Annotated in this window: 113 protein-coding genes, 4 tRNA genes and 3 pseudogenes (1 of these 120 only partly in view); 51 read left to right on the forward strand and 69 right to left on the reverse strand. The window is 49.4% G+C overall.

Translation table 11 applies throughout. The features are described 5' to 3' along the window. Window positions 1-108: 108 nt before the first annotated feature. Window positions 109-651 (forward strand): REP-associated tyrosine transposase, encoded by a 543-nt coding sequence (locus tag GM173_RS07940; RefSeq protein WP_203570847.1) that lies wholly within the window; start codon window positions 109-111, stop codon window positions 649-651. A gap of 619 nt (window positions 652-1270) precedes the next feature. On the opposite strand, the gene GM173_RS07945 is transcribed toward GM173_RS07940, so the two are convergent. After that, a complete protein-coding gene (locus GM173_RS07945) occupies window positions 1271-1912 on the reverse strand; it encodes a thioredoxin domain-containing protein (protein ID WP_203570848.1) in 642 nt (213 codons plus the stop codon). 348 nt (window positions 1913-2260) lie between these two features. Between GM173_RS07945 and GM173_RS16195 the strand changes: the two genes are divergently transcribed. Then, window positions 2261-3766 (forward strand): carbohydrate-binding protein, encoded by a 1506-nt coding sequence (locus tag GM173_RS16195; RefSeq protein ID WP_203570849.1) that lies wholly within the window; start codon window positions 2261-2263, stop codon window positions 3764-3766. 181 nt (window positions 3767-3947) lie between these two features. Here the strand turns inward: GM173_RS16195 and GM173_RS07955 are convergent, their stop codons facing one another. The 6 genes from GM173_RS07955 to GM173_RS07975 all read right to left on the reverse strand — a co-directional run bounded on the left by GM173_RS07955 (window position 3948) and on the right by GM173_RS07975 (window position 10584). Next, window positions 3948-5528 carry a cryptochrome/deoxyribodipyrimidine photo-lyase family protein gene (locus GM173_RS07955; protein ID WP_203570850.1) on the reverse strand — a complete coding sequence of 527 codons (1581 nt, stop codon included), beginning with the start codon at window positions 5526-5528 and terminating at the stop codon, window positions 3948-3950. Between the two features lie 323 nt (window positions 5529-5851). After that, window positions 5852-6499 (reverse strand): NAD(P)H-binding protein, encoded by a 648-nt coding sequence (locus GM173_RS07960; protein ID WP_203570851.1) that lies wholly within the window; start codon window positions 6497-6499, stop codon window positions 5852-5854. After that, window positions 6496-7032 carry a heme utilization cystosolic carrier protein HutX gene (gene hutX / locus GM173_RS16295; protein WP_308439587.1) on the reverse strand — a complete coding sequence of 179 codons (537 nt, stop codon included), beginning with the start codon at window positions 7030-7032 and terminating at the stop codon, window positions 6496-6498. Before hutX ends, GM173_RS07960 begins: the two co-directional genes overlap by 4 nt. Then, window positions 6963-8357 (reverse strand): heme anaerobic degradation radical SAM methyltransferase ChuW/HutW, encoded by a 1395-nt coding sequence (gene hutW, locus GM173_RS07965; RefSeq protein WP_308439588.1) that lies wholly within the window; start codon window positions 8355-8357, stop codon window positions 6963-6965. The genes hutX and hutW overlap by 70 nt, the downstream gene beginning before the upstream one ends. A 110-nt stretch (window positions 8358-8467) precedes the next feature. Next, entirely contained in the window at window positions 8468-9163 is a 696-nt protein-coding gene (locus GM173_RS07970) for an HAD family hydrolase (RefSeq protein WP_203570852.1), read from the reverse strand. Between the two features lie 281 nt (window positions 9164-9444). After that, window positions 9445-10584, reverse strand: a complete 1140-nt coding sequence (locus tag GM173_RS07975; protein ID WP_203570853.1) for a GNAT family N-acetyltransferase — start codon at window positions 10582-10584, stop codon at window positions 9445-9447. A gap of 166 nt (window positions 10585-10750) precedes the next feature. Here GM173_RS07975 and GM173_RS07980 point away from each other — a divergent pair, with 166 nt between their 5' ends. The 5 genes from GM173_RS07980 (at window position 10751) to proB (ending at window position 15785) form a co-directional block, all read left to right on the forward strand. Next, complete coding sequence (locus GM173_RS07980; protein WP_203570854.1) at window positions 10751-11299, forward strand: YaeQ family protein; 549 nt, start codon at window positions 10751-10753, stop codon at window positions 11297-11299. A gap of 178 nt (window positions 11300-11477) precedes the next feature. Further along, window positions 11478-12854 carry an EAL and HDOD domain-containing protein gene (locus tag GM173_RS07985; RefSeq protein ID WP_203570855.1) on the forward strand — a complete coding sequence of 459 codons (1377 nt, stop codon included), beginning with the start codon at window positions 11478-11480 and terminating at the stop codon, window positions 12852-12854. Window positions 12855-12931: 77 nt separating this feature from the next. Further along, window positions 12932-13615 carry a MarC family protein gene (locus GM173_RS07990; RefSeq protein ID WP_239078439.1) on the forward strand — a complete coding sequence of 228 codons (684 nt, stop codon included), beginning with the start codon at window positions 12932-12934 and terminating at the stop codon, window positions 13613-13615. A gap of 791 nt (window positions 13616-14406) precedes the next feature. Then, entirely contained in the window at window positions 14407-14634 is a 228-nt protein-coding gene (locus GM173_RS07995) for a hypothetical protein (RefSeq protein WP_203570856.1), read from the forward strand. A gap of 35 nt (window positions 14635-14669) precedes the next feature. Next, entirely contained in the window at window positions 14670-15785 is a 1116-nt protein-coding gene (gene proB, locus GM173_RS08000) for a glutamate 5-kinase (RefSeq protein ID WP_203570857.1), read from the forward strand. Window positions 15786-15942: 157 nt separating this feature from the next. Here the strand turns inward: proB and GM173_RS08005 are convergent, their stop codons facing one another. The 3 genes from GM173_RS08005 to GM173_RS08015 all read right to left on the reverse strand — a co-directional run bounded on the left by GM173_RS08005 (window position 15943) and on the right by GM173_RS08015 (window position 18694). After that, a complete protein-coding gene (locus GM173_RS08005) occupies window positions 15943-16977 on the reverse strand; it encodes a YbaY family lipoprotein (RefSeq protein ID WP_203570858.1) in 1035 nt (344 codons plus the stop codon). A gap of 108 nt (window positions 16978-17085) precedes the next feature. Next, entirely contained in the window at window positions 17086-18051 is a 966-nt protein-coding gene (locus tag GM173_RS08010; protein ID WP_203570859.1) for a hypothetical protein, read from the reverse strand. Between the two features lie 64 nt (window positions 18052-18115). Continuing rightward, window positions 18116-18694, reverse strand: coding sequence for a sugar O-acetyltransferase (locus GM173_RS08015; protein ID WP_203570860.1), 579 nt, complete (start codon window positions 18692-18694; stop codon window positions 18116-18118). A gap of 114 nt (window positions 18695-18808) precedes the next feature. Between GM173_RS08015 and GM173_RS08020 the strand changes: the two genes are divergently transcribed. Both GM173_RS08020 and GM173_RS08025 read left to right on the forward strand, forming a co-directional pair. After that, complete coding sequence (locus tag GM173_RS08020; protein WP_203570861.1) at window positions 18809-20437, forward strand: methyl-accepting chemotaxis protein; 1629 nt, start codon at window positions 18809-18811, stop codon at window positions 20435-20437. 79 nt (window positions 20438-20516) lie between these two features. Next, complete coding sequence (locus tag GM173_RS08025) at window positions 20517-22277, forward strand: SIS domain-containing protein (protein ID WP_203570862.1); 1761 nt, start codon at window positions 20517-20519, stop codon at window positions 22275-22277. 65 nt (window positions 22278-22342) lie between these two features. Here the strand turns inward: GM173_RS08025 and GM173_RS08030 are convergent, their stop codons facing one another. Continuing rightward, window positions 22343-23245, reverse strand: coding sequence for a DMT family transporter (locus tag GM173_RS08030; protein ID WP_239078440.1), 903 nt, complete (start codon window positions 23243-23245; stop codon window positions 22343-22345). A gap of 350 nt (window positions 23246-23595) precedes the next feature. Between GM173_RS08030 and GM173_RS08035 the strand changes: the two genes are divergently transcribed. Further along, entirely contained in the window at window positions 23596-24756 is a 1161-nt protein-coding gene (locus GM173_RS08035; RefSeq protein WP_203570863.1) for a benzoate/H(+) symporter BenE family transporter, read from the forward strand. A 195-nt stretch (window positions 24757-24951) separates the two neighbouring features. Here GM173_RS08035 and nudC read toward each other — a convergent pair whose 3' ends face one another. Further along, entirely contained in the window at window positions 24952-25764 is an 813-nt protein-coding gene (nudC, locus tag GM173_RS08040) for an NAD(+) diphosphatase (protein WP_203570864.1), read from the reverse strand. Window positions 25765-26005: 241 nt separating this feature from the next. Between nudC and GM173_RS08045 the strand changes: the two genes are divergently transcribed. Beyond that, window positions 26006-26362, forward strand: a complete 357-nt coding sequence (locus GM173_RS08045) for a BON domain-containing protein (RefSeq protein WP_203570865.1) — start codon at window positions 26006-26008, stop codon at window positions 26360-26362. Window positions 26363-26421: 59 nt separating this feature from the next. Here the strand turns inward: GM173_RS08045 and GM173_RS08050 are convergent, their stop codons facing one another. Next, a complete protein-coding gene (locus tag GM173_RS08050; protein ID WP_275412340.1) occupies window positions 26422-26922 on the reverse strand; it encodes an arsenate reductase ArsC in 501 nt (166 codons plus the stop codon). A gap of 200 nt (window positions 26923-27122) precedes the next feature. Here GM173_RS08050 and GM173_RS08055 point away from each other — a divergent pair. Continuing rightward, window positions 27123-27208, forward strand: a tRNA-Tyr gene (locus tag GM173_RS08055). A gap of 415 nt (window positions 27209-27623) precedes the next feature. Here GM173_RS08055 and GM173_RS08060 read toward each other — a convergent pair. The 10 genes and pseudogenes from GM173_RS08060 to GM173_RS08100 form a co-directional block, all read right to left on the reverse strand. Continuing rightward, entirely contained in the window at window positions 27624-28604 is a 981-nt protein-coding gene (locus tag GM173_RS08060; RefSeq protein ID WP_373309370.1) for an SEL1-like repeat protein, read from the reverse strand. Between the two features lie 78 nt (window positions 28605-28682). Further along, window positions 28683-28883 (reverse strand): annotated as a pseudogene (locus tag GM173_RS16385) (sel1 repeat family protein); the annotation flags it as partial. A 305-nt stretch (window positions 28884-29188) separates the two neighbouring features. Continuing rightward, the gene (locus tag GM173_RS08065) at window positions 29189-30142 is read right to left on the reverse strand and encodes an SEL1-like repeat protein (protein WP_203570867.1); all 954 of its coding nucleotides are present in this window, start codon (window positions 30140-30142) and stop codon (window positions 29189-29191) included. A 461-nt stretch (window positions 30143-30603) separates the two neighbouring features. Beyond that, window positions 30604-31305 carry a hypothetical protein gene (locus tag GM173_RS08070; protein WP_203570868.1) on the reverse strand — a complete coding sequence of 234 codons (702 nt, stop codon included), beginning with the start codon at window positions 31303-31305 and terminating at the stop codon, window positions 30604-30606. A 2-nt stretch (window positions 31306-31307) separates the two neighbouring features. Beyond that, window positions 31308-33008 carry a hypothetical protein gene (locus GM173_RS08075; protein WP_203570869.1) on the reverse strand — a complete coding sequence of 567 codons (1701 nt, stop codon included), beginning with the start codon at window positions 33006-33008 and terminating at the stop codon, window positions 31308-31310. Continuing rightward, a complete protein-coding gene (locus tag GM173_RS08080; protein WP_203570870.1) occupies window positions 33005-34090 on the reverse strand; it encodes a toprim domain-containing protein in 1086 nt (361 codons plus the stop codon). The genes GM173_RS08075 and GM173_RS08080 overlap by 4 nt, the downstream gene beginning before the upstream one ends. Then, complete coding sequence (locus tag GM173_RS08085; protein WP_203570871.1) at window positions 34087-34392, reverse strand: helix-turn-helix domain-containing protein; 306 nt, start codon at window positions 34390-34392, stop codon at window positions 34087-34089. The genes GM173_RS08080 and GM173_RS08085 overlap by 4 nt, the downstream gene beginning before the upstream one ends. Next, complete coding sequence (locus tag GM173_RS08090; protein ID WP_203570872.1) at window positions 34389-34610, reverse strand: helix-turn-helix transcriptional regulator; 222 nt, start codon at window positions 34608-34610, stop codon at window positions 34389-34391. Before GM173_RS08090 ends, GM173_RS08085 begins: the two co-directional genes overlap by 4 nt. Window positions 34611-34712: 102 nt before the next feature. After that, on the reverse strand, window positions 34713-35663 hold the full coding sequence (locus GM173_RS08095) for a hypothetical protein (RefSeq protein ID WP_203570873.1): 951 nt from the start codon (window positions 35661-35663) through the stop codon (window positions 34713-34715). Window positions 35664-35757: 94 nt separating this feature from the next. Beyond that, window positions 35758-36984 carry a tyrosine-type recombinase/integrase gene (locus GM173_RS08100; RefSeq protein WP_203570874.1) on the reverse strand — a complete coding sequence of 409 codons (1227 nt, stop codon included), beginning with the start codon at window positions 36982-36984 and terminating at the stop codon, window positions 35758-35760. Between the two features lie 290 nt (window positions 36985-37274). On the opposite strand from GM173_RS08100, the gene GM173_RS08105 reads away from it, so the two are divergent. Beyond that, window positions 37275-37991, forward strand: coding sequence for a pseudouridine synthase (locus tag GM173_RS08105; RefSeq protein ID WP_203570875.1), 717 nt, complete (start codon window positions 37275-37277; stop codon window positions 37989-37991). Window positions 37992-38019: 28 nt separating this feature from the next. Here the strand turns inward: GM173_RS08105 and GM173_RS08110 are convergent, their stop codons facing one another. After that, window positions 38020-39246, reverse strand: coding sequence for a GGDEF domain-containing protein (locus GM173_RS08110; protein WP_203570876.1), 1227 nt, complete (start codon window positions 39244-39246; stop codon window positions 38020-38022). Between the two features lie 102 nt (window positions 39247-39348). On the opposite strand from GM173_RS08110, the gene GM173_RS08115 reads away from it, so the two are divergent. After that, a complete protein-coding gene (locus GM173_RS08115) occupies window positions 39349-40290 on the forward strand; it encodes a carbohydrate kinase family protein (RefSeq protein ID WP_203570877.1) in 942 nt (313 codons plus the stop codon). Window positions 40291-40336: 46 nt separating this feature from the next. On the opposite strand, the gene GM173_RS08120 is transcribed toward GM173_RS08115, so the two are convergent. From GM173_RS08120 to GM173_RS08145, 6 genes are all read right to left on the reverse strand, one after another. Continuing rightward, window positions 40337-40921, reverse strand: coding sequence for a CNP1-like family protein (locus GM173_RS08120; protein WP_203570878.1), 585 nt, complete (start codon window positions 40919-40921; stop codon window positions 40337-40339). A gap of 55 nt (window positions 40922-40976) precedes the next feature. Further along, the gene (locus tag GM173_RS08125; protein ID WP_203570879.1) at window positions 40977-41990 is read right to left on the reverse strand and encodes a cation diffusion facilitator family transporter; all 1014 of its coding nucleotides are present in this window, start codon (window positions 41988-41990) and stop codon (window positions 40977-40979) included. Further along, window positions 41987-43306 (reverse strand): ATP-binding protein, encoded by a 1320-nt coding sequence (locus GM173_RS08130; protein ID WP_203570880.1) that lies wholly within the window; start codon window positions 43304-43306, stop codon window positions 41987-41989. Before GM173_RS08130 ends, GM173_RS08125 begins: the two co-directional genes overlap by 4 nt. Then, window positions 43303-43965: a response regulator gene (locus GM173_RS08135; RefSeq protein ID WP_203570881.1), complete on the reverse strand. Its 663-nt coding sequence runs from the start codon at window positions 43963-43965 to the stop codon at window positions 43303-43305. Before GM173_RS08135 ends, GM173_RS08130 begins: the two co-directional genes overlap by 4 nt. 46 nt (window positions 43966-44011) lie before the next feature. Next, entirely contained in the window at window positions 44012-44530 is a 519-nt protein-coding gene (locus tag GM173_RS08140) for a cytochrome b/b6 domain-containing protein (protein WP_203570882.1), read from the reverse strand. Window positions 44531-44611: 81 nt separating this feature from the next. Next, window positions 44612-44878, reverse strand: a complete 267-nt coding sequence (locus GM173_RS08145) for a PepSY domain-containing protein (protein WP_203570883.1) — start codon at window positions 44876-44878, stop codon at window positions 44612-44614. Window positions 44879-45044: 166 nt separating this feature from the next. On the opposite strand from GM173_RS08145, the gene GM173_RS08150 reads away from it, so the two are divergent. The 7 genes and pseudogenes from GM173_RS08150 to GM173_RS08180 all read left to right on the forward strand — a co-directional run bounded on the left by GM173_RS08150 (window position 45045) and on the right by GM173_RS08180 (window position 51364). Next, complete coding sequence (locus GM173_RS08150; protein WP_203570884.1) at window positions 45045-46388, forward strand: HD-GYP domain-containing protein; 1344 nt, start codon at window positions 45045-45047, stop codon at window positions 46386-46388. Next, window positions 46366-46884, forward strand: a complete 519-nt coding sequence (locus tag GM173_RS08155) for a PAS domain-containing protein (RefSeq protein ID WP_239078441.1) — start codon at window positions 46366-46368, stop codon at window positions 46882-46884. Before GM173_RS08150 ends, GM173_RS08155 begins: the two co-directional genes overlap by 23 nt. Window positions 46885-47056: 172 nt before the next feature. Continuing rightward, window positions 47057-47857, forward strand: a pseudogene (locus GM173_RS16390) (methyl-accepting chemotaxis protein); the annotation flags it as partial. A 585-nt stretch (window positions 47858-48442) separates the two neighbouring features. Further along, window positions 48443-48688, forward strand: coding sequence for a sulfurtransferase TusA family protein (locus GM173_RS08165; RefSeq protein ID WP_203570886.1), 246 nt, complete (start codon window positions 48443-48445; stop codon window positions 48686-48688). Window positions 48689-48933: 245 nt separating this feature from the next. After that, entirely contained in the window at window positions 48934-49968 is a 1035-nt protein-coding gene (gene pyrC, locus GM173_RS08170) for a dihydroorotase (protein WP_203570887.1), read from the forward strand. Beyond that, window positions 49968-50465, forward strand: a complete 498-nt coding sequence (locus GM173_RS08175) for a hypothetical protein (protein WP_203570888.1) — start codon at window positions 49968-49970, stop codon at window positions 50463-50465. Before pyrC ends, GM173_RS08175 begins: the two co-directional genes overlap by 1 nt. 5 nt (window positions 50466-50470) lie before the next feature. After that, window positions 50471-51364: a GIY-YIG nuclease family protein gene (locus tag GM173_RS08180; RefSeq protein ID WP_203570889.1), complete on the forward strand. Its 894-nt coding sequence runs from the start codon at window positions 50471-50473 to the stop codon at window positions 51362-51364. Window positions 51365-51730: 366 nt separating this feature from the next. Here the strand turns inward: GM173_RS08180 and GM173_RS08185 are convergent, their stop codons facing one another. Beyond that, complete coding sequence (locus tag GM173_RS08185; protein ID WP_203570890.1) at window positions 51731-52270, reverse strand: DUF1523 family protein; 540 nt, start codon at window positions 52268-52270, stop codon at window positions 51731-51733. 174 nt (window positions 52271-52444) lie between these two features. On the opposite strand from GM173_RS08185, the gene GM173_RS08190 reads away from it, so the two are divergent. Next, the gene (locus GM173_RS08190) at window positions 52445-52777 is read left to right on the forward strand and encodes a zinc ribbon domain-containing protein YjdM (RefSeq protein WP_203570891.1); all 333 of its coding nucleotides are present in this window, start codon (window positions 52445-52447) and stop codon (window positions 52775-52777) included. Between the two features lie 101 nt (window positions 52778-52878). Here GM173_RS08190 and gnd read toward each other — a convergent pair whose 3' ends face one another. After that, window positions 52879-53790, reverse strand: a complete 912-nt coding sequence (gene gnd / locus GM173_RS08195) for a phosphogluconate dehydrogenase (NAD(+)-dependent, decarboxylating) (RefSeq protein ID WP_203570892.1) — start codon at window positions 53788-53790, stop codon at window positions 52879-52881. 178 nt (window positions 53791-53968) lie between these two features. Between gnd and ubiU the strand changes: the two genes are divergently transcribed. The 3 genes from ubiU to ubiT all read left to right on the forward strand — a co-directional run bounded on the left by ubiU (window position 53969) and on the right by ubiT (window position 56473). Beyond that, entirely contained in the window at window positions 53969-54982 is a 1014-nt protein-coding gene (gene ubiU / locus GM173_RS08200; RefSeq protein WP_203570893.1) for a ubiquinone anaerobic biosynthesis protein UbiU, read from the forward strand. A 187-nt stretch (window positions 54983-55169) separates the two neighbouring features. Beyond that, on the forward strand, window positions 55170-56054 hold the full coding sequence (locus tag GM173_RS08205) for a U32 family peptidase (protein ID WP_203570894.1): 885 nt from the start codon (window positions 55170-55172) through the stop codon (window positions 56052-56054). Beyond that, complete coding sequence (ubiT, locus tag GM173_RS08210; RefSeq protein WP_203570895.1) at window positions 56051-56473, forward strand: ubiquinone anaerobic biosynthesis accessory factor UbiT; 423 nt, start codon at window positions 56051-56053, stop codon at window positions 56471-56473. The genes GM173_RS08205 and ubiT overlap by 4 nt, the downstream gene beginning before the upstream one ends. Window positions 56474-56536: 63 nt before the next feature. On the opposite strand, the gene GM173_RS08215 is transcribed toward ubiT, so the two are convergent. From GM173_RS08215 to glnK, 3 genes are all read right to left on the reverse strand, one after another. Further along, window positions 56537-58138 (reverse strand): methyl-accepting chemotaxis protein, encoded by a 1602-nt coding sequence (locus GM173_RS08215; RefSeq protein WP_203570896.1) that lies wholly within the window; start codon window positions 58136-58138, stop codon window positions 56537-56539. Window positions 58139-58247: 109 nt separating this feature from the next. Further along, on the reverse strand, window positions 58248-59762 hold the full coding sequence (amt, locus tag GM173_RS08220) for an ammonium transporter (RefSeq protein ID WP_203570897.1): 1515 nt from the start codon (window positions 59760-59762) through the stop codon (window positions 58248-58250). A gap of 19 nt (window positions 59763-59781) precedes the next feature. Further along, complete coding sequence (glnK, locus tag GM173_RS08225; RefSeq protein ID WP_203570898.1) at window positions 59782-60120, reverse strand: P-II family nitrogen regulator; 339 nt, start codon at window positions 60118-60120, stop codon at window positions 59782-59784. 32 nt (window positions 60121-60152) lie between these two features. Here glnK and GM173_RS08230 point away from each other — a divergent pair, with 32 nt between their 5' ends. From GM173_RS08230 to GM173_RS16300, 3 genes are all read left to right on the forward strand, one after another. Next, window positions 60153-60302: a hypothetical protein gene (locus tag GM173_RS08230; RefSeq protein WP_203570899.1), complete on the forward strand. Its 150-nt coding sequence runs from the start codon at window positions 60153-60155 to the stop codon at window positions 60300-60302. A 61-nt stretch (window positions 60303-60363) separates the two neighbouring features. Beyond that, on the forward strand, window positions 60364-60624 hold the full coding sequence (locus GM173_RS08235) for an accessory factor UbiK family protein (RefSeq protein ID WP_203570900.1): 261 nt from the start codon (window positions 60364-60366) through the stop codon (window positions 60622-60624). A gap of 96 nt (window positions 60625-60720) precedes the next feature. Beyond that, on the forward strand, window positions 60721-61215 hold the full coding sequence (locus tag GM173_RS16300; protein WP_203570901.1) for a GNAT family N-acetyltransferase: 495 nt from the start codon (window positions 60721-60723) through the stop codon (window positions 61213-61215). Between the two features lie 685 nt (window positions 61216-61900). Here the strand turns inward: GM173_RS16300 and GM173_RS08245 are convergent. Both GM173_RS08245 and GM173_RS08250 read right to left on the reverse strand, forming a co-directional pair. Then, a complete protein-coding gene (locus tag GM173_RS08245) occupies window positions 61901-63208 on the reverse strand; it encodes a HipA domain-containing protein (protein ID WP_203570902.1) in 1308 nt (435 codons plus the stop codon). Beyond that, window positions 63205-63471, reverse strand: coding sequence for a helix-turn-helix domain-containing protein (locus GM173_RS08250; RefSeq protein WP_203570903.1), 267 nt, complete (start codon window positions 63469-63471; stop codon window positions 63205-63207). The genes GM173_RS08245 and GM173_RS08250 overlap by 4 nt, the downstream gene beginning before the upstream one ends. Before the next feature lie 466 nt (window positions 63472-63937). Between GM173_RS08250 and GM173_RS08255 the strand changes: the two genes are divergently transcribed. The 4 genes from GM173_RS08255 to GM173_RS08270 all read left to right on the forward strand — a co-directional run bounded on the left by GM173_RS08255 (window position 63938) and on the right by GM173_RS08270 (window position 71873). Then, window positions 63938-69376 carry a site-specific integrase gene (locus GM173_RS08255; RefSeq protein WP_203570904.1) on the forward strand — a complete coding sequence of 1813 codons (5439 nt, stop codon included), beginning with the start codon at window positions 63938-63940 and terminating at the stop codon, window positions 69374-69376. Then, on the forward strand, window positions 69366-70172 hold the full coding sequence (locus GM173_RS08260) for a hypothetical protein (RefSeq protein ID WP_203570905.1): 807 nt from the start codon (window positions 69366-69368) through the stop codon (window positions 70170-70172). Before GM173_RS08255 ends, GM173_RS08260 begins: the two co-directional genes overlap by 11 nt. A gap of 206 nt (window positions 70173-70378) precedes the next feature. After that, window positions 70379-70627, forward strand: coding sequence for a helix-turn-helix transcriptional regulator (locus GM173_RS08265; protein ID WP_203570906.1), 249 nt, complete (start codon window positions 70379-70381; stop codon window positions 70625-70627). After that, the gene (locus tag GM173_RS08270) at window positions 70617-71873 is read left to right on the forward strand and encodes a type II toxin-antitoxin system HipA family toxin (RefSeq protein ID WP_203570907.1); all 1257 of its coding nucleotides are present in this window, start codon (window positions 70617-70619) and stop codon (window positions 71871-71873) included. Before GM173_RS08265 ends, GM173_RS08270 begins: the two co-directional genes overlap by 11 nt. Before the next feature lie 69 nt (window positions 71874-71942). On the opposite strand, the pseudogene GM173_RS08275 reads toward GM173_RS08270, so the two are convergent. The 9 genes and pseudogenes from GM173_RS08275 to GM173_RS08315 all read right to left on the reverse strand — a co-directional run. Then, window positions 71943-72050 (reverse strand): annotated as a pseudogene (locus tag GM173_RS08275) (transposase); the annotation flags it as partial. 296 nt (window positions 72051-72346) lie between these two features. Next, window positions 72347-73912, reverse strand: coding sequence for an asparagine synthase-related protein (locus GM173_RS08280; protein ID WP_203570909.1), 1566 nt, complete (start codon window positions 73910-73912; stop codon window positions 72347-72349). Beyond that, window positions 73909-74541 (reverse strand): lasso peptide biosynthesis B2 protein, encoded by a 633-nt coding sequence (locus tag GM173_RS08285; RefSeq protein ID WP_203570910.1) that lies wholly within the window; start codon window positions 74539-74541, stop codon window positions 73909-73911. Before GM173_RS08285 ends, GM173_RS08280 begins: the two co-directional genes overlap by 4 nt. A 1-nt stretch (window position 74542) precedes the next feature. Continuing rightward, window positions 74543-74716 (reverse strand): hypothetical protein, encoded by a 174-nt coding sequence (locus GM173_RS08290; RefSeq protein WP_203570911.1) that lies wholly within the window; start codon window positions 74714-74716, stop codon window positions 74543-74545. 90 nt (window positions 74717-74806) lie between these two features. After that, the gene (locus GM173_RS08295) at window positions 74807-75502 is read right to left on the reverse strand and encodes a hypothetical protein (RefSeq protein WP_203570912.1); all 696 of its coding nucleotides are present in this window, start codon (window positions 75500-75502) and stop codon (window positions 74807-74809) included. A gap of 272 nt (window positions 75503-75774) precedes the next feature. Then, entirely contained in the window at window positions 75775-76269 is a 495-nt protein-coding gene (locus GM173_RS08300; RefSeq protein ID WP_203570913.1) for a hypothetical protein, read from the reverse strand. A gap of 295 nt (window positions 76270-76564) precedes the next feature. Beyond that, window positions 76565-76837 carry a hypothetical protein gene (locus GM173_RS08305; RefSeq protein WP_203570914.1) on the reverse strand — a complete coding sequence of 91 codons (273 nt, stop codon included), beginning with the start codon at window positions 76835-76837 and terminating at the stop codon, window positions 76565-76567. A 12-nt stretch (window positions 76838-76849) separates the two neighbouring features. Continuing rightward, entirely contained in the window at window positions 76850-78130 is a 1281-nt protein-coding gene (locus tag GM173_RS08310) for a caspase family protein (RefSeq protein ID WP_203570915.1), read from the reverse strand. Next, window positions 78127-78591 (reverse strand): ankyrin repeat domain-containing protein, encoded by a 465-nt coding sequence (locus GM173_RS08315; RefSeq protein ID WP_203570916.1) that lies wholly within the window; start codon window positions 78589-78591, stop codon window positions 78127-78129. Before GM173_RS08315 ends, GM173_RS08310 begins: the two co-directional genes overlap by 4 nt. 570 nt (window positions 78592-79161) lie before the next feature. On the opposite strand from GM173_RS08315, the gene GM173_RS08320 reads away from it, so the two are divergent. The 5 genes from GM173_RS08320 (at window position 79162) to GM173_RS08340 (ending at window position 82391) form a co-directional block, all read left to right on the forward strand. Next, window positions 79162-80106, forward strand: coding sequence for a helix-turn-helix transcriptional regulator (locus GM173_RS08320; protein WP_203570917.1), 945 nt, complete (start codon window positions 79162-79164; stop codon window positions 80104-80106). A 77-nt stretch (window positions 80107-80183) separates the two neighbouring features. Then, entirely contained in the window at window positions 80184-80804 is a 621-nt protein-coding gene (locus GM173_RS08325) for an RNA polymerase sigma factor (RefSeq protein ID WP_203570918.1), read from the forward strand. Then, on the forward strand, window positions 80801-81406 hold the full coding sequence (locus GM173_RS08330; RefSeq protein ID WP_203570919.1) for a hypothetical protein: 606 nt from the start codon (window positions 80801-80803) through the stop codon (window positions 81404-81406). Before GM173_RS08325 ends, GM173_RS08330 begins: the two co-directional genes overlap by 4 nt. Before the next feature lie 120 nt (window positions 81407-81526). Then, complete coding sequence (locus GM173_RS08335) at window positions 81527-82006, forward strand: hypothetical protein (protein ID WP_203570920.1); 480 nt, start codon at window positions 81527-81529, stop codon at window positions 82004-82006. 28 nt (window positions 82007-82034) lie between these two features. Beyond that, window positions 82035-82391 (forward strand): hypothetical protein, encoded by a 357-nt coding sequence (locus tag GM173_RS08340; RefSeq protein ID WP_203570921.1) that lies wholly within the window; start codon window positions 82035-82037, stop codon window positions 82389-82391. A gap of 319 nt (window positions 82392-82710) precedes the next feature. On the opposite strand, the gene GM173_RS08345 is transcribed toward GM173_RS08340, so the two are convergent. After that, on the reverse strand, window positions 82711-83592 hold the full coding sequence (locus GM173_RS08345; RefSeq protein WP_203570922.1) for an EamA family transporter: 882 nt from the start codon (window positions 83590-83592) through the stop codon (window positions 82711-82713). A gap of 377 nt (window positions 83593-83969) precedes the next feature. Between GM173_RS08345 and GM173_RS08350 the strand changes: the two genes are divergently transcribed. Then, window positions 83970-84713 (forward strand): hypothetical protein, encoded by a 744-nt coding sequence (locus GM173_RS08350; protein ID WP_203570923.1) that lies wholly within the window; start codon window positions 83970-83972, stop codon window positions 84711-84713. Between the two features lie 227 nt (window positions 84714-84940). Here the strand turns inward: GM173_RS08350 and GM173_RS08355 are convergent, their stop codons facing one another. The 4 genes from GM173_RS08355 to GM173_RS08365 are packed head-to-tail and all read right to left on the reverse strand — an operon-like array spanning window position 84941 to window position 87547. Next, a complete protein-coding gene (locus GM173_RS08355; RefSeq protein WP_203570924.1) occupies window positions 84941-85933 on the reverse strand; it encodes a TraI domain-containing protein in 993 nt (330 codons plus the stop codon). A 4-nt stretch (window positions 85934-85937) separates the two neighbouring features. Next, window positions 85938-86069 (reverse strand): hypothetical protein, encoded by a 132-nt coding sequence (locus GM173_RS16200; protein ID WP_275412341.1) that lies wholly within the window; start codon window positions 86067-86069, stop codon window positions 85938-85940. After that, a complete protein-coding gene (locus GM173_RS08360; RefSeq protein WP_203570925.1) occupies window positions 86066-87319 on the reverse strand; it encodes an Arm DNA-binding domain-containing protein in 1254 nt (417 codons plus the stop codon). The genes GM173_RS16200 and GM173_RS08360 overlap by 4 nt, the downstream gene beginning before the upstream one ends. Before the next feature lie 12 nt (window positions 87320-87331). Beyond that, the gene (locus tag GM173_RS08365) at window positions 87332-87547 is read right to left on the reverse strand and encodes a hypothetical protein (RefSeq protein WP_203570926.1); all 216 of its coding nucleotides are present in this window, start codon (window positions 87545-87547) and stop codon (window positions 87332-87334) included. A 158-nt stretch (window positions 87548-87705) separates the two neighbouring features. Here GM173_RS08365 and GM173_RS16395 point away from each other — a divergent pair, with 158 nt between their 5' ends. Continuing rightward, window positions 87706-87939, forward strand: a complete 234-nt coding sequence (locus tag GM173_RS16395; RefSeq protein WP_203570927.1) for a helix-turn-helix domain-containing protein — start codon at window positions 87706-87708, stop codon at window positions 87937-87939. A gap of 349 nt (window positions 87940-88288) precedes the next feature. Then, the gene (locus GM173_RS08375; RefSeq protein ID WP_203570928.1) at window positions 88289-88501 is read left to right on the forward strand and encodes a helix-turn-helix domain-containing protein; all 213 of its coding nucleotides are present in this window, start codon (window positions 88289-88291) and stop codon (window positions 88499-88501) included. 115 nt (window positions 88502-88616) lie between these two features. On the opposite strand, the gene GM173_RS08380 is transcribed toward GM173_RS08375, so the two are convergent. Next, a complete protein-coding gene (locus tag GM173_RS08380; protein WP_203570929.1) occupies window positions 88617-89882 on the reverse strand; it encodes a Y-family DNA polymerase in 1266 nt (421 codons plus the stop codon). Then, window positions 89879-90328 (reverse strand): LexA family protein, encoded by a 450-nt coding sequence (locus GM173_RS08385; RefSeq protein WP_203570930.1) that lies wholly within the window; start codon window positions 90326-90328, stop codon window positions 89879-89881. The genes GM173_RS08380 and GM173_RS08385 overlap by 4 nt, the downstream gene beginning before the upstream one ends. 61 nt (window positions 90329-90389) lie before the next feature. On the opposite strand from GM173_RS08385, the gene GM173_RS08390 reads away from it, so the two are divergent. From GM173_RS08390 to GM173_RS08405, 4 genes are all read left to right on the forward strand, one after another. Further along, window positions 90390-91061 (forward strand): SOS response-associated peptidase, encoded by a 672-nt coding sequence (locus GM173_RS08390; protein ID WP_203570931.1) that lies wholly within the window; start codon window positions 90390-90392, stop codon window positions 91059-91061. A gap of 124 nt (window positions 91062-91185) precedes the next feature. Beyond that, entirely contained in the window at window positions 91186-91995 is an 810-nt protein-coding gene (locus GM173_RS08395; RefSeq protein WP_203570932.1) for an HAD family hydrolase, read from the forward strand. A 195-nt stretch (window positions 91996-92190) separates the two neighbouring features. Beyond that, a complete protein-coding gene (locus tag GM173_RS08400) occupies window positions 92191-92466 on the forward strand; it encodes a type II toxin-antitoxin system Phd/YefM family antitoxin (RefSeq protein ID WP_203570933.1) in 276 nt (91 codons plus the stop codon). Continuing rightward, window positions 92463-92795, forward strand: a complete 333-nt coding sequence (locus GM173_RS08405) for a type II toxin-antitoxin system RelE/ParE family toxin (protein ID WP_203570934.1) — start codon at window positions 92463-92465, stop codon at window positions 92793-92795. Before GM173_RS08400 ends, GM173_RS08405 begins: the two co-directional genes overlap by 4 nt. A 208-nt stretch (window positions 92796-93003) precedes the next feature. On the opposite strand, the gene GM173_RS08410 is transcribed toward GM173_RS08405, so the two are convergent. From GM173_RS08410 to GM173_RS08425, 4 genes are all read right to left on the reverse strand, one after another. Then, window positions 93004-93147 (reverse strand): hypothetical protein, encoded by a 144-nt coding sequence (locus GM173_RS08410; RefSeq protein ID WP_203570935.1) that lies wholly within the window; start codon window positions 93145-93147, stop codon window positions 93004-93006. Next, a complete protein-coding gene (locus GM173_RS08415) occupies window positions 93144-93455 on the reverse strand; it encodes a helix-turn-helix domain-containing protein (protein WP_308439589.1) in 312 nt (103 codons plus the stop codon). Before GM173_RS08415 ends, GM173_RS08410 begins: the two co-directional genes overlap by 4 nt. A 260-nt stretch (window positions 93456-93715) precedes the next feature. Beyond that, the gene (locus tag GM173_RS08420; RefSeq protein WP_203570936.1) at window positions 93716-95008 is read right to left on the reverse strand and encodes a type II toxin-antitoxin system HipA family toxin; all 1293 of its coding nucleotides are present in this window, start codon (window positions 95006-95008) and stop codon (window positions 93716-93718) included. Then, complete coding sequence (locus tag GM173_RS08425) at window positions 95008-95346, reverse strand: helix-turn-helix domain-containing protein (protein ID WP_203570937.1); 339 nt, start codon at window positions 95344-95346, stop codon at window positions 95008-95010. Before GM173_RS08425 ends, GM173_RS08420 begins: the two co-directional genes overlap by 1 nt. 237 nt (window positions 95347-95583) lie before the next feature. Here GM173_RS08425 and GM173_RS16205 point away from each other — a divergent pair, with 237 nt between their 5' ends. From GM173_RS16205 to GM173_RS08435, 3 genes are all read left to right on the forward strand, one after another. Then, window positions 95584-95709, forward strand: a complete 126-nt coding sequence (locus GM173_RS16205; protein WP_275412342.1) for a hypothetical protein — start codon at window positions 95584-95586, stop codon at window positions 95707-95709. Window positions 95710-95893: 184 nt separating this feature from the next. Beyond that, window positions 95894-96223 (forward strand): helix-turn-helix transcriptional regulator, encoded by a 330-nt coding sequence (locus GM173_RS08430; RefSeq protein ID WP_203570938.1) that lies wholly within the window; start codon window positions 95894-95896, stop codon window positions 96221-96223. Beyond that, window positions 96216-97475, forward strand: coding sequence for a type II toxin-antitoxin system HipA family toxin (locus GM173_RS08435; RefSeq protein WP_203570939.1), 1260 nt, complete (start codon window positions 96216-96218; stop codon window positions 97473-97475). The genes GM173_RS08430 and GM173_RS08435 overlap by 8 nt, the downstream gene beginning before the upstream one ends. 624 nt (window positions 97476-98099) lie before the next feature. Here GM173_RS08435 and GM173_RS08440 read toward each other — a convergent pair. Next, window positions 98100-99542 carry a hypothetical protein gene (locus GM173_RS08440; protein WP_203570940.1) on the reverse strand — a complete coding sequence of 481 codons (1443 nt, stop codon included), beginning with the start codon at window positions 99540-99542 and terminating at the stop codon, window positions 98100-98102. 9 nt (window positions 99543-99551) lie between these two features. Continuing rightward, window positions 99552-100403, reverse strand: a complete 852-nt coding sequence (locus GM173_RS08445; RefSeq protein WP_203570941.1) for a carbohydrate-binding protein — start codon at window positions 100401-100403, stop codon at window positions 99552-99554. A gap of 196 nt (window positions 100404-100599) precedes the next feature. Here GM173_RS08445 and GM173_RS08450 point away from each other — a divergent pair, with 196 nt between their 5' ends. After that, window positions 100600-100740 carry a hypothetical protein gene (locus tag GM173_RS08450; RefSeq protein ID WP_203570942.1) on the forward strand — a complete coding sequence of 47 codons (141 nt, stop codon included), beginning with the start codon at window positions 100600-100602 and terminating at the stop codon, window positions 100738-100740. 516 nt (window positions 100741-101256) lie between these two features. On the opposite strand, the gene GM173_RS08455 is transcribed toward GM173_RS08450, so the two are convergent. From GM173_RS08455 to GM173_RS08500, 10 genes are all read right to left on the reverse strand, one after another. Then, window positions 101257-101961, reverse strand: coding sequence for an SIR2 family NAD-dependent protein deacylase (locus GM173_RS08455; protein ID WP_203570943.1), 705 nt, complete (start codon window positions 101959-101961; stop codon window positions 101257-101259). Window positions 101962-102498: 537 nt separating this feature from the next. Then, window positions 102499-102574: transfer RNA gene (locus GM173_RS08460), tRNA-Met, on the reverse strand. 105 nt (window positions 102575-102679) lie between these two features. Then, window positions 102680-102755, reverse strand: a tRNA-Met gene (locus GM173_RS08465). 108 nt (window positions 102756-102863) lie between these two features. Beyond that, a tRNA-Met gene (locus GM173_RS08470) sits at window positions 102864-102939 on the reverse strand. Between the two features lie 207 nt (window positions 102940-103146). Continuing rightward, window positions 103147-104391 carry an ABC transporter substrate-binding protein gene (locus GM173_RS08475; protein WP_203570944.1) on the reverse strand — a complete coding sequence of 415 codons (1245 nt, stop codon included), beginning with the start codon at window positions 104389-104391 and terminating at the stop codon, window positions 103147-103149. 189 nt (window positions 104392-104580) lie between these two features. Then, window positions 104581-105486, reverse strand: coding sequence for a carbohydrate kinase family protein (locus GM173_RS08480; RefSeq protein ID WP_203570945.1), 906 nt, complete (start codon window positions 105484-105486; stop codon window positions 104581-104583). A gap of 20 nt (window positions 105487-105506) precedes the next feature. Beyond that, entirely contained in the window at window positions 105507-106697 is a 1191-nt protein-coding gene (locus tag GM173_RS08485; RefSeq protein WP_203570946.1) for an AGE family epimerase/isomerase, read from the reverse strand. A gap of 29 nt (window positions 106698-106726) precedes the next feature. After that, window positions 106727-107719 (reverse strand): LacI family DNA-binding transcriptional regulator, encoded by a 993-nt coding sequence (locus GM173_RS08490; protein ID WP_203570947.1) that lies wholly within the window; start codon window positions 107717-107719, stop codon window positions 106727-106729. Further along, a complete protein-coding gene (locus GM173_RS08495; protein WP_203570948.1) occupies window positions 107716-109104 on the reverse strand; it encodes a glycoside hydrolase family 125 protein in 1389 nt (462 codons plus the stop codon). Before GM173_RS08495 ends, GM173_RS08490 begins: the two co-directional genes overlap by 4 nt. Further along, on the reverse strand, window positions 109101-112139 hold the full coding sequence (locus tag GM173_RS08500; RefSeq protein ID WP_203570949.1) for a glycoside hydrolase 5 family protein: 3039 nt from the start codon (window positions 112137-112139) through the stop codon (window positions 109101-109103). The genes GM173_RS08495 and GM173_RS08500 overlap by 4 nt, the downstream gene beginning before the upstream one ends. 289 nt (window positions 112140-112428) lie before the next feature. On the opposite strand from GM173_RS08500, the gene GM173_RS08505 reads away from it, so the two are divergent. The 3 genes in view from GM173_RS08505 to GM173_RS08515 are tightly spaced (each overlapping or abutting the next) and all read left to right on the forward strand, a layout consistent with a single transcriptional unit that may run on beyond the window. Then, window positions 112429-112785, forward strand: a complete 357-nt coding sequence (locus GM173_RS08505; RefSeq protein WP_203570950.1) for a GntR family transcriptional regulator — start codon at window positions 112429-112431, stop codon at window positions 112783-112785. Continuing rightward, complete coding sequence (locus tag GM173_RS08510; RefSeq protein ID WP_203570951.1) at window positions 112782-113657, forward strand: ABC transporter ATP-binding protein; 876 nt, start codon at window positions 112782-112784, stop codon at window positions 113655-113657. Before GM173_RS08505 ends, GM173_RS08510 begins: the two co-directional genes overlap by 4 nt. Beyond that, a protein-coding gene (locus GM173_RS08515) for a hypothetical protein (protein ID WP_203570952.1) crosses the window boundary here: on the forward strand, window positions 113644-113847 show its start. Its footprint extends 642 nt past the window's final position; the window shows 204 of its 846 coding nt (coding positions 1-204); its start codon is at window positions 113644-113646; its stop codon lies beyond the right edge, outside the window. Before GM173_RS08510 ends, GM173_RS08515 begins: the two co-directional genes overlap by 14 nt.

A 113847-nucleotide genomic window follows, 5' to 3' on the forward strand; every position in this document is an offset into this window, starting at 1 on the left:
GTTTATCAACCCGCGCGGATTACCGTTCGTGATATCGGAAACAAATTGGCGGGTTACGCCTTCGGCTAACCCGCCCTACGATGATGTATCTCTCTTTTTGGGCTGATTATGTCTTCGTATCGGCGGGCGAATGTGGCGGGTGGGTCGTATTTCTTTACGGTGGTGACGGAGCGGCGGCAACGGATTTTGACCGATGACGCGCTTCGACTTGCATTGCGCGAGGCCATTACAAAAGTTCGATTGGAGCGCCCGTTTCAAATTGATGGCTGGGTTTTGTTGCCCGATCATCTGCATGCGATTTGGACTTTGCCTGAAGGTGATACTGATTTTTCTACACGTTGGCGCTTAATTAAATCTGCGGTAACGCGTACGGTTGGGGAAATTTACTTTCGCCCTGAATGGCATACCAAGGTACGCGCCAAAAAACATTGCGGCACGATTTGGCAGCATCGTTACTGGGAACATTTAATCCAAGATGCTGACGACTTTCGCCACCATATGAATTATCTACATTTCAATCCGGTGCGGCATGGCTTGGTTAAAAATGTTGCTGACTGGCCGTATTCATCATTTCATCGCCTTGTTGAACAAGGAATCTACGCCAAAGATTGGTCAGGTATTTCATTGCAACCAATTATTAATGATGCCTAGCAGGTAATACATCGATATTATTTCTCGCTCGTCGGTCTTGGGGCTTTTAAAACCCCTTGATACCAAACCGACGAAGTCGGTGCAGGTATAGGGTCGCCTTCTCTTGCTTACTTCTCTTGGCGAAGCAAGAGAAGTAAGTGCCGCGCGGCATGAGCGCGTCTCAGTTAATCAGATCGCTGCAGATTAAATCCACGCCAACGTTTACCGCGCATGTTGGGCTTCGCAAGCTCAGCACCAACCTACAAAAGCTAAACAGTCAATTTCGGTGCAATTCACTAAATTGATTGCGTTATAACGCTTTCGATGTATTTGATCGCAGCCATTGATTAACAATGCCTCGCTGGCAATACATCAATATTATTTCTCGCTCGTTGAGCTGGGGCTTAAACATCCCTTGTATCAAGCCGAGTGAGGAAAAGCGGGGCGGGGTTTTTGCGATCAATGTTTGAGGCCGTAGGCCGAGTTTTGAGCGCAACCGCCTCGATTGTCCGCAGCGAGGGAATCCGGCGCAGCCGGACGCAGATGCAGGGTCGCCTTCTCTTGCTTACTTCTCTTGGCGAAGCAAGAGAAGTAAGTGCCGCGCGGCATCAGCGCGACTCTGTGTTCACACAGATGAAACTTAACTCACCCGCCACTCTGCAATCGCCTTTTTCAACGTCGCCTCATCGGTCATCCCACTCATCACCCGATTGCCAATCAACATACTGGGCGTCGCGAAAATCCGTAATTGCTGCCCCAATTGCACACTGCTTGCCAACGCGGGTGGCTCGGCCAGTTGAAGCAGATGCTCGGTCTGCGTTTGCTGCGCGATGGCGCGCATCGCTTGCGGTGTGATCGGGATTGGCGCTTGCAGTAGCGCAGTATGCACTTGCGCGTAATTCGGGCGGGCGGCTTGCCAGACCTTGAGCGCAAAACTGGCGGCGTCTGCGCTGCTATCGGCCATCATCGTCTGCCATTTCAACACAAAACGCACGCTGCCATCTTGCGCGACTTGCTGCAAGATCGGGTCGATTTTGCGGCAATACGGGCAATTAAAATCGGTAAACACCAACACGCTGCGCGCGGCCTTGGGCGCGCCAATCACTGGGTCGGCGGCGTTGAAATAAATGTGTTTGGGCTGGCTGGTCGCGAGTTGCGTCAGCTGCGCTTGAAAAACCTTGGTGCGCCGCGCGGCTTCCGCTTGCAAGTCGGCGAGTGAGGTATTTGCTCTGGCCGCCAGCGGCAGGCCGGCCAAGAGCGCGAGAAAAGTTCGGCGTTGCATGTGTTCGCTCAAAAAGGCAGAGCGTCGATTGTGGCGGGATGGTGGGGTCTTGTCTTGGGAAATAGTGCCGCTGAGTGCGCTCAGGTGGGGACGGGCGCTGTTGTGCCGACTGTGGGTGGCAGATTTAGCGGCAAAGTGATGTATGGCGCGCAAGGTTTGTTGCTTGTTATTCCCTCATCGTATTTATTCTCGTATTGTTTCAGTGTGCAAAGCAAAGAGAAATTTTTCAATTGGCTATTGCATCGTCTACTGGCTTTTGAGCGGTGGGTGTAAAAAATCAATCACGATAAAAAACCAATTACGGTGGCTGCTTTGCGCTGTATGAGGATGGAGAGAATGATAACCATGATGAATCATTGGATTTTGGCCGCGATTCCAGCGGCAATCGTTTCCGTTTCTGCTGTTGCTGCTCCGGCGTGGAATAGCGCGACGGTGTATACCGGCGGCGAAGTTGTTACTTATGCTGGGCAAGATTACAAAGCCAAGTGGTGGACTCAGGGCAATGTACCGGGCGCGGATCAGTGGGGGCCGTGGGCTTTGCAAACGGGCTCGACGCCAGTGCCAACCGCAACGCCAGTGGTGACGCCAACCGCGACCACCAAGCCGACCGCGACGCCGACTTCTACACCGACACCAACTGCAACACCGAGCAATACACCGACGCCTACCGTGGTTGTCACTGCGACCGCAACGCCAATCCCCGGCGGTAGCTGTACCAATGCCGAGTGGAATAGTGCGACAGCGTATACCGGCGGACAAAAGGTCAGCTACAACGGGCGCAATTATCAAGCCAATTGGTGGACACAAAACAATATTCCATCGAGCAATGTGGGCTCAGGTTTACCGTGGACTGATTTAGGCGCTTGCAATAGCAATGCTACGCCAACGCCGACTGCGACTCCCGTTGGCGCGACACCAACACCAACGCCAAGTACCACGCCAGTGGCGAGCGCCAAATTCAAATTTGCCCCGTATGTTGATGTGAGCGGCGCTTCTGATTTGGTCGGCTGGTCGCAAGCGACTGGGCAAAAATACATTTCACTCGCGTTTTACAATTCAAACGGCAGCTGCTCGGGCGCGTGGCCGAGTGATGAAGCGAATTTACTGTCGAAAGTACAAGGTTTGCGCGCGCTCGGCGGTGATGTGATTGTGGTCAGCGGTGGCTGGAATGCCAATGATTTGGCGCGCCGTTGTACCGATGCCGCCAGCCTTGCTGCGGTGTATCAAGGCGTATTGGATAAATTTGCGGCCGATCATCTTGATCTCGATCCTGAGGCGGGCGATGTGTACAACAATCTGGAACCAGCGATTGTTGATCGCCGCAATGCTGCTGTGAAAATCTTGCAAGACAACTTTAAAGCGCGTGGTAAAAAACTCGTCGTTTCGTACACGATTGGTGTTCACCCAGAGCCAGGCTTGGATGCGGCAAACTTGTATGTATTGCAATCGGCGAAAGCCGCTGGCGTTGAAGTCGATGTGGTGAATCCGATGGTGATGGATTTCTACGATGGCGTCTCTGGCAACCAAATGGGCAATCGCTCCGTGCTTGCACTGCAAAATGTGTTTAACCAAGTGAAAGCCTTGTGGCCGGGCAAAACCGACGCGCAGTATTGGGCGATGTTGGGCGCAACCGCGATGATCGGGCAAAATGATGCACAGGCCGAAGTGTTTACTTTGGCTGACGCGCAAATTCTGACTGATTTCGCGCAGCAAAAAGGCATGGGGCGTTTGGCCTTCTGGTCACTTGGCCGTGATAACGGTTCTTGCCCCGGCAATAAAACCGCCAATTGGCAGTGCAGCGGGATTGCTCAGCAAGATTGGGCGTTTAGCCGGATTTTTGGCACATTCAAATAAGCAGTTTTGATTGTTGAATCAACGGCACCTGCGGGTGCCGTTTTTGTTGCCTTGGCGTAATCGGAACGATGAATCGATGTAGGTTGAAGATTTTTGCTAGTCAAAATCGATCAAGGATGTATTTGGCTGTAGTCTTTGATTATCAAGGCTTAGCAATTAATACCCATATTGGTGTACGGGCTCATGCGTCGTCTTGCTGTTCAGCAAACAAATCGGGTTGGCTTGACTGGGCGCTGGTGCGTTTGTTGCTGCGCTGCCCATGCCGCACTGGGCTGCGGCTGCCGTGTTTTTGGTAGACGGCTTTGGCTTGCTCGCGCAGTTGCGGCTGACTGCGCCGCCAGTCGCTGATTTTTTGTTTGGCGGCGTGCAGCGAGGTTTGCCAGTCCACCACCGGCCACGGGTAGTCGCGGCCGAGGATGCAGCCAGCTTCTAATTGAATTGCCGGCGGCATTTGCCATGGCTCGAAGATACACCAGTCGGGCACGCGGCGCAGTGCGGGTAGCCAGTGGCGGACAAATGCGCCGCGCGGGTCGTGTTCTTGGGCTTGTTTGATTGGGTTGTAAATGCGCAGTGTGTTGATGCCGGTGACGCCCGACTGCATTTGCACTTGCGGGTAATGAATGCCCGGCTCGTAGTCGAGAAACAGCCGCGCCAGTCGGGCGGCGGGTTGTGGCCAGTGCAGCCAGAGGTTGTAGCTGGCAAAGCTGACCAGCATGGCGCGCATCCGAAAATTAATCCAGCCAGTGTGGCGCAGCATGGCCATACAGGCGTCGATCAGCGGGTAGCCGGTTTCGCCATTGGCCCAGGCCTGAAAATGCGCGGGGTTGAAGTCGGCTTCGCGCAGTCCGGCATAGCCTGTGTGTTGCGGGGCGATTTCCAGCTCGGGCTCGCTTTCGAGTTTTTGCATGAAATGGCAATGCCAGTGCAGCCGGCTTTCAAAGCTACGTAGCGAGGTGCGCCAACGCTGCTCGGCGGCTTGCTCGGGCGATAATTGCGCGACGCGCCGCCGCGTGGCTTGCACAATTTCGCGCAGCGATAGGCAGCCAAAGCTCAAGTACGGCGATAGCCGCGAGCAGGCCGATACGGCTTTGAGTGGGCTGGAAATCCCGCCGCGATATTGCCCGCCGCGCTCGAGTAAAAACGCCTGCAGCGTCGCTACCGCAGCGCGCCGACCACCGTGCTGGCGCGCGGCAAAGTCGCTGTCCCACAGCCGCAGCGGGATTTGCTCGATTTGTTCAATCGTCGGGTGCGGCCAGTACGCTAGCGCGGCGTCTTGGGCACTAGTGACTTTGGGCGCGGTGGCGGCGGCAAGGCGCTCGCTCCAGTAGCCATGCCAGTGGTCACGATTACGCAGCCGCCGCACTACGCCATTTTGCGGCCATTCTTGCCACGGCACGCCTTGCTGTCGACACCAGTCGCCCACTGCGCGATCACGCGCAAAGCTGGCCAGATTGCCAGTTTCTTCATGCGAATACAGCCCAGCCAGTGGCACTTGGCTGTGCAGCCATTGCAAGGCATCAAGCATTTCGCCCTGAAATAGATACAGCCGCAGCCCGCAGCGCTGCAGATCATGCGCCAGCTCTTGCAGGCATTCGCGCGCAAACCCCCAATGGCCTGCGCTGTAGTCGGGCTGGCTTTGCTGGCTAGGCTCGATGCAATACAGCGCCAACACCGGACCACGCTGGCTGGCTTGCCACAGCGGCCAGTGATCATGCAGGCGTAGGTCTTTTTTAAACCAGACCAGATGGATGGGGCTGTGCATATAGAGTTGGCTCTGACTCGCAATTTGCTTACCGCATTGCTCAAGCAATACTTTTAAGCATTAAATGTTACCAAATGGTAGCAGTAAATACTACTTGGTAAATAAGCACGGTGTTGCTTAGTGCGGGTCTTGCGTGGCGATATGTGCTGCTAAGGTGTTAAATGGGGTGTATTGCTTTGAAGTTATTGTTTATTAAAGATTACGGATTGATACCCATGCGTGATGGCTTGGTGCTGGATCTAGGGATTGATTGGGATTAAATAGCGGATGTACAGTGATTGGCTGCTCATCCGCTTTGCAGTGATTAATACTTCAATTGCAGGCTAGGTTGATTCGCTGGCGAGCACCGTCCAAACTTGCTGGGCTTTGCTGGCATCACGCAAAATAGCCAAGGTCGCTAGCGCAGCGTCGCTGCGGCTGAGATACATTTTTCGCTCCGCAGTGAGCGTTTGGATTAGTGCATAGCGCCCGGTGCCCGCTTCATCATTGAGCCCACCGGGGCGAACAATTCGCCAATTGAGGGGGCTAGCACGCAATTGCCGTTCGGCCTCGGTTTTGGCGATTAACGCTTCGCGCAACGCCTGCTGCACATTCGGTGGCAATTGCTCAAATTGCTCATCGCAACCGACCGAAGTCAGCAGCACAAACGGCAAATCACTTTGCCAGCTTTGCGCGGCATTGATCACATTCAGATTGCCAATTGCATCAATTCGTCGCCCGGCGGCATTTTTACCGCCAAGTAGGCTCACTACTGCGCGCGGTGCGGCGAGCTGTAGTGCTTGTTCGCAATCGGCCAGTGCAAAGGCATCGCCCCGAATAACGGTAACCCCCAATTCAAGCAGCGCGCTGGCATCGCGTTCTGGGCGCAGCATGCAAGCGACGCTCAGCCCGGCTTGCAGGGCATGATCAATCAAGTGGCGACCCGTTTTGCCTGAGCCGCCAAAGATCAAGATGTCGTGCGGCTGATTCATTGCGCCTCCTTGCTGGCGAATGCACGCAAAGCATCGATTTGCTCGGCGCGTAATTGGCCGTGGTCATCGCGGCCGACAAAGATTTTAAACATCACCGCACCTGCTTGATTGCAAAAAATCAGGCTGGCGGTGGGTTTGCCCATAAAGGGGCGCTCAACCCAATAAATGGCGGCGCAGTTTTGATAGCGCAAATGCCCGTGTAGGCCGGTGCTGCCATGTAGATTAAAGAATCCATGACCGACTTCACCGGCTGGCAATGGGCCGGTAAATTCTAAAATGGCGTCGTTGCTATGGGTGATCAGCGTGACTGGCGTTTGCCACTGGTGAATTGCGGTCATCAATTCGACAAAACAATTTCCTGCCATTTTTTGCCATAGTGCGGTGGGTAGGCATTCGATCACATCGGCCACCGCGCACTGATGCGTGTCGGCTAGCTGCTCCAAAATCACGCCGGGATTGGCGGCTAGGCGTTGAGTGAGTGCGGCTTTTTGCTCGCTACTGAGTGTGGGTGCGACATGGTGGGTGTTGGGCATGGTGTTTCCTCTGGCGGTGTAATCAGTTGGGCGAGTTCGCGAATCATCGTCGGCGCCCAAAAGCGCCCACCGATGGTTAAAGTGATCTGGTCTTGTTCGATGGTGAGCAGGCCTTGCTGCTGCCATTGATGTAATTGCGTCAACAATACGGGGTACGGCGCAAACAATGCGCTGGCAAACTGTCCGGCCTCAAGTGCGCCTTGAATCAGTGCAAAGGCCTGCTTTTGTGGGCTGGTGGCAGCTAGAAAAGCGATCGGTTTTTGTTCCAGCGGGGTGGCGAGGTAGTCGTCCAGATTGCCTTGCACCTGATAGCTGTAGCCCGCATGGCAGCCCCCTGCGCCTGAGCCAAACGCAAGGCAATCTTGCCCCGATTTAATCGCCTGATTGTAGCGATTGCGCTCGTATCGATTGGGGCTGGGGCTAGCAAAGTGACTATTGCTCAGCTGTGTCCAGCCTGCAGCCAGTAGGCGGCGTACCGCATAGGCGTAATGGCGGCATTGGGTGGCCAGATCGAGCAACGGCGGCAAGGCGCCTTTTTCTAGCATGCGGTTGATCGGTAAATTGGGAAAGCAATTAAACGCGTACAAATCCAAGCCGGATAAACCCAGCGATAATGCGACATCCAGATCGTGCGTCCATTTGGCGTCATCTTGCCCCGGCAGACCAAACATCAAATCGGCCACAATGACCGCGTCGGTTTGCTCGCACAGTTGGCGCAAATACGTTGCAGCGTCCTCGCCCGAATGCTGACGACCTAGCCTGCGGCGCAGTTGTGAATCAAAGCTTTGCACACCGATTGAAATTCGGTTTGCCCCCGCAGCAAGGCAGGCTTGCGCTTTGGCGAGGCTGAAATGCGAAATCCGGCCTTCGATGGTGATTTCGCAATCATCGCTTAGTGGCAGCGTGCGGCGTACTGCTGCGAGCAGTCGGCATAAATCAGCTTCGCTGAGCGCAGTGGGCGTGCCGCCGCCAAAATAAACCGCATTAATTGAGCCACCCGCGGGGCGTTGGCTGGCCTCGAATTCCAATTCGGCAATGAGTCGATCTACATACGGCGTGCCGTGCTCGGCTTGCCAGGCATTGCGGTAAAAACCACAAAAAACGCAGCGATTGGCGCAGAACGGGATGTGAAAATACGCCAACGTGCTCGGTTTGATCGGCGCGCTGACAATGCGCTGTGTAATCGCCGGCCACGCAGTTGGCGGCACCATCTGTGCGCCCCACATCGGCATTAAGGCTTTTCGCTCAGCAAATGCGGTAGGGAGTACATCATTGGTTTGCAGCCAGCAATTTAGCTCTGGGCTGGCAGGGGTAAGACTGGACATAGGTCAATATTCATTATTTGTGATAATGATAACCATTGTCGTTTAGTTGGGCGAGCGCTATTTTGATGCGTATCAAGTACGGCTAGATCAGTGAAATACAGTGCTAGGGCTTAAAGCGCTGATTCGGGTAAATCAAATGCATGTCGAATTCGCTGGCTGAGCGCTTGCGGCGTGCGGGAAATGATGACTTCGGGGACGGCATATTTGAGCGTGAGGCGGCGAAAATCTTCAAAACCGTATGACACCATAAATGGATTAAATCCCGCAGCCTGCATTGATAGGTAATCTTTATGCTCGTCGCCACAGGCAAACGCGCGCGCGGGGTTGATACCCAGCTGCGATAGCGCAGCGCTGAAATATTCGGTTTTTGCGGTTTTGAGTGGAATACAGCTAAAAAAATCGAGTTGTTGAATGTCTAAATCATGCCGCGCAAACAGGCGACTGAGCGTAATCGCTGGCTCATGTGTCACATTGCGTGTTACCAGACCGACGCGGATGCCCGGCGTTGCCAGTAATTGCTGCAATAAAGGCGCAATTCCCGGATAAAGTACTGCACTTTCGCGGTAAATGTCAGTGAGCGTATTGATTAGCTCTTTGCGATTGGAGTTACCTAAACTTTTGGCTAGATTGCGCGGGAATTCTTTAATACCGCCCAGATATTTAAATAAATTACGCCGTTTTTGGAAACGATCCAAATCACCTATCGCCATCCCATGTTGCGTAAAAGCCGCTTCAATTGCACTAAAAGCATCGATAATGGTGCCATCAGCATCTAAAAGTATCAATTTGTCGTGGCTGGCATACATAAGTAACTCCGCACTGAGGTGCTGGAAAATAGCTTTAGCTTAAGTGTGAAATATTGAAATGTGATGAAACTGCAATCGGATTGCAATAAAGAGACAGCGTAGATAAAAAGTCAAAATCGGGGAGTTCACGAAAGGCACGAAAAACACGAACAAAGATTTAAAATGAAGTAATGGCTATAAATTGTAAGAAAAATGCACTCTACGAGCTATTTTATTTTTTGTTTTTTTCGTGCCTTTTGTGTTATTCGTGGATTTAAAGGTTTTGATCTTAAAGTGCAAATCTATTCGGTCAGCCGAAACGGCAAATGCGTGGCCATTTCGAGTTGATAGTTTTGCGTCGCCGCCGCTTCGCGAGCAAGAAATTGCGCGACGCTTTGCCTCATTCTGGGATCTGCAATCCAGTAGCTGCTCCACGTCGTAATCGGCGCAAAGCCACGTGCGAGTTTGTGTTCGCCTTGCGCGCCCGGCTCGAAAGTGTTTAGTCCATGCTCAATCGCGTAAGCGATCCCTTGGTAATAGCACAACTCAAAATGCAGGCCTGGGCATTCGATATCGGCCCCCCAATGCCGCCCAAACAGCGCGGTATCGCTGCGATAGCAAATTGCCGACGCAATTAAATCATCACCCTGATAGGCAACAAAAACAACCATTGCTCGGCCGATTTCTGCGGCGAGTTGCTGGAAAAATTTCAGCGAAAACGCCGGATGATTGCCATAGCGGCGAAACGTATCGCAATAGTGGCGGTAAATCGCTTGCCAGCTCGCCGCGTCGATTTCATCGCCGTGCAAAGTCGCCAAACGCAGCCCAGCATCGCTGACGCTACGCCGTTCTCGTTTGAGTTTTTTGCGCTTCATCGCGGTAAACGTCGCCAAAAAGTCGTCAAAATCACGGTAATTCTGATTCTGCCAATGAAATTGCACACCGCTGCGCATCAGTAAGCCAGCGTCGCTCAGTGCGGCGCGGTCAGCTTCTTGCACAAATAAGCACTGCCACGATGAGACTTTGAGTTCTTGCGCCACGTGAATCGCCGCGGCAATCAATTCAGCGCGCGTCGATTCATCTTGCCCCCGCGCCAACACGCAACGCGGCCCCGGTGATGGGGTAAATGGAATCGCCGAAACCAATTTAGGGTAATACGCCAGCCCTGCCGCTTGCCATGCTTGTTCCCATTGCCAGTCGCGCGAGAAATCACCGAAAGAGTGTTGCCGCAAATACAGCGGCAGTAGTGCACGCGTTTGTTCTTGCTCGTCTTGTAATAGCAAATGCACTGGCTGCCACGCTAAATCAGGGCTGGCCGCGCCGGTACTTTCGGCGAGCCCCAAAAATGCTTGACTCAAAAATGGATCATTAGTGCGTTGAAGTTGCGACCAGTCGGCTGGGCTGAGATCGTTGGCGCTACTGAGTAAGGCGATGGTCGTCATAGATCAGCGAGGAAGGGTGGATTGGTTGATGCTAGCACGTCTGATGAGTAAATTTGTGCAGATAAAGCCTGTGCATTGGCGCGACAGCATCTCACATGCTGAGGCACATCGCTTACAGCTTTGGCGCTTTCCGTTACACTGTCGGCTTCATTAGGAATGACAGCTCATGGCACTTAAATCAACGGTTTTCAAAGCCGAACTCAATATTACCGATATGGATCGCGGTTATTATCAAAGCCACGCGTTGACGATTGCGCGGCACCCGTCGGAAACCGACGAGCGCATGATGCTGCGTTTGGTCGCTTTTGCTCATCATGCCAGCGACACACTGGAACTGACGCGCGGTTTGTCGGCCGATGACGAGCCCGATGTGTGGCAAAAAGATTTAACTGGTGCGATTGAAAAGTGGATTGAGTTGGGCTTGCCAGATGAAAAACGCATCAAAAAAGGCTGCGGCCGCGCCAATGAAATGTGGATTTATGCCTACGGTGGCCGTGTGGTGGATATTTGGTGGGATGGTATCAAAAACCAATTGACGCGTTTTGAGCATTTAAATGTCCTCAGCATCCCAGCCGATACCTTGACTGAACTCACCAAAATGACCGAACGCACGATGCAAATTCAGTGCACGATTCAAGACGGCCAAATGTGGTTGTCGGATGCTAATCATAATATTTTGGTGGAATTGACAACATTGCAGTCTGCTACAGTATAGCCATCAAGCCATTTATTTTGAATGGCTACATGGCTATACCTAGATCAGTCTCTTTGCAAAATGCCAACTTCACGCGCGCCTTGTTGCGCGCTAATTTGGCCTGAGTCAGCATGAACTAGATCACTGCCGAAATTGCATTGATTTCCTATACTTGGATGGCTTTGTACGGACAGCCTTGATGCCTAGTTTGTTTCACCGCCTTTTTCAAAATGCCGCGCCCGAGATTGATTCGGCGGCTTTTGAACGCCTGAATGCATTGTCACCGCGTATTCATTTAGAAGATGGCGCGCTTGCCGCCGATTTTAATCCCGAAGATAAAACAATTATTTGTCGCGAAACCATCGTCAACCGCTTTGAGCGCGTGGTTGGCCATGAGTTTATGCTGAAAAAAAACATCACCGAGCGGGTGCATATTGGTCACGCGATGCGCCGATTGTACGATCAGGCCTTGGTGAGTCAGCTCATTAGCTTGCCTTTACTGCAATTATTGGGGCAGCGTTTTGCCTTGGTACATATTGCGGCGGAACATATTTTTGATAGCAAATTAGCGCATTTGGCTGGTCAGCATTGCGTGTTTGTGCTGCGCTTTGCTGATGATGCCGTTAGTGCGGCATTGCTTGAGCAGATTAAACAATTACGCAAAAAAGGCGTGATGTTTGGCGTTTTGGCACATGAGTGCTTGAACGCAGGGATGGAGCATCTGCTTGATTCAATCGATATGCTGGTGCTGGACGTGCATGAGGAAGCGAGTTTTCTAACCGAAATCGCCGAAGCGGTGCGCGGTCAGCCCCACTTGCCTTTGCTGGCCTGTCATATTGATTCTTACGAAGCATTTGATGCCGTGTGGGAATCCACGCTGTATGGCGAACGGGTCTGTTTTTTTCAGGGGATATTTATTAGTGGCCGTGATGCTTGGGGCGTGAATCCAACGCCAGCATTGCGATTTCAAGTGCTGCGCTTATTGGCGTTGATTGACCAAGAAGCCCCAACGCAAGAGTTGGCTGATGCCCTGAAAGCTGACCCCGTGTTGTTATACAAACTATTACGGATGAGCAAAACGTGTGCCGCCGAGCCCATCGGCAGCGCCGAGCAGGCTTTATTGTGCGTGGGGCGAGAAAGACTGCATCGCTGGTTAACATTTATGGCGCACAGCCAAATGCCCGATGCGGGGCGTGATCTAGCTTTGTTGCGTATCGCTTTGCAGCGCGGTCGCTTGATGCAATTACTGGCGGCCAAGCTTGGCTTAGCGCAGGCCGAGCAGGTCTTTCTGACCGGCGTGCTGTCATTGATGGGGGCTTTGTTACTGCAGCCTCTGGCCGAGATGCTCAAGGCCATCGCGGTACCTGCTGAAATCAGCGCGGCACTGCTAACACGATCTGGGCCACATTTTCCTTATTTGCAATTGGCGTGTGCAGTGGAATCGCAGGACTTTCATACGCTCAGTCAGTGTTGCCAAGCTTTGCATTGCTCGGCTTTGCTGGTCAAGCAACTACAAACCGAAGCCGCGCAATGGGCTGAAACGCTGCTGTGCCAAGAAGCCAAAGCCGATGAGTGAAAGGATGATGACAGCACCTATCCTTTTTAAGCTTAAAGCACTAAGATAAAGCTTCTTTTGCCCCTCGATTTCCTATCATGATGCCGTATTTAAGTTCGTTTATTACCAATTTTTTGCTCGTAATCGCGGCGCTGATTCCGATTTTGAACCCCTTGGGGCAAGCTCCGATTTTTATGTCGATGACGTCGCGTTACAGCGCGGAAGAGCGGGTCATTTTGGCGCGCAAAGTCGGCATGTATGGCTTCTCACTATTATTGGTGAGTATGTTTATCGGTATTTATGTGTTGGAGTTTTTTGGCGTCTCGCTGGCGATTGTGCGGGTGGGTGGTGGCTTGCTGGTTGCGACCGCAGGCTGGCAATTGATGTCGTCAGATCCATCGCATAGCGTGTTGGTGTCGACCGATGAACGCTTAACAGAAGAGCAATTACGGCAACGTGCGTTTTTCCCGTTGACCTTTCCAATCAGCGTGGGACCCGGTTCGCTGACCGTGGCAATTACTTTGGGCGCGAGCTTTAAGCGTTCTGGCATTGATACGGTATTGATTCCACTGGCGAGTGTTTTGGCGGTCGCGGTGGCGTCGTTCTTATTGTATTGGTGCTATCGAAATGCTGATCGTTTACTCAAATTAATGGGCGAAACAGGCACGATTATTTTCTTGCGATTGTCGGCGTTTATTCTGCTTTGCTTGGGTATTCAGATTCTTTGGAATGGTCTTAGCGAACTGATGGCTGAGTTTTTAATTCAAAATTGGCCAAAATAATCCCGCCACTGCGCCGTCCTACCGCACACACCCAGAGCACTACCTGCCGCTTTTATCTCGCTTGATGCGGGATGAAAGTGGCCATTTGGCGTAATACTTCACCAGCATGCGCGAAATCTAGCGCCAATTTCACGTTAAAACTCTGCTTCATCCTTGCCTAGCTCAGCTTAGCAATGGCCAAGTCACGCCGCCTCTTCTCTAAAGTACACGCTGTATTGCTAAGCGCAATCGGGCTTATACGCAAAACAAAGTCACTGCCTGACATTCTGAGCTTTTAGCGCGCAGCTTTTCCCGCAATCAATGATTCAATTTGTCGCCGTTTTATCAAAAACGAGGTGTATCTGCGTCTAGCCTAAATAAAATAATGGCTGCAAAACGATACTGTTTTAGGGTGGATAAGTTGTGGATGTCTATGAGTAATCGATATAGATTGCAATGTATGTTTTGGGCGTAAGCTTCGATTATGGATAAAAATTAATTTTGCCTAACAAATCGATGTAAGCTACTACCGCGACAATACCGAAAGCATCATCCAATTAAATCGCTGTAAGCAAAATAGAAAAGTGACTTATCCACAGCATTGTGCAGGCCTTATTTATTATTACTAATTTAAATTAAAAACTAATAAAACTAAGCGTTTTGCCGAGCTAAAGCTGTGGATAAATCGCGGTTTACCGCCGAATACTCCAGCTAGCATTTGGCAAAAAAGCTAGGCTTAATCTGCAAATTGAGCGAAAATTACTGGCTAGTTGCGACAAATCGCCTGAATTGACGGCAACAAGGAGCTGAAGGTGGAAGTGAATATTTTTAAAAGCATGAGCAACCCGAGCAAATGCCTCGTGTTACCTGTAGACGTGGATGTCGATGAAAGCCAATTGGCGATTACAGATGCCGACTACGAACAAGTTTATTTCTTACGCACTCGCACCTTGAAAATTGGCAATGACAATGTCAGTTTTGATCCGGCCACCGCAATCAGCGCCATTGAAAAACAAGGCTTTTACCTATTTACTGTGTAGACGTGCTGGCCATTGCAGCACTAGAGGAAGTTCATATGACCATTTTGCCAACTGCTCAACGCATCGTCGTCAAAGTCGGCTCTAGCTTAGTGACGAATGAAGGCAAAGGTTTAGACCACGCCGCATTAGCACGTTGGGCGCAAGAGATCGCCGATTTAACGCGCTTGGGAAAACAAGTGGTCTTAGTCTCCTCTGGCGCCGTTGCCGAAGGCATTGCCAGACTAGGTTGGACGCAAAAACCAACCGCAGTGCACGAAAAACAAGCCGCCGCCGCCGTTGGCCAATTGGGGCTTTGTCATGCATATGAGAGTGCATTTCGGCAGCACAATCTAACTTGTGCACAAGTCTTGCTCACGCATGAAGATTTATCTGACCGTACGCGTTACCTCAATGCGCGCTCCACCTTGCTCACTTTGCTGCAATTAGGCGTGATTCCCATCATCAATGAAAACGATAGTGTGGTGACCGCCGAAATCAAATTTGGCGATAACGATACGCTCGGTGCTTTGGTCACTAATTTGATTGAAGGTGATGCACTCGTTATTTTGACCGACCAAACCGGCCTATTTACTGCCGACCCGCGCAGCAATCCAAACGCGACTTTAGTACAAACCGGCATTGCGGGTGACCCTGCTTTAGAGGAAATGGCAGGTGGCGCCGGTTCTAGCGTTGGAACAGGGGGGATGTATACCAAAATCATCGCTGCCAAACGTGCCGCCCGTAGCGGCGCAGCAACCATCATTGCTTGTGGTCGCGAAGCGCAAGTATTAACCCGACTTGCCGCTGGCGAAATGATTGGTACGCAGCTCACTTCAGACACCTGCGCCTTGGCCGCTAAAAAACAATGGATTGCTGACCATTTGCAACTGAAAGGCAGTGTGACACTGGATGCGGGCGCAGTCCGTGCCGTCAAACAATCGGGTTCAAGCTTGCTGCCAATTGGCGTGATTGCGGTCGATGGTGAGTTTTTGCGCGGAGAAGTGGTGCGCTGCGTTGATCAGGACGGACAAGAAATCGCCCGTGGCTTAATCAATTACAGCTCACAAGAAACGCAACGAATCCTGCGCCAACCAACTGGCCAAATCGAAGCCGTGCTCGGTTATATTGACGAAGCTGAATTGATTCATCGGGATAATTTGGTTCTGTGTTAATGGGGTATTGCTTTTTAGCCTTTAATATATAATTGCTTTAAATAAATACCCTTGGTATGAGTCACCGTTGATTGTGCCTATATCAAAATACACCGCATATGAAAAAGCCGTAGTGAATCAGATTCGCTACGGCTTTTTGTTTTACTTCGTATTGAAATTAAATATTTTTCAACATGACAGTCGCTTCGCGCCCTGCACCGCGTGTTAGCACTGGCGTATGGGTGTCGTTAATTTTGATAAGCTTGCCGTCCATTTCTAACCTAGCGCCAATCGAGTAAGTATTACGTGGATCGATTGCATCGGGTGAGAATTTGAGCGTCACCGTTGGTGGCGTGCCTTGCTCTAAAGTGATCGTTTGTTTCGCAATCACTTCGGCTGGCGCATCCATGCGGGATACATCGCGCAATTCGACCGTCAGGACGGCGCCTGGATACAAACGTCGATCTAGCCACATCACTTTGGCGGTAACGCTCTCAACGGCTTGTTTTTTGACGAAGCCGTACATTGAAAATGCCTGTTGAACTTCTTTTAAATTGGTCTGCAGTGCAATAAATTCTTTGCCCTCAGGGCTAGCCGGGTCAAATGGGTTATTGGCGGGTAATTGCGCCACATAAACACGCTGGCCATCGTCTCCTAATACTTCACCAATAGGCTTTTTGTCGGTCGCCAATTTTGTCCAAGCCGCCTTAGGAAAAACTAAAATATCCAACAAGGCGTATTGTGCTTGGCGATCACCAGTACGGAAACGATATTCGAATTGTTGCGATGCGCTTTCACCATAGAAAGGGATTTCACTGCCTGACTTCACATGGATTTGCACTCGGTTGGCGGTCCAGCGATCAGGAGGAATAAAAATTAAGCCCGATGCTGCATCGCGAATGGGTCTTAAGGGCTCTTCGGCATCCGCTAAAGTACAATTTTTCGCAACCATCACATCGTTTTGCTCTAAAAACCCAGTGTCGCCTTTTAGCCAAACTGTGGTTTTTCCATCGCTATATTTGACGCCAGACGCTGCCACGACTTGTGGCAATGGAATGTATGACCAACCGACCTGGAGTTGAATCGCATCCGGTGCGGCCATTTGAATCGTGAATGAATGGCCTTCATCGCATTTAAATTGTTTTTGAGCGCCAGTTTGATTCGCAAATGCAAGACTACTGCACAATAGAACTGGGAGAAGCAATGCTTTCATGGATTTGCCCTTGTCATATCTTGAGTCGATATTGTGGGCAATTTGCAGCCAATAATAAAGGCGAATATTTCCATTTTTAAGTCAGTGATTGTTCAGCAATCAGCATGTTCAAAAAATAGCTTGATCTGGAAATGCCGCCGTTTCAGTTGGGGTTTGCATTAAAGCGCGCGGCACTGCAACTAATAGAATTAGTTTTTCGATTGGAATTTCACGCTGCAAAATGAGTTCAGGCAATTCGATAATTTGATTATCACTATCTTCGCCATCGACGACGCCCATGCGATCAACATTGCAGCGATGAATTTGTAATTGCACAATATCGGGTGTAGCGGCTAATTCAGTAATTAATAATTCGCACATGGCCTCAGGATTGAGCGTGTCATGTATCGTTTGTAACTCAGTGGTGAGCACCTTGATACGCTCTTTTTGCGCTGTTTGGGCCGCACTGGGCGTATTACCATGCATGCGGAGCATCGTTCTGGCGTTAATTAATTCATCATCAATTTGTTTTTTCTTAGTTTCAACCGCCGAAATAGCCAATTGAGCTTGATTTGCCACGGTATCTAAAATCCGCAGCGCCCCGAGTTGGACTAAGGCATCCGCTGATTCGGCAGGAATACCAATTCGATGATTTGAAAAAACCAGCAATTTTTGCGGAACATCTTGCCGAATTTGTCCATCCACTTCACTGACACCGTAGCGGGTTTTTTCCTCGGCGTCGGCAATTAACCCGACATAGGCCGTTTCAACCAGTGGCCAAGTGGCAAACCATGTTTGCAAATCTTTATCGTTACCGACAATTTCACTCATGCGGTTTGGCGTTGCAAATAGCAATTGCAGTGTGCGATCGTTGCGCCAATTTTCGACGGTGAGTGCAATCGGCGCCGGTAATTGTGTCGCTAGCGCGGTTGCATGTGCGTGCGCCCAAGCAATGTAAGACACCAAGCGCGATTGGTAATTACGAGCGAGCCGAATATGCGGGTGCGCAATATCAACCAAACGCTCAATCAGCGCTTCGTCATCCGCGCTGATTTTCGGTTTAGGCGCAAACCAAGATTGAATCGTGCTCCACATCGTCGACCACCTCGTAAAAAAGCTGAATTTTAAACGTTATTGATCAACAAGCTCGTGTTTTGGCTCAAGGATTGAGTGCATATAGCGTGCTTTCATCCGGCGGCGTCAATTCGCGGATCACTCGCGCAGGGTTGCCGCCCGCTAAGACACAGGATGGAATGTCCCGCGTCACAATGCTGCCAGCGCCAATTACACTGTGATCGCCAATCGTAACGCCGGCACAAATAATTGCGCTGGCGCCAATCCAAACATTGTTGCCAATCGTGATGCCTTTCGCGCAATAGGCCCATTTTTGCCGCTCGGTTGGATCCACTGGATGAGTGCCGGTTTGGATTTGGACATTCGGGGCAATAATGGTGTGATGACCAATCGTGATGGGCGCGCCAGGCGCAGCGGCAATTTGCGCGTTGTAATTAATAAAGACTTTGCGACCAAAACGAATCAAATGCCCGCGCGCAATTGCCAGTGGCGGTGTAATGATGACTTCTTCTGCTTGTGCAAACAATTCAGCCAATATTGCAGCGCGTTCTTGCGCCTCCCCATAAGGCAGATGATTAAAGCGATGTAGTAATTCGCCTTCTCTTTTCCAGTGTGTTTCGGTTCCTAAATCTTCGAATGGGAAGTTGACTAAATCGTGACTCATACATCACCTTTGTGTATTAGCAATTGATTATCTACGTGAATTGGGCTTGTTGATATAGTATAGGTCTTCTATGGTTGTAAGTACTGCCACAAATACGTATACAAAGGGTTTGACATGAATAATTGGGGTGTAAAAACACGTCTTTTGGCTGGGTTTGGATTGGTTCTCTCTTTGTTGGCAGTGGTCGCTGTCGTCGCTTTATTTAGCTTAAATGGCTTACGTGGGAATGTCGCTCATTTAGTGGAACAGCGTTATCCAGTTGTTGTTAAATTGAATCAGCTAATTGCTTTGGCTTACCAAACTGATATCGCTTTTCGTAATGCGGTTTTGGCTGAAACGCTAACCGATACTGATAATTTAGTGGCTGAATTAAAAAAACAGGGCCCTGATGAGGAAGCAAAATTAGCCGAAATAAAAACCATGCTGGCCGAGGATGCCAGTGCGCAAGCACTGTTAAGCGATGTGCTTAACGCCAATGTAGCGATGGATGCTAAAAAAGAAAAATTATTTACACAGCTAAGCCTTGATCGAACTACTGGGGCGCATTTTATTAATACTGAGTATGCATTGGTGAGTAATGCTTACCGCGATGCACTACTGAAATTGGCGAAGCAGCAAGGCCAGGCGATGGATGAGGGCAAGTCGGCCGCTTTAAGCAGCGCTAATAGCGCATTCAATGTAATTGCTTTAGTGAGTGTGTTTGCGGTTGTATTGGGTTTAGTGATGGCATGGTTGATTGCTTCCAAAGTCATTCAGTCTTTGTATGCCGCCAGTGAGGTTGCGGAGAAAATTGCTGCTGGCGATTTGAGCCATGATTGGCGTGGGGTTCAATTTGGCGATGATGAATTAGGCAAGTTGCAAAGTTCGTTGCGAAAAATGCAGGACAACTTAACGCAAATTATTCGGCAAATTCGTGATAATTCTGAAGCTGTCACACGATCAGCTCGAACGCTTTCGAGCGCATCACAGCAAATTATGATGGGCTCGGATGAGCAATCGTCTTCAGCAAGTTCAATGGCTGCGGCGGTTGAAGAAATGAGTACCAGTATGGATCAGGTGGCGGATAACACGCTTGATGTTGAAGAAAAAGCCAAAGGCGCTGGCCAATTGGCCAGTGACGGCAGCAAAGACGTTTCAGCTGCTGCTCGCGAAATGCAGGCTATTTCCGCTGAAGTGGGTAGTGCTTCTGAGCAAATCACTGAGCTTGGTCGTAATATCAATGAAATTGGCACAATTGTTGTGGTGATTAAAGAAGTTGCCGATCAAACGAATTTATTGGCCTTGAACGCCGCGATTGAGGCTGCTCGCGCCGGTGATATGGGACGCGGCTTTGCAGTGGTGGCCGATGAGGTGCGTAAATTAGCGGAGCGTACCGCACAATCGGCCAGTCAAATTACCAATATGGTTGGCAATATTCAAAGCAGCGCAAACGATGCGGTCGTTCGGATGAGCAGCGGAAGTCGCCGTGTTGGAGATGGTCTGCAGTTAACGACGCAGGCCAGTGACAGTATCGGTTTGATTAATCAGCGCAATCTGGAAGTAATGCATTCGGTACAAAGCATTACTGAACAAATGCAAGAGCAGCGCTCTGCGGCGCGCGATATTGCGGTTAATGTTGAACGAATTGCTCAAATGGCCGAGGAAAATTCGGTATCGGTGCGCAATATGGGCGACTCGATTGTGCAATTAGAACAAATGGCGGTACAACTATCGGCCACAGTGCAACGATTTAGAGTGTCTTAATGCTGCGATGGCGTGGTGTGTTTAATTGCTGCGGATTTCATTAAATCGCTAGTCTTAGTTTTCTTTTCTTGGATGAATTATGTCTGAACTGATCGCTTATATCGCACCGCAAAATGTACTGCCTGCTTTATCTGATTGCTTATTGATTTTAAATAGCAGCAATAGTCATTTGAACGTGGTTCAGTCCGATGAAAACGAGGTAGTGCAGCGGCATTATGCTTTGCAGATGCCGGTGCAGCGTTTGGTGTTTCCGCCTGCACACTGTCATTGGTTGATTGCGAGTTTAAGTCATGAGGCTCAGCCAGCGGTACGCACGCTACACCCTCATTTGGTCGTCGTCGCAGACGGTTTGTGTAGCAATCACGCGGATTTAGCGCGCAGTGTTGACATTGGTATTGCATCGAGTTTAAGCGAGCTGATTGAAGCGATGTTATTAGCGCACTTGAATCGAGGGGCGAGTTTGTTAGAGGCGATTAACCTGTGTAATGAGCAGCTAACTGGCGATGTTTCGTATATTTGCCACCAACAAGAGCAAGCACAATATATGTTTGCCGTTTGCTTGGGGCGGCCACTATTTGTTGGTTTGGAGTCGGGCTTGCGGCAAATCTGTTGCAGCAGTCTGCGTTTGATTCGTCAGCGCGCCAATCAAGTGTATGCAATGAATAGCGGTGATGTCGTGCGCTTTGGTTTGGGCGCGCCTGCGCGGATTTTGTCGAATGGCACTGAGCAAATATTGCCAATGCCTGCGGTGAATAAAAGCCAAAGCATTCCGCATTACATGCTAGAAGAAATTGAAGCTCAGCCTGAAACGCTGGCCATTTTGGTGCAAAAGTATGCGGCGGGATTTTCGCTGCCACTGGCTTTGCGTGGCAAATTAGCGGGTATCCGCGCCGTGACCTTGTTGGCCTGCGGTTCTAGTTATCATGCGGCCTTAGTAGCGAGTTATTGGTTTGAAACTTTAGCGGGCTTACCCGTTCAGGTTGGACTTAGTAGTGAATACACCGACCGAGATTGCCAGCCTGATGCTTATGATCTGGTGATCGCGATCTCGCAGTCGGGAGAAACGGCCGATACAATCGCCGCGCTGCAACATTCGCAAATCAAAGGCGCACCACGCACGGTGGCACTGACCAATTCGCCCGGCAGTACTTTAACAACATTGGTTGATCATATTTTGCTTACCCATTCTGGTGCTGAGCAATCGGTCAGCGCGACCAAATCGCTGACTGCGCAGTTATTAATGTTGTATGTGTTGGCTTTTAGTCTGGGTGAGGCGCGTGGCAAGTTGACGAAAGAACAAGTGGTCGCCGCGCAACAAGAAATGCTCGCTCTACCCACTGCGGTGGCAGAAACGCTGCAGCTAAACAAGGATATTCGCCGCTGGGCTGGGCTATTACATCGGAAAAAAAATCTATTTGTGATTGGCCGCAATACTCACTACCCCGTGGCCATGGAGGGCGCGTTTAAATTACGTGAAGTGGCGTACCTGCATGCGGTTGCCTTTCCGTCGGGTGAGCTCAAGCATGGCCCTATTACCTTGGTGAATGAAGAATTGCCGGTGATTGTTTGCCTGCCGTGGAATTTACAAGCACAAAAAATGCTTGATGATTTGAAAGCGGTGCGCGCCAATCGGGGCGAAATTTTTATTCTATCGAATGGCAATATTGCATCGGTTGAAGGTACCTCGGTGGTGCGGATGCCGAGTGGCTTGACTCACTTAAGTCCGATTATCTACACAGTGGCATTACAAATGTTGGCGTATTACTGCGCAGTGCTCAGTGGTAATGATATTGATGCGCCACGCAATCTTGCGAAAACGAAAACTGCAGCGCTGGCTTGAGATTAATCTGGCGGGTATTGCTCTCTATCTATTGTTTTATAATATCTAGAGAGCAATACATGTGTTTATTTCTTGCTGACCAACCATACTCCACCCAAAACCACCACAGCTCCTAGCCACTGTACTACCGTTAGGCTTTCATTCAGTAATTGCATACTCAGGATGATCGATAGTACTGGACCAAAACTGCCAATCACCGCGGTACGACTAGCGCCGATTCTTTGCATGGCTGCAGTAATTGCATACACCGGCAAAACAGTTGAAACAATCGCGATAATCAGCGCATAGCCCCAAACTATAGTTGGCTGCTGGATCGTGGTGAGTGGGTGGCTCAAGAGCCAGTGCACTAAAATGCCAAGGCCAGAAACGGTCAACGCCAATTCGGTAAAGCGCATTGAGCCTATGCGGCCAATGACCGCCGGACTCCATGTCATATACAAAGAAAACACCAAGGTGCTGGCAACGACAAAGCCGATTCCTGCCCAGTCGGCGTGTGCGTTGGCTAATTCAGGAGCCAATACCAACACCATGCCCAAATAGGTAAGCGGCAAGGCGCGTTTAATTCGTGGCGCAATTGGCGTGCCGCTGAACCACGACACCAATAGCACGGTAAACGTTGGATATAGACATAAAATCAAGCGTTCCAAACTGGCGCTGACTGTTTCGAGCCCGATAAAATCGAGCACGCTAGAAAGGTAGTAGCCCAATAGACCTAGACCGAAAATCTTCCATTTATCAGATGAAGAAATGGGCGTTTCTTGTGCGTCAGGCGCGAGGCGAGCAACGCGCCAGAGGCGCACCATCCACAGCAGTGCAATCGAAAAAATCAGCCTTTGCATCAATAGAGTCACTGCATCGACGCCGTGGGCAAAAGCTAATTTGATAAAAATACCTTTCATGGCAAAGCCCGTGGCGGCAAAGCCAGCGAGCAAAACCCCGGTACGGATTGATTTTGCAGATGTTTGCAAGGTGCTGCCCTCCTTCAAAATTCGGCTTACTGGGTTGCCGAGTGGTGCGGGAGGAAGTCAAGAGGAGGGATCGCCACCGCCGGATTCACTTCCCGCGGTGGTCACGCCAAATCGACGTTTACCGCGCAGGCGCGAGTAAGAGCCAGGCCAGCGGCTTGGCTAAAGTCGAAATGAAAATAGGCGTGCGATTGAGTGTCATGGCTTCATCATGCCGTGCGTGTCAGCTTTGCGTCAACCCTTAGCTGTGTAACCAAATGTTGTCGTGCACAATTCAATTTCCGCTCAGCCTGATTGCGCGCTGCGCGCACTAGCCAGCACAATGACGGATCTAAAAGATTGAAGGATAAGCAATGTCGTTCTGGCGTGATGGATCGATGTCGGCCGTCGTGGCGGGTTTTGTCACCGTATTGGTCGGATTTACTAGCTCGGCTGTGATCGTGTTTCAGGCCGCGCAAGCGCTGCATGCGACGCCCGAGCAAATCGCATCGTGGATGTGGGCGCTGGGTTTGGCGATGGGGCTGACCTGCATCGGCTTATCGTTGCGTTTTCGCGTTCCAGTCGTCACTGCATGGTCGACGCCAGGCGCTGCGCTACTAGTGACCGGCGTCGCTGGCGTGACGATGCCCGAGGCAATTGGCGCATTTATCGTTTCTGGTTTGTTGATCGTGTTGATGGGCGTAACCGGCTGGTTCGAGCGCGCAATGCAACGGATTCCGCTCGGCATCGCATCGGCGATGCTGGCGGGCGTGCTGCTGCGTTTTGGTATGGGCGCATTTACCGCCTTGCAAACGCAATTGTTGCTGGCTGGCAGTATGATTGCGAGCTATTTGTTGTTGCGTCGATTCTTGCCGCGTTATGCCATCGTCGGGGTATTGCTTTGTGGCTTATTAATTTCAGCGGCTCAGGGTTTATTACATCTAGAGGGTATTCGATTTGAGTTGGCGCAGCCGATTTGGATCATGCCTGAGTTCACCCTTAGCAGCATCGCCAGCGTGGCGCTGCCGCTATTTATGGTGACGATGGCTTCGCAAAATGTGCCGGGTGTAACGGTGTTGCGCGCTAATGGTTACACACCGCCGATTTCGCCGATTATTGCGACTACAGGTTTGACGACGGTATTGCTCGCGCCATTTGGTGCGTTTGCGATTAATTTGGCCGCGATTACCGCCGCGATTTGCATGGGCAAAGACGCGCATGAAGATGCCAGTAAGCGTTACGTCGCCGCGGTTGCCGCTGGTGTATTTTATGTGTTGATTGGCCTGTTTGGTGCGACCGTCGCCGCGCTATTCGCCGCTTTTCCACGTGAGCTGGTGCTGGTCGTTGCTGGGTTGGCCTTGGTCAATATCATCGGCAATGGTTTGGCATTGGCAATGCGCGACGAGACGCAGCGTGAAGCGGCAATGATGACTTTTCTGGTGACCGCTTCGGGCTTAACGCTGTTCGGTATTGGCTCGGCATTCTGGGGACTGATTGCGGGTGCGCTAACGGCAGTGGTAATGCACAAGAAATAAGCAAAACAGCGGATCACGAATAATACGAAAAAAAGCCGAACAAGCAAAAATTTTAGTGGTGTTACACAAGGACTTAAAAGCTAAAAACAGTTGTCCACGAAAGACACGAAAAGCACGAAACAAAATCAGGCTTGCGCTAAAGCATGTTGCGTCTAGGTTTGGCTGTTCAATTTTCGTGCCTTTCGTAATCTATTTTTATGGGTTTTTTTTCAGCCCCGCTTGCAATAAGCGGTAGGCGATGCTGGCGGGGCCGGGTAGCAGTGGTGGTAAATCATCTGGGCTAAACCAACGCGCATCTTCAATTTCATCGGGTTGGCAGACAATCTCTCCCGCCACATAATCGGCAAAAAACGCCAACATCAAGGAATGCGGAAACGCCCAGCTTTGGCTTTCAAACCAGCGTAGATTGGTGATTGTTACGCCAACTTCTTCGAGTACTTCGCGATGTGCGCACTGTTCTAGGCTTTCGCCGGGCTCTACAAAACCGGCGATGGCGCTATACATCCCTTCGCGAAAATGCGGCGAGCGCGCCAATAGCATTTCCCGGCCACGCTGAATCAATACCATCACCGCAGGCGAAACACGCGGCCAAACGCGATGGCCGCAGGCGGTGCACTCGCAAGCGGCTTCGTGCTCCAAGGGCTGAGTTGCCTCGCCGCAAACCCCGCAAAATTGATGCGTGCGATAAAAAGTTGCGATCTGAAACGCGCGCCCTGCCAGCGCCCACAAGGTTTCACCGATGACATCGAAACTCGCGCGTAAATCAATCGGCGTTAGCTCGTCGGGGAGCGGTGTGCTTACATCCCACACCGCCATGTGCACCGCTTGCGATTCAAGCTGGCCAATCTGCAGTTGATATTTTGGCTGAGCGAGACAATCTAATGCGGCGGCACTGGCGAGTGTGTTTTGCTGTAGCAATAGGGTATTACCATGAATGGCAATAATAATATCGCCTTCAGATAAATACATCGATTTTTTGTGTGCGGGAATAAATGCCATTGGCAGCATACAATCGCCTTGTACCGTCAGACTTGTAGTTAAATAGAGCTTGGATTAAACCATTCCTGTTTTTGCACAGCAACAGTACAGACTGCATAGCGGCGCTTCAAGCACGAGAAAATTGTCGCAAAATAAATTCATTTTCGTTTGTCATTGAATTTAAACAATTCTGTAATGTATTCCTCTTAGAATCAACGCGATTAAAGCCTTCAGGGCTGAATAATTTTAAATTCTACAGATGAGTGAAAAAATGAAACAAATCAGTTTAATCGCTACTTTATTGACCGTTGCGGTGTTATCGACTGCTTGCAGTTCTGCGCCAGAAAAACAAGCTGCTGCGCCAGCACCTGCTGCTCCGGCTGCTAAACCTGCTGCGGATGCTGCTGTGGTTGCTCAAGCGGTAAAAACGGCCTTGGATGCGGATGCCAAATTGAAAGCGTTTGACCTTAAAGTAAAAGGCGCGAACGACAAGAAAGACCCAAGCAAAGTGGATGTGACGATTGATGGTAGCGTCGACACTGGCGAGCAAATGGCACAAGCCGGCATGATTGCTGAGAAAGTGAAAGGCGTTCAATACGTGAACAACAACATCATGCCAAAGAACTAATCGTACTTGTTGCGATGATAAAAAAGACAGCCTAGGCTGTCTTTTTTAATGCCCGACATTTAAATAGAAACTGCGCTTTGGTTGCCGATTTCGCTGATGTGGTGCTGCAGTGTTAAATGTTCGAGTTTCTCTAAGGGTAGGGCGGTTAGTAAGTCTATGCGATGTTTAATCATCAAAAATGCATCATGGAAGGCTTTGCGTTGATCTTCTGTTTTGTACGGCAAACTAGGATCTGCCACGCCCCAGTGGGCAATCATCGGCAAGCCAGGCCACGATGGGCAAGCTTCACCAGCGGCTAAGTCGCATAAGGTGAAGATAAAATCCATTTGTGGGGCGGCCGGCGAGAGAAACTCATCCCAACTTTTGCTGTGCAAAGTGTCAGTAGCCAGCCCAAAATGTTGCAGAGTTTCAATCGCTAGTGGGTGAACGCTGCCTTTGGGGTGACTGCCCGCGCTGTAGGCGGTAAATTGAGGGTGGGCAAAATGATTCACGATGGCTTCAGCCATTTGACTACGGCTTGCGTTGGCGGTGCAGATAAAGAGGATATTGTAGTTTTTCAATGACCAACTCCAGTGGTGGGGCGCTCTAATGGCGTTCAATATGGGATGTGAGTGGCTGAATTATCCGCACTAAATATTACAATTAAGTTTCAAGTTCTTGACTATATGTTTTTGCACTCGATCTGCCGCACATTTTTTTAAAATAAGTGGACACATGGCTTGACGAGTGCCTGAGCGCGGGGGATAATTGCCGTCCTCGTGGAGGGGTTACCCCAGCGGTCAACGGGTCCGGACTGTAAATCCGGCGGCTCAGCCTTCGAAGGTTCGAATCCTTCTCCCTCCACCAGCAAAACACTATAAAGCCCTGATTATTCAGGGCTTTTTCGTTTTCTACTTAGGCTGGCCCCACATTTAACCCATCATTCACTTTTGACCCACACCACAATCCCACGCGTGAACAAATCACAGACAATAAAACCACCTTCAAAGGTGGCTCGGTGGTAATGCCGTTACTGGGTAACAAGGTTAGCTAGCCGTGCTTGGATTGGATCGACACCCAAAACATCGAGCACGGGAAAATCAACCAAAGGCCAAACCCTCATTGTTTCAAAAAACAGCTATGAAAATATTCGGCTAAGTGTGCGCTCTTGCATAAATGTGGCCTAGACTTTTAACCGCCCAACCCAAATCCTTTCCGTAGCCTTGCAATAAAAAGGCCCCACGCGGTGGGCAATGGGGCTTGGTGTTGTTCTAGCTTGGCATTATTTCGATTTTGTTAAGTGCGTCGCAATCGCTTTGCTCAAGTTGTTTGGCTTAGCCATTTCACTACTTAATCGCTGGCCAGCTTCAACTTGCTTTGGCGTCATTTTTGATATAGCGACTTCCGTATTTGCAGCCCCTTTTGTTGTTGCATCGACTGAGGCAAGATTAAATAGCGCATAGGCCACGACCACGTTCTGCGGCACGCCTTGACCCTTCGCGTACATCAAGCCGAGGTTGTTTTGCGCTAGGGCAATGCCTTGCTCTGCCGCCTTGCGATACCAGTCCACGGCTTGGGCATAGTCCTGCGGAACGCCGTGACCATTTTCGTACATCCGGCCGAGGTTGTTTTGCGCTAGGGCAATGCCTTGCTCTGCCGCCTTGCGATACCAGCCCACGGCTTGGGCGTAGTCCTGCGGAACGCCGCGACCATTTTGGTATATCCCGCCGAGGTTGTATTGCGCTTGGGCCATGCCTTGCTCAGCGGCCTTGCGAAACCAGTTCACTGCTTGAGCATAGTCCTGAGGAACGCCGCGACCATTTTCGTACATCACGCCGAGGTTGTATTGCGCACGGGCATTGCCTTGCTCAGCCGCCTTGCGAAACCAGTTCACTACTTGAGCATAGTCCTGCGGAACGCCGCGACCTTTTTCGTACATCACGCCGAGGTTGTATTGCGCGAGGGCATTGCCTTGTTCAGCGGCCTTGCGAAACCAGCTCATGGCTTGGGCATAGTCCTGTGGTACGCCTTGTCCATCGCTATACATCACGCCGAGGTTGTATTGTGCACGGGCAATGCCTTGCTCAGCGGCCTTGCGAAACCAGCTCACGGCTTGGGCATAGTCCTGTGGTACGCCTTGTCCATCGCTATACATCAAGCCGAGGTTGTATTGCGCTCGGGCTTCCCCTTGCTCGGCGGCCTTGCGAAACCAGCTCATGGCTTGGGCATAGTCCTGTGGTACGCCTTGTCCATCGCTATACATCACACCGAGGTTGTATTGCGCACGGGCAATGCCTTGCTCAGCGGCCTTGCGAAACCAGCTCACGGCTTGGGCATAGTCCTGTGGTACGCCTTTTCCATCGCTATACATCAAGCCGAGGCTGTATTGCGCACGGGCATTGCCTTGCTCAGTAAGCGGTCGAAACTCTTTAAGTGCCAGCTCGTAGTTTCCGGCGTTGTATGCCGCGACACCTTCATCAAGTCCCGCATGAGCTACGGAAATAAAGCTAGCCAGTAGTGGGGCGAGGATTAATTTTTTCATACTGCTGCGGCCTTTTGTGTGTTCGCATTTTAAATGCGAGCCATTGATGTGTACTTAAATCCGTCGGCTCTTTACTTTCGGCAGACTGTCGATAGTTTAACTTCGCTAATTGTAGTAGTGGTGTAAGAGGCGTGGGCTCGATTATTCGTAATAGACGACGGGCACATCAACCGACTCTAATCACATATAAGTGCATTGTCATATTTATGAGCCTCGAGAAACCCCTGTCCACACGCAATCAGGCACGGCAAAACAAAAGCCCCACGCGGTTAAACAATGGGGCATGGTGTTGTTCTAGCTTGGCATTACTTCGATTTTTTTAAGTACGCCTCAATCGCTTTGCTCAAGTTGTTTGGCTTAGCCATTTCACGACTCAATACCTGACCTGCTTCAACCTGTTTCGGTGTCATTTTTGATAAAGCGACTTCCGTGTTTGCAGCCCCTTTTGTTGTTGCATCGACTGAGGCAAGATTAAATAGCGCATAGGCGATGCTCAAATTCTGCGGTACGCCTCTACCGTCATGGTACATAACGCCGAGACTGAATTGCGCACTGGCATTGCCTTGTTCAGCGGCCTTGCGAAACCAGCTCACGGCTTGGACTACATCGGCTTGTTGTGTGTCACTATCAGAGTTGAAAGACTTGAAGAGGCACTCCTGGCCCATTCTGAGTTGCGCATAGGCAATGCCTTGCTCTGCCGCCTTGCGATACCAGCTAATGGCTTGTTCAAGGTTCTGCCGAACGCCTCGGCCTTTTTCGTACATCATGCCGAGGTTAGATTGCGCATTGGCATTGCCTTGCTCAGCCGCCTTGCGATACCAGTTCACGGCCTGGTTATAGTCCACCGGAACGCCTCGACCTGTGTCGTACATAACGCCGAGGTCAGATTGTGCAGGGGCATAGCCTTGCTCTGCCGCCTTGCGATACCAGCCCACGGCTTGGGCGTAGTCCTGCGGTACGCCGCGACCATTTTGGTACATCACGCCGAGGTTGTGTTGCGCTTGGGCAATGCCTTGCTCTGCCGCCTTGCGATACCAGCCCACAGCTTGAGCATAGTCCTGCGGTACACCTCGGCCGTTTTCGTACATTATGCCGACGTTGTATTGCGCACGGGCATCGCCTTGCTCAGCAAGCGGTCGATACTCTTTAAGTGCCAGCTCGTAGTTTCCGGCTTTGTATGCCGCGACACCTTCATCAAGTCCCGCATGAGCTAGGGAAATACAGCTAGCCAGTAGTGCGGCAAGGATTATTTTTTTCATACTGCGGCGGCCTATTGTCTGTTCGCATATTAAATGCGAGCCATTGATGTGTACTTAAATACGTCGACTCTTTACTTTCGGCAGACTGTCGATAGTTTAACTTCGCTAATTGTATAGTAGTTTGTATAGTAGTTTAAGAGGCGTGGACTCGATTATTCGTAATAGACGACGAGCACATCAATCAAGTCTGACCTCTTTGATTGCTTTTGCATTTACACAGACTTGTTGCTTGATGACTGTAGCTATATTTCCACTTGCCAATAAAAAACCGCCATTAAAGGCGGCTTCATCAGCACAACTTTTTAAGCTCTTGCTTCTGGTTTCGTTGTAATTCGGCCAGTTGCCTAACTAAATCCTTTATTTGATTAGAAAACACCCGACTATCACGCATGGATTGGGTAAATTGCTGGCGCTCGGTAATTGCTGCAGCACTTCGCCGCCCGTGCTTTAGCGCGTTTTGGCTACTGGCTGACTTTCCTTGCTTTGTTCGTGCGCCCGTCGACTTTACCCACGGCTGCCACGTTTTGATTAGCTCGGCTTGTTTTGCCTTTCTTTCGGGTGTCCAACCGTTCGCCATCGTCGTGCTCCAATAGTTCGTTTGTAATATTTTTTTCTGACTGCATTGCTCCGTGCGCGGGTACTTGAGTGCCGTTATTCACTTGTTGCGCCCCGCTGCTAATATTGGCTTGATTAGCAAACACAGCAACCCTCGGACTCTTCACCTCGGCCAAGGTTTCAATCGTGGCACGGCATTGACTCTGGGCTTTAAAGGCCATCCGAAGATAACGCTCGGTGGTTTCAATACTGTGTCCGACGTTATTCAACGCCCGTTGTGCCAACAAGTTAAACAAGCCATCCAGTGTTTGCATTTGAGCAACCAGCGTAACCTCTGCCAGTGTTAAATCACCATTAACCACCTTATCGGAACGCTGCTGCAATATCTCTAAGTGCTCGGCAAGGCTAATTTCACCCTCCTTGCAAAAAACCCCCACTTTATTGATTTTCTCAAAAGAAATTGCAGCTTGTAGTTCGGGACTAGTAATGACTCTTGCAACCATTTGCCCACGCGGTTCATTAGCACTGGCTTTAACAGAAATTTGCTTAGGGTCTTTAGTTGCCGTCCGTTGTGGCGTGCCTGCCACCTTTTTACTGTCCAGTGCCATGATTAAAAACCCTCCATTGCGTCAAGTGCTGCGAGTGGGTCAACAGTCTCGTTACTGCTAAATTCGGCGGGGGGTTGGTCAATAACCGTCAAAACCGGCGCAACCGACAAACTCGGCTCAATTTGTAATTTCCATTCGACTCGGTCGCGTGAATCACCGTGTTTGATAAACTTCATACCATCAAAAATGCGTCCCGCATGTTTCTTTAGCCAACATCCAAGCTTGCGCGGGTCGATAGTCCCTTGTTTTTCAGCCGCCTCCATTAAAGCGTCTGCAAAATCACTGGTACGCCCAGTTTGGCTTGCCCAAATAACTACATCTCTAACCAGTGTGGGTGATGTGCCAAATTGATTTTTCCAGCCAAGTAACACGCGCCCTAATAATTCAGCAGCGGGGTCAGATTTAAGCTGCTCATAAAAGCGTTGTGCGGGGTCGGCCATGCCAAGCCAAATCAATGGCTTGCGACACAGCTCTGTCCACTCTGAAAAACTCGCCAGCGGTGTGCAATTCACCCCTTGTCGACCTGATACTATCCAAGCCCTAATAATGGTCAGCGCGGCGGTAACATATTTAGCACGGTTCCCCTGTAATTCCATTTCGATATTCGGTCGCTTAAACTCCCTTGCTGTTGGTGTTTCACATCGTGGGTCAAGCTGAATGCACAACACACGCCGCGCCATATCTTTAATGGCTTCTATATTGTTTCCAGAAAATAAAATAAGCGCACACGTCGAACATATAACGTCTTTTGATACACCCAGCAAACGCCCACATATAAATGCCTCGGTGATTACTGCTTTAAGAGTTTCACTTGGCACAATATCACCCGACATGTCGTCAAAGTTGATCACCGCTGGCGATTTTAGCAGTAGGGCAATCAGTAGCTTGCGCATCTCATCGCTATCGTTTGTGAAGGCTGTAGCAGGGACGCTTTGCGGCGTGGACAGTGAAGCAATCAACCGCGCTAAAAATGATTTACCACTCCCTTGAACGTGAGCATTGATAAGAAAAGCGGGGGCTGTGCGTAAACTTGGGCGAGTTGCTGCTGTCAGCATGGCGGCAAGCGCTGCGGCACGGTCACATTCAGCATCAAAAGCACACTCCTCAATAACCTCTGACAATACTGCTAATGCTGACTTAGCATTGTCCATTGTTGGGTTCGCTGGAACTGTATATTCTGCTGCATTAAATACGCCATAACGTGCAGTCTCAGCGTCATAGCCTGCTTCTGTAACAAGAGAAAAATCGGGACGCAAATAAGGCTGTCGGGCAATACCACGCAAAATAGGCAAGTGCTTGTAATCAGTCGAAGCAAATAAAATACGCACATACTTTTCCGGCGGGTCAATCGCTACAAAAGCGTCCTTCCTCTTATCAAACCGTTTCCAAGCGGCAAGCCTCGACAGGTCGCGCATCAGTGACGGTTGCGATACAGGCACAATTGCCGTTTCGCCCGATGTCGGGCAGGTCTGCACCGTCGCCAGCAAGCCAGACGCTTGGAAATGTCGCCCACTCTGTGAAAGCGTTTTTTCAGCTTGGTCGACGATGTTATGCAGATTACCAGCAGAAACTTCGATCACGGGTAGATTGTCGGTTATGTCGGTTTTGACGGTTATGTTCAGGCCGTCCGGCGAATTTGGCAGAATCTCCATAGCGTTATCCGGTGAAGCCAAAGCAAATAATGGGGCATCATTCAGCATCATGCTTGCTCCTTGTTGATTTCGTCGTTCATTACATCCATCCAATCAGTACCAGCAACAGGCGGTAGTAACACACTTACCTTGTAGCCCTCTGCCACCAGCCGAGCAGCCAAGATGTAGGCCGCCTCTTTACCCGCATTACGACCTTTGTGGTCTGGACGGTCGTTGTCGGCATAGATGATGATTTCACGCACGCCATCCGGTACAAGGAACGATTTAAGGCCGCTGGTACTGATGCACGCCCACACCGCTAAACCTGTCATACGATGGACAGCTAAAGCGGTTTCGATACCCTCGGTTAAAGCCAAACGGCCATCAGCCCATATCGAGTACAAACGGCATGCAGCACCCGCCAAAGCGCCATCATGCGCGGCCTGTAGTTTTTTGTTAGGCAGTAACACGCCATCCCTGCCATGCAGTACCAGCTTGTTTGCATCTTGGCTTAAATAAATCCGGTGCATACCAGCCAGTGAGCCATCCGCTTTGGTGATTTGTGCCACCAATGCCGGAAACGTACCCAACATAACGGGCTTATTGTCGGCAACGTGCCAGTAATCCAAAGCCGTGCAATTACGTAACGGGCTATTTTCACCCGTCGGCAAACACACCCAATTCAGGCCGCGATTCAGCAAGTACTTACCCGCTTGATTGTCTGGACGGATTGCCACACAGGAATCAAACACCGCTTGCACCTTGTCCGTGCGGTCAACCATTTGTACGACTTGGCTAGTCGCTGGAACTGCATAGGGTATTGCCATGTAATTATTGTTAAATATGCTATCGGCTGATATACCTAATACATTGGCAACAGCCTTAACCGCATCAGGAAAACTCAGTCCGAAAACATGCCGCACCAGTGCAAAGCCATCACCGCCTTGCTCATCCATACCACGGCAAGCAAAACGGCCATAGTCAGCGCCGTTACCGCGTAAGGTGAATTGAAAACGGTCTTTACCACCGCATGCAGGGCAAGGGTGATTCTTACCATCCAAGTATTTCGCATTGATTCCCAAGGCTTGCAGAGTAAAAGGCCAGTTACCATGCGCGGCTTGTTTGACTGTATCGCTGAATGATTCGCGCATCATGATTGCACCGCCTTAGGTTCAGACAGTAGCGTGTAAATGGCGACTTTTGAATGTGGTCGATTAAAGCCATCAAGCACTGGGCATAATTCTGTGTTGATTTCATAACCGGACTCGCGCAACTCTTTAATGCGCGGCGCTGGCTGCATGATATTCCAATCATCGCGCAACTCTACGGTGCTATGCCCACGTTGGCGTAATGCTTGTAAAACACGTTGCCGTTGTGAGGCGGCGCTGGTGTTGGTAAGATTGCCATGCGTAGCAGCAAGGCCGTTATTCTCGAAAGGGGTAGCGGTCTTTTTCATTTTTGCGCCGCCTTTGACGCTGCAATGCGGCTTTCTACCCATCCTAAAATGTCTGATTTCAGCCAGCCGACGCGACTACCACCAAGAGATATATTTTTGGGGAACGTACCCGCCGCCATATCGCGGTAAATACTGGTACGGGATTTTGATGTGATTTGCTCTACCGTCTTGCGGGTGAATATCTGCGGCAAGCTGTCGGGGATAGTTTGATTTGTCATCGTGTGCAATCCATAGCCGTGTTGGGCTTGTTAGGGGACACACGCAAGATAAAGCCCCACGAATGGGGCTTGTGTCAGGTGACAAAATCATTTGTCAGATTGCTATTTGATAGATGTCAAAGCCTCGATTCCGTTTGCAATAGCTGTCCTGATTTTTGTGTCGGCTAGGCCGTAAAGCTTTGCATCTGGAACGCCACTTAGAAGCGCTACAACATCCTCAGCAATTGCTTTTGCGTTTGGCCGCTCTCCGTGTTTATATTTTACGGCCTTCGCAGCTAGGCATAGGGCTATAGCACCAATCATCTTCGACTCATCTGGCTGTTTTGTTATTGGTTTTGCTTCATCATCAGCTATTGATGCTTCAAATAAAGCTATGTCAGAAGCTCGGATGACGAGTGCGGAGTCATCTGGGAGGCCTCCTGCTGGATAATAACTATTTGCTTCGCCGTAAGGTTTTCCTTCGAAGTGTTCTAGAAGCTGGAAGCAATTGCCCTCGTCATCTAGAACGACGACTCCACCCAAATTTACAAGTGTTATTGCTGGGCCATTAGTAAGTGTTTGGAATTTATGTTGAACGTCTAGTCTCTCAGCGCCAATCATTGCTAATTGATAGACGCCAGCTAGAGTTATTGGCTCATCCGTATCGAATTGATAAATCAAACCATTCGACTCTAGTCCTTCGTAATAGAGCATGAATTTATTATCGTTTAATCGTGATTCAAGTTCTTTTTTTAGCTCTTCGGGTATTTGATCGAGCCATTCTTGTGTTACCAAATTGTCAAACTCTGGCAAGTTTAACTTTTCAAAAAAATTAATATCGTCTTGTGATGCAAATAATGAGGGACGAAAGCAAATTAGAGCATCTTCTTTGGGTCTGATTTTTCCCTTGAAAGCTTTTGCGTGGTTGACTAGGTCAACTGAAATCTTTAAATGTCCATCCAAGGCTAATTGAAGCACATCGGCGATTGTGACTTCGTCCTCTAGCGTGCTTGATAATCGCCTCGCGGCGTCTGCAAGTGTGAGATTTTTTTTCAATTTGAACAATTTTTTCATATTGGACTTTGCTTTAACCCCTGTAATTGATTGCCACGCCAGCAGATCAGGGTTATCTGTGTTCAGCCGCTAAGCCTAGACGTGGCAAACTTGGTTATGCCGCTCTTAATGTCACTACGTTATTCGGTTTACTGGCTTTGCCGTTTAGAAAATCAGCCCACGCTTGCATCATCACTGCTCGGTGTTCGAGTAGGTCGTCGCGGTGGTAGGCGGCCTCTGATTTGTTTTCGATTTCGTGCGCTAATGCGCGCTCAGCCCAATCACGCGGGTATTGATTCACGCTTGCCCAATCACGGAAAGATGATCTAAAACCATGCGCAGTGGCTGTCCGTTCGCCTGTGTTGCTGTGGGCGTTTTTCTTGCGTAGAAACATCGTCAAGACGCTATCGGATAGGGGTTTTTCGGCTCTAGGGCTTGGAAACACCAAAGTCGGGTGCTGGCCTTGTTGTGCTCTCAATATCTCCATTGCCGTATCAGATAAGGGTATGCGGTGAGCTACGCCCATTTTCATACGTTCGGCGGGTATCGTCCAAATTGCGCTGTCTAAATCTATTTCAGCCCAAGCCGCGCCGCGTACTTCCCCCGACCTTGAAGCAGTCAACATTAAAAACATCAAAGCATTGGCGCTCACACTTTGGCGGGTGGATAGATTGCCAGCAACAAAGGCGGGCACGTCACGCCACGGCATAGCGGGGAAGTGCTCCACCCTTGCTGCCTCGCCTTGCTTGGGTAATAGGTAGCCAACTACATCAACGGGATTAGCAGCAATAAAGCCATGCGCCCAAGCCCACCCCATCACCGCACTCATGCGCTGTTTAACTCGGCTGGCTGTCTCTGCTTTCTTTAGCCAGAATGGGCGCAATACATCGGCAATATGCTTTGGCGTGATTTCGGTAACAGGCATTGCGCCGATATGCTTAAACACATAAATGTGCATGCTGTTTATCCAATCATTTATATGCTTTGGATTGCTCCAGCTCGGCGCTAAGTCTTTATGCAGTATTTCGGCGGCCTGTTGGAATGTCGGCGTTGCTGGTGCTGCTTTCTCGCGTGCTCTCGCATCAAGCGGGTCGATACCCTCAGCAACGAGCTTGCGCATGGCCTCGGCTTTTTCTTTGGCGCTAGCTATGCCTACTTCGGGATAGATACCCAAACCCGCGTCACGGCGCTTTCCTGTAATGGGTGAAACAAAGCGCAATTCCCATTTTCCACGGCCTTTAATCTTAGTTGGAATGAGCCGCAAACCGACTACGCCACCATGCGGTAGCGGCTTATCTTCTGGTTTTATCGCTTTTGCTTTGGTATCAGTGAGAATCGACATTTTTCTAGTTCCCTTCGCTTTACCTTCTAGCCCCACATCTAGCCCCACACGAGAGAAGGGCTTTAACGGGAATTATTGGGAACATAATAGCATAGAATATGCCTGAAATCCTTGTTTTTGCTTGTATTTTGGGAATGGTTGGGAAATGCTGAAACAACAAATTTGCAGTTTCTCCCTCCACCAGCCAAATACTACAAAGCCCTGATTAGTCAGGGCTTTTTTGTTTTTGCTCTCCCGTCGATTGAAAAAAGCCCTTACAATCGCGTCTCTATCTGTTTGAGTAGGTCATCATGAAAAAATTATCACTCGATAAAATTCTGCAAAGCCAAGGCTTTGGTTCTCGCAAAGGTTGCCGCGATTTAATCGAGGACGGAGAAGTATCGATTGATGGCGTCGTGATTACCAAGTGGAAAACCGAATTTGATCCGCAAGGCTTGGTATTTCAAATTTTTGATGAAACATGGGAATACCGCGAAAAAGTCTATTTGGTGTTAAATAAACCGAGTGGCTACGAGTGCTCGCGTAAACCGACGCACCATCCCGCCGTGTTGACTTTATTTCCGCAAAATATGGAATGGCGTGATGTACAGCCGGTTGGTCGACTTGATCATGACACCACCGGTTTATTGTTGCTGTCCGATGATGGTGCATTTATTCATGCGCAAAGCTCGCCGAAACGCCACCAGCCCAAAAATTACATCGCCACGACGGCTGAGCCAGTCACCGATAAATTAGTCGCTGACCTATTAGCTGGCGTGCAATTGATCGACGAGCCTGCGCCAATCGCTGCGCTCGTGGCTAATAAAGTGGCTGAAAATCAAATCGAAATCGTGTTAGAACAAGGTAAATATCACCAAGTAAAACGTATGCTCGCCGCCGCAGGTAATCATTGTAGCGCTTTAACACGCGTGCAAATTGGTGGCTTAAAGCTGGCTGATTTGGGCTTGGCTGAAGGCGAGTGGCGTTATCTAAGTGCTGCTGAATTGCAATTGCTTCAGTGGGATTAAGAAGGCTATGTATTGACGGTATCTTCCGCTAGGCAATCTCTGGATTGGGTTCGCCAGAGATACCCCTTGATTGATTGTTTTGTAATTGTGAAACCAGCGTGCTGAGATTGTCTTGGTTCATGGCCGTTTTATTGGCTGCCGTGGTTTTTCGCTTTTGAATTGCGCTGTGTAGGCTCTGTAGTAATTCATAAACTGAATCGCCATCAATTCCTGCACGCACCATATTTACCGCGCTGCTTGGGTGAAAGCTGCTGTCGCTATGATCGATTTGCAAAGCATTTATCGACAATTCAATTTCCAGCATCATCGTACGCATTTGCTGCATGGGTAGATTGCTGCACAATAAAATAAAGTCATTACCGGTAAAGCGCCCGATGGATACCGTTGCATCGCCTGCGATGTCTTTGAGCACACGCGCGGATTTGCGTAAGGCCATATCGCCAGCGGCAAAGCCATAGCGTTGGTTGATTTCTTGAAACTGCTTCAGATTGACACAAATCATCGCGAAAGATTGCTGATGTTTTTGCGCTCGGCGTAGCTCTTTAATCGCACATTCTTCGATGCCACGTCGATTTAACAGACCAGTGAGCGCATCATAGCGCGCCAATTTAACCAGTCGTGTATGTAGGCGATGCGATAAGGCATTGTGATAGGCGTAGGGTAAAACTAACTGGCTCAAGAGCAAGGTAATTAGCAAGGTTGCTTGGAAATTGTCAGCAGGAACTAGGCCAATCCCGAGCGCCAAATTCGTCAGCGCAAAAATAAGTAAACTCGTGACTAATAAGCTTCGCGGCACCGCCCATTGTTCGTCATTGTGTGCCAGACGTGCTTCATAGGCGATGACTAGCCAGAGTGGCACTGCGGTGAGGCAAATCAGCTGGAGTGCCGTTTGATGTGTGATGACGCCGGAACATTGCAAAATAAAAATCAGGACACTGATCGCCAAGGCGCTGGCCCACCAGCCCAATAGCGCCGGGCGTGCAAAAAACCGCCGAGTACCTGCCAGCAATACCAATAGGCCGCTAATCCAGATGCTACCCGCTGCTGCGCTGAAATTGCTGTTGAGCAATACGGCGAATGCGATGCTGCCCGCCGCTAGTAACCCACCGCCACAAGCGATGGTGCCTAAGCCACGTTCTGAATGATGAGATCGAGTCAGTAAAAGATACTGCGCTACAGCGAGCACGCCGCTGATGCCCGTTGCCCATAGCAAAGAGGTCAATGAAATTGCAATTTCCATGGCGGCAAAGTACATGAAAACCCTAGTGTCGTGGGGTATGAGTAGATGGATGGTGGATGTTTGCAGACAGAATGCAACGAATGGTTATAATTCTGCTATTCACTTGGGAGAAATACAATGTCAGCACTGATTTGCGGCTCGATGGCTTACGACACGATTATGGTCTTTCCTGACCAATTCAAAAAACACATTTTGCCAGAACAAATTCATATTTTGTCTGTGTCTTTTTTAGTGCCTGAAATGCGCCGCGAATTGGGTGGCTGTGCGGGAAATATTGCTTACACCTTAAAAATGTTAGGTTCAGAGCCATTGATCATGGCAACAGTGGGGCAAGACTTTGGTATCTATGCGACATGGTTAGATCAGCTGTCGATTTCACGTGCCTACATCACAGAGCAAGAAGGCTTTACTGGTCAATGTTTTATTACAACTGACTTGGATGATAATCAAATTACGGCGTTTCATCCTGGGGCGATGGGGGTATCGCACCTGAATCAAGTGAGTGATGTAAAAGAAAAACTGTCTATTGCCATTGTTTCGCCTGATGGCAAACTAGGTATGCAAGAGCATAGCCGTCAACTTGCAGCTGCCAAAGTGCCATTTATTTTCGATCCGGGCCAAGGCATGCCGATGTTCAGTGGCGAAGAACTGCTTGAGCTGATTGAATTGGCTGATTATGTTACTTTGAATGACTACGAGGCGGAAATGCTCGGTCAGCGTACTGGATTGTCGATTGCTGAAATTGCAGCCAAGGTTAAAGCCTTGATTGTGACTTTAGGTGCGGAAGGTGCGCAAATTTACGCCGATGGCGTGCGTCACGACATTCCTGCGGTGCCGGCGGTTGCTGTGCTTGATCCAACCGGCTGTGGTGATGCTTTCCGTGCTGGTTTATTGCACGGTTTAATGAAGGGCTGGGATTGGCCAACGACAGGTCGCTTAGCGAGTTTGCTCGGTAGCATCAAGATTGCTCAGCGTGGTGGGCAAAATCATAAATTTACTCAGGCTGAATTGGCGGAACAATATTTAGCCGCGTTTGGTAGCGCCTTGCCGCAATCTTGATGGCGGAGCGGCAAAAAAAAAGCGACTCATTTGAGTCGCTTTTTTATTATTTATTGCGGCAGGCAGGGCAATCGCCAGACTGTTTATCGACTTTAAAATCTTTACGAATGGTTTCGATGGGCCACGGCTCGTCCATTTTGCAAAACGAATCGGCCAAGCTACCTTGCCAAGCGTTATGTTGATTTTTCTGTATCAATCGCCAGTTGACTTTGCTGTTTTTGCTCCATTCTTTTTGTGGGGTACCCCAGCCATAAGTCCGGTATTGATTGGTTTTGCAGTCGATACCCTCAAAAATAATATTTTGCAATCCACCCGATTTGGGGCTGATAGCTACGACATAACGCACGATTTGGTCTTTGCCCAAGCTTAAGCTATCGAGCGCAATCCGGTAGGTGTTGGATTTAATTTCTTGGTAAAACTGTATCGGAGCCCATTCTTGCAGCGAACTGAGATTTGGAAACTGAATCTCTTGCTCTTGCTCTGGCGGTATCGGTAGCGCTGCGTTGACGCGACTAAAGATATCTTTGATACCGCCGCCGTCTGATTCCATCCCTTCAGGGGTGTGGGCATCATATTCTGCCGCTTGTGAGAAAGTGGCCAATAAAGCAGTCAACAGCAGCAGAGAGCGCATTAGAGTTTTCCATCCAGTCAAAGTGGGCACATCGTAACAAGCATTACCAAGTGGCTCAATGCTCGATTCGGTGAATAGGTACGATTTTACCATCTCGCTCACTCAGCCATGCGGGTTGTAATGTTACATGATCAATCCCGTATTCGTTTTCTAGCATTTGGTTTAACTGCAAAATCAGGCTGGGCCAGCCGAGCGGCTCGTTAATAATTAAGTGTGCTGATAAGGCTTTGCGCTTGCTGCCAATGCTCCACACATGTAAATCATGCACTTCAACGATGCCGGGGACGGCTGCTAGCCGTGCGCCAACTTGGTTGAGATCAATCCCTTCAGGTACGCCTTCCATCAGTAAATGGGTCGATTGGCGTAGTAGATTCCATGTGGAACGCAAAATCAGCAGTGAGACGGCGATCGACAAAATGGGATCAATTGGCATCCAGCCGGTGAAATAAATCACGGCACCTGCGGCAATTGCGGCAACCGAGCCCAACAAATCACCCAGCACATGAATCAGCGCCGCGCGGCTATTGAGGTTGTCGTGATCGTGCGAGAGCTGCCAAGCGGAAAACACATTGACCAATAGACCAATGACGGCAATTACCATCACGCCTATACCATTGACTGGTTCGGGATGTAATAAGCGTTGCACAGCCTCGACAATAATCCACACCACCAAGGCGATCATCGTCAGACTGTTGACCAGCGCACCAATCAGTTCCGCTCTCGCGTAACCATAGGATTTACCCGCATTGGCGGGGCGTTGCCCGATGACGTTGGCAATCAGTGCCAGTAATAATGCCGCACTGTCGGTCATCATATGACCAGCATCGGAAATCAAGGCCAGTGAGCCTGACCAAAACCCGCCGATCAGTTCAATAAAAGCAAAACCAAAGGTGACGACCAGTGCAAAAACGAGGCGTTTTTGCGAGGTGGGTACGCCATGGTCATGGTGATGATGGCTGTGATCGTTGTGATGGTCGTGTTTGGCATTATGACCATCCGGGCGGTCGTGTGGATGTGGGTGTTGTTCCCCTTCGGGGTGATGGTGATGGGTATGGGGTGCATAACTCATGATGTGATGTCCGGATTAAAGATTACTTCAACACAAAATCCACCTTCAGGTAGATTGCTCAACTGTAATTGCGCGCCATGAAGATCAGCGATACGACGAACAATAGATAAGCCTAGGCCGACTCCAGGTTGCGCCTGACCGGGGGGCCGATAAAAGCGTTCACCTAGACGCAGTAAATCAGCCTCACTTACGCCGACACCGTTGTCGCTGATGCGTAGTCGTGTGCCGTCGATCTGAATTTGGATGATTGCGGCGTCACCTGCGTAATGGCGGGCATTATCGAGTACATTTCTTAGCAATAAACCTAACAAAATCGGCTGCCCACGTAGTGGCAGCGCTTGTTGCACAATTAAATGCGCGGCATCGGCGGGCAAGTCTGCTTCGATCAGCGCCGCTTTGGCTAAATCGGGTAAAGAAATCACTTCAGACTGGGGGCGTTCACCGTGTTCTAAGCGTGATAAAGCCAGCAATTGCGTCACCAGACGCGTCGTTCTATCCACGCCTGCTAACGCTTTTCCGAGTGCTTTTTCGCGAATTTCTACCCGCGGGCTACTTTGGGCCAGCTCAATTTGTACGCGTAGTGCAGCCAGCGGCGTGCGTAATTCATGTGCCGCGTCGGCCGTAAAACGCCGTTCGCGCGCCAAGGTTTCGCTGACTTGGCCAAATAAAGTATTGAGTCGATCACGGAGCGGGGTAATTTCACACGGCACAGCCACATCTAATGGATTGAGATTGTTGGGTTCGCGTTGTGCAAGTTCGGCTGCAACCGATTTGAGTGGTTTTAGCCCTTGGCGGATGGCTAAAAACAACAAAGGCAGCAATAAGAGCAAGGCCCAGAGTGCCGTTTGGCCTAAACCTTCGCTTAATTCATGCGCGATTTTAAGTTGGTTGCGCACCGGTTCGCCGATAATGAGCTGTCGTTCAGCGTCTTGGCGCACCGTAATTTGCCAAGCGTGTCCTTCGTGCTGAATTAAATAAGGATGGCGACTGGCGGCGGCTTGAGCAGGAAATGGCGTCGCTAAGCTGCTAATAATGACGCTGCCATCGCGATTAAGCAGGCTAAACCCCAGTACCACATGCTGCTTACGCTGCTTGTAGAGCGACGGTTTCAAATCATCTTCATCGCCCAAATTTTGCCATAACAGATCGGCATAAGCAGTGAGTTGACGATCAAGCACTTCGGCGGTTTCTTTGCGTGCTTCATGTAATAAAACCGCACTAAAAGCTATCCAAGCACATAAAGTGGCGAGCAAGACTAATAAGGTGAGGCGGCTGACCAATGAATGATGCAGCCAATGTTGAATACGTTTAATCAATCGGACTCCAAACGCCAGCCTAAATTACGTACATTTCGGATGACTTCACGACCTAGTTTTTTGCGTAAATGCGATAAATGCACGTCGAGCGTATTGCTCTCGATGTCGCCTTGCCAGCCATAAAGTTTTTCGTCGAATTGGCCGCGAGACAGATAATGTGGGTAGTTCGCCATCAGCAGATGCAGTAATTTAAATTCCATTGCCGTTAAGTCGAGCATCTGGCCGCGCTGGCTGGCGGTTTTGTGGCAGGGGTCGAGCTGAATGTCGTGCCAAGTTAGGCTATTTTCGCTGCGCCCTTGTGCTCGGCGCAGTAGTGCATGAATGCGGGCAATTAATTCACCCAATGCAAATGGCTTGATTAAATAATCATCAGCCCCTGCGTCTAGTCCTTTGATTCGGTCTTCGACTGAATCGCGCGCAGTCAGCAGCAGCACCGGCAGATCGCCCAAATGGCGGCGGATCCAAGCCAATAATTCGAGTCCATTCATCCGTGGCATCGCAATATCAAGTACTACTAAGTCAAAGCTTTGCTCGGTTTGCAGTGCGCTACGCCCAGCTTCGCCATCGGGCAACCAGTCGACGACAAAGCCAGCATCAACCAGCCCGTCTTGGATGCCTTCACCGAGTAATAAATCATCTTCGACTAGCAAAATACGCATCTTCTAAATTCCAAATTGACGATGTATTGCTTTCAATGCTTTGTTATTAATCGCCTGTGCGTTTATACCCATGAATCATAGCGGCAGGTAGATTTTCTTTATGACGCCAACTCTCAAACAGCGCCGCCGCGACATGTAGGCCAACGCCAGCAAGCAAAGTATAAGCGAGGATTTCGTGTAGCTCCTCGAGCCATTCTTCACCAAAAAACGCATCAGTACCCATCATATAGCCAGTTGTTCCGATTGCGATGACCATCAGCAATAAAAACAGCATCATCACCGCGCCAGCCGGGTTGTGACCCAGATACCGAGGATGTTCACCGCGCAATTGGGCGCGCAGGTAATTGAGCACTCGGCTCGGCGTAGGAAACCAGTCGCTAAAGCGTGCGTGTTGACTGCCAATAAACCCCCAAACGATACGGCTTGCCACCAAGGCTAGCGCGGCATAGCCTTCCCAGCGGTGAATCAGATCGCCGCCTTCGTTGATAAAGTTACCCAACACGGCTAGCGCCAAGCTCCAGTGCAAGAAACGCACCACTGGATCCCAAACTTTTACTTGTTTCATATGTATTTGCCTTAATGGGTATAGCTCTATAGCCATTTATCATTATTGGCTATAGAGCTATACGTTAAGAAATTGTATTGGTTAATCAATTTCAGATTTAACAATATCCAGTGTTTTGGTATCGAAATACACTTCGGCTTTTTTGCCTTCTTTGTTGTGGCCGTAAATCTCGTAGCACTCACCCGATGTTTTGAATTTTTTGATTTTGTAGCCCATGCCTTCAATTTTGGCTTTGGCATCGGCTTCTTTCATCCATTCGGCTTTTGGATGAGGAGTGCACTTTGCGCTGGCAAAACTGAGGGAAGAAGCTGCAACGGTGGCGACGGCAAACAAAGTAATCAGTTTCATGGTCTAGCTCCAAGTGGTTTGTTGAGACAACGAGTGCATTAAATCATCGTTGAATGAAGCGAAACTTAAGCGCTAAAAAAACATTATTGATTATTTTGCTTGCTAGCAACTTGCAAATTACTCGACTACAACGACAGTATGAGGCGCAAACGAGCGAGGGCTTGGTATGTATCCGTATTCAGTGGCGAATAATGGGCTGTCGACTATTCGTGTTCCCTTGTTTGACATGATCTGTGCGCTGTCGACGGCGCTGGATTTATTAGATCCGGCACTGGGCTCGCATCAAAAGCGAACTTGCCTGATTGCCGCGCAAATTGCGCGATCGATGTCCTTGAGCGATACCGACTATCAAAATGTGTTTGGGGCGGCCATTTTTCATGATATTGGCGCGATTGGCTTAAATGATCGCTTGTCGATGCTGGATTTTGAAGAACACGACGCGCACATCCATGCGCATCTTGGCGCCTTGTTGCTGGCTCGTTTCCCGAGTTTTGCTTGCTATGCGCCACTGGTCAATTGCCATCATGTGCAATGGAACCACGGATTGGGTCAAATGCATGATGGGCAAAACGTGCCGATGATGAGCCATCTGATTTATTTATCTGATCGCATTGAAGTGCTGGCTCAAGGGCAAGACAATATTCTTGGTGCCGCGCCTGAGATTGTGGCGCAGATTTGTGCTGAGAGTGGGCGCAAATTTCATCCGCACTTTGTCACCGCTTTTTGCAAAATCGCCCAGCAGGAATCATTTTGGCTCGATATTTTCTCGAATAACCTCGACCGCATTCTGAAAGACATCGCTCCGTTTGAAAATATTGATCTGGAATTAGATCATGTACTGCAATTTGCGCAGTTTTTTGCGCTAATTATTGATTCGCGCAGCCATTTCACTGCGACGCATTCGGCGGGGGTGGCGATTACCGCCGAGACGATTGCGCGGCATTTGGGGATGGGGGATCAAGAATGCATGAAAGTACGGATGGCGGGGTATCTGCATGATTTGGGTAAGTTGGCCATTCCCAGCGAGTTTATCGAGCGTGCCGCACCGCTTAGCGAAAAAGAAATCGCGCGCGTGCGTTCACATAGCTATCTGACGCTGGATATTCTGAGCATGATTGGTGGCTTGGAAGACGTCGCTGAGTGGGCGGCCAGCCACCATGAGCGCCTTGATGGCAGCGGTTATCCTTTCCATTTGACGGCCAAAGATTTATCGCTTGGCGCCAGAATTTTGGCGGTCGCAGATGTGTATACCGCCCTTACCGAAGATCGCCCCTATCGCCCCGGCGTGCCACCGGATACGGCCTTAGCGATGCTGGACGAATGGCAGCAACAAGGCAAGCTTGATGGTCATGTGATTGCGGCCTTGCATGATAATTTGGCTGTTGTCGAGTCAGCGCGTGTGCAAGCTCAGCATCAAGAAGGCATTGATCTGGCGGAGTTTTGGCAATCGGCGGTGTCGCCATCGGTAACTGCGCAAAAGGTGAGGTATGAAAAATCGCATTACGCCTAATAGTCATGAAAAACGGATGCGCGAACAGGACTTTATCGTGTCTAAGACCGATCTGAAAGGCCGCATCACCTACGGGAATCGGATTTTTATTGAATATTCAGGCTATACCGAGCACGAATTGCTGGGGGCGCAGCACAATATTATTCGCCACCCAGATATGCCGCGCGGCGTGTTTAAATTTTTATGGGACACCATTGCGAGCGGGCAAGAGGTATTTGCCTACGTTAAAAACATGGCCAAAGACGGTAGCTATTATTGGGTGTTCGCCAATGTCACCCCTGACTATGATGAGCAGGGCAATATCATCGGGTATTTGTCTGTACGCCGCTGTCCAAAAAGATCTGCTGTTGATACGTGCACTGCTTTGTATCAGCAAATGTTAGCAGCTGAACAAGCGGCAGGCCCGCGTGATGCGTGTGACGCGTCTTTGGCGCTGCTGACTCAGGTGCTACAACAACGCGGAGTGAGTTATGAAGAACTTGTCCTTTCACTCTAGGGTTACGCTTATCGTGCTCTTTTTATGTAGTCTGCTGGGTATTAGTTTCCTGATTGACTGGTTTTTACACGGCTTTAGCATCTGGGCATTGCTGCCTTTATTGATTGGAATCGGAACGGGGCATTGGTATACGCTGCGCTCGCGCATCGATCTGGCGCTGCTTAAACAAATCGAAACGGTGGCTAGCAATGTGGCCGCAGGCAAAATCACCGGACGAATTTTACATATTCCAAGCGAGGACGAGTTTGGTCGAATCAGTTGGGCCATCAATGACATGCTCGATCAGCTTGAAGCCTGTTTTCGTGAACAGCAAACCACGCTACAGATGGCCAGCCAAGGGCGATTTTTTCGCCATGCGCAGCCAGTGGGTTTGCATGGTGTGTTTTATGATTCGCTGGAGCGCACCAATCAATCCTTGGTGCTGGTTGAGCAAAATGCGCTCAAAGAGCGCCGCAACGGGCTGTTGTCGCAACTGGGTGAAATGAATAGCCGTAATTTATTGTCAAATCTGGCCATGACGCAAGGTGATATGGTGGGGATTGCCAGTGCGACGGATGAGTTAGCAGGTTTATCAGGCCAAAATGTCGCCGATGCCGGAGAAAGTCGCCAGCAAGTGACGCAACTGATTCATTCATTAATGGAAATGATCGAGCATATTGACGAAACGAGCTCTGCTGTCGATGGTTTTGGCCAATTGGCCGCCAAAGTGAGCGCGTCGGTGACGATGATTGCTGAGTTATCTGATCAAACGAATTTGCTGGCGCTCAATGCGGCCATTGAGGCCGCGCGTGCTGGCGAGCAAGGGCGCGGTTTTGCGGTGGTCGCCGATGAAGTGCGTAAATTGGCCGAGCGCAGCAAAACCGCATCTGGTGAAATTGGCGAAGTGATGCATGATTTACAAGCTAAAGCCAATAGCATCAGCCAAGTCAGCACCAGCATGCGAGCCATGGCGCACGAGTCGGGCGAACATGTGGCCGGAATCGAGCAGCGTTTTCAAGGCAGTGAAGAGCGCGCGAAACAAGCATTACGTCGCATCGCCTATGTGCAGGACGTTTGTCATGCCTCACAAGCCAAGGTTGAAATCTTAAATCTGAAGCAAAATGGTTATATCAGTTTGATGGGCGGCGACATGGCGCGCACCGCTCAGCAACATCTGCAAGCGCAAGCCAGTGATAGCGTATTTGGGCGCTGGTACGCCGCAGTGAGTGAGCAGCGAGAATATCAGCAACACAGCGCATTCCGGGCTTTGGCCACGCCACAAGCACAGATTTATCAGGCCATGCATCACATGCTGGACCTAGCCGCTGGCAATTGGCCCGATGAGCCTGCGCGGCAACTGCAGATTCAACAGCAATTTCAGCAGGTTGAGCAGGCTAGCCAGCAGCTGTTTCAAATGCTGGATACCTTGGTTCAGCAAAAGCACGCCACCGCTTAGATTTAGCACCGCTCGTCTGCCGTGAGTAAGGACAGCGGGCGAATCATGATCTTTTTCACCGAGCAAGGGCAACAGTACTTGACGAGCTTGGTACAATAGCATTTTGCTCGTTTGGATTGCGTCATGACTTCCCGCATCGCCCCACAACAGACTGCCGACTTATCTGGCTTGAATTGCCCTTTACCCATTCTACGCACCAAAAAAGCATTAGCGACGATGGCGGGTGGCGAGGTGTTGCAAGTGACCTGCACTGATCCCGCGACACCGACCGACTTTGCTGCCTTTTGCCGCCAAACGGGGCATGAGCTGCTTGAACAATGGAATGAAGACGCGAAGTTTTTATTCTTAATTAAAAAACGTGAGGGGTGAGGAGTTAGCAGGCCGTTGAAAAAGGTGGCGAGAAGCTCAAAGGCAAAAATGGCGAAAAACCGGAGTTTACAGGTTGTAAATGAGGATTTTTAGCCGTTTTTTAACGCAGAATTTGAATTTCACAGTAGTTTTTCAACGGCCTGTTAGGTGTGAGGGGTAAAACGCCCATTGTATTTCACACCCAATACCTCATCAGCAAAGCTCAACACCTCACTCCTTACACCTAACCTCTCACAGGATTCAATATGACTCAAAGTATTACGATAGCCCGCCCGGATGATTGGCATTTGCACCTGCGCGATGGCGCGGGGTTGGCGAGTGTGTTGCCGCATACCGCACGTGAATTTGGTCGTGCGATTGTGATGCCCAATTTAAAACCACCAGTGACGAATGTGACTTTGGCGGGTGAATACCGTGATCGCATTATGGCAGCGTTGCCTTCAGGTATATCGTTCCAGCCTTTGATGACGCTGTATCTAACAGACAATACCACGCCAGAAGATATCGTCGCGGCGAAAAACAGCGGTTTTGTGCACGGCGTGAAATTATATCCAGCAGGCGCAACGACCAATTCGGATGCCGGCTGTACCAATGTCAATAATGTGTTACCTGCGATTGAAAAAATGGCCGAAGTGGGGCTGCCATTCTTGGTGCACGGCGAAGTGGTTGATGCCGAAATCGATATTTTCGACCGCGAAGCAGTGTTTATCGACCGTGTGATGCAGCCACTGTTGGCTAAATTCCCAAATCTGAAAGTCGTGTTCGAGCACATCACCACCAAAGACGCCGCGGAATTTGTCGCGGCGGCGCCAGCCAATGTGGCGGCGACGGTGACAGCGCATCACTTGCTGATGAACCGCAATGCGATGCTGGTCGGCGGCATTCGCCCACATCTGTATTGCTTGCCAGTGCTCAAACGCGAAGTGCATCGTAAAGCCTTGGTCGAAGCGGTGACGTCGGGCTCAAGCAAATTTTTCCTCGGCACCGACAGCGCACCACACGCCAAAGGCACCAAAGAAACCAGTTGTGGCTGTGCGGGGATGTACACCGCCCACGCGGCGCTGCCGCTGTACGCCGAGGCATTTGATCTGGCGGGCAAGCTCGATCAGCTCGAAGCCTTTGCCAGCCTGAATGGCCCAGCGTTTTACGGTTTGCCGGTAAGCACGGAAAAAGTTACTTTGGTCAAAGAAAGCTGGGTCGTGCCAAACGAATACCCATTTGCCGATAGCGTGGTGGTGCCATTGCGCGCGGGCGAGTTGATTCAGTGGAAACTCGCTTGATGATGGATCATCGCACGACTGTCATCCATCGTGGTGCGTTCACGTTAGCGTGGTGGACGGCGGGTTTGGTGATATTGGCGGCAGGCTATTGGGGCTTGCCGCTGGTGCAATCCACGCAGTTTGAAAATCACTTTTTTGGTTTGTTTTACTACTCGATTCTGGCCGGGATGGCGCTGTTTTGGGCGCTGCCGAGTGAGCAGCGCTTTGAAAATGGCGTGTTCGAGCGGCGTTTTGTCTTGTTAGGATTGCTGGTGCTGTGGAAAAAAACCACGCCACTGAGTGCATTTAGCGAAATCCATTACGAGCAAGACCCCAATCTCTTTCGCAACGATACGGTGTGGGTGATGGTTTCTGGTGCAGATGAAAACAGCGAGCGTTTTGCGTTCGCTAATTTTTCGGCCACGGCGGCTAATATCGAGAAAGCCAAAGCGATTGCAGAGGCTTTGTCGCAGGCGACGGGCTTGCCGATCAACTGTCCTGATAAAGAAGAAGTGTAAAAGAAATGTTCAATCAAAAATTCGGTAAAACTATCAAGTTGTTCCTCATGGATGCCGATCCTGATGGTCGTATGATTTGTGAATTATCGAATTGGACAGGAAAAGCATACCGAATTCCTCGCGGTAAGGTTAAAGATTGCAATAATCGCGATGAGTTAAAAAGCACAGCGGTTTATTTGCTTTTTGGTCGAGCGGAGTCAGCAACGGCTAAACCTAAAGTTTATATTGGCGAGGCTGAGAACGCCTATTCTCGACTTGTACAGCATGTCTCTGAGAAAGAGTTTTGGAATGAGTCGGTTGTTTTTATCAGCAAAGATGAAAATTTAAATAAAGCGCACATCAAATATTTAGAATCTCGCCTATTTGAGATTGCGACTAGCGCAGACCGTTATGAACTGCAAAACGGCAATACGCCTACTCGTTCTTCGATTTCAGAAGCTGATCAGGCTGAAATGGAAGAATTTATCGAGTACATCAAAATGCTCGTGAATACGATGGGATTTAAGGTATTTGAACCGCTAATCAAAGCGGATAATGGCGCAGTTGTTACTGCAGATTGTCTCTATATCAACGCTGCGCGTGGCGCAAATGCGAAAGGGCGGCGAACTTCTGATGGATTAGTCGTACTTAAAAACTCTGAAATTGCTACGTCAACAGTGCCCTCTTTTCCTAATAGCTTTAATGCATTGCGCAATGATTTACTTGAAGGTGGGATTGTTGTTGCAGTGGAAGATAAATTGCTGTTTCAGCAAGATTATCTCTTTAGCAGCCCATCAGCAGCTGCCGCCGTTGTAATGGGGCGCAGCGCGAACGGACTTGTTGAGTGGAAAGATATCAATGGTAAGGATCTCAAATCTATTGAGGCTCAAGAGATTCAAAAAGCTAACATAATCTTATAAACGACTTTGTTCGATAATTTTATTTGTTGTGATATTCATAGTTTGAATTGCTATGCTGTTTTTGACGATTGCCGTGGCTTTAAATTGATGGGTATCGCTTCGCTCCCCCCATCTTACGTGCCCACATTTAAATTTTAGCCATGTTCAGATTAGGTGTTGATATTGTTTCTTGATCGTCGAGCTGAGGATTTTAAAACCCCTCATATCAAGCCGACGAAGTCGGCGCAGATATATGGGTCGCCTTCTTTTGCTTACTTTTCTTGGCGAAGCAAGAAATAGTAAGTCCCCGTCGCGGATTGCGACTGTAAAACATAGTGCCGCAGGCACTTAAACCATCAACACCGAATCTGAATATTACCTAAATTTCTAGGTATTACCTTCCACGCCTTTATTCTTAATACGTGTAATCCGATACGTGCCAATTGCCAATGCCAGCAGCAACAAACCCCACACACTAAATCCCAGCCAACGCCAAAAACTCCATGTGGTGCTATCGGGCTCGGCGATTTGAATGTTGACGACATTCGGGAACCACGACATCACATCAAAGCGCCAACCGTATGAAGTAATCAGTGCGGTTTTTTTCTCGAATTCCAAGGTTTTGGCTTTGGCTTGCAAATCGGCAGAATTAAATTTGAAGTAATACGGCCAGCTCCAGCCGGTATCGATATTTTTGTAGACGCGAATAATGTCGCTAGCGTGGTTGGTGTAGATGTAATACACATCGACCGTTGGGCCGTCACTTGGATTGGCTTGGCTAATCGGCCCGTCTTTATCGGTGAGTTTGACTTCAACGCCAGTGATGGTGGTGATCGATTTTTCTGGCAAAAAGAAATCTAAGGTCACTGTGCCAATGATGGCTAGTAGCGCCAATAGGATAAACAGCGGTTTTCTGAGCTTGTGCATGGACATTCCAAAAGTCTGATTATTTTGCTGAGATGTTTTATACCAGAGTCCTACTGCAGGTGTAAGTGCTGGTTTGCTTGAGTTGGGATTTGGTAGTAAAAATACGTAATCCTAAAACCCCTATGATTTGTACTGGTATACTGCACGCATTCTAAATTTTTTCTGGAGTTCACGATGCCAAACGCCTGTCCACAATGCACTTTGGAAAATACCTATCAAGATGGTGAGAACAATGTTTGCGCGGATTGTGGTTTTGAATGGCCATTAGAGGTTGCCGCTGCAGAAGAAGACGATGTGCGTATCGTTAAAGATGCCAATGGTAATGTGCTGCAAGACGGCGATACGGTGGTGGTGGTGAAAGACTTAAAAGTGAAGGGCACGTCGAGCACTTTGAAAGTCGGTACTAAAATCAAAGGCATCCGCATTGTCGATGGTGATCACGAAGTGGATTGCCGTACCGATCTTGGTCAAATGATGTTGAAGGCCTGTTTCTTGAAAAAGGCTTAATGCCGCGTCAATCACGCGAATAAAAAATGCCCGCACATCAGAAGATGTTGCGGGCATTTTGCGTTTGAAATACTAGATTATTACTCGCTTTGGCGTGCCGCTTATTTTTTCGACATCGCGTGGCCACCAAAGGCATTGCGCATCAGCGACAGCATTTTCATCGCGTAATCGTCATTGCCGCGTGAAGCAAAGCGCGCGTACAAGCTGGTTGCCATCACGGGCGCAGGAACACCCAGCTCAACCGATTCCAATACTGACCAGCGGCCTTCGCCTGAATCAGGTACGTAGGCATTCAAATCAGCCAATTCAGCGTCGTGTGAGAATGATTCAGCCACCAAGTCGAGCAACCATGAACGCACCACTGAGCTATGACGCCAGGTTTCAGCGATTTCAGCTACGTCCAGATCGAATTCTTTTTTTGCTTTTAGCATTGCAAAGCCTTCAGCAAACGCTTGCATCATGCCGTATTCGATACCATTGTGCAGCATCTTGGTGTAGTGGCCTGAGCCCGCTGGGCCGGTGTGTGTCCAGCCGCGTGTTGCATCGGGGGCCAAGATTTTCATAAATGGAGTAGCGATTTCAGCGGCATCTTTATCGCCACCAAACATCAAGCAATAACCATTCTGCAGACCCCATACACCGCCAGAAACGCCTGCATCGACAAACTTGATGTTCAGCGCGGCCAATTCCGCAGCATGGCGCTGGCTGTCTTTGTACATCGCGTTTGCACCGTCGATGATCAAATCGCCTGGCGCTAGCAAGGTTTTCATTTCGGCAAAGGCGGCCTCAGAAATATCGCCCGATGGCAACATCAACCACACCACGCGTGGAGTGGGCAGCGCTGCGATCAATTCAGGTACGCTGGCAAAAGCTTGAAAATTAGCTTCTTCGCTGGCCAATTGGCTGCGCACTTCCGCGCTGACATCAAAGCCAAACACGTTTGCGCCACCGCGAGAGAGACGACGCGCCATATTGCCGCCCATTTTGCCTAAACCGATCATTGCGATATTCATACTGTTTCCTTGTAGGTTTTGCCTCGCCGAATATGACATTCTAAGCGAAAAACACGTGCTTTTATCGGTATTACGCCTACCACCGAAGCACTATGCAGGCTTTTTTTTGATTTGTATTAAAGTTTTGGACTCGCCGAAGGCCTAAGCTAGCCCAAATTATTGATTTGGTCGCGCTATTATGCCCTCTTTAGCCCCACACACACCGCAATTAATTTGCCCTGCGGGCAGTTTACCTGCCTTAAAAGCTGCGATTAATGCCGGCGCTGATGCGGTTTACCTTGGTTTTAAGAATGCGACCAATGCACGCAACTTTGCAGGGCTTAATTTTACCGACTCTCAGCTTAAATCGGGAATTGAATATGCACAATCCCAAGCTCGGGAAGTTCTCATTGCCATTAATACCTATCCACAAGCAGGTCGGACTGCCGAATGGCATCGCTCTATCGATGCGGCCGCTGATTTAGGCGCCAATGCTGTTATTTTGGCCGATTTAGGCTTGCTCGAATACGCCACGCGTCGTCATCCGAATTTGCGTCGCCATTTATCAGTGCAAGGCTCGGCGACCAACTTTGAAGCCGTCAATTTAGCGTATGAGTATTTTGGTGTCAGCCGCGCCGTGCTGCCACGTGTGTTAACTTTGCCGCAAATCGAATACGTTATCAAAAATACCAAGGTCGAAATTGAAGTGTTTGGCTTTGGCAGTCTCTGTGTGATGGCCGAAGGGCGTTGCATTTTATCGAGCTACGCCACGGGCGAATCGCCCAATACCCACGGGGTGTGTTCGCCAGCGAGCCATGTGCAATGGTTGCCAAAGGGCGATACCCTCGATACCCGCTTGAATGGCATTTTGATCGATCATTTTGAAAAAGGTGAACCAGCAGGGTATCCGACACTATGCAAGGGTCGATTTGAGGTAGAGGGTGATACCTATTATGCAATGGAGGAGCCGACCAGCTTGAATGCCTTGTCGGTATTGCCTGAGCTAATTCGTATCGGCGTGAAAGCAATTAAAGTGGAAGGCCGCCAGCGCAGCCCGGCGTATGTCGGCGAAGTGACGGCGACTTTGCGCGCCGCACTGGATGCAGCGAGCGACCCGCGTTATTCCGTCAAACCTGCTTGGCAACAGGCGCTGGGCAAAGTTTCCGAAGGGCATCAACAAACATTGGGCGCATATAGCCGACCATGGCGATAGTTCGTGCTTCATTCGTCGGCTGCACCTGCTTAGCTTGGTCGCGTACGATGCTTGAAATCCTCATGTACCTGAGCAGATTTCGGTTTCTGTGCTTCGGGCGCACTCAATCTACTTTGGTTCGCTTAACGACTCAAGCATCCACTGAACTCATTGATATACACAGTGTAATCAAACTGCGGAGAATTCCATGCAACTCACCCTAGGCCCTTTGCTGTATTACTGGCCACGCCAAACGACGCTGGATTTTTATACGCAAACGGCAGATTGGGCGGTCGAGACGATTTATTTAGGTGAAGTCGTCTGTGCGCGTCGGCATGAAATGCGTACCGCGGATTGGTTGGCGCTTGGCTGTGAATTAGCACAAGCCGGGAAAAAAGTCGTCTACTGTTCACAAGCTTTGTTGGAGTCGGGCTCGGATTTATCGTCGTTGCGCCGTTTGGCCAGCGAAGGCGGAGTTTTGGAAGCCAACGATTTGGGCGCGGTCAAAATCGCGCGCGATTTGCAGATTCCCTATATTGCTGGCACACATCTAAATATTTACAACGGCGCGACGCTGGCTTGGCATCAACAAGCAGGCGCGGTGCGTTGGGTGCCGCCGCTGGAGGCGAGCCGCAACGCGATTGCTGCGATTCTGACTGAAATTCAAACGCCAATTGAAACCGAAGTTTTTGCCCATGGTCGTTTACCGTTGGCGTTTTCGGCGCGTTGCTTTACCGCCCGCCATTATGATTTGAGCAAAGATGCCTGTGAATTTAAGTGTCTGGAGCATGCCGATGGGCAACTCCTCAAGACGCGCGATGGTCAGCCTTTCTTGCGTTTAAATGGCATTCAAACGCAATCGGCAGCTTGCCACGCTCTGATTCATGATTTGGCGAGTGCGCGTGCGATGGGCGTGAGCCATTTACGGATTAGCCCACAAGCACAGTTCACCGATGAAATTATTGCCGCCTACGCCGCGCAGCTGGCTCAGTCTGCTACGCTAGACTTTGATTGGCAACGATTCAATCCAGAAGGTTTGGCCAATGGCTATTGGCACGGCGAAGCTGGAATTCGTTTAAAGGAAATCGCATGAAAATACCAAAGCCATTGCAGAAGTTATTGCAAGTCTTGCCCGAAACCCCGCCTACTTTGGCGGTAGTGGCTAGCCTCAATTTGGTGCGTAATCAATTGTGGCCAGAAGAGGATTTCGCGTGGTGGGAAGGCCGCCAAGTGCGGATGGCGGTGGCTGACCTTGATGTTGGCATCACGCTGAGCTATCAAAATGGCCGCTTTGTGTGTGGTGAAATGCCCGCCGATGTGACGCTGACGGCGAGTTTGGCTGATTATTGGTTGATTGCGCGCCGCCAAGAAGATCCAGATACTTTGTTTTTTCAGCGCCGCCTAACCATTACCGGCGATACCGAATTGGGCTTGACGCTGAAAAACTTGATGGACGCGACAGACTTTGCGCCTTTGTTTGCCTTCTTACCCAAGACACTACGACCTGTTTGATATTGATTTAAGGTGTATATGGCTAAAGCCTTCTCAAATTAATGTGTTTATCCATATACCTGATTAAAACTTGAATCGTGCTACTGTTGTTGATAGGTTTTTGGCTTGACTATTGAGTGTTTCTGCTTGTGCTGCCGCAGCGCTGAAAGTGGCGGCATTGGCGCGAGCGCTCTGATCAATGTCGGCAATCCGCCTTGCCACCAGCGCGCTTTGTTCGCTTTGGTGCGCGACCGCTAGCATAATATTGTCCACTGCTAATACGACATCATGGCTGCCAGCAACAATTTGCTCCATCGTGCTTTCTGCGCCTTGAGTTTGCTGCAGACCTTGATCGGCCAGCGTGACATTGCGTGCCATGCCTTCAACTACGGCGGCGGTTTTGGTGCGAATTCCTTCAATTGCCGCGACAATGTCGCGAGTGGATTGAGCGGTGCGTTCGGCCAGTTTGCGTACCTCATCGGCAACCACCGCAAAGCCACGACCTTGTTCTCCGGCGCGAGCGGCTTCAATGGCGGCATTTAAGGCCAATAAATTCGTTTGATCGGCGATTTCACGAATACTAGTGACCATGGTCGCGATGCTCGCGGTTTCATCACCCAATACGGTGACTTCGGCGGCGGCCGCATTAATGCTGTCAGCTAGAGTCTGAATTCCTGTGGCGACCAATTGCACACTGCCAATCCCCGCGCGCGCTTGTTCGCCGGCATCTCGTGCTAACCCAATCGCGCTCTCGGTGCTGGATTCCATTTGTTGTACACCCAGATTGATGTGTTCGACGCTTTCGTGAATGGCTGCGACGGCTTGATTGACTTGCTCCAAGTTTTGCAGCAGATCTTGTACGCGTTGGCTTTGCCCATCAGATGATTGACTGAGTTGATCTGAAACTTGCCGAATGGCTTTGACGACCGTTTTCAGCTCATCTTGCATACCGGCTACGCCAGCCAGTAATGAATTCTGATGCTCGATGTGAATGTTATGGCTTAAGTCCCCGCTACCAATTTTGCGCACCAGCTGCGCCACCTCACGTGGTTCGGCACCTAAAGGGCGATAGACGGCGTGGTAGATCCACAGCAAGGCTGCAATCAGTACGATAACGACCACGATAAACATCCACCACATTCGACCATGGGCTTGGTCAATCGCGCGTTCTTGCCCTGCTTGCGCGTCGTCGAATTGAGTTTGTATATTGGCTTCTTGTGCTTCGATAATTTTGAGTAAGCTTGAGGCTGTGCTATCGATTTGATCGTCAATCGCGGCAAATGCTTCAGCGCCTGCCTTTGCTTCGATGAGTTTTGCTAAGTCTACATCAATCGATTGCGCCAATTTTTTGGCTAAATCTCGCATTTTGTCGCGTTCAGGTACACCTTCTAGCCGATCTAATACGGCGTTAATCGCGGTATTGATTTTGACTAATTCTGCTAGACGTTCCGGATGAATTTTACCTTCGTCTTTATCAACGATGCTATCCATCGCTACGAGCGTCTGTTCAAGTACTTGCACATGTAGTTGCGCTAATAGATTTTCTTGATGCGCCAAGGTATTGGCATGATTAATTCGCGTGACTACATCCCGCTGGCTCAAAGAGGTGTTGAGCAATTGTGCGCCAATCCCGATCAATATGAGTGCCGCCAAGATCATCAGTGATTGCTTGATACTGAAATTCATCACATGTCCTCTATAGTTCGAGCTTTAGTTCTAGTAATTACTGACGAATTTAGCAATAAAAAAGCCCAATCCATTTCAGATTGGGCTTTCTGTTGTTAAATCTTAAGCATTACATATTGTAGGCTTTCTCGCCATGGCTTGAGACATCCAAGCCTTCGCGTTCTTCGTCTTCTTTGACACGTAGACCGATGGTCATATCAACGAGTTTGTAAGCGACTACCGCCACTACACCTGACCAAGCAATCGTCACCAAGACACCGATGGTTTGGATTTTTACTTGTGTAATGATGCTGTAACCTGATGCAACGCCGTTGGCGACGTAGTCCCAAACACCGGTACCGCCTAGGTCTGGGCTGGCAAATACACCGGTCAAGATCGCACCCAAGATGCCGCACACGCCATGAACACCGAATACATCGAGTGAGTCATCGGCACCGAGCAAGCGTTTCAAACCATGCACACCCCACAGACCCGCTGCTCCGGCGATTAAGCCCATTATCAAGCCGCCGCCCACGCCGACAAAACCAGCCGCTGGTGTAATCACCACTAGCCCTGCTACCGCGCCAGATGCTGCGCCGAGTAATGAAGGTTTACCTTTCCACAACCACTCAATCAACAACCACGACATCGCTGCGGCAGCAGGAGCAATCCAAGTATTGATAAAGGCCAATGCCGCAACTCCGTTGGCTTCGAGCGCTGAGCCAGCGTTAAAACCAAACCAGCCAAACCACAGTAATGAAGCACCAATCATCGTCATTGTTAAGCTGTGCGGTGTCATTGGGTCACGACCGTAGCCAACGCGTTTGCCAACAAAGTACGAACCTACTAAACCTGCGACTGCCGCATTGATATGCACCACTGTACCACCGGCAAAATCAAGTGCACCATCTTGGAATAAGAAACCTGCAGTTGCGGTGGCCGCTGTAGCAGCTTCGGCAGAGGTATAGGCATCAGGACCGGCCCAGTACCAAACCATATGCGCCATCGGTAGGTAGCTGAAAGTAAACCAAATCACGCAGAACACTAGCACTGCAGAGAATTTAATCCGTTCGGCAAATGAACCAACGATCAAGCCACAAGTAATCGCCGCAAATGCACCTTGGAATGCGATGTATATCAGTTCAGAAATACCGATGCCTTTATTCCATGTTGCTGCAATTGAGTCTGGCGTTACACCCGCAAGGAGTACTTTCGACAGCGAGCCGATAAACGCATTGCCCTCAGTAAATGCCAGACTGTAGCCGTAAACCACCCACAGAATACTAATTAAGCTAAATACAGTGAACACTTGCATCAGTACCGACAGCATGTTTTTACTGCGTACCAAACCGCCGTAAAACAGCGCCAAGCCAGGAATCGACATCAAAATCACCAAGGCGGTTGAGATAAACAGCCAGGTATTGTCGCCTTTGTTGATGGTCATCGTTGGTGCTGCGGGGGCTGCTGCCACTTCAGAAGCTACAGCACTAGCTACCGCGCTGGCTGCTGCTTCGGCTTTGACTTCGCTGGCGACAACGGCTTCAGCAACGGGGGTAGACGCGACCGCCGATGCTTCTTCGGCAAAGGTCGGTGCGGCAAATAGCATTGCACCTAATAGTGCAAGCGAGCTGAGTATTTTTTTCATCTGTTCTCTCCAATCCAACTTAGATGGCGGCTTCGCCGGTTTCGCTAGTGCGAATCCGTACTACGTGAGCCAAGTCGAAGACAAAAATTTTGCCGTCGCCAATTTTTCCGGTATGCGCGGCTTTTTCAATTGCTTCGATGGCTTGATCAAGCAATTCGTCGGCAATGGCGATTTCTACTTTGACTTTGGGTAGAAAATCCACCACGTATTCCGCACCACGATACAACTCGGTGTGACCCTTTTGACGACCGAAACCTTTTACTTCGGTAACGGTCAAACCTTGAACGCCAATCTCAGACAGGCTTTCACGAACTTCATCAAGCTTAAATGGCTTGATAATTGCAGTTACGAATTTCATGGTGAAACTCCTTAGCGGGATGTGCTGAAACGATGATGTGGTCTTTAGCAGGAAGCGTGCCAGACCAAAAATGGTTTGATAATCATCGTTTTAAGCTACTTTATTTGTATGACGGCACTGTTGCAGCGCAATATTTGGATGATGCAGCAATCGGGCGCACTGCTTTGGTGCGATTGAATTAACCAGCATTTAATTTGAATCTGCTAAACTGAATTTAATGATTGAACACAACCGGAGAAGGCCATGTTGAAAGATAAGTTTTTCGATGATATCGCCAGCAAAATTTCTGAAGCGATTGCGGCGAGCCCAGCAAAAGATGTTGAAAAAAACATTCGCGCGATGATGGGGTCGGCGTTTAATAAAATGGATTTGGTCACTCGCGAAGAATTCGAAATTCAGCAAGAGGTACTGGCACGTACCCGCGAAACGCTGACTCAAATGGAAGCACGCGTGGCAGAGCTTGAACGACGCTTGCAAACGAACAATCCGCAGGATGGCATTTAGTCCACAAGCGAAGGATGCAACACCCCAAATAGAAACCGAGCCACACGCTCGGTTTTTTTGTAACATACAGAAAAACACCTACAAAAGAGAATTATCGTGTCCGTCGCCGAAAATCAGTTATCGCCAGCCGCTAGCGCTTCTACGTTTTATTTGAGCTTCGCCAGTATTCTCGACTTAGATACCCTTGCGCCATTATTTAATGCGTATCGACTCTTTTATGGTTGTGCCGACAATCTACAAGAAGCCCGTGCATTTTTAGCCGAGCGACTTTCGACTGGCGACTCAAAAATCTACTTGGCGCGTAATGCCGCAGGCGAGACGCTGGCATTTGCCCAAGTGTTTGCCAGCTTTTCATCAATCGCCCTCTGCCGGAGCTGGGTGCTCAATGATTTATACGTGCAACCGGCTTATCGAGGCCAGCAAATTGGGGAAGCCCTACTCGCACAAGTAGAAAAAGAAGCGCAAGCTGCTGGAATTGGCATGATTACGATGGAAACTGGCCCAGAAAACGTGCGAGCTCATCGTATCTATCAGAAAATGGGCTATGTACGAGAAATGGGCTACCTGCATTTTGTTCGTAGATTAGGGTGATAGGCTTCATTTATCTATCATTGATAACAAACGTTCATTGCTTGCGTGTCACAGATTTGGCACAGAAAACGTCACAAATCGAGTTTGTGACGTTTTTGGCAAATTCTGGACGAAAAAAAACCTAGGCTTGAGACCTAGGTTTTTTCATTTTTGGTTCGGGTTATGAGCCTGAGATTTTTGAGTGACCTTAACCTACATAAATCTATGCAAACATCAGATAAATACAAAGCATCATATTGATTATCAATGATTTTTTATTTTATCAAAAGTTACGCACAAATCACAACCATCCATCAGCAAAACAAAAAATCGCATAAGATGTAACGTTTTAATAAAATCAATGTCAACGACCTTAACCATGTCTTTGGCTTATAGTGAGTTGCAACATACCCCCTATATTGGGGTGCCCGCTAAGAAGCCTAAAAATCAATATGGGATCATAGGACGCTTACCATCAAAATGATCCCAGTGAAATTAGTTGCTCGATGTGTGCAAAAAGGACTTTTCGCGTTCGCGGTTTCCAGCCCCCATTATGTCCAGCGACCATGGACTGTGGACAAATTGCTTTCTGTGCGGGGTTTTTGTCAAAGAAATTTAGTTTACTCATCAGCGGTATTTGCCAAGCAGTTTGAGCTAGCAAATCAAGAATAAACCCAAAACGTGGTGCCCGTAATTGACGCAGCCCTCAGGCAGTTTGCTTGCTCATCTCTTTGAGAATGCCGTGCAAAATGGTTCTCAGGCAACGGGATTCACCTGCCATTGTGGCGGCCAGTTCAGGACGTACGCGAGCGATCTGAATGTTTTCAGCTTCAATCTCGGCATACAGCGCTTCGGCTTCTGGCACAACGCGACTACGTAGACTTTCAAGTAAACGTTCCGCCGTACCTTTTACCAAATTCAGCGAGCGCCCCGCCTCCAGCAACAGTTTACGATCGATGTCCGCAAAGTATCTACCCCCTAGAATTGGCCAAGCCAGCAGGGTTTGCGCAGGCCAACCCTGCTTGCCGAAGGCGGGTGTGTCATACGTTGCAATACTGAGTAGGTCGTAAAACGGAGCCAACTGCACTCCCTCATGCGACACCAAAAAACTCAAGTTTTTCAGGTGGGCATCGCTATTGCCAACAAGGACATTGAATACCAGCCATCCAAATAACCGGGAGCGAGCCACTGCTGGGCTGCGGCAAGCGTTGGCTAATGCCGCCAAATTTTCCATGCTACCCTGACTGTATTTGAAGCTGCGATCCAGCCCTAGTAGTTGGCAAGCATCAATTACGTGCCGACGTTGCCAGCCGTGGAGCTCGGCAACTCGGTCAAAACGATCAATTAGATACACTGGAGACGGCACATAGCGGCGATGCACATTAGGTACATCAAGGCCCAGCCGTTTAGCCAAGCGCATCACAAACCATTCGTTGATGACGGAGTGAGGGTAATCTTCATCTGGATGATCTGGCTTTAGAATGTGGGTAGATGGCGTTGCTCCGGCAGGTTCGAAAAGTTTGTCATCTTGAAAGATAACAGCCAGCTTGTGTTGTGCGCCGGCCAGCGACATGCGCTTGATGGCAGCGTGCGTCAGCGGTGCCTTAGGTAGTAATCGTATACGGTTTTCCAGGGCATCGTCCGGCAAGGGGCGCAGCGGCTCAGCGACCTGCGGAGCAGTGTCAGGCGGCAACAAGGTTATTGATCCTGCAGATTCAGCACCATACCAAGCCAGCAAGCCGAAGGCGTCTGCAATATCCAGTTTCGCATCTGTTGCCAGTAGAGCACGCTGACCTTCTTCTGGCAGGAGATTGTCGAAATACCATTGCACATAGCGCTTACTTGCACCATCCAACAAGGACTCAGCCCTCAATGGAAGATGCGGACTAAGCGCAAACCCCTGAGGGTTCTCTAGCCAGTCTACTGAGTACTGAAAACTCCAGAGGCCAGCAACTTCTTGCAGGGTGCCGACTTTTGTTTGATTGATTGATGCGCACAAAGATCGGTTGTTCATGGCTTATCCTTGTTGCTCGCAGACTCATTCAAATAGGCAGCTACATTCTCTGGCACATCCACAATGACCTGGACGCCCAAACCCTCAAGCACTTGAAAGAGCTTCCCCCATTGCACCGACTCGCTGCCGCGCTCGATCTTGCCTAGGAAGTTTTCGCTCACGCCGATACTGCCCGCAGCATCATCTTGACGAATCTTTTGAGCCTTACGACTGGCACGCACAATTTTGCCGATGGCAGCGGCATTATCGATGGGTATCCTCATAATAAATCCTCGCGTTTATGAGGATTTTGCACCAAAAGACTTCACCCAGCAACAAATCCTTCCGATCGTGCGGATTTTAGGTGCACTTTGCTATTTTTTGTCAAAATCCGCATGTTGGTAAGGATTTTCTGCACCTGCTTAGCCGCAGAGCCGATCAGAAATCTCTCCTTTATACCCCCATGAGGAAGGGCGATGACAAAATGAGAAGGAATGCCCTGCCAGGAAAAAGCATAAGGCTATTGCCACCAGAATAATAACTTAGCCTCATATTTTTAATCGCTCATACCTTACATAACCATAGTCATGTAAATATGAACCAGATCCAAGCTTTTGATTAGATTTACTTTTATATAAGTTTAATGTTATGGCCAGATCGATAAATTACAAAAACCAAAACAATACTGCAGATCTTGTAACGTTTACTATCATGATAAAGACCATAACCTAACCTATCTCCTCGCATTCAATGAGCACAACTACCGCCGAGCAATTTGCATCAGTCCTTTCGAAGGTTGATCCCGCATTCGCTGATGTAGACCAAGTCCGATATTTGATCACGGCAATATTGGGTCTCAAGCATTCCATCGATGGTTTGCCAAAAGCCATAAAGTGTTTAGATAAGATTTGCACCCTCCAGCCATGGATCGATGACTACATCCGCCACGATGACCAGTTTGACCTTCGTGCCACCATACAGGGCCTTGCTCAACAGCTAGCACGTGACAGAAGTCGTTTTATTCCAGAGACCGTGTCAGCAAAAAATAAAAACAATCCTCTTCATGGTCAATTCTCAAAGCACATCGTTCTGGCCTGCTGGACCGAAAGCGTCTTGCTACCGCCGTCGCAACAGCTCAGTTGCATGTATTTCTTATTGGCGTGTTTATTTGTTTGGCAAAGCAATCATCCTCGGCAGGATTCCGACCAGCATATTCCGACCGATTTAGAAACGCTGTGCGGAAAAATCCGAAAATTACTATCTGAACGTGATGACTCGGTTTCTTGGCCAGACTTAGCAGACAATCCCGCAGCAACTCTATCAGCCATTCACCACGCATTTATTACCTCAAAAAATCAGTCCGTACAGGCCGTTGCAAATGGTCTTCAGATTCTAAATGCGGCCTTAACTCAATCAAAACTCTCCAGATATCGTCGCCAACCGAATCTACGACCCACCCCCCAAACGGAAACGCAAGAACCTAGTGCAACGACGAGACGAATTGAAGAGAATGATGGCATTCACCCTCCGCTGTCGGCCCCATTCATAAACGTCAAGTATCGACAGCCGGAAGTGAGCGATGTTGGAGACGAACCAGAAGTTGAAATCTCCATCGAATTGCCCGTCGATGATGATGGCGATTCCAAATACGTCGGTCGTGATGGTCGCTTTGCTAGGTTACGAAGCGCCCGCTATCGAAGCGCCATGGACAATCAATTTTTGCCATGGGCATGGCCACATTTAAACCGATTTGAAACGCGCGAGATCATTGAGTTTCTTCATCAGGATAGTGATCAGCCTGATTCACAAATAGCAGTCATGCTCTGCGTACTGTCGATCGTTTGCGGCTTGAATTATCAAGAGTTGGGTGACATCAGAATCGTCAATCATTTTGACCCACACGCTGAATATTTGCAGTTGTGCATCTCAGAAGCGGCGTGGATGCGGAGGTTTCCTACTCTGCCAGGGCGCTTCAAACCCAACGAGCAACAGCAAAAAATACTTGCGCCATTTACCGAGCAGCATCGGCTCCCGCTACCCGAACTGGCGATTCAACTACTAAGTGATCTATGTGGGAGCAAGACGGGGGTGCTAGCCGATATCATCAAAATGAAGCGTGCCGAGCAAATTGAAGACGTCATGCGGGGATATTTAACGCAAGTACGAGCCAGAAATCGAAAAGTCAGAGTCCGCCCCGCGCGTCTGCGCGCCATTCTTTTTGATGTATTGATGCAAAATTCGGGGGACGATATTAATAGCAGCTTGGTGATTAATAGCGATGAGCATTCACCTTCTGTGGCGTTGTACTATTACTCGGCACCGCAGCAGACCCTCATCTCTCGTTACCAAGACGCACTGGAAAAAATCGGTCTGCCGAGCAAAAAGCTCGATACTGATGATTTGCGCTATGGGTCCCGGCTGTTTTGGGAGCCGACTGCGCATGCAGCGCACATTAAGGGATGGCTGACATCGTTTAATCAATTCAGCAACGACAGCGCTGCTAGTTTCTCGGCTCTCTCGCAAATCCATAATGACTTTGCAGCTTACACGCTTTGGGTTTTACTGTGCGCGACAGGCCATCGCCCAGCTGAAAAGTTTAGCTTCAATCGGGCGACACTCAGTGCCGAATGGGCCATGTTATGCGACAAAGTCATTGATGATGCCCATCAAGCAAGGCTTGTTCGGCTCAGCCCAATTGCACAACAACAACAGAAAAACTATCAGCAGCATTTAATGGGCTTGGCACAGTGCATGAACAAATTTGATCCTATTTTGGCTGAACAAATTGGATCATGTGCAGACTTGAGCCAGCCCAATCTTGAACTCCCATTGTTTTTTGAATTACCACACGAAGTTAGCGAGCCAATAAGCCCACTGGGAAGTAAGCGTCTTTGGCAACTCCTAAAACTGCCCACTGAACTGCCTAGAAATACCTCGCGGCATTGGTTTGTTAGCGGTTTGCGTGAAATGGGGGTGCCAGGCGAATGGATCTCTTGCGCGGCGGGACATATTCAGTTGGGGCAACAAGCATGGTCAAATTCAATGCTAACTGCACCGACCGCGATCCAGCATGAGTGGGATGAGGCCGCAGATCGTTGGCTACTTAAACTAGGTTTTGAAGTCGCAACAGGACTATTGCCGATACGGAAAGTGCGAGTGCCCAATCTACGTTTGGCCAAGGTTCAATTTTTACCCAGCTTGCCTCGCACGCAGGCGCAGTTAAACCGTGCGGAGTTCATGCAAAACTTGCGAACATGGATTAACGAAACCTTAGGATCAAAAAGTCGGCAAGTATTGATGACTGATTTGAGTCTGCAGCACGCAATACAGCAAAAAATACAGCAAGCCTACTCACGGAATCAGCAAAAACAAGCGGCAGCCATTAACTGTTTTATTCGATATCTGAGGGTTGCAGGAAGCAATATAGCGGGAGCACAAACTCTCGGCTTTACATTAGATTGCACGGTCGAGCCCAGCCCCTTTCAGGCCGACGATTTGGTTTGGATTGAAAGAGGCGAATGGTTACGGGCCTCGCTTCTAACCGCCATCCCTGGTGAGTTTGAACAAGAACCGATTGAACGGCAATTTGCTTGGCTCATGCTCAGTCTTGCTGTTTTTTCAGGACTAGTTGATCCGCGCCAGCAAGCACTGCTCTATGAGCAATTCAATACAAGCGTGACTTACTATCAAAATCACCTGTGGCTAGAGTGGCGAGATGGTGAACGTCGGGTTCGATACTGGCCAGATTTTTTTAGTACGATTTTTATCCTACGCATACCTAAGAGTGAAAAGCGACCAAGTTGGGCGACCATAAGCAAGGAAATGCATCGAATTTTAATGCGAAATTTGCGTTTCGATGTCCAATGCCCTGAGTTGGAATTCAACAATCAATCCCGCATTACACCATTTGCAATGAAAGCCCTCCGGAGCTGGATGAGAATGCATATCCCAGGTTTTTTGTGCGGCTACGTGGCGGGTGAGCAAAAACCTTGGGCAATTCCCAGAAGTAATCTGATCCGTCTATTGAGCGGGAAACGGGTAATGGGTGAGAAATTAGAAACTGACTCTGAGCCTGCGTTGATTCAACGAGGCCAAACAGGCCATTTTGCATCCAGCAAGAAAGCGTTGTCGGACCTCAAGGCGCTTTTAATGGAGGCCCATTCTCGCAGCAATAAAAGTCAAGACGATGGCAAAAGGCCTGAATCTCGCAAAGAAATCTCAAAGCAAATTGATATTCTAAGCAATCAATGGGATGCGAACAAAATCTCGAGCCTGATGTTTGTGATTGCGGAGTATGCAAAATTTCAGCTGCACCGTCGCACAAACAGCGAGCCGAATGCCATCTCGACAGTTTTCGATTACGTTCACAGTGCCGCCGAACCGTTGCTTGAACTGACTGCGAACCTAAATTGGACGGAGCTTGATGCCGAAGACCTTGAGCAAATTTATGTGCAAGCACTTGATCATGCATCGCCGGCTTTACGGGTTCGACGTGCGAAGCGTTTGCGATATTTTCATGACTTTTGTGTTCAGGCCATTGGGCATGATGAACTCGATCTTTGCGCTCTCGATCCTGCATACCAAGGCGCCGCACAAAAAACGCAAGCACAAATCATCCTTTTTAATGAATATGAAAAAGCACTGCAATTATTGTTAACCGATCCAAGTCAACCGCTGGAGCAGCAACAGCTTCAAGGCTTGATGCTGATCTTGGTGTTTCGCTTTGGTTTACGCGTAGGAGAAGTCTTACGCTTGATGACTTGTGACGTCGTTCGTGTTGGTGAAAACGTCGTTCTGTATATCCACAGTAATCAACTGGGAAGTCCAAAATCAAGTGCGGGCACTCGACAAGCGCCATGTTGGACACTGACACAAACCGAACAAGATCTACTCTTCAATCGTATACGTAATCTTGAGCATCGATTTGACGGGCAAAGCATTCCTCTTTTTTGCCAGCCCGACAATCCGCATCAATTAGTACATCGCGCGTTTATTACGCAGCGAGTTCTATACGCGCTCAAATTGGCGACTGGGGATGAATCGGTGCGCATTCATGACGCGCGACATACCTTTGCAAGTGCGGCAATTGCGAGTGCAGTCCACAATCCGAGCGGCAATATATCTAGGTTGCAAGAGTGGTTCGGATCTGACTCAAAGGTTTTATATCAGCATTGGCTTGGCATTACACACGTCACGCGGCGCATTCTATATGCCATTTCGCAACACTTGGGTCATGCAAAAATAGAAACCTCCATTGAGAGTTACACGCATTCGAGCGATTTATTACTCGCTAACAGCATGGCCAGCCGATTGCCAACGAACATCAAGATGGCCCAGATTGCCGCGTGGAGCGGACTGTCTTGCGGATTAGTCAGGCAATTGAAATTGCGTGCTGGATCCAATGAAAATAGTTTGCGAAGAGGCATTCTTTCGCGGCTAATCGCGTCAAGCGATTGGTCAGTATATACGCCGAGCATTTTGCCGGACTTAACGGATGCCGATTGCCTACCTTCAGCGCCGAGTGTGACGAAAAGAATATCATTAAGCACGCTCGAAAGTATTCTCGTGAATTTGCAACAAAATCTGCCCCGCACTGAGATCGCCGAGCATTACTGTATATCAAAGGAAAAAGTGAATACTATTTCAAGTTTGGCGAATGAACTCGCCGAATATCTTCAGTTTGATCTCATTCGTCACTTCAGCTCGGCTCGTTTTAAAAAAAATCGACATCAAGATTCAAATTATCAACAGCTATTCAACAAATTTGAGACACTCAACCTTACTCAAAATCTAGTAAAAGATGCTTTAAATGTATGGAAAGAGAACTACAGCAACAAAAATGCGGGTGCTTACGTACATAAAAGCTGTGATATCGATACGTTCATTGCGTTTTTGCGTATATTCAATTCAAGCGGTATTGTAGCCTCATTAAATCAGCGATACGATGATTCTAAATTGAAGGCGAACGTTGATTTCGTTCTACAACGAAATCAACGATATAGAAGTAGTGTAATGGGACGACACGGTCGAATTATCGCACCACAACTATTTCTGCAATTTAGAAAAAATGAAGCCAATCCTTCATCGAGTGCGATTGGAATGGTTCAATTCCATCGACTGATGTTCTTAACATCAATAAGAATAGCACTTGATGAAAATGCCAATACGGAGAATAAGAATGGGCAATAAATTTGAAACTCAATCAAAAATCCCACTATCAATCAATGCAGAATCTTTGGGCGATGAGATTGTTTATATTGAAGAGGAGGTACATAGTTACAATAAACAAGCTAATGCAATTCTTTTTGCATTAGTCGGCAAGAATTACATTGAAAGCCGAAAAATTAGGATTATGAAAGGAAAGTTCTTCAGTGAGGCCACTGTTCGTACAAGCGGAGAATTGCTCGAAGATGCCGATCATATTGCGGAAAACTTCAATTCAAAGCTTAGACGCTTTATCGATTTGACTGATGAACTCTATGCTGCACTCGCGAAAGGAGATACACAAAAATATGATGCTTTAATCGCCTCGCAAGCTGCGAAAAATGAAAATGGAGATATAACACAATTCCTAAGAGCTAGAATGAAATTAGAAAATCCAATCCCAGTCGGTTTCGGTGAAATACCAATCATTGTTGAGCCATTAGAAGCAATTAACACGACATTAATTTATGATGTCGAAGAGTCTGCAGTTGGCACGATCAAGCAACAGAACTATGCGAATTTTGAAATTATATTGCACACAAATAACAAAATCATTATTACCCTTAAATATGCTATCGAACAGGAAAGCCTGATTGTTGACATGGCTCAGTCTCGCAAAAATGTGAAAATCGACTTCATCAAAAAGACACAAACGATTGGCGCTAAAATCACGCGAATGTCTGGTGAGTTACTCCATTTAACACCGATTGACGAACTGAATTTAAATCCAGAGTCACTCTCTTCAGGCGACCTACTGATACAATCTAGCAACGAAAATTGACTTATGTTGGCCGAAGAATCTGAAACTCGACAACAAGGTCAAGCTCTCGAGGGCGCGTAGGCCACGCGCCTCAAGACAATCCCGATCGGGAAATTTTCATGTATTCATCCGAGTGAAATCCCTTAATTTCCTGAACGGGAAATTTCGTATTGAAATCGGCCTTGATCTGGCTATAATTCCCGAACGGGAAACTCGACTTACTCAAGATGATTACTCAAATTCAAACACCTCTGCACTTAGGTTCTGCGATCAGATCTGCCCGCAAGCAGCTAGGCTTGACGCAACCTCAACTGGCACTCGCTGCTGGGGTTGGTGTTCGTTTTATTGTTGATCTTGAAGCGGGTAAACCGACGCTCAGATTGGAAACGGTATTGCGTGTCATCGATGCGCTCGGTGGAACCCTCCAGATTAGCGGTTTGCCAATTCCACCAGAGGGGAACTCAGATGGCGCATGAACTTGAGGTTTGGCTGTTTCAAGACCGTGTGGGCACGCTTTCGCTGGTCAATGGCCGATTGAGCTTCCAATACCATGCCGCATGGTTGGCTCACCCTGATGCAAAACCACTTTCAATTGCACTGCCTTTGCAAACCAATGCGTTTGACGATGTAGTGACTAGGCCTTTTTTTGCCGGGCTTTTACCTGAAGGGCAAATGCGGCAACTCATTGCCAAGCAGTTTCAGGTCTCGAAACAAAATGATTTTGCACTGCTCGATAGGATTGGTGGCGAGTGCGCGGGCGCAGTGACCTTCTTGGCGCCCGAACAGACTTTACCCATAACGACAGAAAAAGGGTCGGTCCAGTGGCTGAGTGATCATGAATTGCTCAACATTCTGGAGCTGTTGCCACGTCGGCCGATGCTGGCAGGTCAAGATGGTTTGCGGCTGTCATTGGCAGGTGCGCAAGATAAATTACCTGTCGTATTTGATGGTAATCGTATTGGACTGCCGCGCGCAGGCGCACCCAGCTCGCATATTTTAAAACCAGCCATCGCGGGGATTAGTGACAGCGTTGTCAATGAAGCATTTTGCATGTCTTTGGCTGAGTTGATGGGGTTGCAATCGGCCAAGGTGCAGATTCACTCTGTTGGCGCGCAATCATTTTTGCTTGTCGAACGCTATGACCGCACGGTAGATCATGCAGGGCAATTGCAGCGTTTGCATCAAGAGGACTTTTGCCAAGCACTCGCCGTTGTGCCGGAAATGAAATATCAAAACGAAGGTGGGCCTGATCTGGCCCAGTGTTTTGAATTAGTACGCCGCGCCACAAAGCCGAGTGCTTTGCATGTACTCAGGCTGCTCGATATCGTCATTTTCAATGCGCTTATTGGCAATCATGATGCCCATGGAAAGAATTTTTCACTACTCTATCGCGATAAGATGCCTGTTTTAGCGCCATTCTACGATTTATTATCGACCGCAGTTTATGCGGATTTGACGCCAAAAATGGCCATGAAAATAGGTAGCAAGTACAAGTTTAGCGAAGTACAGGCACGACACTGGGATCAGTTTGCACAGTCAGCAGGTCTCTCGGTCGCTCAAACCAGGAAGCGAGTGCTCGAACTCTGCAAACGCCTTCCCCTTGCCGCGAGAGAACTTCAATCTCGTGAATCCTTTGCAAATCAACCGATTGTTGAGCAAATTGCATTATTACTTGAACGACGTGTGGCGCTAACAGTGACGCGACTAACAACTACGGGGTGAGGTTTGGTTGAATAAGTTAAAACCAGTCCAAGGTTTTATCCGCAGCCCTGTGGGTCAATTTTCGGTCGGCGACAACACCTGAGCGGCTTGTCGAACGGAATAGCCTTTGTCGAGCACAAGTTGCGCGCATTCTAGGCGAAATTCAGGCGTGAATGTGGGTCTGGTTTTGTTGTTCATTGAGTCACCTAATTGCTTATGAGGTGCAGCATAACACCTATAATCAGGTGGCCAAATTCAGTGTGCCACAACAATAGCTGCATCACGCGATGCATACTCAGCGCCGAGCGATGTATCGACTGGAGTCGGCCAACTTTTAGGGTGACAAGCGCATCTCCAACTTAGCTGTTTTGGCTTGTACCATGGCGTCAAAATGGTTGGCACATTATGAGAGTTATCTGGATGAAACCGCGAAACCCAGTGCGATTTACCCTGACCTTGGAGGATCAAGGTTGTCGTTGACTATTGTGATTTCATTAAAGATTAAGAAATTTGTGTGAGTTATTTCTAAGCCAGATTTCGAGCTTGAGCAGGAAGTCAAACTGGGACAAATTTTGGAAATGGCCTGCACTGGCATGCTTTAGAAGCTCTTTCCATTGATCTTTATTGATTAGCCCAAGCCGTGTAACAAAAGGTGAGTTGCAAAGTTCACTGATTGTGCCTGCATTGGTTAAAAATTCCATTTCGCGTTGAAGATCACCACCTTTGCTGCTTCTTTCGAGTATTTCTGTCGGCAGTTCATTTTTAAAAGCCTCACGTTGCACCAAACGACCTTCCCGCAGCTGTTTTTCAAAATGGCCAGCGAAGGAGCAGCAGTATTCAACAAGCGGAAAGTGGAGTAAAGGATTTCTGAAATCAAGCTGTGGGTTGAGGTGATTGACGAAACAACGATTTGCCATGGTAATTGCCAACTGATATGAAAAAAAATCAATGGTTGGCTCAAGAGTCAGTCCGCGGAATATTTTTATAAATAGATTCTCGGTTCGCCAAGGTAAAAATGTTGGCTTTATTGCATACTGGAGAAATAGAGACAACCCGGATCTTGAGCTAAATCGGTGGTCATTTCCTTGTTTGCAAAGTGTCAGTGTTGCGGCAATACCTTTGTTAGCCAATGTACGGTTAAGCCAATATGGAGGAATTCCACGCGCCCAAAATATATTGTCGCCACCTACGCCAGTTATAATGCAAAGCTTCTCTCTTTTTTGCGTCAAACCAGTCAGGTAATTGCCGAGAAATTGCGAAAATTCATTGCCAGGCTCGCCGCAAGGCGGCTGCTCGATCGTAATTGGGAATTTGGAAACATCAATTGGATTGAAAGATAATTGATGGTGTCTGCAAAAAATCTCGGCATATTTGCCATCATCGTCGCCGGGCATATTCCATGTCAGTGTTTGTATTTGATCTGAAATTGATTTTTGTGCTGCAACGACGGTAGAGGAATCCAAACCTCCAGATAACTCGAAAATTGGATTTGTTATGCCGCGCAGGCTTTGCTTTAAGCCATTTTCGACAAGATGTCGCATTGTAATTGCGCAATCTTCCAGATTGTCCGGGATCGGTAATTTGCGAAATTTTGCTTCGCCTCGAACAATGTGCTTTTGCCCACGAGAAAAAATGATGCATTGGCCGGGAGCCAGTCTGTATATGCCACGATAAGGCGTAAAGTTGGACAATCCAACCGTATTGTTTGCCATTTGCGAAATATACTGATGCTCAAATTCATGGTGGCCATTCTGGATCAAGCGATCCAGACTGTTGGCAATATGCAAATGCCCAGCATTTTCGGTGTAAAACAATTGAGCCTGCGCATATAAATCGCAAGCAAGAAAAATGGAATTTTTATCTGCAATAACGGCAACCCATTTGCCATGCGCAATTTCCGCAAGTCTGGCTGGTGCATGCTGTTTGAGAATGAGTTCCAGCAATGTGCCATCGTAAATGTTGGCATACTCGGGCAGTGAGGAGTATGCGTAGCCACAGAAATAAACCGACGATGTAGCAATATAGGATCGCGCATCTTTAAAGAAAGAGCAATCAATCATGCTGGCATGTCATGCATCGGGGTAAAGCGTGAAACATTGTCCTCGGTGTCGAGAAACGGTTTTCCGTCCATTTCCACCCAGGCATGCGCCATGAAAGGCGCAGTTTTGATGCCGATTCTAAAAAGAGGAGAATACCCATAACTTTTGAGCAGGTTATATAAAAGCAGTGCGCGATAAAAACAATCTTGCTCAAATTTACCTAGCCTTAGCAATAATTCGGTGCGGCGAAATTTTTTCATTATTTTCACCAACGGTATTGACCCGCTAACTTCAATTACCGGATGGGTTAAAATATTTTCGTACCGTTGTTGCTTAACCTTTTTTTTCAGCAATGCGGCTATCAGCCAGCTTCGGATTTCGAATCCAAGCCAAAAAGGGATTTTAATGGTTTCTGTGAGTGGCGCATTCGATTTGGACGCATTGAGTAGCCCACAGGACTCAAAGTAATCAAGGTACGCTGGATCACATGGACTCGAAGGTGGATGGGCTGAGGTACGAGGCCCCAGCCATTTCACCCACGCTTTAGCCGCCCCCTTCAGCAGCGCCTTGTATTTTCCGGACGAAATATCCAGGCAATACACCGTGTCATTTAGTGATAACCAGCGAAGTGAAGGGGATGGCAAGTGCATATCAGTTGTACGAATAATTATTGCCCTGAACATACCCACCATCACGATTGCCACCATCGGCATACACTTGGGTCAGTGTTTCAAGGGTGCCAAGTTCAATGCACTGGCCTTCCAGTTGATCGATGGTTTGCTGCTCAGCTTGCTGGCTATTTGTCTGGTTTTGAATATTGCTCATGTTTTATCCTTTGTAGTTTGAAGTGGCTGGCCAGTGGTCGCTGACCATATTTTCCCGTTCGGTAATGTCGAGCAGGAAATGGGGTGCCTGTCAGGCAAAAAATGGGCTTTCAGGCATGAAGCCAGAAGGCTTAAGTTGATTGTCTTCTACTATGTACCTTGCTGCGGTGGTAGTGAACGAAAGAATAATGTCTGCCAGTTGATGGGGTGTGATGGACTTGGGCATGAACATGGCAAAGCTCATGATGAAGTGGTCATCCAGTGCAGAGAATTGTAACTGCATATGCACCGCGTTTGTCTCGGCAATTTTCTCCAGCATTTCTTGTCTGGACAGGTGTTGAGCGGTTTCTGTATGAGTGAATATTTCGAACTTGTACTCCTGATCGTTACGGCCTGGGTATGCGCAGGCGCGAAATACGAGTTGCTCCATCGCATCGACCATGGCAGTAAGAGGATGAGGATGATCCGCTACCATTTGAGGTCTGTTTTTAATCCTGATTTTGAAATCGAAGCCACGGGGTTCGGCTGAATTCTCACGAATATCCAGTGTGAAGTCTTGGTCGGACAATAAATCCAGCGCTTTGCGCAGGGATGCCCGCAAGTTATTATCCGACGAAAAATGACCCCCACTTGTTGGTAATGGATTGGTGTTTGGGGTATACACCGGCGGCGGAAACTCAAAGATTTTGTCTTCACCAGAAGAATTGCGCTTCAGAATAAATTTATCAACTAGTTTGTAAATAAATGCCGCAATCAGCATTAGTCCTATGGCTTTGTTTAAATCCATTTCCAATCCTGTTGTGTTCGTGCCGACGTATTTTTAACCCAGTTGCCGATATTTGATTTACCCAAGGCATTACGAAGCAAGCGATTCAAATGTATTTGAAAAGTCGATTCTGGGGTGGGTTAGTCGAATTTCAGCATTCGGGTCAAAAAATCATCGGTGGTAACATTTACGCTCATTTGGCTTTGTTAAGTAGTGCCATACAAGCATTTTGAATTTCATGAAGGAGCGTGCCCGCCCAATTTCATGAGCTCCGATCAGTTATGCGTGACTACTTAGGAATTCAAAGCTTGGATTACCTTCGTGTTTACGCTTTCCGCTACTTCCTGAGTGCAAAGTCCGGTTAGCGGAACATCAGTGCCTGTAACCTTAGCTGCTGCATAAAAGCCTGAACCTGCCGCGCGACGTTGCGTGTAAAATGAGTCAATTACATTGTGTGCAATTGATTTGTCGCCGACTTTAATGCCCTGCCCCGGATAAACATCAAGCCAATTCCAAATTGGCCTGCGGAGGTGGATAAATAATAAAAAGGGTGATGCGAGGAGTAATCCTGCAAGAAAACTTCCAAAATTATGATCCACAATTCCTCCCATAATAGTCAGAAACCCCCCCAGCGTGCCGCATATAAGTTGCAGCGGTACGAGTTGACCATTGGCTAACGGATTGTTTACGCCTGCTTTTGAACTTTTAAAGTGAATTCTATAGAAGCCCTCTAGTTCTTCAACTCTTACATTCTGTTTGATTCCGACGGTTTGGAAGCTATTGCTCATTTCATGATCTCTCTATTTTAAAGTAAAAGGTGTAACTGTGTTTTATTTGAGCTTGTCTCAATATTTTATGGCTATATGAAAATTATATTTATTGGTGGATTTCCTTTTTAAATGGTTGCGTGTGATATGTTTGTGCTGACGTGTTTTAACCTAGTCACCAAAACTTGAATGGCCTAGATATTCCGAAGTAAGCGATTGAAAGTCATTGCATTATAAATTTTTGGAAGTTGCACTGCTTTATTTGGTTGATAAAATAATACCTTTGCGACCCGTATTGCCATATTAATTATCAATTTTAATGCCGCAAATTCTGTTCGGGTGTACAGGTGGCCGGTTTACCGCTGGCTTGCAGTTTCGGCGTCACGGCAGTGCTCACCTGTGGCAGGCTGACATTGCTACCTTGGCTCTGGAACACCAGATACACCACGCCGTCGATGCAGGCTTCGTTGACGATATTGCGCAGGATTGTGCCGCTGGTTTCAAAGCTGGTACGGAATTTCACTTCGTCGGCGGCGTGGGCTGCGTGGGTGAGAGCCAGTAGTGTGAGTGCAAGTGCGAATGATTTCATTGTTATATACCCCTATCTGGTAATGGCCGGTGGGCCTGATTTGTTTTTGAGTTGATTGATATACCCCATGGCTGAGCCGCCTAGCTCTTTTAGTGCGATGTCGGCACCGCTGCGGTTGCCTTGTTGCAGGTACAGGTCAGCCAGCGTGGCGCGGGCGGGTGGGTAGAATTCGGCGGCCTTGTTCAGCCAGACTTCGGCTTGCTGCCGGCCTGCGGCGTTGCGCTCGTTGTCCAGATACCATTCGCCCAGGTACATCTGCGCGAGCGGGAATTGCTGTGCGGCGGCGCGTTCCAGCCATTTTTTGCGCTCGGCGGCGGGTTGGTTGAGCATGGCCCAGCCGGTTTGCGCGACCACGTCGCCAGCATTGGCGCGGTTTTTCAGCGCTTTGCGGTCTAGATACGGGTCAAGCTTTTGCTGGCGGATTTCAATGACCCAGTCGTACAGTTTGACACTGTCCCATACCGCTGAGCCACGACTGCCACCGGTGGTGATTTTGGCGGTCGATGTGCTGCTGGCCAGTGTTTTGCCGGGATTCAATTGCAGCGCATTGCCGGTCAGACTACTGCTGTACCACGGGATTTGCGTGTGCTGCGTCAGCGTGGCGACGCGGTTGCCGACGTTTTTCAATAGCGTTTCAAGCGGCTGCGCAGGTTTGGCCAGCTCGTTGAGCATCGCGTAGGTGTAGGGGCTGTTTTTACTCTCGCGGCTCCAGTAATCGCTGGCGCGACCACCGGGCGAGGTGGAATACGCCAGCACATAGCCTTTCGGGGCGCTGGCGGCTTTTAGCCCCTGCAACGACAAATCCGGCGTATCGCCGCGCTGGTAAACCACACGGCAGGCGTCGATCATCAGCACGCCCGCCTGCACATGGTTGCGTTGCAACTCGCCCAGTAGCTGATTCACATCGTAGCCACCGCGTTGCAGGCTTTGCCGGCTCAGCGTGCGTGTAGGTAAATCCACCGGTACCAGATAATTGCTGTCGCCACCCTGTGCGCCATGCCCAGCATAAAACACCAGCGCCAGCTCGGCACCTTGCGCCCGCTGCGCAAATTGGCCTACTTGCTGCAAAAGCGCATCGCGTTTCAGGTCGGTTTGTAATGTAACGTCAAAACCAAGCTGTTGCAGTTGGCTGGCCATGGCGCGCGCGTCGTTCACCGGGTTGACCAGCGGCTGGTCGTATGCGGCATTGCCGATCAATAGTGCATAGCGGCCAGCCGCGTAGGTGGGCTGGCTAGCTATCCAAAGTAGCGCGAGCCAGATCGCGTAATTTACAAGCTGTTTGAACGCTGTCATTGCAGTGACTCCTGTCGATAAATGCCGGCAGGTGTAGTCGGGCGTGGCCATTGGTTTAGCCAGCCTTTGTTCTGCATCAGGTAATACACGAAACGCGAGTGTTCTATGGCCAAGTCGACCAAGGTGATGCCGGCGTGATTGGCATTCCAGATGTCAAACCCGGCTTTTTCGACCAGTAGCCGTACGCTTTCGACGTCGCCCAGCATCACGGGATGAAACAGGATACTAAAGCCGTTTTTACTGCGTTTATTGAGCTCGAACTGCACGCCAGCACGGTGATGCGTGATGAGATAATCCGCTAGCGCATGGTTTTTGCATTGCAGTGCATAAATCAGAATGCCGCTACACTGCCCATCGCCCAGCTGTAGTAGCGTGGGGTCGGCTTCGATCAGCGTGATGAGCTGCCGGTTCTGTTTTCCGGCTACCAGATCGAGTAATTGTCGATAAGTAATGTTGGTCATGGATCTGTCTCTATTCTCCAATATGCCTGAGATGCTGCTTTTCACTACACACATCGCACCGCACGGAAAATGGTTCAATCATGAGGCCATGAAATATGGGGGGATGATATCAATAACGCCAACATGGCTCATAAACCAGCTTTATTTGTCAAAGATAAAAAAACCTGATTATGTCCCTACTTCAAAACCGCTCGTAATTACATACCGGGGCTTCGGCACCGTATGCATCACTGCAAACGCCAGCCTCGGCATCAGCTACGGCAATTTCATGCGCCGATTGAATCGATGCTGCACTTCTGCCAGATACCGATCAACTTCCCGTTGGCGCATCCTCTCCATGATCTTGTGTTTCAGCAACAACGCGGCTTTCCAGCTAATCCCCAACTGCGAAATTTAATGACATGCAGTGGAGTAATTCATGTTTATTTTATGGGATGGTATTATTTCCAAAATCGGCGGCATATAGTGCGACCACACTATGTAAATTCGCAAATTTAGCTGCTATGGATATGGATAAGTTTTTTGCCCATACAAGCACTAAACTCAGCGCTTCTATTTCACTGAGGCAATATGAAACAATTGTTGACAATGTACGAGCAAGCCCAGAACTTGACTCCTGCTGCATTTTTGGACGCGTGCACGGAACTGCTGCAGCAATTGTTACCATTTGATAAATCAATGATGATTTATGGCCTGCTGGATCCTCAGACTTTTAAAGTCTCCGCCGTGCATCTAGATAGATTACCTCTTGAAAAATTGCAAAAGCGACTCGCAATTAAAGAGGTCGACCCTATTCTGACCCAAGCAACACATGAAAAAGAGCGTTCAGCCACTCTGGCAGTGGCCGAGCTTGCCCCAAATCATCCCCATTTGTATCGGCATGCGAATGAATTTGATCTGGCGCACATTCTCACCTTTTGCACCCATGCTTCAACTCGAACGAGTCAACAAGGCCTGATATCCTTGTATCGTGCAAATCCCGCACAGCCTTTTTCCAGCAATGAACTGAAACTGTGTGATTTCTTTTTACCTCACATTTTTGTGGCCTATCAGATTAATCTGCGTCTGCATCATGCAGAGTCCGCGCAAGGCTGTTTGACCTTAATTTCGGCTCTAGATGGGCGGCTATATTTTCTGGAGGAGAGTGTAGAAAAACTCTTGCAACAAGAATGGGAAGGCTGGATTCCACCACTGTTACCCGAAGATTTGTTGCAACTATTGCTTCAAGGAGAAAGCTATTATGGTAGATTTTTATTGGCTACTGCAAAATTAGATCAGGGCTTACTATTTATACGTCTAAGTCAACGCCTTTATCCTAGCTTGACCGAGGCCGAATTAAGGGCCGCCCGTTTGGTGGTGCAAGGGCTAAGTTACAAAGAAGCAGCCCGTACACTGAAAGTATCACCTTCAACCGTAAGCAATCAACTGCAAAGTGCTTATAAGAAGCTAGAGGTTGGAAGCAAAATCGAACTGGGCCAGAAACTACAACTGACCTTTGACGGCCATTTTTCTTAGGCTTGAAATGTCTATTGCACCCAGAGCAGTCCAAGTAACATTGACCTCTTTCTACCCCGCACAAGAACTGACCAACGATGTTGCATGATAACGATGCCAAGGTTTTGCTGGCGGCGATCCACCGCCGCGATGCGCAGGCGCTGGGCAAACTGGCCGCATGGCTTGAGCCGGGCTTGCTGCATTTGCTGCGCGGCAAGTTTTATCTGGCGCTACATCATGGCTGGTTGCACCCGCATGATTTGCTGGCTGGTTTGCAGGAAGGGCTGCTGGCGTTCTGGCAAGTCCCGGAGCGCGTGGCCAGCGTGAGTGAATTGCGTGGCTGGCTGTATCGCTGTGCGTGCAATTATCTAACTTCATTGCTACGCAAAAACCAGTCGTACCGTAATACGGTGAGCGATGAGGAGCTGGATGATGCTGCCAACGCGAACCAAGACGGGCCCAGCGACGATGAAGCGGATGAAACCACCCCGCTGCAATGCCTGATAAATAGTGAAAACCGCAGGGCGATTGCCGATTGCCTGTCGCAATTGCCCAGCGAGCTGGAGCAGACGGTCTTGCATGGCTGGGTGGGCGGGATGAGTGGTAAAGAAATTGCCGCTACGCTGGAGATACCCGAAGGCACTGTGAAATCACGCTTTAATCGTGCACGCCAGGCTTTGCAACAATGCCTGCGCGGCAAAGGAATTAGCCGACCATGACGCCACGCGAAGAATTTGAAGCCCTGCTGTTTGACGCAGGCAACCATCGCCTTGAGGCGGCAGAGCAAGCCCGGTTGGCCAATTTGCTGGCGGATCATCCCGAATGGCAGCAGGAGCTGACTCAATTGCAGGCTTTGCAAGAGGGCTTGCGCGAGGCGCTCCCGCCGCTGGATTTGCCCGCCGACCGATGGGAGCGTTTTGTTGCGCAGTTGCAGCCCGAGCCGCGCCGAGAAAACCCTGCGCCGTCTCGCTGGAAATCTCGCTGGAAAATGTGGTGGGCCGCGTTGAATCGGCCTTGGGCAGTGATGGCGGCGCTGGTGATTGTGGTTGCGCAAGGCATTCTATTGCACCCGATGGGTATGCAACCAGAGGCACCGCAATACAGGGGCGGAGAGCAGATACCCGGTAAGGCTGCTTGGCTGGTGAGTTTTTCACCTGATGTTACCGAAGCGCAACTGCGCGATTTGCTGTTGCGAGCGCGCATGGAAATCGTCAGTGGCCCGAATGCTGCCGGGCAATATGGACTGGCTGCTTTGGCCGATGCGGATGTCGATTTGCTGAAAAGCAGCGCACTGGTGCAGGAATTGATACCGGCGCAGTAATTGCTGCACCGGCTGTGTTGCCACAGCCGAACCTTTTTGGGGTGTGATGCGATGTAGGGCTAAACCGATGCAGTCTTGCAAGGCTGCATCGCCTTATTGCACTACTCAAAGGATCACCCAATGCTTCTTGATGCCGAAACGTCGCTGGATGATTGGCCAGTATTTTCAGGCCGGTATTTGCTGCGTGCCGCGCAGGTATTTGCCTGTATGGCGCAGGCCGAACGTGTATCGCTGACGCATGTTCGCCAAGCCTTGCCGTTTTTTTCAGCCACCCGCAGCAGCCTTGGGCGGCGCCTTCGCCATCTGTTTCCCGATTACGATCCGTGGGAAGAAAGGGCTAGCGGGCTGGATTCACTGCTGCGTGCTGCAGCCCGCCTCACTCCCGTTCCGCGCGATGAAGCCGTAAGGGCATTGTCCCGCCGTTCCTGCATGCAAAAAGCGGCCTCATTGATCTCGGCAGATACGGTGCTACAGCGTGAATTGCATTTGCGAGCCGTTTGGAGCGCAGTCGCTGAGCAGGTCAATGCGCGGCTGGCTGAGCTGGATTCGCAGCAGGAAGGCCAAGCACTGAAAAGCAAGAAACGACGTTGTGTCGATTAATGCACTCCACTCTTTGCAGGAGAAAAACATGATCACCCCGAAGCATCAGCATTTATACGAGGTCAATATTGATGGCGAATTGTTTATTTGCCTGTACGAAGAAGGGATTGAGGGCAAGTCGGTTCCACGTTTTGTGTTTGATCTTGACGCGAAGCATGGCCGGTTTGAGGTGCTGGATTTCATGACCAATGCCGAGGACATCGTCAGAGAGTTAGGGCACGCCTTTGACTATTACGATAAGCCATTTCAAGCGGTCGTTTTTATTCGAATTTTGGAAAAATACCTGCGCGGCAAAGACATGACTGTCGCCGAGTACCGCACGAAAATTCACGGCATTATCAACCGGTTTTTCGGGGTAGCGAATTTTGCCAAAGAGCAGGAATAACAGTATTTAAGCAGTGAGTGAACAAGTGACTGAACAGGCAAAACAGTCGTTTTGAAAAACACCTGCGTAGCTTGGTCGATTAAAACGTGAATAGCTGGCGGCGCGAGAGTGCTCTGAGCAGGAAATCCGCGATTTGCTGCAACGCGCAGGTATGGCTATTGTAAACGCCCCCGAGACGCAGAGCCGATATGCTTTAGCGCCACATAGTAAGAGCGTCAAAGAGCTGCTGAAAACTAGAGGCATTCAAGCCGTAATTGGCAGGCATAAATACCAAAGCCCTTGGTTCGCAGCGCCAAGGGCTTTGTTTTTGTAGATTTATTCAAGACTGCGCAACGCCGCGCCGCGAGAAATACAATTGTGGCGCATTGGATGCCAGCATCAACATCATTCCCACTGCCGTAAGTAAACTGAATACGCCGGCTCCAAACCATGCATGCGAACATGCTGCAACCAGCAACTCCATCGACAACAACATGGATGCTTGCAGTGTTGTAACGCGTTTCATGCCGTACTGATAAGCGAGATTACCCAGCAGCATGCCAAGCACCAAGACTCCCAATAGAAGCCACGCTTGTATATTCTGCAAACCGCTACTGTGAAGCCCATTGGTATTGAAAGCGACCAAACTGGCAACGATAAGGCAGCCTAGCCACTCGGATAACATCAAATGCGCGGCTGGAACATCTTTACAGTGTCGCGTTAAAACATTAGTTGTCGCAAAAGCCAAGCCAGCCAACAAGCCCGCTAAATCTGCCGGAGCAACCATTTGAGCTTGGGTGGTGTGCGTACTGCTGAGCACCAGACAAGCCCCCAATCCCAGCAGCACCAAACGAATGGCTGCGCCGATAGAAATTGATTCACCAAGAAAACGCTGAGCCAGTAATGCACTCCAGAGTGGGTTCAAATAAAACAGTAACATCACTCGCAATACATCGCCCTCAACCAGACCGACGACGAGCGCCACATTGGCGACCCCAGTACTTACCGCGATAGCGTATAAACGCGGTTGTTTTGCCAATGTTGCCAAGCCGCGCCACTGCTGGCCTGATAGCAACACCGCAATAATCGCCAAGCTGTAAACCACGACCTGCGCCAAGGCAGGGCTAAACGCCAAAACTTCAAGCTGTTGGTAAGGCAACCAAACTAAGCCCCAGATGGTGGCATTACTCAACAAAGCTAAACTTGCGTGGTGCGATTTCATGGTAACTCCACATTGGTGTATTACCGTGACATCGCATCAGCTAGTATTCAGGTTCAAATAAGTTTTAGGTTTTTGGAATAGGTGACCTATGACATCAAATCTAGGCGTGCAGCTCAATGCAAGCCAAGCCATATAGGTAAAACCGTAAAAGAATAAAGGCCGCTACCTGATGGATTGCGGCCTTCATTTTTACAGCTTCAGCATCGACACATCGGCTGTAAGCATCCAGCCGCCCCACGTTGAATAGCGTTATCGTTCCTTGAGATGATCGTGTCCACGATAAACTTAGGTGGACACATGGACGCTATACCCTCACTTCAATTTGCCAAGTTGTTACTGAACTTGTGGATGCTGGCCGGATAGATATGGATTCACAGATGTTTACCTACAGTCAGCTTTATCGTTACGATTGGCGGCTTGCCGGAAAAGCGCCAGTGGCTCGTCCTAGTGTCGTTGACACACTAAAAAATATGGGTCATTTCCCTAAAAAAGAGGAGTGGATTACGGGACGAAAGGGGGCATTCGAGAGTTTCGCCTCCAACTTAGATGCCGGGTATTTGGTAGTAGGCGAACTGTCGCAATTCAAGGTATGGGATTGGTCAGTGCCAACTGAGTATCGCTTTTCCATGGCATGTCATCCTGACTGGCCGCACACAAATGAATTGAGAGGCGCATTCGATTTTTTTCCATATGAATCAATTTGGAATGCAAGTGAATACTTTGATCTTTATGGCGTGAGCAAATACCCTGCACTGGTCGTTTATGGTCGTTCACTGCAAGTGGCTATCGGAGGTACAGAATGGTTGGCGTTCAATCCTGCAATTGCGCTGAGCCTTGGTTGGTCGCTGTCTGAAGATGGTTTATTTCGATGGATTAATTCAGCAGGTAAAACCATGGTGGAAAGCATCTGGTGGCAGGATGGCCCGATGGATCGTCAGCCGCCAAAAAATAACGAGCTAACAGGAGAGGGTTGGTTGGTGGTTGTTTCGCAGGAGGCTCAATTATCCATTCTTCATCATTGCTCGCCGATAGTTTTCATGCGTGCGGTTAAGCGCTGCTTTAACGATAATAATGAAAGCTTCAATGACTTTTCCATTGATACATTGGCATGGACGAACTGATCTGGGAGTATCTCGAGCTGCTTACAAACCTTGCTTTGCAACTTGCAGTTGAGAAAATTATGCTTGCCAGAGTCCGTTATGGCCGATAAGCTGAACTGCAGCGCATAATTCCTAAACACAGGTTTGCGGTCACTCGATTTCGATGGAAATTATTATCGATATTCCCACAAAATTGATACGGCGCACTTTTGTGCGCCGTTGATGGTGTCAGATCTCAGATATCTTCTTTAGCCATGCAATGCACCGAATACTTCAATATCGGCGTTGGCTACTGTCGTCAAATTGAAGCGCTTTGGCCTGTATCGTTTGTGGTCTTGATCGGCGCTCAATTGATCGGCCATTCGCACTGCATGTACCAAGGGCAGAACAGGCTGAGCATTAAATCGGGTGCTAGGCGTTAAATTGCACCAAATATGCCGCAGAACCAAAGTTAGTTCAGGCGCATGTTGATCCAGCCAAATTAGTGCGGGTCCACATAATTCCAGCGTGAGGTGTTCATGTGCGACGAGGCAGCCGAGGTCTGTGGGCTCACCTTCGGCACTTAATGTCCAAGCCTTACCCAGATCATGCAATAGTCCAGCTACCATGGCGACTTCACGCTCTTGATCATTCAACGATGGCAAGACAGCCAGGGTTGCCATCATTTCGAGCGAATGAGCCAATAATCCCCCAGCATAGGCATGATGATGCCGATAGTTGGCGGGTACAGAGAGAAAGCCGACGGCGACATGCGATTGCTCCAAGACCATACTGACAAAACGTTTTAAGCAATCACTTTTGAGTGTTCGCACTTGATGAACTAATCGATCGAGTAATTCAGTGCGAGGACAATGGCTGCGTGGCAAAGTAGAGAGAATCGGTAATCTCGCCAAAATAGGCTGAATGCGAACTTCAAGCACTGGCTGAAGCCACACTACTCGCCCCGTAAAGTAACCGGCATCTTGCTGCGCTACTTTGGCCTCAAGCTGAACTAGGCCGCCATGACGAATTCCCCACGGCAAGGCTGCTGGCGAGTCATTGGCGCTGAACGAGCTTAATTCGCTGGGACGATATTCAACGACCAAGGTGCCAGTGCAATCAGAAAGCCTGATTTGCCACCACGGCTGGCCGTAGTTATCTAAATGAGCCAATAAACCTGTGAGTCGGTAATAGCCTTTGATTCGATGCAGGCCATACAGTTTGCCTAATTCGGCTTGTTCAAGGATTGAAGTAGGGGTCATGACTTTACTCCTTTACTGCTGTCGGGTGATTTGATGGCAATACCAAGCGCTGTACGACACTGATGGTGTGCGCTGCGGCATAATCAGGGCGTAATTTGGGCAAGCCTGATTCGGCAAAATAGATGTGCTCGCTCATGCTTGCACCTCCTGCTTGATTGCGTCGATAACTTGGCTTGGTAAACTGGATTGACCTTGCAGCAGCAAACGCTCAAAAGCCGATCCATCGCGACGGGTCAGATTAGGCACATAGCGCGAATACACTTTGAACAGCATTTCGGTGTTGGCATGCCCCATCTGGCGTGCAATCCATTCCGGCGCTTCACCGGCCGCTAGCCAGAGCGTTGCAGCGGTGTGCCGAGATTGATAGGGACGACGTTTCTCTAGCCCAAGATGAGCGAGGAGGGGATACCAAACTCGCTTGGTGATGTTGTTGTGATCAATCGGTAAGCCCTGCAAATTACAGAATACGTATTCCGACATAGTCCCTGTGGCCCGATATTGATTCTCTAACGCATCTAAGACCGGACCACACATTGCGATATCACGCTGAGACGAATCGGTTTTGGTGTAATCCTCTTCGCCAGCCACAATCGTTTCGCGCACCATAATTACGCGCCGCTCGAAATCGACGTATTTCCACTTCAAGCCATCAATCTCACCCGTACGCATTCCGCTAAAAAAACGCACAGTGTAGTAGTTCTTAAAATCAGGACGAACTGAATCGATAATTTGACGCACTTCAGCGAGCGTAAAAGGCTGCACATCAGAGCGCGGCACCTTGAGCGGTTTGATCCGCACAAAAGGCGTGGTAAAGTCATAACGGTCGGCGGCTTCCTCAAAAATCCGACGTAACGGATCCATGATCTTGTTAATACGATTTGCAGATAGAGTTACATTGCCATTCCGGCCGGCTACTTTGGCGAGTGAAGACCGGAATTTAAGCAAATCAGCGCGAGTGATGTTGCCGACCCCAACTGTTCCAAATGCTGGCAAATAGTACTTATCAATCATGCCGCGAATATTCACTTGATGTGATCGCCGCCAGGTGATTTGGCTTTCAACTAACCACTCCTCAATAAAGGCGCTAAAGAGTGGACCTTTTTGCTCCGCACCATCCTCTGTGGTCGTGTTTAGCGCAGCTCCAACCGGTTTAATTGGTGATGTGCTAAAGATCGGATTCTCGGCACTTTTTGACTCTGGAAAAAAGCGGGCATAGTCAAAGCGGCCCAACTTAATTTCAGATTCAATTTGCTGCAGCATTTTTTCTAGCTTTCTGCGGTTTGTTGCATTGTCACGCAGATTTGTTTGCTCCCTGCATCGCTTCCCCTCCCAGCGAAAATCTATAAATAACAGCCCGGTTTCTTTCCTTGCTCGAATGGCTCCCATTTTTGGTACCCCTCAACTTGCCAGAGGCATTGCAATGGTGTCTTCTTGTTTGGTCAGCATGTCATTTTCAATGGTCTCCCAAATGAACAGGAATTTGCGACGACCGAATGGTTTGATGTAGTGACGGCCCTCAATAAGGCAGTTATCAACCAATTGATTGCGAATAGTGCGCGCATCGTAATGAATACGTGCAGCAAGTTCTTCAGTGGTGAGGTAAGTGGTACTCATGACTAAACTCCTTCGTGATAAACTCAAATAAAGAGGTCTGGACAAAATAAAGTTCATCTCTAGTAAATTATGTCGTCCTGAGCAACATAATACGCCACAAAACGTCGTCGTCAAGCAAAATATGTCGTTTAGGGTGAAATTATTTAGGATTAAACAACATGATTCGTTGTCACCTATCCCGGTTAATGGGAGAAAAGAAAGTTCGAGTTGCTGATGTGGCCCGCGCAACAGGCCTGCATAGAGGGACTATCACTCTGCTGTATGAAGAAACGGCTGTGCGAATTGAGCTGGATGCAATGAATAGGTTGTGTGCCTATTTTGGGTGTCGAGTTGAAGACATCTTTGAGTACATCCCTGACGCAGGCCCAGACGATGAAAAGACTGAACGATGACCAACACGTTGTGTTCATTTCGAGGGTGAGTTTGGTGAATCGCTTCCAAATGGACAGCATTTTGCGCCGGCCAAATGATCGGACATAATGCCGCCCCTCAATCAAGCACGGATCAACCAACTTGTTATGGATTGTGCGGCCGTTATATTGAAGTCGCTCTGCGAGCTGCTCAGTAGTAAGATAGGTATGAGACATGGAATACTCCTTTGATCTATTCTTTAATCACATGATAATAATTATTAGCATGTGATTAAAATCTACAGCATCAAAAAGAGTAAATCAAGTATCTTTTGATAATATTTATGATCATTTGGTGGTTTATATGCTCAGATTCCGCGTTAAGGAGCTCATGGCAGAGAAAGAGTTCCAGGAAAATCGCCGCATTACATTGGTAGAAGTCGCAGAGTCTTGCGGGATAAACCGGATGACCTTATCGAAAATTGCGGGCCAAAAAGGCTACAGCACAGTTACTGATAATATTGATAAGCTGTGCGCTTATTTCGGGTGTGAGGTGGGGGAGTTGCTGGTCTACGTACCCACAGAAGAAGAGCACAAAGACTAAGCAGATGCTCAAGATAATACTGAGTACACGCATGGTTGTTCTTTTTGTTGTTATTCGAGCAGTATTTTTATATTCGAGCCGCGCTCTAAAAGCTTGTTAAGTACGAAGTAAGCCATTACTTCACCACAGGTAGGTCAGACCATCTCGTGGTCCAAAATGGCGACAGGCTGTTTTGCTTCATTTTCCAAGCATGGTTAGCGCCTGCGCTAGCGAGGTGAATACTGCCACGACCCCAGCGGCGATTAATCTCATCCATTGTGGCATTGAGTTCCGCTCGTTTGATTGGATCTGCAGTTTGCAAAAACAGATGGCCTTGGATTGCGGTATTGGGTTGCAGATCGCTCAGCATCACGCCTGCTTTAGCATACCTAAAGCCCGGTCGGTAAATGCGTGCCAACATCCATAATGCGACTTGGGTGAGTTTCAAGGTGTCGTCAGTGGCTTGAGATAAAGGCAGCATTACGTGCCGACTGTATTGCGGATCTTTCGGTCGAAATGGATTGGTACGAATAAAGATACTTAGGCTGGCAGCCACCGACTTTTGCATCCTCAGTTTTTCAGCAGCACGCGCGATATAAGTGCTGATGGCCTCGGCCAATTGTTGTTCGGTGTAGATTGGCTGACCAAACGAGCGCGAGCACAAGATCTGCTGTTTATCCGGCTGCATTTCTTCAATCTGAATGCAGGGGTGGCCATTGAGCTCTTCAACCGTACGCTGCAGCACCACGCTATAGCGAGCACGAATTTGCTCTGAATTGGCTTGGGCTAAATCAGCCGCACTGTAGATCCCTTGCTGGTTTAAGCGCTGCGAGATTTTACGCCCCACACCCCAAACTTCGCCGACTTCAATCTCACTCATAATTTGTAATTGCTGCGCTGCGCTGAACTTGGCCCATTCACACACACCAGAAAAGTTCGTGCGCTTTTTTGCGATGTGGTTGGCCAGTTTGGCGAGCGTTTTGGTCGGCGCAATGCCGACGCAGACGGGTAAACCCGTCCATTGCATCACGGTTTGTTTGATCGATTGCCCCAGCTCAGTGTGATCGCCGCCGATGCCGTTTAGGCCTAAGAAGCATTCATCAATCGAATACACTTCCTGGTGCGGGCTGAACATGCCGAGCACCCGCATTACGCGATTACTCATATCGGCATACAAGGCATAGTTGCTGCTGTAGGCGATCAAGCCGGTTTCTTGGGCAAACTCACGCAGTTGATGCCAAGGCGCTCCCATTTTGACGCCGAGCGCTTTGGCTTCAGCGGAGCGCGAAATTACACAGCCATCATTATTCGACAGCACGACCATCGGTTTGCCTTCTAGCTTGGGCTCGAACACCCGCTGGCAACTCACGTAGAAGTTGTTTACATCGATCAGTGCAATCATTTAGGGCGCACAATCCATGCAATCACCACGCCCCAGACTGATAACTCTTGCTCATCACCGAGCACAATCGGTGGGTAGTCAGGGTTTTCCGCGACCAAGGCTAAATGCTTGCCGCGCTGGAATAGGCGCTTCACGGTAAAGTCGCCATCAATCGCCGCCACCACAATGTCATTGTGTTTAGCTTGAACCGCCCGATCCACCACCAAGGTTGCACCATCGGGGATGGTACGCTCTGAAAGGTGACTGACCATGCTATCGCCCGACACCGTAAAGTAAAACGTCGCCTCAGGATGGCTAATCAAGTGCTGATTGAGATCGACTCGATCTTCAACCCAATCGGCCGCCGGAGAGGGAAAGCCGGCAGGCACTGATTCACCAATCCACGGCAGGTAATGCACCTTTGGGTGGGGGTCAGCCGGAAATGGCCCCTGCAAAAAACTCGTCATCGCAGTATCCTTATCTGAACTGGAATCAGACCATTATAGAACGTTCGTTCTTATTTGTGCGATGTGTGTAAATTATTTAACTATCCCGAAGCAAACCTTGTTGAGCCATTTTGAAGCTGCGCCACCTGATGAGGATTGGCCTGTTGAAGTGTGGCAAGACTATCAAGCTCCCATCTTGGTCGCGGGCGATATGGCACGCCAAGCGATTGTTGCTAACTACGGTTTTTTACCGCAGCGCAAACTCCCCAAGGGCACGCGTTACAGCACGATGAATGCGCGGGCCGAAACGATAGGCGAATTGAAAAGCTATCGCGGCGCATGGCGCAGCAGCCAACTATGCCTTGTGCCGATGTTAGGTTTTTTCGAGCCCTGCTACGAATCAGGCAAAGCGGTACGCCATCAAATCACCCTCGCCAGCGATGAACCCTTTGCGGTGGCGGGTGTTTGGCGCTCGTGGGAAGAAGAAAACGGGCTGCTGAGTTATTCGTTCACGCAAATTACGATTAACGCTGATGAGCATCCGCTGATGAAACGAATGCACAAACCCAACGACGAAAAACGGGGCTTAGTCATCATCCCCGAGCATGACTACGATGCGTGGCTAGATTGCAAAAATCCAGAGCTGGCACGTGCTTTTCTCAAGCACCTACCGGCAGAACAAATGCAAATGACCGAAAAACAGATTCAACGCAAACTCCCCGCCACTGGCCATTTATTCGAAGTCGACCATTAGAACCACTTCGCAGTTTGGCGGCCGCTTTCCCTCTGTTAAACACGACTAGCCGAACAAGACATCCCTCTGGTATTTTTGTCTAATTAGACAACCCATACACGCAGCTGCCCCATAAGGAATTGAAATGATGCAAGGCGTACGCCTGATTGCCTGTGACCTGGATGGCACACTGCTCGATGAAGCAAAGCGGTTACCTGCCGATTTCCCTGAGCTTGTTAAGCGCCTTCAAGCACTCGGCGTAGTATTCTGCCCTGCCAGTGGCCGACAATATCATACGATCCGTGAACAGTTCGCAGGGATTAGCAATGGCATACCAGTGATTGCAGAAAACGGTTCGTATGTCGTTCTGGATGGAAAAGAACTTTATTCGGTTTGTCTCGATGCGGAATCGGTACGCTCGATCTTGGCTGCCACTGGGGCGCTTCAGCGGCAAAAAGCCGATTTTGGTGTCGTACTGTGTGGGAAGCGAGCCGCCTACATCGTGCGCCATGATGAGGCTTTCGTCGAGCAGGTGACCCCGTATTATCTAAGTCTAGAACTCGTTGAGAGCTTCGACGCTATCGATGACGAAATCCTGAAAGTCGCAATCTACGACTTCGAGTCGTCTGAGCATAATGTCTACCCGCATATGCGGCAGTTTGCGGATTCGCTGCAGGTCGTCGTATCGGGCAGTAACTGGCTCGACATTATGGCCGCCGGCGTCAATAAGGGTAAGGGATTGCTCGCGCTTCAGAATGCACTTGCGGTCAGCCGTAGCGAAACCGCGGCGTTTGGCGACTACCTGAACGATCTCGAAATGCTCGATGGCGCAGAGCACTCGTTCGCAATGGCCAACGCCCACCCACAATTGCTCGCGCGTGCCAAGTACATCGCCGACGCAAACACGGAGAATGGTGTCGTGCGCGCTATCGAGGAAATGCTAGCCTCTTTCTAACAGTAAGATCCAAAACGAAATGGGTGACGTCTATGGCTCAACTGCTTTAGTTAAATGCAAAAATCATTGAGTCACCTACGAATGCTTTTTGGCCCAATCCACTATCTCGATACAAAATTCCATTTGCCGCCACGACTTGCTACAAGTCTTTAAAAAGACTACATTTAGTCCTAAACATTGATTAGGGTTAATGCCATGCGCTACTCATCCCAAGTAAAACCAATTAGCTACCTCAAGGCAAATGCCGCCGAAGTCTTGGCAACCCTCACGGAGCAACGAGAGCCACTCGTCATCACCCAGAACGGAGAAGCTAAAGCCGTACTACAAGATGTTGCTTCGTTTGAAGCAACACAGGAAGCATTAGCGCTCCTGAAAATCTTGGCACTTGGGAATCAAGATATAGCCGCTGGTAAAGTCAAACCAGTATCAGATGTTGTTGCTCGGCTACGAGCAAAGCGTGACGCAACTTGACCCCCAAGTTTGAAGTCCTGCTCACCGAGGGTGCCGAGCAAGACCTAGAGGCCATTTACGATTACATCGCTGATTTTGATAGTCCAGGTAATGCCAACGATGTGTTGGATCAATTGATGGAGGTGGTGGAAAGCTTATCCCTCTTGCCGGAGCGTGGCAGCTACCCCAAAGAACTGCTTGCCCTTGGGATCAAAGAATACCGCCAGGCCTTGTTTAAACCCTACCGATTAATTTATCGCGTAATCAACAATCAAGTCATCATCTACCTCATCGCAGATGGGCGCCGCGATATGCAGTCGGTGCTAGAACGTAGATTGCTGGCCGCTTGATTTTTTGGCGTGGCAAGATTGACGATCTGGCTCATCAACAGCAAGACACGAAGCTAACGAGCCACTAGCAAGCGATGTGTAACATGCTTGACTGGTTGCGGTAGGTACGACAGGCCGAGTAGCCAAGTTATGGTGCCGCAAAGATGAAGGCCGCAACCAGATGGTTAGCGGCCTTCATCTTTCAACCGTCGGCATCAACACCTAGGCCTTAGCAATCCCGAATCAGCAACCATGCCTGCTGAGGGTTCTCCAGCCAGTCTTCTGCGTACTGAAAACTCCAGAGACCAGTAACTTCTTGCAGGGTGCCGACTTTTGTCTGATTGATTGATGCGCACAAAGATCGGCTGTTCATAGTTTATCCTTGTTGCTCGCGGACTCATTCAAATTGGCGGCGACATTCTCTGGCACATCCACAATGACCTGGACGCCCAAACCCTCAAGCACTTGAAAGAGCTTCCCCCATTGTACGGACTCACTGCCGCGTTCGATCTTGCCCAGGAAGTTTTCGCTCACGCCGATACTGCCCGCAGCATCATCTTGACGAATCTTTTGCGCCTTACGACTGGCGCGCACTATCTTGCCGATGGCAGATGCATTATCAATGGGTATCTTCACAATTAATCCTCGCGTTTGTGAGGATTTTTCACCAAAAGACTTCACTTAGCAACAAATCCTTCCAATCGTGCGGATTTTAAGTGCGCTTTGCTATATTTTGCAAAAATCCGCATGTTGGGAAGGATTTTCTGCATCTGCTTAACAGCAGACCCGATCAGAAGACTGGAAACGGTATTGCGTGCCATCGATGCACTTGATGGAGCCCTCCAGATTAGCGGGTTGCCAATTGCACCAGAGGGTAACTCGGATGGCGCATGAACTTTTTATCCGCTTGGCTTCGGTCTGCTCGGCAGTTTTTCAAAGGGTTAGCGTCCCTGCTCACCTTTACCAAGGATCTTCTGGGCGGGAGTGGCTATGAATTCAGCATGCATGGCCTGCCAGCGTTCGTGGAGCGGATTGAGTACTTTGGCTAAATATTGAATGTCTTGATCCGTCATTCCCGCTTGAGTGAACACCTTGCGCCAATTGCCGGATATCTTCGTGATTAACTGTAGGATGATTAATTCCGCCTCAAAGGTATTGAGGTGAAAGTGATGTGCTTCGTCAACAATCTGCCGAATGCTCGGTGTCGTGAGGTCATTCACCAAAGGCATACCCATGTACTGCAAATGCGTGCCTTGTGGATGGATGTCATACGCGGGCGCCAAGCGATATTTGTTGTCACCAGTATGCAAGAAACCATGATTTTTGACATGATCATCGGTGTTGTCGATCAAAATGTTAAAAATCATCCTGCGGAATAGCTCGCGACAATCTTCTTTGGGCGCGGCACCAAAGCGGGATATCGCATGAGCCAATTCAACGTAGGTGCCTTGACCAGACTCGTAATCGACATTGAGCAGGCCAGCGGCACTGAGGAAATGAATACGTTGCTCTCCGTCGGGTGACGGGATGCGATCAAAGCGTTTGGTCATAAGGACGGTTGCATGGTGAAGAACAACACATCGAGCCGTACTTGCCTGAATGCCGCACATGGTAGCAAGTTCTAACGTGCCAGCTTCCGCAATCTGGTAGTCAAAAGCATCTTCCCTGAGTGGGAATTTAGCTAACCAAAGCGCTCCATCATCATAAATACTGGCTTTGGGACGCGCGCCACCGAGCGAGCCTCCTTGCGTCAATAAACGACGCACATCTAAGGGCACGTCTCGGCCATACTGAACAGCCATCGCCATTGTATAGAGATCTTGTAGCGACAACGGTGGCTGGGTGCTTGGCAGATAGGGACTATCCATGACGACCACGGCACCAATTCGATACTCATTCGTCATGGACAGCACCACATAGTCATCTGGTGTTATACCGGGATTCGCGGCCATTAATACCAACCTGCCCCATGAATCAGGTAAAGCGTCTTTCAAATAAGGAGGCAATGCACCGCCATCGCGCATGCGCTGAGGACTGAGCAGGTTGACGGGCTTGGCTAATGCAGGATCAGGATGAAACCGCATATTCTGGTTGTTAATAAACTGACGCCCATAACTGAGCGTGCCGCTTTCCATCACGCCAAAGCGCTCAACCTTCAGCAAGGCTGCAGCGGTTGGCGAAGTGGCTTTGTGCATATACAAGCCAAGCTTTAGCTCAATCAAGGCGTTGCTCATCAAAAATCAAGCTCCGAGTCGGTGGGTAGCGAGCGTTTAACGCTGCGTACACGCTTACGTACGGCCGGATTGGCCACCATTAGCTCGACGGAAACCGGTGCCAGCATAGCTAGACTATCAACGACGCCCAACACAGTCATTGCCTTGACCAGCAGGCCGATTTGACTGGTTGGTACTCCTTTTTCAAGGGCAGCATAGGTGGCCGGTGAACACTGCAGTCGCTCAGCCATCTGGCCAATCGTATCATTGCGTAAGATCCGCAGTATTCGGAGGCGATCACCTAGTTCTTGCAATGCTTTCGAAGAAGAGGGATCAAGTTTTCCAGGTTGTCGACTCATAATATAACGATGATTAGATTGGTTAATCATCATTATAACGATTATTCTCCGTTGTGCACGATGATTGGCCGTTAACTGTGTGCTCCAATTAAAAGACCGACTTGTGTCATTTGATGCTCGCGCAGATGCGATTTTGACCTAGCTGCTGAGGTTTGCTTGACCCACGGTATTACGCAGCAAGTTATTGAAGCTGATTGAAAAAGACATATTTTGGCTGGGTCAGCTGGATGTAGGCATATGGGTCAAAAAATCATCGGCGCCAACATTTTAGCCATCAATTCGACATGGCCCAGCGTGATATCGAAGAAGAACTTCAATCCAGAGATGGCCGCGTTGAGCGACATCGGTGAAGTGGGCTACTAGCCCACTTAGGTTTTGAGACCTCACCATTTAGCACCACATTCTCTCTAGCCGCCACTTAGATGCCACATATATTGGTCAATAGCAACGTTTAAGCCCAATATATATGGCAACCAATTAGCAGCTAAACCGCCAAATTCCACATATATTTGACAATTAAGCCAATTTTGCCCAATCTATGTGTATTATGGCTAAAAAAACCCTCCCTATTTTTCCAGCAGCCCTCAAACAGCTTGAATCGCTAGGTGAGCGTATGCGCCTTGCTCGGCTCAGAAGAAACCTAACAACAGAGCTGTTTGCGGAGCGAATGGGGGTCTCTCGCGAGACGTTGAGACGGCTTGAGAAAGGAGACCCCACCATTGCGATGGGCACCTATCTCCGAGCTTTGCGCGTACTCAATTTGGACGCGGATATCGACGCAGTAGCGAAAGATGATGAGCTAGGGCGCAAGCTGCAAGACCAAGCGCTCCCTATGTCACGCTCGACCAGAACGCTATCTAGGGCTAAGAATGGCTAAAGCTGTTAAAAACAGAAGAGCAATAGAGGTCCATTTGGATGCCCCAGAACTTGGTGAACGGCAGCATGTCGGCACCATGTACTGGAATACTACCGTGACTGGGGCGCCTACCGCGTTCGAGTACGAATCGGAATGGTTAAAGCACCCCCAAAAGTTCGCGCTGGACCCTCGCCTAGAACTCTGGCGAGGTGAGCAGCATCCCCCGGCTGGTAGCGTGGCATTCGGTATCTTCTTGGACTCAGCCCCTGACCGCTGGGGTAGGGTGCTGATGGAACGGCGAGAAGTCAAGCAGGCTAAGGCGGAAGCTCGAAGAATGCGGGCGCTCACCGACATTGATTTTTTGTTGGGTGTATTCGACCACACCCGCATGGGCGCATTGCGGTTTTGTGAGCCAGGTGGTCATTTTCTGGACAATAGCGAAAACTCAGCGCCACCCGCAACAAGCCTGAATGAGCTGGCGGACATTAGCCGTCGGCTAGAAGACGATGGCGCCGAAGCTCTGCCCGAATACGAGCAATGGTTAGCAATGCTGATTGCACCTGGCACCTCATTGGGCGGAGCCCGGCCGAAAGCCAACTTCACTGAAACCGATGATTCGTTGTGGTTAGCTAAATTTCCCGCTAAAGACGACCGGTATGATGTGGGAGGTTGGGAGTACATGACCCACCAGCTAGCCAAACAGGCGGGCATCATAGTGCCTTGCTCAAAATTGCTGTACTTAGGCAGTAAATACGGCACATTTTGCTCAAAACGATTTGACCGCCACGATACAGGTCGGCGTATGTATGCCTCGGCGATGACGCTGCTGGGCCGGAAAGATGGGGAAGACGGCGCGAGCTACTTAGACTTGGTCGAGTTTATTTCCGACCAGGGGGCTGCTGGCCATGTCGATGAGGACTTAGAGCAACTGTTTCGCCGAGTTGTGTTCAATATTATGGTCGGAAACCGAGATGACCATATGCGAAATCACGGATTCATTCGAGAACATTCGGGCTGGCGGTTGTCTCCTGCCTTCGACATGAACCCTAATGTGGCCAAGTCAATGCATGCATTGGCCATCGATGCCTTCGATGCAGACCCAAATATTGCAGTCGCGATGGAAACGGCGGAGTTCTACCGACTTACGCAAGGCCAAGCCCAGCAAATTCTGGCGGAGGTGCAGGCCGTAATAAAGGATTGGCGCGCTGTCGCGGCAGCCCAAGGCCTATCGCGGGCGGATATCACCAGAATGGAAAGCGTGATTCAGGCATAGTGCAGTTTTTTTACTGGAACAACAAACCATTGAGTGGACTACTAGCCCACTTTGATTTTTAACTTGCCGCGCCTGGTGACGGCAAGCGGTCGGAGTACGGAATCTTATTCAATTCATCCACCCAAACTCATCGAACGTCGCCAACCAGCTTACCAATTTAGCCAGAGCCAAACTTGGATTGCAGCTCACTTTGATTGACGGGTTTAAACTAACCAACAGGTAGCAGTCGGCCAACAACAGACGCTGAGGCACAACAATTTTGGGCTAGCGAACGCCTGTAATGACCTTGATTGCAGACGCTCAAATTATGTCGTGAGCGCTAGCTCCTCGGCCAATGCAGCCACTCAAGCGATCTGAAATTTTAAAAAATACTACTTCAAATCGCTGTTAATTTATGGGGGAATTACCTGCGAACCTGATGATTTAGCTTAGACTTCTCTTCTACAATAGTTGCAGCAAGAGGAGCCTCTTGCGTTGAAACGCGGGCGTGACGGATGTACATGATTGCGTATTCCTGTTGCCATTTTATTGGATTCTGCAATAGGAATACGCAACGTGCAAACCCTTATTCCATCGTGACAGGGGAGGGCGTTGCGCAAAGGATCGTTTCTGCTTTACTACGACCTATTGAATGACTTTACTAGCCTCCAGTTCAGAAGTCGGTTGCCAAATAACACTATACCGTCCTGTGTCTAGATCCTGAGATACTTGAACAAAACCTAAAATATAATTCATTGTACCACCGCTAAATGCCGTTTCCGGATGATCTATTGACCCAGTAGCGAGAGACATAAAGTCATCTAATGGAGATCTCCGTAATTGGCTAACTCTAAATTGATAATTATGAAAACGACCTTGAACTTGGATAGAAAATCCACTTGGAATGTCAATCAAACTATTAGGAGAACCAATTCGTGACAATCGCCGAAAATCAGCACGTACTTCATAAGTACCAGAATTAATTTTAGCACCATCAGGCAAAGGGTAATTATTACACATAATTGATCTATTAAAATTAATAGTTCTATCTTCATTAAAAACCGATTCAACAGTACTAAAAATAGATTTATAATTTGATTTACTATCTATAATCTCACGATATTCGTTATTTTGCGCAATAATATGAGGAAGCCCATTAGCTGCATTTTGTGGACCCCAGCCTGAATTTATCCACTCTGCTTGGTCATAATTAACCCCATAGAAAGACATAATAATTGGCGCTCGCTCATACACCTTACCTTGATATAGTGGGTTTGGTGATTGATTGAGTGCGAAGATTTGCTGTTCTATCCCCGTCCACACAGCATCGCGCCCTGCCATGGCGCCGTTTAAATAAATTTCTTTAAAACCATGACCCAACGGATCTGCACCAGATATAGGTAGATTCAACTGCCGTGGTAATACATTAAGAAAAGGAATTTTTGCCAAGCTTTGAATTACAACATCACTCTTTGACGTCAAATAAGCTCCGTTGCCTAACACTCGATCCGCAGGAGAAGCTACGCCAAATATTTTAATATCTTCAGGCTTTACGCCCTCATTTGAGGTCAATCGCGTGTATGTGCTATTTGCGAATAAATTACCTTGTGAATGTGGCACCAACAGAACTTTAACGCCAGCCTGAATGTTTGATTTTATATCTTGAATAATCTCAGACTGTTCGTCAATTGTAAGCTGAGCCAATGCTGCTAGTTCCTGCTTTTCCAGATAATATTTCTTAGCCGCTTCGGCAACCTGCATATTCATATCTGGTGGAATTGATCCCAATAGCGCTTCAGCAATTTTCTCATCTTGGGTATTAGGGTCTTGCATTTTCAGCTGATAAAATGTTTGTTGAATATCAGCAAAGAATCCATTTGTGTGGTTGTAGGCTAGATTGGTTTCGATAGCGTCTCCGTTTTTTTCTTTTGTTAATTGTTTTAACTGATTTGCACTTTCAATAGCACTGTCTCTTTCTGTTGTAATTCCATTGATGTGGAAAATTTTTGGCAAAGTATCACATAGACTAATTTCTGCATTGGTAGTGATTGGGGTTAGAAATGCAAGTATATAAATTATTCTTTTCATCGCTAACTCTCATTCGCAAATTACGTTATTGTGGATTTTAAAGACCATGCCACCCAACATTTCGTCGTATCGCATATAGCTCCCCATGCGCTCAGGGGTGTTGGCAATAAAGGCCACAAATTGCTTTTTAAATGTAATATCTTTAATATAGTTTTCTTTTTTATACCCATTTATTTCATTAAAGCACTGTTTGGCAATATCCCAACGGTTAGCGACTGCTCGTGCTTTTTCTCTGTCATTAGTGTCAGCTACAAATAAAGACTGCTGCGCATCCCGTGCCATTTGCAATGCGCGTTTATAGAGCACCGGGTTTTGCCCCACTTCTTTAGCCAAAAATCGCTGAATATCATCACGAACGCCGTCCTGATCGCTGTCAATACCCGCCAGTGTTTTCTTTCCAGCCGCGCCCGGATCGGGTGGTAGCGAAATGCCGTTAATCACCTCACCGCCCGTCATCGGCGGCGCACCATCGCATTGTGTGAGATTCACCCACAATGCAGGCGTCACATTTGGCGTCCAGTTGCTACCGCTGTACGCAGTATGGGCTTGCAATGCTTGATAATATTTGCCTGCAAAAGAAACACGGTCTTTGAGCTGATAGCTCACGCCTTCCTGCCATGGCGCGCAAGCAATCGCTGCATCAGCGCGTTGCCATAGCGCAGGGGTAGCGATCGGATTCCAATCACTATTGGCGGTATGCCCTTGTAAAGCGCGATAAATTTGGCCGTCATAACGCACTTGGCTACCTGCTGCATAAGTTGCATTCGCTTGCCAAACCGTAGGCTCTACAGCGTGAACTGGCACCATAAAAAGCAGCGATATACTTAAGGCTGCAATGACATAACTAGACAATTTTTTCATTGACTTAACCCTGCTTGAATATTCAAATGTCAAAATACTGACATCAAAATTTAACAAAATCAAAGAAAAGCGTTCTGCTTCTCTCTTTTGCACACAAAACCCTTTAAGTATCACCAGATGAGCTTGATCCTGCTTATGGCTCTAGGGGGCTTGTCAATCAGTCAGACCATTGCTCTGATCAAACCCAAATTAAATCATGGCTACCTTTCTGATCGTTTACGCCAAGCACGACGGTCAGTTGCAACGTATTGCGATTAAGCTAGCCGAACATCTGTATGCAGCAGGTTTTGACTATACATTGCTTGATATCCACGGGCTCCATATAGAAACACGCTAGCTTGGTGGTACTGGTTGCGGCAGTACGCCATGAAAGCATTTGTTGGTTGCTACTCAATGGCTCTAGTGCGATCTGGCTTTACTGACGACCTCTTGCCGTTGCTTCGGTTAATCTAACTGCGCTGCATGCGGACAAGCACGACATAACAATCCTACCTGCGAAGATTGTTGCATGGGCATTGACTCAAAGCGGTAGCGACGTGTGCTATCGATTATCCTCGATCCCGCTGGGTGGGTCGGCTGATGATCCGCATGTATGATGGCTCTGACTGACGGCTGGGTCTTTTGCTGTCCAACTGTCGGACCTGATGGTGCCCATATTAAAGCTTGTTGAGAGTACATTTTGATTTTAAAAAGGTCTGCGTTGGCCGAGGAGCTGAAGTTCCGCATCTATAAATGAAAGGCAGCAAACCATCAGTTTGCTGCCTTTCATTTTTGAGTTCAGCCCAAGCTCTGCAACTTAGGTCGAACGTACCATCAGCCTAGATCAGTAAATGCATTAGCCTGTGAGGCTCCATCAATCTTGATTGGCATCCAAAGTGGCGATCCAATCACAAACACCCTGTAGCGCTGGTGCAGCAATACACTCCGCACCATATTGACGTGCAGAATTGGGAATATTGGGGTCGATCATCACGATACGCGGCAGTCGTTGCATTGAGCGGATTAGATGAATCGGGTCGACAACATTCAGGCTAGTGCCAACGACGACAAAAATATCATCCTCAGTTAAATCGTTGGCAATTTGATAGAGTGTTTCGTATTGAGGGGCTGGCTCACCAAAAAAGACAATGCCCGGTTTAGTGATGCCACTACCGCAGGCGGGGCAATCATCTGGTTGGAATGCCTCATCGCCAATGTGCCAGTAATGCAAACAGGTGGCACAGGACATTTGATCCACCTGCCCATGCAGGTGGATAACGTCTTGAGTTCCCGCTTTTTCATGCAGTAAATCAATATTGGTGGTGATGACCGTGACTGGCGTTTTCTGCTGCAATTGTGCAATAGCAGCGTAACCGGCATGGGGTTGTGCATCGCCGTATTGAAGTTTCCGAGCATTGTAGAATTCACGCGTTAGCTGACGGACATTCGTGTCGAGGCGATAGCGATCGAAATTGCAGACTAAATTGATATCGTGCTGTTCCCACAGGCCATCACTCGCACGAAATGTTGGCAAACCCGAATCAGCAGCCATGCCTGCGCCAGTAAAGAAGTAAATCATGCGTGCGCTCTATCGATTGATCGCACCATTGTAAACTGAATGGCGACCCATCCACATAATGTCGAAGCGATGGAAATGGGATGCTTGTATCAGCCAGTATTTATGCAAACAAAGTGGCGTAACAACAGGTGGAATTAAGCCATCTCAGCGGAGTAGAGAAACACACCTGACAACAGACCGTAAAAGCCACCCAGAGAGGCTGGTAGAGGGGTCTTCTGTCTGATCCGCCAATGAGCTCCCTGAAGCCGCTCCTGTAGCTCCGCCATCAAAGTCATCTGAGCCGACACGGCTAAATATCGAAAGTAGATAAAGTACTTTTACATCCCAGAGAAGCATTTTCCGGTGAAATTCAAACGGCGAAAATGTGCTGTGCGACGTAAAAAACGTCACAGGTGGGTTAAGGTCAAAAATGGCCTATTTCGTCATGGTGCTTGTCACAGATTTGGCACAAAAAACGTCACAAATCGAGTCTGTGACGTTTTTGGCAAATTCTAGACGAAAAAAAACCTAGGCTTGAGACCTAGGTTTTTTCATTTTTGGTTGCGGGAATAGGACTCGAACCTATGACCTTCGGGTTATGAGCCCGACGAGCTGCCAACTGCTCCATCCCGCGTCTGTACTTGGCGATCAGTATTGCTACTGAGAAAAACCGCTTGCTGCGTCACACATTGTCACAGCGACTAAGTTACACATCGAAGCGATTTTTGAGGAATTTGTCTGGTTGCGGGAACAGGACTCGAACCTGTGACCTTCGGGTTATGAGCCCGACGAGCTGCCAACTGCTCCATCCCGCGTCTGTACTGGCTTTCAGCCCTATCGGACTGAGCAAAAAACCTTCGTTTTGGGCACAGATTGTCACAGAAGTAACAACTGATTTTCGAAGAGTTTTTGGCTTAAGTATTTGGTTGCGGGAACAGGACTCGAACCTGTGACCTTCGGGTTATGAGCCCGACGAGCTGCCAACTGCTCCATCCCGCGACAGAGAGGCCGAACTATATAGCTGATACTGCGCTGCGTCAATGTATTTTTACATTCAGGCCATTTAGGTGCGCCAAAAACAGATTAAATCACAAAGACTTAGCGCGGTTTTTTTATCCAGTACGTTTTTTTGCGGCTCAATTGGAGGTGCTTTTCAAGCAACTCCTCCAATTGGGCTATTTCAACTTGTTCAAAAATGAATCCGCTTTATTTCTGCGCTAGACGTTTATTCCAAGCGGCAACGGCTTCGTCGAGTGCTTGTTGTACCGGGATGCGGCCTTGAATCGCGGCGTCAATTTTATCGTTCATCAGTCGATGCATCGTTGCTTCATCAGGTACATCGCGAATCATAAAATGACGCGATTGATCGATGACCTGTGTACCCATTTTGAACGCCACTTTGCCTAAATCTTTCGGATCGTTCATCGATGGATCGTTGGCGAGTTTAGCGTTGGTGTATTTGGTCGATGCAAACGTATTGGATGCCTTGGTAAACTCGTATTGCACTTCATCGCTGGTGAGGTACTGAGCCGCTTTGGCGACGGCAGCCATATTTTTTTGTCCTTTAGGTACGACATACATCGTGCTCCAGCCGCCAAACGCGGCTGTTTTGGCATCGTTCAGCGGGAAGCTAGTGACGCCCGCTGCCGCGTAAGCGCGTGGATTGGCTTCGTTGATTTTTTTCACTGCGTGGCCTCCTTCGGCAAACATGCCGATACCATGATTGGCAAATGCGGCCACTTGCTTGTCAAACGTTAGATCCACATCTTTAACGATAATGCCTGCTTTATAAGCATCGGCAAATTTTTGCACAAGCGCGGCATGCGCAGGGCTATTAAACACAGCTTTATTGTCTTTGATTAAAGGCAGGCCTTGGAATAAGAACCAAGTTTGAAAGCCATCTTGTAATTTAGGTGCCCAGCCCGGTTTGCCAGTATGTTCTTTGATTTTCTTCGCGGCGGCAAAGACATCATCTATCGTTTTAAATTCAGGTTTAACGCCGGATTTAGCCAGCATATTTTTGTTGTAAACCATGACGGCAGTCACTTGATAAGACGGAAAGCCATAAATCTCGCCATTGACCGTCGCATTTTGTAATGCCGCATCAGTGTATTGGGATTTAAATGGTGCAATTTCTTTGGTGACAGGCATTAATAATTTAGATGACATTTCATTCATCCATTCAGTCGGTACCATTGCTAAACTAGGTACTTTGCCTTCTGCAATTGATGCGACTAATGCCGGTTTCATTCCACCCCAATTCAGGTCTTTATGCACCAATTCAATTTCATTCTGTGATTTATTAAATTTATCTACGATTTGTTTGTGATAAGCATCGTAGGTACCGCCCAGTGCATGGGACCAAAATTCAACTTTAATAGTGGCATTTGCTGAGATGGCTGTGCTTAATAAAATGCTAGAGAAAATTAAGGTGTTTGCTTTGATCTTCATGATATCGACATCCTTTAAGTTAATTGATGAATTATTGTTATGTGGAAAATCATCCGCCAATTGCTTTTGTTTGTTAAGCGTGTTTTTTGTGTAATTTTCACAATCTATTTTTATGTTTTTTATGAGCGCAATAACTTATCGCCAATCAGATTAGCGATGAGTTATTGTTTGATGCTACTTAATCTAAACTTAAATTTCTTGCGCTAATTCCATTAAAGAATTCACATTTGGTGGATTGGCTCCGGCTTGGATACACGCCAAACTACCTGCGGCGACGGCATGGCGTAAATGGGTATCGCCACTGGCATTGGGGTATTGCAGCAAACTCCAAATCAGCCCGCCCATACTGGCGTCTCCGGCGCCGACCGTATCAACAATGGCGAGTCTTGGTGGTGTTTGCTGCCACTCATCATGCCCTTGATAAAGACTCGCCCCCGCTGCACCTCGGGTATACAGAATGGTCGCGTCGGGCTGCCAGCTGCGTAGCGTCGCCAGCGCGCTGGCTTCGTCATTGGTGCGAAACAGTCCGCGCAAATCTTCATCCGATACTTTAATCACATCAGCCAACTGCGCCATTTCTCGCAAGACCGGATCGTAAGCCTCATCCATCAGCACTCTGAAGTTAGGATCAAAGCTTATTTTCGCGCCGACTGCTTTTGCCGCGTGCGCCATCTGTAATAGCTTTTGAGCCAGTTGCGGGCGTGCAAGGCTAATTCCACCAAAGTGCAGCCAAATATTCGGCTGCAGCCAGCCTTTGGGTAGCTGCTCCGGCGCAAAATGTAAATCGGCACTATTGTCGCCGACAAAAAAATACGCCGGTGGCTGTGTTTGATGCACGATGGCCAAGAGCGGTGAAAACGGTAGCTGCTGCATAAAGCGCAAATCTAAACCCGCTTCACGGCTGGCCGCTATCAGTGCGTCGCCAAAGCAATCTTGGCTGACCGCGCCAGCAAAGGCGCTGCGCACGCCCAGTTTGGCCATCACGCGAGCGACATTCCACGTCGCGCCGCCAACTTTTTCTTGCCAGAGCCCGTCTGCACCGCGAATCATGTCAGTGAGTGCTTCACCAGCGGAAATAAATTGAGGAAAGCTCATCGTATTGCCTCTGTGGATTGCTATTGCAAAACATTGAGCACTTCATAACACGCGCCCATTGTGTGGTAATCAACTTTACCGGCTGGGCTTTTTTCATCGCTGTATTTTTGATTGTCCGCGCGCAAAATCCGCCACCAAGCGCCGTGCTGATGATCGATAAAGTTCTGCCACGCGTACGCCCACAAGCGCTGGTAGTCATCCCAATATTTTTGGTTGCCGGTGCGCTCAGCCAAGAGCGCGGCAGTGGCGATGCTTTCAGCTTGTACCCAAAAGTATTTATCGCTATCGCAAATCTCATTCTCGGGGCCAAAGCCGTAATAGATTCCGCCATGTTCTGCATCCCAAGCGCGTTCCATCGCGGTATTAAATAGCTGCTCGGCGCGTGGTTTGAGCCATGCTAGCGGCCGGTGCCGCTCTAAAATCAGCAGCAATTTCGCCCATTCGGTCAGATGGCCTGGCTGATAACCCCAGGGGCGGAAAATATTGCTTTTGTCGTGTCGGTTGTAATCCCAATCCACCGACCAATCGGTATGGTAATGCTCCCAAATCAGATTATTCGCAAGCATCGCTTGTCTTTGCGTGATATTGCTAGCCAGTAACTCAGCACGATCCAAATACTTCACATCACCTGTCGCTTCAAATGCCGCCAACATCGCTTCGCAAGCGTGCATATTGGCGTTCTGACCGCGATACGGTTTGAGTGTCCAATCCGCGCTGGCTTCATCGGCATAGAGACCGTATTTGCTATCCCAAAACCGATATTCCATTAGTTGCCATGTTTCTTCTAGCCATTCACGCGCTTCGTTAATTCCTGCCATCAGGGCGTGTGCGTAAGCGAGTAAGACAAAAGCGAGGCCGTAACAATGGTTGGTGTCGTCATCCAGCGTTTTCTGACCGTCGCGCCATTGCAATTGCCAGGCATAGCCGCCGCTGACCAGATCGCGATGCACATCACGCAAAAAGGCGAGGCCATGCCGCGCGGTGCTGAGATACTCTGCGTCGCCAAATTGCCGATACGCCATCGCATAATTGAAAACAAAGCGCGTGCTGCTGACCAAGTGCCGCGTATGGGCGTCGTAAATCGTGCCGTCGTCGCGGAAAAAATGATAAAAGCCACCGCTGGCGTCCACCGCGCGCGGATGATAAAAGCCCATTGTGTGCTGAATATGCTTCAGTAGCGTTTGGCGGTCTTGAAAGTTGGGCATATGCATTGGATGACTCCTGCTTAATTTTCGAAACGTTAGTTGGTTTGGACTGCGGCGCTAGTACTGCCCCGCAAAATCAGTTTTACGGGATGCAAAATTTCGCTGACGTCTGGGCGTTCGGCGGCAGCTAAGAGCTGCGCGACGCCTGCTGCGCCCAGCGCGGCTTTATCGACGGCGACGGTGCTGAGCTGCGCGGCCTCGGCAGCGGCAATATCATCAAATCCGGCAATCAGCATGTCGTCGGGTAGAGTCATGCCGTGCGCTTTGCATTCGGCTTGGACGATCAGCGCGCAGGCGTCGTTAAACGCGATAATCGCATCGGGCGGCGTAGCCAAATTCATTAATTCATTTAGCGCCAAGCGCGTGCCTTGAACTAAATCGAGCCCCGGCGGAATGAGCGCCTCCAAGGCTGGATCGGCCAATCGTCCCGCTTGAAACAAGGCTTCGCGATAGCCACGTTCACGCAAACGAATCGAATGATGTGCAAGTGAACCGGATAAAAACGCAATTCGCTGCCGACCTTGTGCAATCAATTGCGCCGTCATCAAGCGCGTTCCGGCTTGGTTGTCAGGGTTGACGCTAGCAAGCTGTGGCGCGCTGGCATCGATCAAGGTCGTCGGTTTGCCCAAAGCCTGTACGACGGCTAGCGTTTCTGGCTCGATAAAGCCCACACACAAAATTGCATCGGCTTCTTGTTGGAGTAATTGCCGACGTATTGAGCTATTGGCATTGACACTGAATGGCTGTAGCTCAATACCCTTCTCTAAACACGCAAGCCTCGCGCCGCGCTCGACTTCAGCATAGAAAGGCGTCGCGTTGGCCGTGGTGTGCTGTGCGTGCAGTAAAAACAAAATCCGGCGAATCGGTGCGCGCTGCAAACGCGAGATGTCGTAACCGAGTTTCGCTGCAAGCTGTTGCACATGTTGGCGCTGTTGCTCGGAAACACCAGCTTGATGCTTGAGCGCACGCGACGCTGTGCCAATTGACACGCCAGCAGCTTGGGCGAGGGCTCTGAGGCTGATGCTCATTGTGCTTCTCGCGGCAAGTGGGTTTGCAGTAGCGCCGGAAAATCGCGCGCTACGCGCAAAATTAATTCGCCAAATAGCGTGTTGGCCCAAGCAAACCAACCGCGAGTGAAGTCGCTTGGATCATCGGGCAAGAAGGATTCATGCATCAGCGAAGAGCCGCCATCACTGTGTTTGAGCATTGTCAGGCAGCGCGCCACTTCAGCGGCATCGTTGCTGGTGAGCGCCTGCACAATCAGGCTCATTGGCCAAATTCGCGGTGCCAGCGTATGCGGGCTGCCCACGCCATTGAGTTGCCCGTCGCGACTGCTGAAAAACCACGGATTGTCTTTGGATAAAATAAAACGGCGGGTATTAAGGTAAAGCGCATCATCTGCGCTGCATACACCTAGATACGGTAGTGATAAAAGGCTGGGCACATTGGCGTCATCCATCATCAGCGCATTGCCGAAACCATCGACTTCATACGCCCAGATCGTGCCATATTTGGGATGTTGCACGCGGGCGTAGGCCAGTAGCGCAGCTTCCACTTCGTCGGCCAGAGCACGGCATCGGTGCGCCAAACTCACGGTTGGATAATGCACATCCAGCAAGCTGGCCAACTGGCGCAAGCTGACGACGGCAAAATGATTGCTTGGCACGAGAAATGGAAAAATGCACGCGTCGTCCGAAGGGCGAAACATCGAGGCGATCAGCCCAACGGGTTTGAGCGGATTGCCCCAGCCATTGCAGGGTAGGGTGTCGGACTGCCAGTGCGTTTGGCGCGTAAAGCGATAAGGGCCAGTATCGGTTTTGCGCTGTTGCTCTACCATCGTTGCGACGGCCAACTCCATTGCTGAGAGCCAATTTGCATCGAACACGCTGGCATCTTGCATCATCTGCCAATAGCCATGCGCGAGGCGGATCGCGTAGCACAGCGAATCAAGCTCCCATTTACGCTCATGAATTTCCGGGCGCATGGTGGTGTGATCGTTTTGCCATTCGCTGTGCGCGGGGCCATCGTTAAACGCATTGGCATAAGGGTCGAGCAAAATGCACTGCGTCTGGCGGTGAATCAGCCCGGCAATCATCCGTGCCAGCGCAGGGTCTTGCTGCGCGAGCGGCAAATAAGGCCAAACTTGCGCACAACTATCGCGCAGCCACAGCGCATGAATATCGCCAGTGATCACAAAGGTATCGGGCTTGCCGTTGACATTTTCTTGATGAAACACCGTGGTATCGAGCGTATTGGGATAGCAATTGATAAAAAGCTCGCGCAAATGATCATCGCTAATTTGTTGGCTAACGGCGGTGATTTTGGCTTCGACCGCGGCGGATGAAAAACGCGGCGTACTCGGCCGCGTTGCGGCCTGATTGGTCTTTGTTAGATGCTCTGCGGGCGAGTTCATAATTTCTCCACAGGGTGTTGCCAAAGGCTAGCGGCGACCTTGCCTTGCTGATCGGTCAGCCACATCAGTGCGCGTCCGGCGGCGAGGGTGGTGCGATAGCTGTGTGCGTCAGCTTGCCAGTGCAGCGCGTGAGCGCGACTGCTTTCGTTCACGGCAATCCACAGTGTATGCGCGGCAAATTGCTGTTGCTGCATAAAGACGCCCGCTGGTGATTTACCCTGCCATTGCCATGCGGGCTGAATGTCGGCGGCGTTGAGTGCATATTGATATAGCGCGCTCAAAGTGTCGGGATTGGCATTCAGTTCCAACGGTAGCGGGCACCAAATGATTTGCCCTTTGCCGACTGAGAAATGCTCAATCCGTTCAGCATTACCCGCTGCATCGCAACCGCTATCGAGCCGCGCGATGGCGTCGCCGATGTAGCTGGCACGATATTCATTCGCGCCAATCTGTAGCGTTTCTTCGCGGCTTAAATTGCGAATGCTTGCGCCATCAAACGGCGCGCGCTGGCAGGTATTGAAATAGCGATCCAGCGTCGCAGGCCCCGTGAGCAATACGGTGATCGCGTGTTGTTCGAGTAGTTGTTCGATTTGTTGCCAGCACGCAACATCCAGATTTTGCGGGCAAGGTAAAAGCAGTAACTGAGGTGGCACAGCAAATAGGCTACTTAAATCATGGTCGCCCACAGCGCGCAGATTTTCGCCAAATTCAAACGTCAGATTGCGCACCAAAGCTTGCGTGGCATCGAGGGTAGAGCGGCGATTGCTGTAATCGTTGCTAAAAGGGTATACGACTGCAATCTCTGCTAATTGACGCTGATTAAGCAATACCCCGACCTTGCTGATGAATTGACCAAACGCAGCAGTGATGGCTGCTTCAGGTTTTTGCGAGCCATCAGCACGGCAAGCGCCGATATGCGACTCGTTGAGATTGTCCATGTGGTAATTGCAATTCCAGATCCACTGAACCGCGCCCGCGTTGCCATAGGCATAGGCGTAAGCATATTTGCGCTCCAACAGTTGCATCAGCTCGGTTTCGTTGCGGCGCGAACGACCATTGGCGCGCGCGACGTGCATGATGCCGGTTTCTTGGATTAAGTTCGGCGTGTTGGGCGTTTTGCTAAATAGGCTATCCCAGCCCAGCGCGTCATTCAGCCACCAACTGTGCACGCTGGTGTAGTCGACAACATCGGCAAAGAAAAACGGCGAAGGGCGTTGCTGACCGAGTGCTTCGTCCTGACCAACGCACACCATGACGTCCGGAATCAGCTCACGGATGCTGGCAGCCAAATCCGCCGCCCATTCGCGGTGAACGGCTTGCGTGAACAGCGCGTAATCGAGCCAGATGCCATGCTGTTTTTCAGCGATTTCGGTGGTGTTAAAACCGATATCTTCAGGTTGCGGCGGGCGAACTGCCGACCAGTCAGCAAGCTGCGCCGGGCTTAAATCCCAGGCGCGTTGCCAGTGGGAAATATCGGGGTTGATCGTTTGCAAATACTGAATAAAAGCGCGTGTTTCAAATTCATCGCCCAAGCTGCGCGGGCCGACGAAAATGCGCTGCGGATCAAACAGCGACGGTTCGTTAATCAAATCCCAATGCACGCGTTTCGTCTGCGTATGGCGGCTGACGATGCTGCGGATAAAACGCTTTTGCGCGCTGCGGCTGCGCGGGTCGAGGTAAGGGTTGCGACCTTCCCAGCTTTCTGGCGTGAACGCAAAAAACGTAAAGCAGCATTCCAAATCATGGCTGGCAGCGGTCAAAATAAACGCATCAATCGCGCGCAGCAGCGCTTCATTGGCGTGACCATCGACAAACATCAATTGCCGCCACGCCGTCCAAATTCCGGTGCGCAGATAATTCACGCCCATGCTGGCCAGCGTCGCCATCTCTTGCTGCCAGAGCGCGACATTCGGCAGGTGCAAAAATTTGCGATGCACATCGCCCGCCATATACGTCATACCGACAATCGGCGTGGTTTTGCCATCGCGAACGAAGTAATCGCGCCCAGCGCTCATCCTTGTTCCGCGCGCGAGCAGTTCGGCATCGCGTCCCCAGAAACCTTGCTGCAAATGAATCACATCGCCGTGCTCGCTTTTGAGTTCCGCGCGCAGTGTATACAGCCCGGCTTCAATCGTCTTCGGCAAGGTAAAGCGTAGGCTCTGAATGCCACCTTTCTGGGTATTGAGCTGTAGCTTTTGATAATCAATGGCTACATCGCGATACGTCGTGGTGATATTTGCAGTCCAGTGTTGACCGATGGCAGCGCCGAGGGCTTCGGCTTGCAAGGTTAGCGTTGCTCTTTCACCGGGTTCGTAGCAGGCAAAATCGGGCTTGAGCCAACATTCGGTGACACCGTGGCTGGCGTATTCTGCGAGTTTTTCGAGCAGTGCCATGCCGCCTTGTTGCCAAAACTGAGCATCGGGCGTGATATTGGCAAACACCTGCCGCGATCCGGCCATCGCGCCGCGTAAACGTTCGATCAACACAATCGGGCTGGCAATGTGGTGGTGCTGCGCGTCCATACTCATCAGCAAAGGATAAATCCGCGCATCCATCGGCCCGGCCGAGCCCGAATCGAGCGGCTGATCTTTGGTTTTGGTCGGCATCAGCACGAAGCTATCGGTGCTGGCGCTAAGATTTAGATTGAATGCGTCGAGCGTATCGCTCAACCAAGGGAAGTTTTTTCCCGCGCTAAGATGCGTGCTGTGCGGTACATCGACGCGTTGAATTTCATGGATATCGAGTTGCCGAAACAGCGCCGCTTGTGGCTGGGGCTGGCCATGGCTGTCAATCGGCTCGCTAAAAACCGCTTGGCCTAAGGTCACTAGATTGCCGCCGCGTGCTAGGAAATCGAGCAAGGCAGGCCATGCCGCCAAGGGGAAATAACGGCCATGCCAATGCGCCAAAACGGCAGGCATTTCGCAGCGGTTTAAAGCATCGCTCAGCGCGTCGGCACTCACGGCGTGCTGTGGTGCGTGACTCGGGCGAACACCCGAAAAAGGAAAGTTTGCGTCGTAAAAAGCCAGCATTGCCATGGTTGCCATCCTTGGTTGAATTTTGTTTAGTTATTTTGTTTTTTGACTAAACAAAGGGCATTTTGCGCTTTAGTGTTTAAAACGACAAGACCTATCGGGCGCACTCGAAATGTAAATATTTCCATCGCATTGGCATTTTTATCGAGGCAATCAGCTGTGAAAGCGCTGTGAACTCACGATTTGACGTGCATTACCGCAAAGGGGATGTAGAAGTAGATCGAGCTATCGCTTGCGCTGGCTGAAAGTTAAATGTATAGTGTGCTACATAACTAATACACAAGTACGGACTATGGCCGACTGGAATAATCAATCGCCCATCTATTTGCAGCTCGCTGATCGTCTGAGTCAAAACTTACTCGATGGCCAGCCGCCTGAAGGCGCGGCGATGCCGTCGGTACGCATGCTGGCGGCAGAATTTGCACTTAATCCGCTGACGGTCAATCGCGCTTTGCAAGCGATGGTCGATGCTGGGCTGTTAGAGAGTCGTCGCGGTCTGGGCATGTTTGTTTTGCCACAAGCGAGTGAGCGGCTGCGGGCATCAGAGCGAGAACGTTTTTTACAAACCGAGTGGCCACAACTGGTGGCCAAACTAGAGCGGCTGGGTATCAGTGCCGCCGATTTAACTTGGCCCAAGGAATCCGAATGAATCATTTAGTGAAGGTGAGTGAGCTCACGGTGCACTACGGCGCGAAATCAGCCGTTAAGCAAGTCGCTTTTGAGTTGCCGGCGGGGCGTATTATTGGTTTGCTCGGTAGTAATGGCGCAGGTAAAACGTCGCTGATGCAGGCGATGATGGGGTTGATTCCGTACCAAGGGCAGATCGACATCTTGGGTTTTGACCCAAAAACGCAGCGCGAAGCGATGCTCGAACACGTTTGCTACATTCCCGATGTCGCGATTCTGCCGCCGTGGATAGGCGTCGCCGATTTACTGCAGTTGATGGTCGGCTTACATCCTAAATTCAAGCTTGAACTGGCGCAGCAAAAGCTGGCACGGACGATTATTCCGCTGGATGCCAAAGTCAAACAACTCTCGCGTGGCATGATTGTTCAGCTCCATTTGGCGATTATCAGTGCAATTGACGCCAAATTGATGATTTTAGATGAGCCAACGCTTGGGCTGGATATTCCGGCGCGCAAAGCGTTTTACGATATGTTGGTCAATGATTGGTGCACCGACGAACGCACGGTGTTGATTGCAACGCATCAGGTCGATGAAATCGAAAATCTATTGTCGGATGTGATGATGATTAATCATGGTGAGCTGGTGCTGCACGACAGTATCAGCAATCTGGAAGAGCGCTTTATTGGTGTGCGCTATGGTTTAGACGCCGCAGCCCAAATCGAAGCCGCCGCGCCGCTGCATCGCTTCCGTCAGATGGGGGGCGAATGCGCGATTTTCGCTGGCAACGCACCGGCTAATTTGGCTGAATTAGGTCAAATCTTCCGCGTTGAACTCGCTGATCTCTTTGTGGCGCTCGCGCAACCGAGCATGGAGAAAGAACATGCAACAAATTAAAACGCTGATGCTGCGCGAATGGATGCAGCAGCGCCGCTCTTGGTTATTCCTTGGTTTATGGACGCCAGTGATTGCGTGGGCGCTGTTGTATTTGGTTTTGTTTTATCAAGGGATGCCGCAGTTTAATAGCGCGACCATTTCGGATGCGGCCAAGGTGGCCAGCTTTGGCATTTCGGCACAGTCGAGTATG

The sequence above is a fragment of the Deefgea chitinilytica genome (genome assembly GCF_016881405.1).
Taxonomy (GTDB): Bacteria; Pseudomonadota; Gammaproteobacteria; order Burkholderiales; family Chitinibacteraceae; genus Deefgea; species Deefgea chitinilytica.

Bases quoted from the DNA above. Each gene is read 5' to 3' on its own strand.
- GM173_RS07985 (WP_203570855.1), top strand. From the start codon at position 11,478: ATGCCTAGTTTGTTTCACCGCCTTTTTCAAAATGCCGCGCCCGAGATT.
- GM173_RS08365 (WP_203570926.1), bottom strand. From the start codon at position 87,547: ATGAGTACCACTTACCTCACCACTGAAGAACTTGCTGCACGTATTCAT.
- GM173_RS08245 (WP_203570902.1), bottom strand. From the start codon at position 63,208: ATGAACAACCGATCTTTGTGCGCATCAATCAATCAAACAAAAGTCGGC.
- GM173_RS08035 (WP_203570863.1), top strand. From the start codon at position 23,596: ATGTCGTTCTGGCGTGATGGATCGATGTCGGCCGTCGTGGCGGGTTTT.
- GM173_RS08255 (WP_203570904.1), top strand. From the start codon at position 63,938: ATGAGCACAACTACCGCCGAGCAATTTGCATCAGTCCTTTCGAAGGTT.
- GM173_RS08485 (WP_203570946.1), bottom strand. From the start codon at position 106,697: ATGCATATGCCCAACTTTCAAGACCGCCAAACGCTACTGAAGCATATT.
- GM173_RS08135 (WP_203570881.1), bottom strand. From the start codon at position 43,965: ATGCGTATTTTGCTAGTCGAAGATGATTTATTACTCGGTGAAGGCATC.
- GM173_RS08360 (WP_203570925.1), bottom strand. From the start codon at position 87,319: ATGGGAGCCATTCGAGCAAGGAAAGAAACCGGGCTGTTATTTATAGAT.
- GM173_RS07980 (WP_203570854.1), top strand. From the start codon at position 10,751: ATGGCACTTAAATCAACGGTTTTCAAAGCCGAACTCAATATTACCGAT.
- GM173_RS08290 (WP_203570911.1), bottom strand. From the start codon at position 74,716: ATGAGCAATATTCAAAACCAGACAAATAGCCAGCAAGCTGAGCAGCAA.
- glnK (WP_203570898.1), bottom strand. From the start codon at position 60,120: ATGAAATTCGTAACTGCAATTATCAAGCCATTTAAGCTTGATGAAGTT.
- GM173_RS08335 (WP_203570920.1), top strand. From the start codon at position 81,527: ATGCTTCTTGATGCCGAAACGTCGCTGGATGATTGGCCAGTATTTTCA.
- GM173_RS08310 (WP_203570915.1), bottom strand. From the start codon at position 78,130: ATGACAGCGTTCAAACAGCTTGTAAATTACGCGATCTGGCTCGCGCTA.
- GM173_RS08145 (WP_203570883.1), bottom strand. From the start codon at position 44,878: ATGAAACTGATTACTTTGTTTGCCGTCGCCACCGTTGCAGCTTCTTCC.
- GM173_RS08190 (WP_203570891.1), top strand. From the start codon at position 52,445: ATGCCAAACGCCTGTCCACAATGCACTTTGGAAAATACCTATCAAGAT.
- GM173_RS07945 (WP_203570848.1), bottom strand. From the start codon at position 1,912: ATGCAACGCCGAACTTTTCTCGCGCTCTTGGCCGGCCTGCCGCTGGCG.
- GM173_RS08085 (WP_203570871.1), bottom strand. From the start codon at position 34,392: ATGAAAAAGACCGCTACCCCTTTCGAGAATAACGGCCTTGCTGCTACG.
- GM173_RS08140 (WP_203570882.1), bottom strand. From the start codon at position 44,530: ATGAAACAAGTAAAAGTTTGGGATCCAGTGGTGCGTTTCTTGCACTGG.
- GM173_RS08450 (WP_203570942.1), top strand. From the start codon at position 100,600: ATGGCTACCTTTCTGATCGTTTACGCCAAGCACGACGGTCAGTTGCAA.
- GM173_RS08455 (WP_203570943.1), bottom strand. From the start codon at position 101,961: ATGATTTACTTCTTTACTGGCGCAGGCATGGCTGCTGATTCGGGTTTG.
- ubiT (WP_203570895.1), top strand. From the start codon at position 56,051: ATGAAAATACCAAAGCCATTGCAGAAGTTATTGCAAGTCTTGCCCGAA.
- GM173_RS08175 (WP_203570888.1), top strand. From the start codon at position 49,968: ATGATGGATCATCGCACGACTGTCATCCATCGTGGTGCGTTCACGTTA.
- GM173_RS08180 (WP_203570889.1), top strand. From the start codon at position 50,471: ATGTTCAATCAAAAATTCGGTAAAACTATCAAGTTGTTCCTCATGGAT.
- GM173_RS08270 (WP_203570907.1), top strand. From the start codon at position 70,617: ATGGCGCATGAACTTGAGGTTTGGCTGTTTCAAGACCGTGTGGGCACG.
- GM173_RS08205 (WP_203570894.1), top strand. From the start codon at position 55,170: ATGCAACTCACCCTAGGCCCTTTGCTGTATTACTGGCCACGCCAAACG.
- GM173_RS08075 (WP_203570869.1), bottom strand. From the start codon at position 33,008: ATGATGCTGAATGATGCCCCATTATTTGCTTTGGCTTCACCGGATAAC.
- amt (WP_203570897.1), bottom strand. From the start codon at position 59,762: ATGAAAAAAATACTCAGCTCGCTTGCACTATTAGGTGCAATGCTATTT.
- GM173_RS08005 (WP_203570858.1), bottom strand. From the start codon at position 16,977: ATGAAAGCATTGCTTCTCCCAGTTCTATTGTGCAGTAGTCTTGCATTT.
- GM173_RS08395 (WP_203570932.1), top strand. From the start codon at position 91,186: ATGATGCAAGGCGTACGCCTGATTGCCTGTGACCTGGATGGCACACTG.
- GM173_RS08250 (WP_203570903.1), bottom strand. From the start codon at position 63,471: ATGAGGATACCCATCGATAATGCCGCTGCCATCGGCAAAATTGTGCGT.
- GM173_RS08215 (WP_203570896.1), bottom strand. From the start codon at position 58,138: ATGAATTTCAGTATCAAGCAATCACTGATGATCTTGGCGGCACTCATA.
- GM173_RS08445 (WP_203570941.1), bottom strand. From the start codon at position 100,403: ATGAAAAAATTGTCTAGTTATGTCATTGCAGCCTTAAGTATATCGCTG.
- GM173_RS08390 (WP_203570931.1), top strand. From the start codon at position 90,390: ATGTGTGTAAATTATTTAACTATCCCGAAGCAAACCTTGTTGAGCCAT.
- GM173_RS08015 (WP_203570860.1), bottom strand. From the start codon at position 18,694: ATGAGTCACGATTTAGTCAACTTCCCATTCGAAGATTTAGGAACCGAA.
- GM173_RS08345 (WP_203570922.1), bottom strand. From the start codon at position 83,592: ATGAAATCGCACCACGCAAGTTTAGCTTTGTTGAGTAATGCCACCATC.
- GM173_RS08295 (WP_203570912.1), bottom strand. From the start codon at position 75,502: ATGGATTTAAACAAAGCCATAGGACTAATGCTGATTGCGGCATTTATT.
- GM173_RS08435 (WP_203570939.1), top strand. From the start codon at position 96,216: ATGGCTAAAGCTGTTAAAAACAGAAGAGCAATAGAGGTCCATTTGGAT.
- GM173_RS07970 (WP_203570852.1), bottom strand. From the start codon at position 9,163: ATGTATGCCAGCCACGACAAATTGATACTTTTAGATGCTGATGGCACC.
- GM173_RS08025 (WP_203570862.1), top strand. From the start codon at position 20,517: ATGTCTGAACTGATCGCTTATATCGCACCGCAAAATGTACTGCCTGCT.
- nudC (WP_203570864.1), bottom strand. From the start codon at position 25,764: ATGCTGCCAATGGCATTTATTCCCGCACACAAAAAATCGATGTATTTA.
- GM173_RS16195 (WP_203570849.1), top strand. From the start codon at position 2,261: ATGAATCATTGGATTTTGGCCGCGATTCCAGCGGCAATCGTTTCCGTT.
- GM173_RS08340 (WP_203570921.1), top strand. From the start codon at position 82,035: ATGATCACCCCGAAGCATCAGCATTTATACGAGGTCAATATTGATGGC.
- GM173_RS07955 (WP_203570850.1), bottom strand. From the start codon at position 5,528: ATGCACAGCCCCATCCATCTGGTCTGGTTTAAAAAAGACCTACGCCTG.
- GM173_RS08380 (WP_203570929.1), bottom strand. From the start codon at position 89,882: ATGATTGCACTGATCGATGTAAACAACTTCTACGTGAGTTGCCAGCGG.
- GM173_RS08150 (WP_203570884.1), top strand. From the start codon at position 45,045: ATGTATCCGTATTCAGTGGCGAATAATGGGCTGTCGACTATTCGTGTT.
- GM173_RS08510 (WP_203570951.1), top strand. From the start codon at position 112,782: ATGAATCATTTAGTGAAGGTGAGTGAGCTCACGGTGCACTACGGCGCG.
- GM173_RS08235 (WP_203570900.1), top strand. From the start codon at position 60,364: ATGTTGAAAGATAAGTTTTTCGATGATATCGCCAGCAAAATTTCTGAA.
- GM173_RS08350 (WP_203570923.1), top strand. From the start codon at position 83,970: ATGTTTACCTACAGTCAGCTTTATCGTTACGATTGGCGGCTTGCCGGA.
- GM173_RS08430 (WP_203570938.1), top strand. From the start codon at position 95,894: ATGGCTAAAAAAACCCTCCCTATTTTTCCAGCAGCCCTCAAACAGCTT.
- proB (WP_203570857.1), top strand. From the start codon at position 14,670: ATGACCATTTTGCCAACTGCTCAACGCATCGTCGTCAAAGTCGGCTCT.
- GM173_RS08285 (WP_203570910.1), bottom strand. From the start codon at position 74,541: ATGCACTTGCCATCCCCTTCACTTCGCTGGTTATCACTAAATGACACG.
- GM173_RS08500 (WP_203570949.1), bottom strand. From the start codon at position 112,139: ATGGCAATGCTGGCTTTTTACGACGCAAACTTTCCTTTTTCGGGTGTT.
- hutW (WP_308439588.1), bottom strand. From the start codon at position 8,357: ATGTCCAGTCTTACCCCTGCCAGCCCAGAGCTAAATTGCTGGCTGCAA.
- gnd (WP_203570892.1), bottom strand. From the start codon at position 53,790: ATGAATATCGCAATGATCGGTTTAGGCAAAATGGGCGGCAATATGGCG.
- GM173_RS16395 (WP_203570927.1), top strand. From the start codon at position 87,706: ATGATTCGTTGTCACCTATCCCGGTTAATGGGAGAAAAGAAAGTTCGA.
- GM173_RS08355 (WP_203570924.1), bottom strand. From the start codon at position 85,933: ATGACCCCTACTTCAATCCTTGAACAAGCCGAATTAGGCAAACTGTAT.
- GM173_RS16205 (WP_275412342.1), top strand. From the start codon at position 95,584: ATGGGTCAAAAAATCATCGGCGCCAACATTTTAGCCATCAATTCGACA.
- GM173_RS08125 (WP_203570879.1), bottom strand. From the start codon at position 41,990: ATGAGTTATGCACCCCATACCCATCACCATCACCCCGAAGGGGAACAA.
- GM173_RS08505 (WP_203570950.1), top strand. From the start codon at position 112,429: ATGGCCGACTGGAATAATCAATCGCCCATCTATTTGCAGCTCGCTGAT.
- GM173_RS08230 (WP_203570899.1), top strand. From the start codon at position 60,153: ATGATGTGGTCTTTAGCAGGAAGCGTGCCAGACCAAAAATGGTTTGAT.
- GM173_RS08425 (WP_203570937.1), bottom strand. From the start codon at position 95,346: ATGAGTCGACAACCTGGAAAACTTGATCCCTCTTCTTCGAAAGCATTG.
- GM173_RS07960 (WP_203570851.1), bottom strand. From the start codon at position 6,499: ATGAATCAGCCGCACGACATCTTGATCTTTGGCGGCTCAGGCAAAACG.
- GM173_RS08410 (WP_203570935.1), bottom strand. From the start codon at position 93,147: ATGAACAGCCGATCTTTGTGCGCATCAATCAATCAGACAAAAGTCGGC.
- GM173_RS07940 (WP_203570847.1), top strand. From the start codon at position 109: ATGTCTTCGTATCGGCGGGCGAATGTGGCGGGTGGGTCGTATTTCTTT.
- GM173_RS08480 (WP_203570945.1), bottom strand. From the start codon at position 105,486: ATGAGCTTTCCTCAATTTATTTCCGCTGGTGAAGCACTCACTGACATG.
- GM173_RS07975 (WP_203570853.1), bottom strand. From the start codon at position 10,584: ATGACGACCATCGCCTTACTCAGTAGCGCCAACGATCTCAGCCCAGCC.
- GM173_RS08330 (WP_203570919.1), top strand. From the start codon at position 80,801: ATGACGCCACGCGAAGAATTTGAAGCCCTGCTGTTTGACGCAGGCAAC.
- GM173_RS08095 (WP_203570873.1), bottom strand. From the start codon at position 35,663: ATGAAAAAATTGTTCAAATTGAAAAAAAATCTCACACTTGCAGACGCC.
- GM173_RS08045 (WP_203570865.1), top strand. From the start codon at position 26,006: ATGAAACAAATCAGTTTAATCGCTACTTTATTGACCGTTGCGGTGTTA.
- GM173_RS08100 (WP_203570874.1), bottom strand. From the start codon at position 36,984: ATGTCGATTCTCACTGATACCAAAGCAAAAGCGATAAAACCAGAAGAT.
- GM173_RS08105 (WP_203570875.1), top strand. From the start codon at position 37,275: ATGAAAAAATTATCACTCGATAAAATTCTGCAAAGCCAAGGCTTTGGT.
- GM173_RS08110 (WP_203570876.1), bottom strand. From the start codon at position 39,246: ATGTACTTTGCCGCCATGGAAATTGCAATTTCATTGACCTCTTTGCTA.
- GM173_RS08260 (WP_203570905.1), top strand. From the start codon at position 69,366: ATGGGCAATAAATTTGAAACTCAATCAAAAATCCCACTATCAATCAAT.
- ubiU (WP_203570893.1), top strand. From the start codon at position 53,969: ATGCCCTCTTTAGCCCCACACACACCGCAATTAATTTGCCCTGCGGGC.
- GM173_RS08315 (WP_203570916.1), bottom strand. From the start codon at position 78,591: ATGACCAACATTACTTATCGACAATTACTCGATCTGGTAGCCGGAAAA.
- GM173_RS08325 (WP_203570918.1), top strand. From the start codon at position 80,184: ATGTTGCATGATAACGATGCCAAGGTTTTGCTGGCGGCGATCCACCGC.
- GM173_RS08320 (WP_203570917.1), top strand. From the start codon at position 79,162: ATGAAACAATTGTTGACAATGTACGAGCAAGCCCAGAACTTGACTCCT.
- GM173_RS08300 (WP_203570913.1), bottom strand. From the start codon at position 76,269: ATGAGCAATAGCTTCCAAACCGTCGGAATCAAACAGAATGTAAGAGTT.
- GM173_RS08155 (WP_239078441.1), top strand. From the start codon at position 46,366: ATGAAAAATCGCATTACGCCTAATAGTCATGAAAAACGGATGCGCGAA.
- hutX (WP_308439587.1), bottom strand. From the start codon at position 7,032: ATGCCCAACACCCACCATGTCGCACCCACACTCAGTAGCGAGCAAAAA.
- GM173_RS08440 (WP_203570940.1), bottom strand. From the start codon at position 99,542: ATGAAAAGAATAATTTATATACTTGCATTTCTAACCCCAATCACTACC.
- GM173_RS08400 (WP_203570933.1), top strand. From the start codon at position 92,191: ATGCGCTACTCATCCCAAGTAAAACCAATTAGCTACCTCAAGGCAAAT.
- GM173_RS08065 (WP_203570867.1), bottom strand. From the start codon at position 30,142: ATGAAAAAAATAATCCTTGCCGCACTACTGGCTAGCTGTATTTCCCTA.
- pyrC (WP_203570887.1), top strand. From the start codon at position 48,934: ATGACTCAAAGTATTACGATAGCCCGCCCGGATGATTGGCATTTGCAC.
- GM173_RS08305 (WP_203570914.1), bottom strand. From the start codon at position 76,837: ATGAAATCATTCGCACTTGCACTCACACTACTGGCTCTCACCCACGCA.
- GM173_RS08165 (WP_203570886.1), top strand. From the start codon at position 48,443: ATGACTTCCCGCATCGCCCCACAACAGACTGCCGACTTATCTGGCTTG.
- GM173_RS08120 (WP_203570878.1), bottom strand. From the start codon at position 40,921: ATGCGCTCTCTGCTGCTGTTGACTGCTTTATTGGCCACTTTCTCACAA.
- GM173_RS08060 (WP_373309370.1), bottom strand. From the start codon at position 28,604: ATGTATAGCGATGGACAAGGCGTACCACAGGACTATGCCCAAGCCATG.
- GM173_RS08375 (WP_203570928.1), top strand. From the start codon at position 88,289: ATGGCAGAGAAAGAGTTCCAGGAAAATCGCCGCATTACATTGGTAGAA.
- GM173_RS08185 (WP_203570890.1), bottom strand. From the start codon at position 52,270: ATGCACAAGCTCAGAAAACCGCTGTTTATCCTATTGGCGCTACTAGCC.
- GM173_RS07990 (WP_239078439.1), top strand. From the start codon at position 12,932: ATGATGCCGTATTTAAGTTCGTTTATTACCAATTTTTTGCTCGTAATC.
- GM173_RS08420 (WP_203570936.1), bottom strand. From the start codon at position 95,008: ATGAGCAACGCCTTGATTGAGCTAAAGCTTGGCTTGTATATGCACAAA.
- GM173_RS08475 (WP_203570944.1), bottom strand. From the start codon at position 104,391: ATGAAGATCAAAGCAAACACCTTAATTTTCTCTAGCATTTTATTAAGC.
- GM173_RS16200 (WP_275412341.1), bottom strand. From the start codon at position 86,069: ATGAGCGAGCACATCTATTTTGCCGAATCAGGCTTGCCCAAATTACGC.
- GM173_RS08495 (WP_203570948.1), bottom strand. From the start codon at position 109,104: ATGAACTCGCCCGCAGAGCATCTAACAAAGACCAATCAGGCCGCAACG.
- GM173_RS08490 (WP_203570947.1), bottom strand. From the start codon at position 107,719: ATGAGCATCAGCCTCAGAGCCCTCGCCCAAGCTGCTGGCGTGTCAATT.
- GM173_RS08080 (WP_203570870.1), bottom strand. From the start codon at position 34,090: ATGATGCGCGAATCATTCAGCGATACAGTCAAACAAGCCGCGCATGGT.
- GM173_RS08280 (WP_203570909.1), bottom strand. From the start codon at position 73,912: ATGATTGATTGCTCTTTCTTTAAAGATGCGCGATCCTATATTGCTACA.
- GM173_RS08020 (WP_203570861.1), top strand. From the start codon at position 18,809: ATGAATAATTGGGGTGTAAAAACACGTCTTTTGGCTGGGTTTGGATTG.
- GM173_RS08090 (WP_203570872.1), bottom strand. From the start codon at position 34,610: ATGACAAATCAAACTATCCCCGACAGCTTGCCGCAGATATTCACCCGC.
- GM173_RS08265 (WP_203570906.1), top strand. From the start codon at position 70,379: ATGATTACTCAAATTCAAACACCTCTGCACTTAGGTTCTGCGATCAGA.
- GM173_RS08385 (WP_203570930.1), bottom strand. From the start codon at position 90,328: ATGACGAGTTTTTTGCAGGGGCCATTTCCGGCTGACCCCCACCCAAAG.
- GM173_RS08070 (WP_203570868.1), bottom strand. From the start codon at position 31,305: ATGGCACTGGACAGTAAAAAGGTGGCAGGCACGCCACAACGGACGGCA.
- GM173_RS08115 (WP_203570877.1), top strand. From the start codon at position 39,349: ATGTCAGCACTGATTTGCGGCTCGATGGCTTACGACACGATTATGGTC.
- GM173_RS08010 (WP_203570859.1), bottom strand. From the start codon at position 18,051: ATGTGGAGCACGATTCAATCTTGGTTTGCGCCTAAACCGAAAATCAGC.